This window comes from Kocuria arenosa (genome assembly GCF_042879215.1).
GTDB lineage: Bacteria > Actinomycetota > Actinomycetes > Actinomycetales > Micrococcaceae > Kocuria > Kocuria arenosa.
On record NZ_JBHZTA010000002.1, the window covers coordinates 393,208 to 504,752 of the forward strand.

At 73.4% G+C, this 111,545-nt stretch carries 107 protein-coding genes, 1 tRNA gene and 1 pseudogene (2 of these 109 only partly in view); 49 read left to right on the forward strand and 60 right to left on the reverse strand.

Features of this window, described 5'->3' with window-relative positions:
* Positions 1–538 carry the 5' portion of a DUF805 domain-containing protein gene (locus ACFYE3_RS05295; RefSeq protein WP_387606744.1) on the reverse strand. Its footprint begins 65 nt before the window's first position, so the window shows 538 of its 603 coding nt (coding positions 1–538); it begins with the start codon at positions 536–538; its stop codon lies off the left edge, out of view.
* Between the two features lie 88 nt (positions 539–626).
* Between ACFYE3_RS05295 and ACFYE3_RS05300 the strand changes: the two genes are divergently transcribed.
* From ACFYE3_RS05300 to ACFYE3_RS05315, 4 genes are read left to right on the forward strand one after another with little or no spacing between them, the layout of a single operon-like run.
* Positions 627–1,007 carry a hypothetical protein gene (locus ACFYE3_RS05300; protein ID WP_387606747.1) on the forward strand — a complete coding sequence of 127 codons (381 nt, stop codon included), beginning with the start codon at positions 627–629 and terminating at the stop codon, positions 1,005–1,007.
* Positions 1,008–1,063: 56 nt separating this feature from the next.
* Entirely contained in the window at positions 1,064–1,321 is a 258-nt protein-coding gene (locus tag ACFYE3_RS05305; RefSeq protein WP_387606749.1) for a hypothetical protein, read from the forward strand.
* Between the two features lie 37 nt (positions 1,322–1,358).
* Complete coding sequence (locus ACFYE3_RS05310; RefSeq protein WP_387606751.1) at positions 1,359–1,760, forward strand: hypothetical protein; 402 nt, start codon at positions 1,359–1,361, stop codon at positions 1,758–1,760.
* Entirely contained in the window at positions 1,757–2,092 is a 336-nt protein-coding gene (locus ACFYE3_RS05315; RefSeq protein ID WP_387606753.1) for a hypothetical protein, read from the forward strand. Before ACFYE3_RS05310 ends, ACFYE3_RS05315 begins: the two co-directional genes overlap by 4 nt.
* 35 nt (positions 2,093–2,127) lie before the next feature.
* Here ACFYE3_RS05315 and ACFYE3_RS05320 read toward each other — a convergent pair whose 3' ends face one another.
* Positions 2,128–2,358, reverse strand: a complete 231-nt coding sequence (locus tag ACFYE3_RS05320; RefSeq protein ID WP_387806069.1) for a hypothetical protein — start codon at positions 2,356–2,358, stop codon at positions 2,128–2,130.
* A gap of 380 nt (positions 2,359–2,738) precedes the next feature.
* Between ACFYE3_RS05320 and ACFYE3_RS05325 the strand changes: the two genes are divergently transcribed.
* Positions 2,739–2,909, forward strand: a complete 171-nt coding sequence (locus tag ACFYE3_RS05325; protein ID WP_387606757.1) for a hypothetical protein — start codon at positions 2,739–2,741, stop codon at positions 2,907–2,909.
* A gap of 171 nt (positions 2,910–3,080) precedes the next feature.
* Here ACFYE3_RS05325 and ACFYE3_RS05330 read toward each other — a convergent pair.
* Positions 3,081–3,166 (reverse strand) — tRNA-Leu (locus tag ACFYE3_RS05330).
* Between the two features lie 438 nt (positions 3,167–3,604).
* Entirely contained in the window at positions 3,605–4,798 is a 1,194-nt protein-coding gene (glgA, locus tag ACFYE3_RS05335; protein ID WP_387606760.1) for a glycogen synthase, read from the reverse strand.
* A gap of 212 nt (positions 4,799–5,010) precedes the next feature.
* On the opposite strand from glgA, the gene glgC reads away from it, so the two are divergent.
* Positions 5,011–6,255, forward strand: coding sequence for a glucose-1-phosphate adenylyltransferase (gene glgC, locus ACFYE3_RS05340; RefSeq protein WP_387606762.1), 1,245 nt, complete (start codon positions 5,011–5,013; stop codon positions 6,253–6,255).
* 59 nt (positions 6,256–6,314) lie between these two features.
* Here glgC and ACFYE3_RS05345 read toward each other — a convergent pair whose 3' ends face one another.
* Genes ACFYE3_RS05345 through ACFYE3_RS05355 form a run of 3 tightly spaced genes read right to left on the reverse strand, consistent with a single transcriptional unit; the run spans position 6,315 to position 9,759 of the window.
* Complete coding sequence (locus ACFYE3_RS05345) at positions 6,315–7,169, reverse strand: transglutaminase family protein (RefSeq protein ID WP_387606763.1); 855 nt, start codon at positions 7,167–7,169, stop codon at positions 6,315–6,317.
* The gene (locus tag ACFYE3_RS05350; RefSeq protein ID WP_387606765.1) at positions 7,166–8,092 is read right to left on the reverse strand and encodes an alpha-E domain-containing protein; all 927 of its coding nucleotides are present in this window, start codon (positions 8,090–8,092) and stop codon (positions 7,166–7,168) included. The genes ACFYE3_RS05345 and ACFYE3_RS05350 overlap by 4 nt, the downstream gene beginning before the upstream one ends.
* Entirely contained in the window at positions 8,086–9,759 is a 1,674-nt protein-coding gene (locus tag ACFYE3_RS05355; protein WP_387606767.1) for a circularly permuted type 2 ATP-grasp protein, read from the reverse strand. The genes ACFYE3_RS05350 and ACFYE3_RS05355 overlap by 7 nt, the downstream gene beginning before the upstream one ends.
* A 227-nt stretch (positions 9,760–9,986) precedes the next feature.
* Between ACFYE3_RS05355 and ACFYE3_RS05360 the strand changes: the two genes are divergently transcribed.
* Both ACFYE3_RS05360 and ACFYE3_RS05365 read left to right on the forward strand, forming a co-directional pair.
* Positions 9,987–10,877: a glycosyltransferase family 2 protein gene (locus tag ACFYE3_RS05360; protein WP_387606769.1), complete on the forward strand. Its 891-nt coding sequence runs from the start codon at positions 9,987–9,989 to the stop codon at positions 10,875–10,877.
* Positions 10,874–11,806, forward strand: a complete 933-nt coding sequence (locus ACFYE3_RS05365; RefSeq protein WP_387606771.1) for a glycosyltransferase family 2 protein — start codon at positions 10,874–10,876, stop codon at positions 11,804–11,806. Before ACFYE3_RS05360 ends, ACFYE3_RS05365 begins: the two co-directional genes overlap by 4 nt.
* A gap of 97 nt (positions 11,807–11,903) precedes the next feature.
* On the opposite strand, the gene ACFYE3_RS05370 is transcribed toward ACFYE3_RS05365, so the two are convergent.
* The 10 genes and pseudogenes from ACFYE3_RS05370 to ACFYE3_RS05410 form a co-directional block, all read right to left on the reverse strand.
* On the reverse strand, positions 11,904–12,917 hold the full coding sequence (locus ACFYE3_RS05370) for a UDP-glucuronic acid decarboxylase family protein (RefSeq protein WP_387606773.1): 1,014 nt from the start codon (positions 12,915–12,917) through the stop codon (positions 11,904–11,906).
* Between the two features lie 101 nt (positions 12,918–13,018).
* The gene (locus ACFYE3_RS05375; protein WP_387606775.1) at positions 13,019–14,038 is read right to left on the reverse strand and encodes a glycosyltransferase family 9 protein; all 1,020 of its coding nucleotides are present in this window, start codon (positions 14,036–14,038) and stop codon (positions 13,019–13,021) included.
* Complete coding sequence (locus ACFYE3_RS05380) at positions 14,028–15,440, reverse strand: PfkB family carbohydrate kinase (protein WP_387606778.1); 1,413 nt, start codon at positions 15,438–15,440, stop codon at positions 14,028–14,030. The genes ACFYE3_RS05375 and ACFYE3_RS05380 overlap by 11 nt, the downstream gene beginning before the upstream one ends.
* Complete coding sequence (locus tag ACFYE3_RS19090; RefSeq protein WP_449274655.1) at positions 15,437–15,967, reverse strand: D-sedoheptulose-7-phosphate isomerase; 531 nt, start codon at positions 15,965–15,967, stop codon at positions 15,437–15,439. Before ACFYE3_RS19090 ends, ACFYE3_RS05380 begins: the two co-directional genes overlap by 4 nt.
* 141 nt (positions 15,968–16,108) lie before the next feature.
* Positions 16,109–17,287, reverse strand: a pseudogene (locus ACFYE3_RS19095) (glycosyltransferase); the annotation flags it as partial.
* Complete coding sequence (locus ACFYE3_RS05390; RefSeq protein ID WP_387606782.1) at positions 17,284–18,243, reverse strand: glycosyltransferase; 960 nt, start codon at positions 18,241–18,243, stop codon at positions 17,284–17,286. The gene ACFYE3_RS05390 and the pseudogene ACFYE3_RS19095, both read right to left, overlap by 4 nt.
* Complete coding sequence (locus tag ACFYE3_RS05395; RefSeq protein WP_387606784.1) at positions 18,231–19,334, reverse strand: glycosyltransferase family 9 protein; 1,104 nt, start codon at positions 19,332–19,334, stop codon at positions 18,231–18,233. Before ACFYE3_RS05395 ends, ACFYE3_RS05390 begins: the two co-directional genes overlap by 13 nt.
* A gap of 2 nt (positions 19,335–19,336) precedes the next feature.
* Complete coding sequence (locus tag ACFYE3_RS05400; RefSeq protein WP_387606786.1) at positions 19,337–20,974, reverse strand: HAD-IIIA family hydrolase; 1,638 nt, start codon at positions 20,972–20,974, stop codon at positions 19,337–19,339.
* Positions 20,971–22,608, reverse strand: a complete 1,638-nt coding sequence (locus tag ACFYE3_RS05405; protein ID WP_387606788.1) for a carbamoyltransferase family protein — start codon at positions 22,606–22,608, stop codon at positions 20,971–20,973. Before ACFYE3_RS05405 ends, ACFYE3_RS05400 begins: the two co-directional genes overlap by 4 nt.
* A gap of 49 nt (positions 22,609–22,657) precedes the next feature.
* Entirely contained in the window at positions 22,658–23,641 is a 984-nt protein-coding gene (locus ACFYE3_RS05410; RefSeq protein ID WP_387606790.1) for a polysaccharide pyruvyl transferase family protein, read from the reverse strand.
* Positions 23,642–23,818: 177 nt separating this feature from the next.
* Between ACFYE3_RS05410 and ACFYE3_RS05415 the strand changes: the two genes are divergently transcribed.
* Both ACFYE3_RS05415 and ACFYE3_RS05420 read left to right on the forward strand, forming a co-directional pair.
* Positions 23,819–24,178 (forward strand): hypothetical protein, encoded by a 360-nt coding sequence (locus tag ACFYE3_RS05415; protein ID WP_387606793.1) that lies wholly within the window; start codon positions 23,819–23,821, stop codon positions 24,176–24,178.
* Complete coding sequence (locus tag ACFYE3_RS05420; RefSeq protein WP_387606795.1) at positions 24,175–24,447, forward strand: hypothetical protein; 273 nt, start codon at positions 24,175–24,177, stop codon at positions 24,445–24,447. The genes ACFYE3_RS05415 and ACFYE3_RS05420 overlap by 4 nt, the downstream gene beginning before the upstream one ends.
* Here ACFYE3_RS05420 and ACFYE3_RS05425 read toward each other — a convergent pair.
* Positions 24,377–25,237: a cytochrome c oxidase assembly protein gene (locus ACFYE3_RS05425; protein WP_387606796.1), complete on the reverse strand. Its 861-nt coding sequence runs from the start codon at positions 25,235–25,237 to the stop codon at positions 24,377–24,379. The two genes, ACFYE3_RS05420 and ACFYE3_RS05425, sit on opposite strands and share 71 nt — an antisense overlap.
* Positions 25,234–25,692, reverse strand: a complete 459-nt coding sequence (locus tag ACFYE3_RS05430) for a DUF2243 domain-containing protein (RefSeq protein WP_387606798.1) — start codon at positions 25,690–25,692, stop codon at positions 25,234–25,236. The genes ACFYE3_RS05425 and ACFYE3_RS05430 overlap by 4 nt, the downstream gene beginning before the upstream one ends.
* 121 nt (positions 25,693–25,813) lie before the next feature.
* On the opposite strand from ACFYE3_RS05430, the gene pepN reads away from it, so the two are divergent.
* Complete coding sequence (pepN, locus tag ACFYE3_RS05435; RefSeq protein ID WP_387606800.1) at positions 25,814–28,438, forward strand: aminopeptidase N; 2,625 nt, start codon at positions 25,814–25,816, stop codon at positions 28,436–28,438.
* A gap of 130 nt (positions 28,439–28,568) precedes the next feature.
* On the opposite strand, the gene ACFYE3_RS05440 is transcribed toward pepN, so the two are convergent.
* Positions 28,569–28,772: a hypothetical protein gene (locus ACFYE3_RS05440; protein WP_017834330.1), complete on the reverse strand. Its 204-nt coding sequence runs from the start codon at positions 28,770–28,772 to the stop codon at positions 28,569–28,571.
* Between the two features lie 66 nt (positions 28,773–28,838).
* Positions 28,839–30,263: a hypothetical protein gene (locus ACFYE3_RS05445; RefSeq protein ID WP_387606802.1), complete on the reverse strand. Its 1,425-nt coding sequence runs from the start codon at positions 30,261–30,263 to the stop codon at positions 28,839–28,841.
* 192 nt (positions 30,264–30,455) lie between these two features.
* Between ACFYE3_RS05445 and ACFYE3_RS05450 the strand changes: the two genes are divergently transcribed.
* From ACFYE3_RS05450 to ACFYE3_RS05460, 3 genes are all read left to right on the forward strand, one after another.
* Positions 30,456–31,607 carry a hypothetical protein gene (locus ACFYE3_RS05450; RefSeq protein WP_387606804.1) on the forward strand — a complete coding sequence of 384 codons (1,152 nt, stop codon included), beginning with the start codon at positions 30,456–30,458 and terminating at the stop codon, positions 31,605–31,607.
* Positions 31,604–33,286, forward strand: a complete 1,683-nt coding sequence (locus tag ACFYE3_RS05455) for an ABC1 kinase family protein (RefSeq protein WP_387606805.1) — start codon at positions 31,604–31,606, stop codon at positions 33,284–33,286. The genes ACFYE3_RS05450 and ACFYE3_RS05455 overlap by 4 nt, the downstream gene beginning before the upstream one ends.
* A gap of 175 nt (positions 33,287–33,461) precedes the next feature.
* A complete protein-coding gene (locus tag ACFYE3_RS05460) occupies positions 33,462–34,169 on the forward strand; it encodes an AfsR/SARP family transcriptional regulator (RefSeq protein ID WP_387606808.1) in 708 nt (235 codons plus the stop codon).
* 96 nt (positions 34,170–34,265) lie between these two features.
* On the opposite strand, the gene ACFYE3_RS05465 is transcribed toward ACFYE3_RS05460, so the two are convergent.
* The gene (locus ACFYE3_RS05465; RefSeq protein ID WP_387606810.1) at positions 34,266–35,660 is read right to left on the reverse strand and encodes an aldehyde dehydrogenase family protein; all 1,395 of its coding nucleotides are present in this window, start codon (positions 35,658–35,660) and stop codon (positions 34,266–34,268) included.
* A 220-nt stretch (positions 35,661–35,880) separates the two neighbouring features.
* On the opposite strand from ACFYE3_RS05465, the gene ACFYE3_RS05470 reads away from it, so the two are divergent.
* The 3 genes from ACFYE3_RS05470 to ACFYE3_RS05480 all read left to right on the forward strand — a co-directional run bounded on the left by ACFYE3_RS05470 (position 35,881) and on the right by ACFYE3_RS05480 (position 38,480).
* The gene (locus ACFYE3_RS05470; protein ID WP_387606813.1) at positions 35,881–36,582 is read left to right on the forward strand and encodes an SDR family oxidoreductase; all 702 of its coding nucleotides are present in this window, start codon (positions 35,881–35,883) and stop codon (positions 36,580–36,582) included.
* A gap of 180 nt (positions 36,583–36,762) precedes the next feature.
* Entirely contained in the window at positions 36,763–37,437 is a 675-nt protein-coding gene (locus ACFYE3_RS05475; RefSeq protein WP_387606814.1) for a hypothetical protein, read from the forward strand.
* A gap of 104 nt (positions 37,438–37,541) precedes the next feature.
* Positions 37,542–38,480: an oxygenase MpaB family protein gene (locus ACFYE3_RS05480; RefSeq protein ID WP_387606816.1), complete on the forward strand. Its 939-nt coding sequence runs from the start codon at positions 37,542–37,544 to the stop codon at positions 38,478–38,480.
* Positions 38,481–38,493: 13 nt separating this feature from the next.
* On the opposite strand, the gene ACFYE3_RS05485 is transcribed toward ACFYE3_RS05480, so the two are convergent.
* The 8 genes from ACFYE3_RS05485 to ACFYE3_RS05520 form a co-directional block, all read right to left on the reverse strand.
* A complete protein-coding gene (locus ACFYE3_RS05485) occupies positions 38,494–40,263 on the reverse strand; it encodes a glycosyltransferase family 4 protein (RefSeq protein ID WP_387606819.1) in 1,770 nt (589 codons plus the stop codon).
* Positions 40,264–40,363: 100 nt separating this feature from the next.
* On the reverse strand, positions 40,364–41,431 hold the full coding sequence (locus ACFYE3_RS05490) for an LCP family protein (protein WP_387606821.1): 1,068 nt from the start codon (positions 41,429–41,431) through the stop codon (positions 40,364–40,366).
* A gap of 161 nt (positions 41,432–41,592) precedes the next feature.
* A complete protein-coding gene (locus ACFYE3_RS05495) occupies positions 41,593–42,657 on the reverse strand; it encodes a lipoate--protein ligase family protein (RefSeq protein ID WP_387606822.1) in 1,065 nt (354 codons plus the stop codon).
* A gap of 133 nt (positions 42,658–42,790) precedes the next feature.
* Positions 42,791–43,051 (reverse strand): type B 50S ribosomal protein L31, encoded by a 261-nt coding sequence (locus ACFYE3_RS05500; RefSeq protein WP_368819805.1) that lies wholly within the window; start codon positions 43,049–43,051, stop codon positions 42,791–42,793.
* 227 nt (positions 43,052–43,278) lie between these two features.
* Positions 43,279–43,824: an AMIN-like domain-containing (lipo)protein gene (locus ACFYE3_RS05505; protein WP_387606823.1), complete on the reverse strand. Its 546-nt coding sequence runs from the start codon at positions 43,822–43,824 to the stop codon at positions 43,279–43,281.
* A gap of 141 nt (positions 43,825–43,965) precedes the next feature.
* The gene (locus tag ACFYE3_RS05510; protein WP_387606825.1) at positions 43,966–44,811 is read right to left on the reverse strand and encodes a TrmH family RNA methyltransferase; all 846 of its coding nucleotides are present in this window, start codon (positions 44,809–44,811) and stop codon (positions 43,966–43,968) included.
* A gap of 256 nt (positions 44,812–45,067) precedes the next feature.
* On the reverse strand, positions 45,068–45,904 hold the full coding sequence (locus ACFYE3_RS05515; protein ID WP_387606995.1) for a sulfite exporter TauE/SafE family protein: 837 nt from the start codon (positions 45,902–45,904) through the stop codon (positions 45,068–45,070).
* 58 nt (positions 45,905–45,962) lie between these two features.
* Positions 45,963–46,748 (reverse strand): ABC transporter ATP-binding protein, encoded by a 786-nt coding sequence (locus ACFYE3_RS05520; protein ID WP_387606827.1) that lies wholly within the window; start codon positions 46,746–46,748, stop codon positions 45,963–45,965.
* 91 nt (positions 46,749–46,839) lie between these two features.
* Between ACFYE3_RS05520 and serB the strand changes: the two genes are divergently transcribed.
* From serB to ACFYE3_RS05540, 4 genes are all read left to right on the forward strand, one after another.
* A complete protein-coding gene (gene serB, locus ACFYE3_RS05525) occupies positions 46,840–47,769 on the forward strand; it encodes a phosphoserine phosphatase SerB (protein ID WP_387606828.1) in 930 nt (309 codons plus the stop codon).
* Positions 47,770–47,883: 114 nt separating this feature from the next.
* A complete protein-coding gene (locus ACFYE3_RS05530; RefSeq protein ID WP_387606831.1) occupies positions 47,884–49,743 on the forward strand; it encodes a sensor histidine kinase in 1,860 nt (619 codons plus the stop codon).
* Positions 49,740–50,405 carry a response regulator gene (locus ACFYE3_RS05535; protein ID WP_387606833.1) on the forward strand — a complete coding sequence of 222 codons (666 nt, stop codon included), beginning with the start codon at positions 49,740–49,742 and terminating at the stop codon, positions 50,403–50,405. Before ACFYE3_RS05530 ends, ACFYE3_RS05535 begins: the two co-directional genes overlap by 4 nt.
* 41 nt (positions 50,406–50,446) lie before the next feature.
* On the forward strand, positions 50,447–50,722 hold the full coding sequence (locus tag ACFYE3_RS05540) for a hypothetical protein (RefSeq protein WP_387606836.1): 276 nt from the start codon (positions 50,447–50,449) through the stop codon (positions 50,720–50,722).
* A gap of 31 nt (positions 50,723–50,753) precedes the next feature.
* On the opposite strand, the gene ACFYE3_RS05545 is transcribed toward ACFYE3_RS05540, so the two are convergent.
* A complete protein-coding gene (locus tag ACFYE3_RS05545) occupies positions 50,754–51,164 on the reverse strand; it encodes a hypothetical protein (protein WP_387606838.1) in 411 nt (136 codons plus the stop codon).
* 213 nt (positions 51,165–51,377) lie between these two features.
* Between ACFYE3_RS05545 and ACFYE3_RS05550 the strand changes: the two genes are divergently transcribed.
* The gene (locus tag ACFYE3_RS05550; protein WP_387606840.1) at positions 51,378–52,151 is read left to right on the forward strand and encodes an amidohydrolase family protein; all 774 of its coding nucleotides are present in this window, start codon (positions 51,378–51,380) and stop codon (positions 52,149–52,151) included.
* Between the two features lie 39 nt (positions 52,152–52,190).
* Here ACFYE3_RS05550 and ACFYE3_RS05555 read toward each other — a convergent pair whose 3' ends face one another.
* Positions 52,191–53,615 carry an FAD-binding oxidoreductase gene (locus ACFYE3_RS05555; RefSeq protein WP_387606841.1) on the reverse strand — a complete coding sequence of 475 codons (1,425 nt, stop codon included), beginning with the start codon at positions 53,613–53,615 and terminating at the stop codon, positions 52,191–52,193.
* A 111-nt stretch (positions 53,616–53,726) separates the two neighbouring features.
* Positions 53,727–54,281 carry a dihydrofolate reductase family protein gene (locus tag ACFYE3_RS05560; RefSeq protein ID WP_387606843.1) on the reverse strand — a complete coding sequence of 185 codons (555 nt, stop codon included), beginning with the start codon at positions 54,279–54,281 and terminating at the stop codon, positions 53,727–53,729.
* Positions 54,282–54,387: 106 nt separating this feature from the next.
* Here ACFYE3_RS05560 and ACFYE3_RS05565 point away from each other — a divergent pair, with 106 nt between their 5' ends.
* Positions 54,388–54,804, forward strand: a complete 417-nt coding sequence (locus ACFYE3_RS05565; protein ID WP_387606844.1) for a VOC family protein — start codon at positions 54,388–54,390, stop codon at positions 54,802–54,804.
* Positions 54,805–54,841: 37 nt separating this feature from the next.
* On the forward strand, positions 54,842–55,234 hold the full coding sequence (locus ACFYE3_RS05570; protein WP_387606846.1) for a VOC family protein: 393 nt from the start codon (positions 54,842–54,844) through the stop codon (positions 55,232–55,234).
* Between the two features lie 47 nt (positions 55,235–55,281).
* Here ACFYE3_RS05570 and ACFYE3_RS05575 read toward each other — a convergent pair whose 3' ends face one another.
* The 4 genes from ACFYE3_RS05575 to ACFYE3_RS05590 form a co-directional block, all read right to left on the reverse strand.
* Positions 55,282–55,791: an SRPBCC family protein gene (locus ACFYE3_RS05575; protein WP_387606847.1), complete on the reverse strand. Its 510-nt coding sequence runs from the start codon at positions 55,789–55,791 to the stop codon at positions 55,282–55,284.
* A 106-nt stretch (positions 55,792–55,897) separates the two neighbouring features.
* Entirely contained in the window at positions 55,898–56,464 is a 567-nt protein-coding gene (locus ACFYE3_RS05580) for a class I SAM-dependent methyltransferase (protein ID WP_387606850.1), read from the reverse strand.
* A 145-nt stretch (positions 56,465–56,609) separates the two neighbouring features.
* Entirely contained in the window at positions 56,610–57,368 is a 759-nt protein-coding gene (locus ACFYE3_RS05585; protein WP_387606852.1) for an SDR family oxidoreductase, read from the reverse strand.
* Between the two features lie 45 nt (positions 57,369–57,413).
* Positions 57,414–58,142 carry a beta-ketoacyl-ACP reductase gene (locus ACFYE3_RS05590; protein WP_387606854.1) on the reverse strand — a complete coding sequence of 243 codons (729 nt, stop codon included), beginning with the start codon at positions 58,140–58,142 and terminating at the stop codon, positions 57,414–57,416.
* A 174-nt stretch (positions 58,143–58,316) separates the two neighbouring features.
* Between ACFYE3_RS05590 and ACFYE3_RS05595 the strand changes: the two genes are divergently transcribed.
* Genes ACFYE3_RS05595 through ACFYE3_RS05605 form a run of 3 tightly spaced genes read left to right on the forward strand, consistent with a single transcriptional unit; the run spans position 58,317 to position 60,113 of the window.
* A complete protein-coding gene (locus ACFYE3_RS05595) occupies positions 58,317–58,811 on the forward strand; it encodes a DUF3099 domain-containing protein (protein ID WP_387606856.1) in 495 nt (164 codons plus the stop codon).
* Between the two features lie 55 nt (positions 58,812–58,866).
* Positions 58,867–59,145 (forward strand): hypothetical protein, encoded by a 279-nt coding sequence (locus ACFYE3_RS05600; RefSeq protein WP_387606858.1) that lies wholly within the window; start codon positions 58,867–58,869, stop codon positions 59,143–59,145.
* Positions 59,142–60,113 (forward strand): SURF1 family cytochrome oxidase biogenesis protein, encoded by a 972-nt coding sequence (locus ACFYE3_RS05605; protein WP_387606860.1) that lies wholly within the window; start codon positions 59,142–59,144, stop codon positions 60,111–60,113. The genes ACFYE3_RS05600 and ACFYE3_RS05605 overlap by 4 nt, the downstream gene beginning before the upstream one ends.
* Before the next feature lie 27 nt (positions 60,114–60,140).
* Here the strand turns inward: ACFYE3_RS05605 and abc-f are convergent, their stop codons facing one another.
* Both abc-f and ACFYE3_RS05615 read right to left on the reverse strand, forming a co-directional pair.
* Positions 60,141–61,739, reverse strand: a complete 1,599-nt coding sequence (abc-f, locus tag ACFYE3_RS05610) for a ribosomal protection-like ABC-F family protein (protein ID WP_387606861.1) — start codon at positions 61,737–61,739, stop codon at positions 60,141–60,143.
* Positions 61,740–61,832: 93 nt separating this feature from the next.
* Complete coding sequence (locus ACFYE3_RS05615) at positions 61,833–62,543, reverse strand: histidine phosphatase family protein (protein WP_387606863.1); 711 nt, start codon at positions 62,541–62,543, stop codon at positions 61,833–61,835.
* Between the two features lie 226 nt (positions 62,544–62,769).
* Here ACFYE3_RS05615 and ACFYE3_RS05620 point away from each other — a divergent pair, with 226 nt between their 5' ends.
* From ACFYE3_RS05620 to ypfJ, 9 genes are all read left to right on the forward strand, one after another.
* The gene (locus tag ACFYE3_RS05620) at positions 62,770–63,738 is read left to right on the forward strand and encodes a glucosyl-3-phosphoglycerate synthase (protein WP_387606864.1); all 969 of its coding nucleotides are present in this window, start codon (positions 62,770–62,772) and stop codon (positions 63,736–63,738) included.
* Positions 63,735–64,874 carry a glycosyltransferase gene (locus tag ACFYE3_RS05625; RefSeq protein ID WP_387606865.1) on the forward strand — a complete coding sequence of 380 codons (1,140 nt, stop codon included), beginning with the start codon at positions 63,735–63,737 and terminating at the stop codon, positions 64,872–64,874. The genes ACFYE3_RS05620 and ACFYE3_RS05625 overlap by 4 nt, the downstream gene beginning before the upstream one ends.
* Complete coding sequence (locus ACFYE3_RS05630) at positions 64,871–65,911, forward strand: Gfo/Idh/MocA family protein (RefSeq protein ID WP_387606866.1); 1,041 nt, start codon at positions 64,871–64,873, stop codon at positions 65,909–65,911. Before ACFYE3_RS05625 ends, ACFYE3_RS05630 begins: the two co-directional genes overlap by 4 nt.
* Complete coding sequence (locus tag ACFYE3_RS05635) at positions 65,908–67,002, forward strand: zinc-dependent alcohol dehydrogenase (RefSeq protein WP_387606867.1); 1,095 nt, start codon at positions 65,908–65,910, stop codon at positions 67,000–67,002. The genes ACFYE3_RS05630 and ACFYE3_RS05635 overlap by 4 nt, the downstream gene beginning before the upstream one ends.
* 132 nt (positions 67,003–67,134) lie before the next feature.
* Complete coding sequence (locus ACFYE3_RS05640) at positions 67,135–68,583, forward strand: AI-2E family transporter (RefSeq protein ID WP_387606869.1); 1,449 nt, start codon at positions 67,135–67,137, stop codon at positions 68,581–68,583.
* A gap of 10 nt (positions 68,584–68,593) precedes the next feature.
* Positions 68,594–69,217 (forward strand): biotin transporter BioY, encoded by a 624-nt coding sequence (locus tag ACFYE3_RS05645; protein WP_368831181.1) that lies wholly within the window; start codon positions 68,594–68,596, stop codon positions 69,215–69,217.
* Positions 69,218–69,220: 3 nt separating this feature from the next.
* A complete protein-coding gene (locus ACFYE3_RS05650) occupies positions 69,221–69,958 on the forward strand; it encodes an energy-coupling factor ABC transporter ATP-binding protein (protein WP_387606871.1) in 738 nt (245 codons plus the stop codon).
* Entirely contained in the window at positions 69,955–70,566 is a 612-nt protein-coding gene (locus ACFYE3_RS05655) for an energy-coupling factor transporter transmembrane component T family protein (RefSeq protein ID WP_387606873.1), read from the forward strand. Before ACFYE3_RS05650 ends, ACFYE3_RS05655 begins: the two co-directional genes overlap by 4 nt.
* 43 nt (positions 70,567–70,609) lie before the next feature.
* Complete coding sequence (gene ypfJ / locus ACFYE3_RS05660) at positions 70,610–71,518, forward strand: KPN_02809 family neutral zinc metallopeptidase (RefSeq protein ID WP_387606875.1); 909 nt, start codon at positions 70,610–70,612, stop codon at positions 71,516–71,518.
* Between the two features lie 186 nt (positions 71,519–71,704).
* Here the strand turns inward: ypfJ and ACFYE3_RS05665 are convergent, their stop codons facing one another.
* From ACFYE3_RS05665 to ACFYE3_RS05695, 7 genes are all read right to left on the reverse strand, one after another.
* Entirely contained in the window at positions 71,705–72,133 is a 429-nt protein-coding gene (locus ACFYE3_RS05665; RefSeq protein WP_387606878.1) for an NYN domain-containing protein, read from the reverse strand.
* Between the two features lie 163 nt (positions 72,134–72,296).
* On the reverse strand, positions 72,297–73,088 hold the full coding sequence (locus tag ACFYE3_RS05670; protein ID WP_387606879.1) for a ZIP family metal transporter: 792 nt from the start codon (positions 73,086–73,088) through the stop codon (positions 72,297–72,299).
* A 162-nt stretch (positions 73,089–73,250) separates the two neighbouring features.
* The gene (locus tag ACFYE3_RS05675) at positions 73,251–73,607 is read right to left on the reverse strand and encodes a metal-sulfur cluster assembly factor (RefSeq protein WP_368831188.1); all 357 of its coding nucleotides are present in this window, start codon (positions 73,605–73,607) and stop codon (positions 73,251–73,253) included.
* Between the two features lie 37 nt (positions 73,608–73,644).
* Entirely contained in the window at positions 73,645–74,406 is a 762-nt protein-coding gene (gene sufC / locus ACFYE3_RS05680; RefSeq protein WP_368819844.1) for a Fe-S cluster assembly ATPase SufC, read from the reverse strand.
* A gap of 60 nt (positions 74,407–74,466) precedes the next feature.
* Complete coding sequence (gene sufD, locus ACFYE3_RS05685; protein WP_387606997.1) at positions 74,467–75,666, reverse strand: Fe-S cluster assembly protein SufD; 1,200 nt, start codon at positions 75,664–75,666, stop codon at positions 74,467–74,469.
* Between the two features lie 166 nt (positions 75,667–75,832).
* Entirely contained in the window at positions 75,833–77,287 is a 1,455-nt protein-coding gene (sufB, locus tag ACFYE3_RS05690) for a Fe-S cluster assembly protein SufB (protein WP_035923965.1), read from the reverse strand.
* On the reverse strand, positions 77,280–78,077 hold the full coding sequence (locus ACFYE3_RS05695; protein WP_387606882.1) for a helix-turn-helix transcriptional regulator: 798 nt from the start codon (positions 78,075–78,077) through the stop codon (positions 77,280–77,282). The genes sufB and ACFYE3_RS05695 overlap by 8 nt, the downstream gene beginning before the upstream one ends.
* A 231-nt stretch (positions 78,078–78,308) precedes the next feature.
* Here ACFYE3_RS05695 and ACFYE3_RS05700 point away from each other — a divergent pair, with 231 nt between their 5' ends.
* The 3 genes from ACFYE3_RS05700 (at position 78,309) to ACFYE3_RS05710 (ending at position 81,261) form a co-directional block, all read left to right on the forward strand.
* Complete coding sequence (locus tag ACFYE3_RS05700) at positions 78,309–79,316, forward strand: ABC transporter ATP-binding protein (protein WP_387606883.1); 1,008 nt, start codon at positions 78,309–78,311, stop codon at positions 79,314–79,316.
* Complete coding sequence (locus ACFYE3_RS05705) at positions 79,313–80,101, forward strand: ABC transporter permease (protein ID WP_387606885.1); 789 nt, start codon at positions 79,313–79,315, stop codon at positions 80,099–80,101. Before ACFYE3_RS05700 ends, ACFYE3_RS05705 begins: the two co-directional genes overlap by 4 nt.
* 134 nt (positions 80,102–80,235) lie before the next feature.
* The gene (locus ACFYE3_RS05710; RefSeq protein WP_387606886.1) at positions 80,236–81,261 is read left to right on the forward strand and encodes a COX15/CtaA family protein; all 1,026 of its coding nucleotides are present in this window, start codon (positions 80,236–80,238) and stop codon (positions 81,259–81,261) included.
* A gap of 5 nt (positions 81,262–81,266) precedes the next feature.
* On the opposite strand, the gene ACFYE3_RS05715 is transcribed toward ACFYE3_RS05710, so the two are convergent.
* Together ACFYE3_RS05715 and ACFYE3_RS05720 are read right to left on the reverse strand one after the other, a co-directional pair.
* Positions 81,267–82,184 carry a dihydrodipicolinate synthase family protein gene (locus ACFYE3_RS05715; protein ID WP_387606888.1) on the reverse strand — a complete coding sequence of 306 codons (918 nt, stop codon included), beginning with the start codon at positions 82,182–82,184 and terminating at the stop codon, positions 81,267–81,269.
* A 69-nt stretch (positions 82,185–82,253) separates the two neighbouring features.
* Positions 82,254–83,150 carry a heme o synthase gene (locus ACFYE3_RS05720; RefSeq protein ID WP_368831194.1) on the reverse strand — a complete coding sequence of 299 codons (897 nt, stop codon included), beginning with the start codon at positions 83,148–83,150 and terminating at the stop codon, positions 82,254–82,256.
* A 408-nt stretch (positions 83,151–83,558) separates the two neighbouring features.
* Between ACFYE3_RS05720 and tkt the strand changes: the two genes are divergently transcribed.
* The 8 genes from tkt to ACFYE3_RS05760 all read left to right on the forward strand — a co-directional run bounded on the left by tkt (position 83,559) and on the right by ACFYE3_RS05760 (position 94,378).
* On the forward strand, positions 83,559–85,694 hold the full coding sequence (gene tkt, locus ACFYE3_RS05725) for a transketolase (RefSeq protein WP_387606889.1): 2,136 nt from the start codon (positions 83,559–83,561) through the stop codon (positions 85,692–85,694).
* Positions 85,695–85,749: 55 nt separating this feature from the next.
* Positions 85,750–86,856 carry a transaldolase gene (tal, locus tag ACFYE3_RS05730; protein ID WP_387606891.1) on the forward strand — a complete coding sequence of 369 codons (1,107 nt, stop codon included), beginning with the start codon at positions 85,750–85,752 and terminating at the stop codon, positions 86,854–86,856.
* Between the two features lie 56 nt (positions 86,857–86,912).
* Positions 86,913–88,529, forward strand: coding sequence for a glucose-6-phosphate isomerase (locus tag ACFYE3_RS05735; protein WP_387606894.1), 1,617 nt, complete (start codon positions 86,913–86,915; stop codon positions 88,527–88,529).
* Between the two features lie 160 nt (positions 88,530–88,689).
* Positions 88,690–90,201, forward strand: a complete 1,512-nt coding sequence (gene zwf, locus ACFYE3_RS05740) for a glucose-6-phosphate dehydrogenase (RefSeq protein ID WP_387606999.1) — start codon at positions 88,690–88,692, stop codon at positions 90,199–90,201.
* On the forward strand, positions 90,198–91,319 hold the full coding sequence (locus tag ACFYE3_RS05745) for a glucose-6-phosphate dehydrogenase assembly protein OpcA (RefSeq protein ID WP_387606896.1): 1,122 nt from the start codon (positions 90,198–90,200) through the stop codon (positions 91,317–91,319). Before zwf ends, ACFYE3_RS05745 begins: the two co-directional genes overlap by 4 nt.
* A complete protein-coding gene (gene pgl, locus ACFYE3_RS05750; RefSeq protein WP_387606898.1) occupies positions 91,316–92,065 on the forward strand; it encodes a 6-phosphogluconolactonase in 750 nt (249 codons plus the stop codon). Before ACFYE3_RS05745 ends, pgl begins: the two co-directional genes overlap by 4 nt.
* A gap of 806 nt (positions 92,066–92,871) precedes the next feature.
* On the forward strand, positions 92,872–93,480 hold the full coding sequence (locus ACFYE3_RS05755) for a hypothetical protein (protein WP_387606901.1): 609 nt from the start codon (positions 92,872–92,874) through the stop codon (positions 93,478–93,480).
* Positions 93,481–93,514: 34 nt separating this feature from the next.
* Positions 93,515–94,378: a hypothetical protein gene (locus ACFYE3_RS05760; RefSeq protein WP_387606903.1), complete on the forward strand. Its 864-nt coding sequence runs from the start codon at positions 93,515–93,517 to the stop codon at positions 94,376–94,378.
* 167 nt (positions 94,379–94,545) lie between these two features.
* Here ACFYE3_RS05760 and secG read toward each other — a convergent pair whose 3' ends face one another.
* From secG to ACFYE3_RS05820, 12 genes are all read right to left on the reverse strand, one after another.
* Complete coding sequence (gene secG / locus ACFYE3_RS05765) at positions 94,546–94,800, reverse strand: preprotein translocase subunit SecG (RefSeq protein WP_368831203.1); 255 nt, start codon at positions 94,798–94,800, stop codon at positions 94,546–94,548.
* A 69-nt stretch (positions 94,801–94,869) separates the two neighbouring features.
* Positions 94,870–95,685: a triose-phosphate isomerase gene (tpiA, locus tag ACFYE3_RS05770; RefSeq protein WP_387606905.1), complete on the reverse strand. Its 816-nt coding sequence runs from the start codon at positions 95,683–95,685 to the stop codon at positions 94,870–94,872.
* Between the two features lie 126 nt (positions 95,686–95,811).
* Positions 95,812–97,035, reverse strand: coding sequence for a phosphoglycerate kinase (locus ACFYE3_RS05775; RefSeq protein ID WP_387606908.1), 1,224 nt, complete (start codon positions 97,033–97,035; stop codon positions 95,812–95,814).
* A 40-nt stretch (positions 97,036–97,075) separates the two neighbouring features.
* Complete coding sequence (gap, locus tag ACFYE3_RS05780) at positions 97,076–98,080, reverse strand: type I glyceraldehyde-3-phosphate dehydrogenase (RefSeq protein ID WP_387606911.1); 1,005 nt, start codon at positions 98,078–98,080, stop codon at positions 97,076–97,078.
* Positions 98,081–98,295: 215 nt separating this feature from the next.
* On the reverse strand, positions 98,296–99,276 hold the full coding sequence (whiA, locus tag ACFYE3_RS05785; RefSeq protein WP_387606912.1) for a DNA-binding protein WhiA: 981 nt from the start codon (positions 99,274–99,276) through the stop codon (positions 98,296–98,298).
* Positions 99,277–99,330: 54 nt separating this feature from the next.
* A complete protein-coding gene (locus tag ACFYE3_RS05790; RefSeq protein WP_387606915.1) occupies positions 99,331–100,404 on the reverse strand; it encodes a gluconeogenesis factor YvcK family protein in 1,074 nt (357 codons plus the stop codon).
* Positions 100,405–100,435: 31 nt separating this feature from the next.
* Positions 100,436–101,362 (reverse strand): RNase adapter RapZ, encoded by a 927-nt coding sequence (gene rapZ, locus ACFYE3_RS05795; RefSeq protein ID WP_387606917.1) that lies wholly within the window; start codon positions 101,360–101,362, stop codon positions 100,436–100,438.
* A 157-nt stretch (positions 101,363–101,519) separates the two neighbouring features.
* On the reverse strand, positions 101,520–103,568 hold the full coding sequence (uvrC, locus tag ACFYE3_RS05800) for an excinuclease ABC subunit UvrC (protein ID WP_387606920.1): 2,049 nt from the start codon (positions 103,566–103,568) through the stop codon (positions 101,520–101,522).
* A gap of 13 nt (positions 103,569–103,581) precedes the next feature.
* The gene (locus ACFYE3_RS05805) at positions 103,582–104,277 is read right to left on the reverse strand and encodes an HAD hydrolase-like protein (RefSeq protein WP_387606922.1); all 696 of its coding nucleotides are present in this window, start codon (positions 104,275–104,277) and stop codon (positions 103,582–103,584) included.
* A complete protein-coding gene (gene uvrA, locus ACFYE3_RS05810; protein WP_387607001.1) occupies positions 104,274–107,237 on the reverse strand; it encodes an excinuclease ABC subunit UvrA in 2,964 nt (987 codons plus the stop codon). The genes ACFYE3_RS05805 and uvrA overlap by 4 nt, the downstream gene beginning before the upstream one ends.
* Positions 107,238–107,323: 86 nt before the next feature.
* Positions 107,324–109,081 (reverse strand): MDR family MFS transporter, encoded by a 1,758-nt coding sequence (locus tag ACFYE3_RS05815; RefSeq protein ID WP_387606924.1) that lies wholly within the window; start codon positions 109,079–109,081, stop codon positions 107,324–107,326.
* Entirely contained in the window at positions 109,078–109,671 is a 594-nt protein-coding gene (locus tag ACFYE3_RS05820) for a MarR family winged helix-turn-helix transcriptional regulator (RefSeq protein WP_387606925.1), read from the reverse strand. The genes ACFYE3_RS05815 and ACFYE3_RS05820 overlap by 4 nt, the downstream gene beginning before the upstream one ends.
* A gap of 327 nt (positions 109,672–109,998) precedes the next feature.
* Here ACFYE3_RS05820 and ACFYE3_RS05825 point away from each other — a divergent pair, with 327 nt between their 5' ends.
* Both ACFYE3_RS05825 and ACFYE3_RS05830 read left to right on the forward strand, forming a co-directional pair.
* Positions 109,999–110,658, forward strand: a complete 660-nt coding sequence (locus ACFYE3_RS05825) for an MBL fold metallo-hydrolase (RefSeq protein WP_387606927.1) — start codon at positions 109,999–110,001, stop codon at positions 110,656–110,658.
* A protein-coding gene (locus ACFYE3_RS05830; protein ID WP_387607002.1) for a bile acid:sodium symporter family protein crosses the window boundary here: on the forward strand, positions 110,652–111,545 show its 5' portion. 93 nt of this gene lie beyond the right edge of the window; only the first 894 of its 987 coding nucleotides appear in the window; its start codon is at positions 110,652–110,654; its stop codon lies beyond the right edge, outside the window. Before ACFYE3_RS05825 ends, ACFYE3_RS05830 begins: the two co-directional genes overlap by 7 nt.

Genomic DNA, 111,545 nt, shown 5'->3' on the forward strand with positions numbered 1-111,545 from the left:
ATCCGACGAACGGGATCAGACCGATCAGCAGCATCCACCCGGAGAGGTTCACGTCGTGCAGGCGCCGGACCGCGACCGCCAGCGACGGGACCAGAGTTCCGAGCGCGAAGACGAAGAGCACCAGCGACAGCACGACGCCGAGGCCGTTGAGCTCGCCGAAGGATTCGGTGCCGACCGCGGTGACGAGCGTGTTCAGCACGAAGGAGACCAGGAAGAAGAACAGAGCGACCCACCAGTACTCGGAGCGGCTGGCGCGCCCCGAGAACTGGGCGTACTTCGCGAAGAAACGCTTGATCGCCTCGCCGAAGCCGACGTGAACCCCGGGCTGGGTACCGGCGCGCTGCATGTTCTGCTGGTATCCGTAGGGGCCGGGCTGGTGGTACCCCGGCTGCGGGTAGCCCTGCTGCTGGTAGCCGTAGCCGTTCGGCCCGCCGGCGTAGCTCTGCTCGCCCCCGTAGGCCGACTGCTGCTCGGGTCCGGTCGGCCGGCTGCCGGCCGACCGGTACTGCGCGCTGCCGTGCGGATCGTTGGTGCTCAAGTGGTCCCTTTCGCAAGTGGTTCGCTTCAGCACACATCCTATGTGTCAAGGCTCTGTTCCAGTCGGCTCTGCCGCACACCTGGGGGCCATGAGCTCCTCGTCCAACGACAGGGCGCCGCTGAGCGTCGAAATGGCCACGCCGGTGGCCGACGGCGTCCTGCGCGCGATGGACCTGTCCCACTTGGACCCGGCCGACACGCTCACCTACGACCGCTCGGTCTCCCACATCTTCCGCGACGCCGCCCGACCCGGTGCTGCAACGCACCCGGACCGCGACGAAGCAGTGGCCACCGTGCTGCTGCTGGCCGCGGCGACGTCGACCCGCAACGTCTACCACTATCGCGCCCAGGCCCACGGTCCGCGCTCCGGCTCCCCTTGGAAGTGGGATCCGATCGAGTACCGCAGCGGTGCCACCCTGCTCGGCTACGACGTCGTGAAGACCCCTCCCTCCGAGCTGCACAGACCGTAGGAGGCGACCGGGTCACCTTCTCCACCGCCACCGTCGGTGACCGGAAGCTGGTGGGCGTGGATGTCGTTGCGACCTACGACGAGATCACCGCCCTGTGCTCGGCCCGGGACGCCGGGGCGCCTGCGGTGCCGGCCGTGGCGGCGTTCGTCGACGAGCGCTCCACGGCGGTGACGGCCGCCCCGATGGCGGGAGTTGCGGCGACCAGGACGGGCATCCAGGGCCCCGACCACCACGCCACCACCCTGGAGGTCGCGCAGATGCTCGCCCCGGGGATGGATCTCTCCGATGCGCCGTCCTTCGACCGGGTGCCCTGAGAAGGGACTGTCGGGCCCCGGCGGTAGCCTCGACACCATGAGGATTCCCCCCGCCTCTCCCCCAGACCTGCAGGGCCCGACCACCTCCACCCCACGGTTCGAGTCCGCCCGCCGCAACTTCCAGTACGCCCGCCACGAGCTCACCGCCGCCGCGCTGGAGGAACTGGTGCTCCGGGTCCGCATCAGGCATCCGGACGCCGCCCGGCTGGTGTTCTTCTGCGACGACGTCGAGGACGAGATCTCCCTGGCCGAGATCACCGACGGCGCCGGCCGCTCGTTGGGCGCCGACGGGCCGCTGCTGGACGACCGGACCGCGGCCCAGATGCTCGGCAACCTCCACGGGCCGGATCTCGCGTCCCTGCCCGGTGTCGAGCATGACCGGCTCGAGATGACCTTCGCCGTGGAGATCGACGCGCCCACCGGAAGTGTCGCGCGATGAGCTCTGACGAGAGCCTGCCGCCCAGACCGGAGACCCCGGTGCCGGCGGTCGCCGCGATGACGGGGCTGTGGGTGGTGTGCCTGTACGTCGTGCTGATCTGCTACTTCCTGTTCCAGCTGGAGTACGTGGGGCTGTTCGGGACCCGGCGCGGTCCGGTCGATCCGGTCTGGATCTCGGTGACGGTCGCTGGGATGCTCGCCGGCGTCGTCGCCCCGACCGTGACGTCCTGCGTGGTGCTTCGCAGGTGGCGACTGGTCGCTGTGGCCGCGGTGCTGGGTGTGGCCGTCTGCGCCGTGACGCTGCCGCTGCTGCTCCGGTTCCTCGGACTGTGAACCGGGGGGCGGCGCCGTGTCCATCATGCGGCGGCTCAGCATCCGGAGTCATGGTCGGCAGCCACGTTCTCAAGGATCTGCTCCCGCTCGTCGGTGGTCAGGGCCGAGTCGGTGTGCTCGACGACGATCGACCCGGGGTGCCGCATGTCCACCGGACCGGCCACGGACATCGCGTCCTCAGCGACCATCGACGGTGCCGGCCACGCGCTGGGCACGCGCGGGTCGTTGCTGGACGACCGGACCACCGCCCGAGTGCTCGGCACCATCCGCGGACGCCATCCGGCGTCCCTGCCCGGGGTGACACTCGATCGGATCCCGATGGCCTTGGCCGTGGAGATCGACGCGCTCCCTTGATCTTTCTGCTTCACAAAGACGCGGCATGTCGGCACCACGACGAGTTTCTCGGGCATCGCCGCAAGTGAGGCAGAGTTTTGCCAATGCCAACTCGGCTGGCGAGGATCTACCTTGAGCGCACATCGATTCTCTGACCAGGACTCGGGTCCGCGTCGGACGATCGTCAGCACGAGCACCCCTGGGGAATCCGCCACCGAGCGCGGATCAGAAGAAGAGCCAGCACGCCCGTGCCGAGTACCGGTGGCCCCGGGACAAGCCCAGGCCCCGACAGGACTCCCGGAGAAGCACGGACATGGTTGCTGTGAAGCAGCGGGTGACGGCCGGGTCCCTGGCCGCGGTACTGGCCGGCGGACTGATGCTGGGCGGGCCGGCGGCGGTCGCCGCGACGGACGACCCGGCCTGCGTGCAGGCGTCAGGGCACTTCACCGAGGTGCTGGGCGCCTACGGCATCTCCGTGGCGTGACGGTGCGTGATGTCCGGATCGCGCCACAGCACCGCCCAGGTCAACGCGCCATAGTTGTGCGCACGCCCTCTGACGCCGGCCATGCACACGACAAGAGCCCCGTCGTCGACAGGAATCGTTCTCCTGTCGACGACGGGGCTCCCGTCCTTGGCCTGATCAGGCCGTTCTCTGTGCGCGAGGGGGGACTTGAACCCCCACCCTCTAATACGAGGACTAGCACCTCAAGCTAGCGCGTCTGCCTATTCCGCCACCCGCGCGAGTGGATCCAAGGAGAACATCGTGCCGTTTCCGGCCGCTCCTCCTGAACGCAACAGAAAATAAGGTACCACATGCGCGCCCGCCGTTCACATCAGCGCCGCTGCCCCGGAGGTCGTTGGGGCGCCGACCAAAGATTGGATGAAAACTCGTCGGTAAGGTCCCTTACCACTTCCACGGGACTTCGGAATGCGGTTCAATAGGAGCCGAGCATCTCCTGGATTCCCCAGCTGACCTGGGACGATGCTCCTTCGAGAGCCGCGTTGGCGCTACCGGGGTGCCCCCGTCCCCACCGTCGCCATGAGCTTTCGAGGTGGCCGGGGACCCCCCTCACCTGCGCCGGCGGCGGCCGCCGCCGACCCGTGCTCCCACGGGCCCACGGTGGCCGCCGCCCCTCCCGCGCTGCGCCGACGACCTCGGGCCGCCGGCGCCGCCGGGACTCACAGGACGGAGCGGTAGACCTCCAGGGTCCGCTCGGCGATGGACTCCCAGGCGAAGTGCTCCTCGGCGCGCCGCCGACCGGCGGCACCCATCTCCCGGGCGCGCACCGGATCGGAGACCACCTCGGTCAGGGCGGCGGCGAAGTCGGCCACGAACTTCTCGGGGTCGAGCGGCGTGCCGGTGCCGTCCTGGGCCTGCTCGATGGCGACCAGCCGGCCGGTCTCCCCGTCCACGACGACCTCGGGAATACCGCCCGTGGCGGAGGCCACCACGGCGGTGCCGCAGGCCATGGCCTCGAGGTTGACGATCCCGAGCGGCTCGTACACGGACGGGCAGGCGAAGGCCGTGGCGCCGGAGAGGATCTGGACGATCTCACGGCGCGGCAGCATCTTCTCGATGAGCACCACCCCGGACCGGGTGGCCTTCAGCTCGTCGATGAGCGCGTTGACCTCGGCGCCGAGTTCCGGGGTGTCGGCGGCGCCGGCGCACAGCACGAGCTGGACGTCCTCGGGCAGACGGGCCGCGGCGCGCAGCAGGAACGGCACGCCCTTCTGCCGGGTGACGCGGCCCACGAACGCCACGGAGGGCTTGGCCGGGTCGATGCCGTAGGACTCGAGCACGTCGGTGCCCTCGTCGGGCACCCACTGGCTGACGTCGATGCCGTTGTGCACCGTCCGGACCCGGTCGGGATCGACGTCCGGATAGGACCGGAGGATGTCCTGGCGCATCCCGTCGGAGACGGCGACGATCGCCGCGGCCGCCTCGTAGGCGGTCTTCTCCACGAAGGAGGAGACGGCGTACCCGCCACCGAGCTGCTCGGCCTTCCACGGGCGCAGGGGCTCGAGGGAGTGCGCGGAGAGGACGTGCGGGATGCCGTACATCAGCGACGCGAGGTGCCCGCCCATGTTGGCGTACCAGGTGTGGGAGTGCACCAGGTCGGCACCGGCGATGTCCCCGATCATGGCCAGGTCCACCCCCAGGGTCTGGATCGCGGCGTTGGCGCCGGCCAGGTCCGCGGGCACGGGGTAGGCCTGCACCTCGACCCCGTTGACCCGGGGTTCTCGCGGAGCACCGAAGCACCGCACCCTCAGGTCGACGAGCGGGGCCAGGACCCGCGAGAGCTCGGACACGTGGACTCCGGCGCCGCCGTAGATCTCGGGCGGGAACTCCTTGGACAAGATATCTACTCGCACGGTTCCGAGCGTACTGCAGGATCGGCACGCCGCCACGGGATGACGCCCGCCGGGGGCCGTGCGCGCCGCTCCGGGAGACACATCCGGACTCCTGTGCGGTCGGTCACTCGCCTTAGCGGCTGTTAAGACAGAATGAAGGCGCCTGTCGAGTGGTTCCGCACCGCGAGGCGGAGATGTTGCGCCCGATTGCCGAAGATGTCAGAGAGGTTCCCATGCCCCACCGTAAGAAGGTTCTCGCGATCGTCCTGGCCGGAGGCGAGGGCAAGCGCCTGATGCCGCTCACCGAGGACCGTGCCAAGCCCGCGGTGCCCTTCGCGGGCGGCTACCGGCTGATCGACTTCGCGCTGTCCAACATCGTGAACTCCGGCTATCTCCAGGTCGTGGTGCTCACGCAGTACAAGTCGCACTCCCTGGACCAGCACGTCACCCAGACCTGGCGCCTGTCCGCCCAGCTGGGCAACTACGTGGTCACCGTGCCGGCCCAGCAGCGGCGCGGCAAGGAGTGGTTCCTGGGCTCCGCCAACGCCATCTTCCAGTCGATGAACCTCATCGAGGACGAGAAGCCGGACATCGTGGTCGTGGTCGGCGCGGACCACGTGTACCGGATGGACTTCTCCGACATGGTGGACTTCCACGTGCGGTCCGGGGCCCGCGCCACCGTGGCGGGCGTGCGCCAGCCGATGGAGATGGTGACGTCCTTCGGCGTGATCGAGACGGACCCGCAGGACGTCACGAAGATCACCCGCTTCGTGGAGAAGCCCGAGAGCACGGCTCCCCTGCCGGACGACCCCAACGCCTTCTTCGCCTCGATGGGCAACTACGTCTTCGACACCGACGCGCTCGTCGAGGCCCTGCGAGCCGACGAGACGAAGGAGGACACGAGCCACGACATGGGCGGGGACATCATGCCGTGGTTCGCGGACCGCGGCGAGGCCGCCGTCTACGACTTCACGAACAACGACGTCCCGGGCTCCACGGACCGTGACCGGCAGTACTGGCGCGACGTCGGCACCCTGGACTCGTACTACGACTCCCACATGGACCTGATCCGCCCGCTGCCGGTGTTCAACCTGTACAACTACGCCTGGCCGCTCTACACCAACGAGATGCAGGCTCCGCCGGCGAAGCTCGTGCGCGGTCCGCACGGGGAGGGCGGCATCGCGACGGACTCGATCCTCTCGCGTGGCGTCCTGGTCACCGGCGGGCGTGTGACCGAGTCGGTCCTCTCCCCCAAGGTGCTGGTCAACAACGACGCCACCGTCAACCAGTCGATCCTGCTGCCCAACGTCCGGGTCGGCGAGGGTGCCGTGGTCGACCGGTGCATCCTCGACAAGAACGTGGTGGTGCCCCCGGGCGTGAAGGTCGGCGTGGACGCGGAGCAGGACCGCGCCCGGGGCCTGACGGTGACCCCCTCCGGGCTGACGGTCGCCCCGAAGAACTTCCGCTTCGAGAGCTAGGCATCCCACCCGTCACGGCGGGGCCGCCCACCCGGAGACGGTGGGCGGCCCCGCCGTCGTCATGCGGTCTGCGTGACCTCCACCTGGACCTGGAGCCCCGAGGTGCCGCCGCCGCCGGTGACCATGCCCTTCAGCGGCGTGACGTCGGTGTAGTCGCGGCCGCGGGCCACCGTGACGTGGAAGTCGGTGAGCCGCGTGTGGTTGGTGGGGTCGTAGGCGTACCAGTGGTCGTTCCACCACTCCACCCACGCGTGGGACTCCCCCGGCACGGTCGCCCCGATGCCCGCCTCGTAGTCCGGGTGCAGGTAGCCGGAGACGTAGCGGGCGGGGATCCCGATGTGCCGCATCATGCCGATGGCCACGTGCGCGAGGTCCTGGCACACACCCTTGGCCTCCCGCCAGGCGGCCTCCGCGTCCGTGTGCACCCCGGTGACCCCCGGCACGTACTGCATGTGCGAGGCGATGCCCTGGAAGACCGCGGCGGCCGCGGCGGCCGGGTCGGCCGCCTCCTTGCTGATCTCCTCGGCGACCTTCTCCAGCTCGGGCCCGAGCCGGGTGAGCGGGGTCTGGGCCACGAAGTCGGAGACCGCGTCGAGGACCTCGGGGGTCGCCAGCTCCTCCCAGCTCAGCCCGTCCGCGACCTCGTCGCCGGGCCGCCGGTGCACCTCCACCGTGGCCGAGGAGCGGACCTCCAGGTGCCGGTGCCGGCCCTGGATGTCGAAGGCCGCCACGCGGGTGCCCCAGTAGTCCCGGTAGTTGCTGACCGTGGCGGTCCCCGGGCTCAGCGTCAGCTCCGCCTCGAGCACGATCTGCTCGTCGTCGGACAGGGGCGTCATCCGGGCCTCGTTGTAGGACTTCGAGACGTTGTCGTTGTAGTCGTAGCGGGTGACGTGGTCGATCTTGAGCCGGGTCACAGCATGCCTCCGAACCAGGACGCCTCGACGGCGTGCGAGAAGTACTTGGTGCTCACGGCCTCCGACGCCTTCGCGCACGCGGCCTGGACGTTGTTCAGGTGCTCGGGCAGCACCGCGATGAGGTCCTCCGCGTGGTGGAACTCCAAGGCCGTGCGCGCCTCGCCGACGATGCGGCGGGCGTCGTCCTTGAACCCGACCCGCTGCAGACCGGGCTCCAGGCCCACGAGGATCTCCTCCGCCGTGGTGAGCGCGTGCAGGATCGAGCGCGGGAAGAGCCGGTCCAGGAGCAGGAACTCGGTCGCGGACTCGTCGCTGAACGTGCCGTACCGGGTGCGCAGGAACGCCTCGTAGCCGCCGGCGCAGTGCAGGATCGACACCCACGACATGCCGGACGTGGACGTGGACCGGGTCCACAGCAGCCGGGACGTCATGTCCGCCCGCTCGATCGCCGCGCCCAGGGACAGGAACATCCAGGACTCGTCGTGGGACATGGTCATCTGGGTCTGCCCGCGCACGGTCGCCATCCGCTCGATGGTCCAGTGGCAGACGCGGAAGGTGCCGACGACGTCGCGGCGGTGCTGGCCCAGACCGTAGTAGGTGGAGTTGAGCGACTCCCACATGGCCGAGGACACGGTCTCCCGGGCGCGACGGGCGTTCTCCCGGGCGGCGTGCAGGGAGCCCGAGATGGAGGTCAGGCAGTCCCTGTTCCACGCGAGCTCCTGGATCATCGACCGGACGCTGTAGTCGCCGTCCCCGGGCTCCACGCCCATCACCGCCATGATGCGGCGCACCTCGGCCTCCTGCTCGCCCACGGGCAGCTGGGTGATGCGCTCCAGGTGGACGTCGAGGATCCGCGCCACCCCGTCGGCCCGCTCGACGTAGCGGCCGATCCAGAACAGGGACTCGGCAATGCGGCTCAGCATGTGGGCCCCTCTCCGGTGCGGGTCGTCGCGGTGGTGTCCGCGGTGGTGGTCACGGCGGTGGAGGCCGTGGTGGGCGCGGCGCCCGGGCCGGACACGGCCTGCTGCTGCTGCTGCTGCTGGCCGCTGTCGCCCTCGTCCTGCCAGGACGCGGAGACCGGCCACGTGTGCACCGAGGAGTCGACGTCCGGGGGCGGGGCCTGCCCGGGGTCCAGGTCCTGGGTCTGCGGCTGGCCGAGCACCCAGGTGTCCTTCGAGCCGCCGCCCTGGGACGAGTTGACGATCAGCGAGCCCTTCTGCATGGCCACGCGGGTCAGTCCGCCGGGCAGGACGTAGACGTCGTCGCCGCTGTTGACCGCGAAGGGCCGCAGGTCCACGTGCCGGGGGCTGAACTCCCCGTCCGCGAACGTCGGCACGGTGGACAGCTGGAGCACCGGCTGGGCGATCCACCCGCGCGGGTCGGCGAGCACCTTCGCCCGCAGCTCCTGGAGCTCCGCCGCGGTGGCCTGCGGGCCGATGACCAGGCCCTTGCCGCCGGACCCGTCCACGGGCTTGACCACCACCTCGTCCAGGTGCTCCAGGACCCAGGCGCGGGCCCCGTCCTCCTCCAGCCGGTAGGTGTCCACGTTGGGCAGCACCGGCTCCTCGTCGAGGTAGTACCGGATCAGGTCGGGGACGTAGGAGTAGGTGAGCTTGTCGTCGGCCACGCCGTTGCCGATCGCGTTGGCGATGGTCACGTTCCCGGCCCGGGCCGCGTTGACCAGCCCGGAGCAGCCCAGTGCGGAGTCGGAGCGGAAGTGCAGGGGGTCGATGAACTCGTCGTCGATCCGCTTGTAGATCACGTCCACGCGCTGCTCGCCGTCGGTGGTCCGCATGTAGACCTTGTCGCCGCGGACCACGAGGTCCCGGCCCTCCACGAGCTCCACGCCCATGAGCCCGGCCAGCAGGGTGTGCTCGAAGTAGGCGGAGTTGAACACGCCCGGGGTGAGGACGACCACCGTGGGGTCCTCGGCCGTCTCCGGGGCCGTGGCGCGCAGCGCCTTGTAGAGGTGCCGGGGATAGGCCTCCACGGCGCGGATCGGCTGCGACATGAAGGCCTCCGGCAGGCCCTTGGTCATGGCCCGCCGGTTCTCGATGACGTAGGAGACCCCGGAGGGCACGCGCACGTTGTCCTCGAGGACCCGGAACACGCCCTGCTGATCCCGGACCACGTCGATGCCCGCCACGTGGATCCGGACGCCGCCCGCGGGCCGGAAGCCCCACACGCCCCGGTGGAAGTGGGCGGAGGAGGTGATCAGCGCCTTCGGCACGATCCCGTCGGCCACGACCCGTTGCTCGCCGTAGACGTCGTCCAGGAAGCACTCCAGGGCCCGGACCCGCTGCTTCACGCCGCGCTCGATGACGTCCCACTCGCCGGCGGTGATCACCCGGGGCACGATGTCGAGCGGGAAGGGACGCTCCTCCCCCGCGAAGTCGAAGGTCACGCCCCGGTCCAGGAAGGAGCGGGCCATGGAGTCGGCGCGGGTGTTGACGTCGCTGAGCGACAGGTCGTCGAGGACCCCGCCGATGCGGTCGTAGCCGGGACGGATCTGCCGGTCCGCCGTGTACATCTCGTCGTAGGCCGCCGCCACGGCCATGTCGGCGGCGTAGTTCTCGAACAGGTCGGACATGTCGGGAGATCACATGCCTTTCGGGGTCGGGGCGGGCAGTACGTGCAGTATGGACGGGCTGTATTTCGCAGCGGTAACCCGGCGGCCGAGGCTCCTCCCGATTGTGTCACGCACCGTGCGCCGGACGGCGGGAGGACGTGCCCCTACGATGGGAGGGCGTGTCCGCCGGTGGCGGGCACGCGGCCGCGTCCGCCCCGGGGCGCGGAGGGACACGACGGAAGGACACGATGGACGCCCGGGACCCCCAGCGCCGCGTCACGGTGGTCGTGGCCACCCGCAACCGCCGGGAGGAGCTCGTGGCGCACCTGGGCCGGCACGAGGGGCCCGTCGTCGTCGTGGACAACGCCTCCACGGACGGCTCCGCCGAGGCGGTGCGCGCCGCCCACCCCCACGTGCAGGTGGTGGAGCTGCCCCGCAACGTCGGGGCCGTGGCCCGGACCGTGGGCGTCCGACTCGCCCGCACCCCCTACGTGGCCTTCGCCGACGACGACTCGTGGTGGGCCCCCGGGTCGCTCGCCCGCGCCGCGGCCGTCTTCGACGCCCATTCCCGGCTGGGCCTGATCGCCGGGTCCATCGCCGTGGGCCCCGAGGAGCGCCCGGATCCGCTCAACGCCGTGCTGGCCGCGTCCCCGCTGGGCATCCCGACCGGGTGCCCCGGCCCGGCCCTGCTCGGCTTCGTGGGCTGCGGGGCGATCGTGCGCCGCTCGGCGTTCCTGGCGGCCGGCGGCTTCGACGACGTCGTGCGCTTCCCCGGCGAGGAGGAGCGCCTCGCCCTCGACCTGTTCGACGCCGGGTGGCGGCTGTCCTACGTGCCGCAGATCCGCGCCCACCACCACCCCTCGCCGCGGCGCGGCACGGACGGGCGCCGGCAGGCCGAGCTCGTCCGCAGCCGTCTGCTCACCGCGCTCCTGCGCCGGCCGTGGCGGGTCGTGGCGCACGAGCTGCTGGGGGCCCTGCGCGGCGGCCGCACGGGGAGCCGCGGTCTGCTCGGCGCCCTCCCCCGCGTCCCGGCCGGTCTGCGCGCCCGGCACCGGGTGTCCCCGACCACGGAGGCCGCGCTCGCGCTGCTGCACGGCCCCGACCCGACCGACCCCGCCGCACCGGAGGAGAGCCCGTGACCGAGACCGCCCCCACCCCCACGCCCGCGACGGGCCCCGACGGGCGCGTGGCGGTCGTGATGATCACCTACAACCGCCGGGACGAGGCCGTGCTGGCCCTGGCCCGGCTGCGGGAGCTCCCGGAACGACCGCACGTGGTGGTCGTCGACAACGGCTCCGAGGACGGCACCGCGGACGCGATCCGGGAGCGGCACCCCTGGGCGGAGCTCGTCGCGAGCCCCGTCAACCTCGGCGCCGTGGGCCGCAACGTCGCCCTGGAGCGCGTGGACACGCCGTTCGTGGCCTTCTGCGACGACGACACCTGGTGGGAGCCCGGGTCCCTGCGCCGGGCGGCCGATACGCTGGAGGCCCACCCGCGGCTGGGGGTGGTCACCGGCAGGATCCTCGTGGAGCCCGGCTCCCGGGAGGACCCGATCAACGCGGAGCTGCTGCACTCGCCCGTCGAGGGCCCCGAGTGGATGCCCGGGCCCGCCCTCGGCAGCTTCCTGGCAGGGGCGTCCGTGGTCCGCCGGACGGCGTTCCGCGAAGTGGGCGGGTTCAGCGAGCGGCTGTGGCTCGGCGGCGAGGAGGAGCTGCTGGCCGCGGACCTCGCGACCGCGGGCTGGGAGCTCGTGCACCTGCCCGACGTCGTGGTCCACCACCAGGCCTCCACGGTCCGGGACCCGCACCTGCGCCGCCGCCACGGGCTGCGCAACACGCTGTGGTTCATCTGGCTGCGCCGCCCGCTCCGCGCGGCCCTGCGCCGGACCCGGGACGTGGTCGGCGGCGCCCCGCGGGACCGTGTCACGGCCCTGGCCCTGCTCGACGCCCTGCGCGGGGCGCCGTGGGTGCTGCGCGAGCGGCGGCCCCTGCCCGAGCACGTCGAGCGGCGGTTCCTGGCGCTGGAGGAGTCGCAGCGCAGCAGCGCCGCGCGCCGCTACGTCAGCTGAGCGCCCGGTCCACCGAGCGCCCGGTGGACGGTGCGCCGGGTGGACCGAGCGGCCGCCCCGGCCCGGGCGCGGAGCGGCGCTGCCCGGGGCGGGCCGGTCAGCGGGCGCGCACGGCGGCCTGCGGGAGACCGGCCCCCTCCCGGAACCACTCGACCGTGCGCTCCAGCCCCTCCGTCCACGGGACCTCCGGGGCCCAGCCGAGGACCTCCGTCGCGAGCGTGGTGTCGGGGCGGCGCACCATGGGGTCGTCGACGGGACGCTCCACGAACTCCAGCCCCGAGGAGGAGGAGCCCGTCGCGGCGATGACGTCGCGGGCGATCTGCAGCACGGACAGCTCGTGCGGGTTGCCGATGTTCATGGGACCGCTGTGCCCGCTGTCGGCCAGGGCGAGGATGCCGCGGACGAGGTCGGAGACGTAGCAGACGGAGCGCGTCTGGGCGCCGTCCCCGGCCACCGTGAGGGGTTCCCCGGCGAGGGCCTGGCGGATGAACGTGGGGATCGCGCGGCCGTCGAAGGGCCGCATCCGGGGGCCGAAGGTGTTGAAGATCCGGACGATCGCCGTGTCCACCCCGTGCTCGGCGCGGTAGGCGACCGTCAGGGCCTCGGCGAAGCGCTTGGCCTCGTCGTAGACCCCCCGCGGGCCCACCGGGTTGACGTGACCCCAGTAGCTCTCGGGCTGCGGGTGGACCTGCGGGTCGCCGTACACCTCGGAGGTGGAGGCCAGCACGAACCGTGCGCCCTTGTCCTTGGCCAGGCCCAGGGCGTGGTGGGTGCCGATCGAGCCGACCTTCAGGGTGTGGATGGGCAGCTTGAGGTAGTCGATCGGGGACGCCGGGGACGCGAAGTGCAGGACGAGGTCCACGTCCCCGGGCACGTGCACGTAGTCGGTGACGTCGCACTGGACGAGCCGGAAGCCGGGGTCGCCCACGAGGTGCTCGATGTTGGCCGCGGAGCCGGTGAGGAAGTTGTCGAGGCACACCACCTCCACCTCCCGGCGGCGCAGCTCGGTGCAGAGGTGGCTGCCCAGGAAGCCGGTCCCGCCGGTCACGACGGCGCGGCGGATCGGACGGGTGGTGCCCGCGGTGGTGGTCGCGTCGGTCGTGGGGTTCACGGTGCTCCTCGGGATCGAAGGACGGGGATCGAAGGTCAGGGGTCGCAGGTCGGAGATCGGTGGGCGGGCCCCGACGGCTCGGGGCCGGGAGTCCGCCGGGGTCAGGTGCGGGAGGCGCCCAGCTGAGCCCGGGCCGCGGCCAGGACCTCCGTCGGGCTGACGGCGGCCAGCCGCTCGTCGAGCCGGTCGGCGTGGGGGTCGCCCCACGCCCGCGCGGCCGGGTCGCCGTGCCACAGCACGGTGTGCAGGTCGGGGTCCACGGCAGGCCCCCACCAGGCCGGCGGCGTGGGGCCGAAGAGCACCACGGAGCGCACGGCCAGGGCGGTGGCCACGTGGGCCACGCCGGTGTCGGCGCTGAGCACCGCGGCGGCCGCCCCGACGGTGCGGGTCAGACCGTCCAGGTCCAGTGCCCCGCACCGGTTCTCCGCGGCGTCGATCCCCGCCACCACGGCGGCGGCGAGATCGGCCTCGGCCGGGGAGCCGGTCACCACGATCCGGTGCCCGTCCGCGGCCAGGTCCGCGGCGACCTCCCGCCAGCGCTCCGCGGGCCAGCGCCGCGCGGCGGAGGCGGCGCCCGGGTGGATCAGCACGGGGGCGTCCCCGGGCGCGGGACGGTGGTCGCGCAGGCGCAGGTCCCCGGGGCCGCACGGCCCTCCGGCGCCGGCCACCAGGCGGCACCAGCGCCGCACCTCGTGCTCGTCCGGGTGCCACGGCGGACCATCGTGGCCGGCCTCCGGGGCGGCGAAGCCGACGAGCCGCTCGGGGCGGGAGGCGAGCAGCAGCTCGTGGCTGAGCGGCCCGCGCCCGTGCAGGTTCACGGCCACGTGCCCGCCGGGGGTCGGTGGCAGCGGGACGAGCCCGGGGACCGGGAGCACGCCGTCGACGACGCCGAGCCCGGCCAGCCAGGCGCCCACGCCCGCGGGCGCGGCGAGCACGATCCGGTGGTCGGGCAGCATCCGGCGCACGCCCCGCAGTGGGGCCACGGCCGTCAGGGCGTCCCCGAGCCCGAGCGCCCGCAGCACGAGCACGTCCCCCGGGCCGATCGTCGCGGGGTCCACGGCCCACCGGCCCGGTGCCGTCCCGGCCACGGCCCCGGCCGCGGTGGCGGGCTCAGCGCTCACGGCCGGCCTTCTGCAGGATCGCGGTGGTCGAACGCCCCGACAGGTAGGGCAGCACGGTGACGCGGCCGCCCCAGCCGCGGACGTCGACGGCCTCGGGCAGCTGCTCGGGCGTGTAGTCCCCGCCCTTGACCCACACGTCGGGGCGGAGCAGGTTGAGGGCCGCGCGGGGGTCGTCCTCGTCGAAGAGGACGACCGCGTCGACGCTGCGCAGGGCGCCCAGCACGCGGGCGCGGTCGGCCTCGCCGACCACGGGCCGGCCGTGGCCCTTGAGCCGGCGCACGGAGTCGTCCGAGTTCAGCAGCACGACGAGGGCGTCGCCGAGCCGGCGGGCGGCGTCGAGGGAGGCGATGTGGCCGGCGTGCAGGACGTCGAAGCAGCCGCCGGTGGCCACCACGGTCCCGCCCCGGCCGCGCACCTCGCTCAGCAGCTCCTGCACCTCGCGGGGCAGCCGCTCGGCGCCGGGGTGCAGGACCGGCCTGGCGTGGACGCCGGCGGCGCGGCGGGTGCGGTAGGTGGCGGCGCCACCGGCCGCGACCCACTGGCCCGCGGCCTCGACGGCGGTCTCCACGGCGGCCGTCACGTGCGTCCCGCCGCCCAGGGCGAGGGCCGCCGCGGAGGCGAACCGGTCCCCCGCCCCGCAGGGGTCGGTGTTCTGCACGGGCGCCGCGGGCACCAGCTCGGTGCCGGTGGCCGTGGCCAGGTACGCGCCGTCCGCGCCGGCCGTGACGGCCACGGCGCGGGCGGCCCAGTGCCGGCGCAGCGCGCCGGCGAGGTCCCGGGCGGACCCGGGCGCGGCGCCCTGGAGGGCGGCCGCCGCCTCGGCGGCGTTCGGGGTGACGAGCGTGCACCCGGGCACCGGGGCGCCGCCGCGCGGGTGGGGGTCCCAGACGACCACGCCGGTGCGGGCGTGCTCCTCGAGCGCGGAGCGCACGGCGGGGTCGCGCGTGACGCCTCCCCCGTAGTCGGAGACCAGGACGGCGTCCGCCCCGGCCAGGACGGCGGCCACGCGCGCGGCGGTGACGCCGACCGGCGTGCCGGGCCCGCCCTCGTCGATGCGCACGAGGGTCTGCCCCGAGCTGCGGATCCGGGTCTTGGTGCGCGTCCCGCCCTCGTGCCCCAGCCGTTCCAGGGCGACGTCGCCGAGCGCCCCGGCCAGCTCCCGGCCGGCGGCGTCGTCCGCGGCCGGGGCCAGGAGGGTCACGTCGACCGCCGCCGGGACGGCGCCGACGGACGGGGGCTCCGCGCACAGCAGCGCGGCGAGGCCGGCGCCGCCGGGGCTGGCGAACACGTCGTCGACGTCGACCACGGGGACCGGGGCGTCGGGGCTCAGGCGGGTGGAGGAGCCGGAGACGTCCCGGTCCAGCAGGGCGTCGCCCACCACGACGATGCGCGCGGCGCTCATGCGGCCCCCGCCCGGACGGCCGTCCGGGTCGGCGTCCCGGTCCCGGCGGGCTCCGCGGTCCCGGCGGCCGGTGCCAGCCGGGCGTCGACGGCGGCGCAGACGGCGTGCAGCAGCATGAGGTGGACCTCCTGGATCACCGAGGTGCTGGGCGCGGCGACGGTCAGGGACTCGTCCGCCCGCTCGGTCAGCGGATTGGGACCGGGGCCGGTGAGCGCCCAGACGTGCAGTCCGTGCTCCCGCGCCCGCTCGGCCGCGGCCAGCACGTTGGGGCTGCGCCCGCTGGTGGACAGCACGACGAGCACGTCGCCCGCCCGCCCGTGCGCCTGGACCTGGCGGGCGAACACCTCCTCCACGCCGTAGTCGTTGACGATGGCGGTCAGGCTCGAGGTCTCCGCGGACAGGCACACGGCGGACAGCGGCCGCCGGTCGTCGACGAAGCGGCCGACGAGCTCCGCGGTGAAGTGCTGGGCCTCCGCGGCGCTGCCGCCGTTGCCCACGGCGAGCACGCGCCCGCCGTCCGTGAGCATCCCGGCCAGGCGGGCGCCCCACCGGTCCACCACGTCGGCGTGCTGGGCGGCGTCGCGGGCGGCGACCGCCAGCTCGTCCAGGTGGGCGCCGAGCCAGCGCTCCGTCTGCCCGAGCAGCGGCGGGTGCTCCCGGCGGTGCCGGGCGACCACGCGGGCGTAGGCGCGCTCGGTCTCCTGGGCCACCTGCCGCCAGCCGAAGAGCCGCTCCACGCGCTCCCGTCCGGCGCGGCCCATGCGGGCGGCCAGCTCGGGGTCCTCCAGCAGGGTGCGCAGGGCGGCCGCGGTCCCGGCGACGTCCCGCGGGGGGACGTGCAGGCCGGTCGTGCCGTCCTCGATGCTGTCGAGCAGGCCGCCGACGGCGGTGCCCACCACGGGGCGGGCGCACGCCATGGCCTCGAGCGGGACCATGCCGAACGGCTCGTACCAGGGGGTGCAGGCCACGACGTCCGCGGTGGCGAGCAGCGCGGCGGCGGCATCGTGGTCCACGCGGCCGAGGAGCTCCACGCGCTCCGCCACGCCGAGCTCCCGGGCCAGCGCCCGCAGCCGCAGGGCCTCGGGGTCGCGGTCCAGCTCGGCGCGGTCGGGACCGCCGGCCACGACGAGCTCCGCGTCCGGCAGCTCGGCGAGGGCGCGCACGACGACGTCCACGCCCTTGCGCTCCACGAGCCGGCCGAGCGCCACGATCCGGGGCCGCCGGTCGCCGGTGGGCGCGGGCGCGGGGGCGAAGGCGTCGAGGTCCACGCCGCAGGGGACCACGTCGATCCGGGAGAGGTCCCCGCCGAGGGCCAGGAGCTCGGCCCGCTCGTCGCGGCAGGTGGCCAGGACGAGGTCGGCCGCCGCGACGATCTCGTTCTCGGCCGCGAGCCGGCCGGTGGGGCTGGTGTCGGCCGCGCCCTGGTGCCGGCGCTTGACGGCCCCGAGCGCGTGGAAGGTCTGCACCACGGGGATCCGCAGGGTCTCCGCGGCGCGCCGGGCCGCGATCCCGGACATCCAGAAGTGGGCGTGCACGAGGTCGGGGACGCCGCGGCGGGCCCAGTCGCGGGCGAGCCAGCGGCCGAACTCGTCCATGTAGGGGGCGAGGTCGTCCTTGGGCAGGAGGCTCGGGGGCCCCGCGGGGACGTGGACCACCCGGGCCCCGGGGGCGAGCTCGACCTCGTCGGGCAGGCCGGCGGCGTCGCGGCGCGTGTACACGACGACGTCGTGGCCCAGCCGGGCGAGACCCTCCGCGAGGGCGGCCACGTAGACGTTCTGCCCCCCGGCGTCGACCCCGCCCAGCGCGGCCAGCGGGCTGGCGTGCTCGGAGACCATTGCGATTCTCATGCTGTCACCTTCTCCAGGATGCGGTCCCACTCCGCGAGGAAGCGGTCCGCGCCGTAGTGTCTCAGGGCGTGCTCGCGGGCGGCGGTGCCCGCGGCGGCCGCCGCGTCGGGGTCGTTCAGCCACTGCCGCGCCTGCGCGGCGAGGGCCTCCGGATCGTTGGAGAGCAGCCCCGCCCCGGGCGGCACCGCCCGGGGCGCCTCGGTGGTCGAGAGCCCGAGCACCGGCATCCCGATGGTCATGGCCTCCAGCAGCGCGAGTCCCAGGCTCGTCCACCGGTAGGGGTGGAAGTAGGCCCGGTGCTCGCCGAGCGCCGCGTGCAGCTTCTCCTGAGGATAGTTCTCGTGCAGCCGCCCGGCCATGTGGGGCGCGTGCTCCGCCAGCCGGTCCATCCCCATGCCGTAGACGTCCACGGGCAGCTCCTCGGCCAGCGCGGTCAGCAGGTCGGTGCCCGCGATCCGCCCGCGCCGGACGGGCTCGTTGACCACGGCGGCCAGGCTGGCCGTGCGGCCGGTGTAGAGCGGGCCGGGGTCCAGGACGCCGTGCTCCACGACCTCGGTGGGCGCGTCCCCGTTGTCCCACATCAGCCGGTTGAAGTGCGTCACGTGGACCACCGGGACGTCGGAGCGCTCGGCCAGGGGGTGGCGGGTGGCCACGGCGGGCCCCCGCGGGGTGTCGTGCTCCACGTAGACCGCCGGGACGTCGGTCCCCGCCCGGCGCCCGGTCCACCGCTCGAGCAGCTCCAGCTCGTGGGGGCGCTGCAGGAGGACCACGTCGAAATCGGCGTCGGCCAGCTCCTCGGGCGTGTGCTCGACGGCGGCGGCCGGCCAGTCCCAGGTCTCGGCGCGGCCGCGGCCGTCCGGGCCCCGGTCGGCGACGACGGGCAGCAGGTAGGTGTGGGAACCGTGCACGAACGATGTCGTCCACGATCCGTGGACGTGCCAGGTCAGGATGCGCACCGGGGTCCTCCTTCCGGTTCGGGAACAGTGGCGGGGGCCCCCGGGCCGCCGTCCGTCAGCTCCTCGACGGCCGCGAGCACGGCGGCCGGGGACACGGAGGACAGGCACGGGTGGCCGGGCACGGGACAGTCGCGGGCGCGGGAGCCGCGGCAGTCCGCCCCCTGGTCCCCGAGCAGCACGACGGGCACGCCGTAGGGCGCCCACCGCTCGGGCGGCACCACCGGGGAGAAGAGGGAGACGACCGGGGTGCCCACGGCCGCGGCGAGGTGCGCGGGACCGGTGTTGCCCACGACGACGCACGCGGCGGCGTCCAGCACGGAGGCCAGGCCCGGCAGGTCGGTGCGCCCGGCGAGGTCCAGCACCGTGCCGCGGGGCGCGGCGGCACGGGCGGCGGCGCGGGCGGCGGCGGTGAGCTCGCGCTCCGCCGGCCCGCCCGTGAGCACGACCGCGCGCCCGGCCGCGGCGAGTCCCGCCGCGAGGGCCCCGGCGTGCTCGGCGGTGAGCCCGCGGGACGGGACGGAGGCGCCGGGGTGCAGCACCACGAAGCCGTCCGGCAGCGCGGACAGCTCCGCCGGCAGCTCCGGGAGCGGGCGGCGGACGGCCAGGCGCAGGTCGGCGGTCGTGGGCTCGGGGGCCCCGGCCGCGACGGCGAGCTCCATCCCCGCCTCGACCTCGTGGCCGCCGCCGGGCGGGTCCGCGCGGCGGTGCCGGACGTCCAGCAGCGATCCCGGGTAGTCCCCGCTCGTCGCGACCACGCGGTCGATCCCGGCGAGCCGGGCCAGCAGCGCCATGGGCAGGGGGCTCTGGTGGAAGGACGTGAAGACCACGGCGAGGTCATAGCCGCGGGAGGCGAGGTCCTCCACCAGGGCCGTGGTCGCCTCCGGGTCCACCGGCGGGGGCCGGAAGCCCGACCACGGCGCGGAGAACTCGAGGACCTCGGCCACGTCCGGCAGCAGCCGGGCGGCGGCGGCACCGGACGGGGAGGCCAGCAGGTCCACCGGGTTCCCCAACCGGGCCAGGGCCCGGACCGCGGGCCCGGTCAGCAGGACGTCCCCGTCCGAGTCGAGGCGGACGGCGAGGGTGCGGGCCATGCTCAGCCCCGGGTCCCGGCCGGGCGGGCGTCGGGCCGGTCGGGCGTCCCCTCGTCCGCCGCCGGGGCGAGGGCGGCGGCAACGGCCTCGCGCAGGGTGCGGGCCACGGCCGGGGCGGCCGCCACCTCCTCCTCACGGGTCACCGGGGTGGGGACCAGGACGCTGCGGGCGCCGGCCGCCTGGGCGGCCTCGACGTCGGCGCCGATGTCGCCGATCAGCACGCACTCGGAGGCGTCCACGCCGAGCTCCGCGGCGGCCGCGAGCACCATGCCGGGCCGGGGCTTGCGGCACGCGCAGTCCTGCTCCGGGGCGTGCGGGCACAGCTGCCAGGTGTCGAAGGGGCCGAGCAGCTCGCTCACGCGGGCGTTGACGGCGTCGACCTGATCGCGGGTCAGCAGGCCGCGGCCGATGCCGGACTGGTTGGACACCACGCCCACCCGCAGCCCGGCCGCGCGCACGGCGTCGACCGCCTCCCGGGCCCCGGGGACGAGCTCGACCGCGTCCGGGTCGCCGTTGTAGGGCACGTCGTGGACCAGGGTGCCGTCCCGGTCGAAGAGCACGGCGCGCACCGGGACGGGCCAGGGCCCGGTCCCCCGGTGCCGCCACCAGCCACGGGTCTTGTGCCGCACGGCGGCCACGGGGATCGTGACGCTGGTGCGGACCATGCGGCTGAGCTCGGGCAGGAACTCGGGGTCGCCCGGACGGGGGCCCGGGACCGTGCGCAGCAGCACGAACCGACCGGTCAGCCAGCCCCACGCCGCGGCGCCGGTGCCGGCCGCGGTCAGGGCGGAGCGCCGGGCGGGCCGGTGGCCCAGGGCGGTGGCGGTGAGCGCCGCGCCGGCGCCCGCGCCCGCGGCAACCAGGGCGGCGACCGTCGCGGCGTGCCAGCGGAAGCCGCCGGGAGGGGCCTCGGCCGCACGGCGCCAGTCGGGTCCGTGCAGGCGGCGCATCAGGGCGTCGTCGGCGTTGCCGGCCTGCACACGCAGGCTCATGAGGTCGTCGGCGGGACGCACGGGGTGGGTGATGCGGCGCCGGCCGCGCACCAGCTGCCACCCGGCCCGGCGCACGCGCAGCGCGAGGTCGGCGTCCTCCCGGTAGGCCCGGGGGAAGCGCTCGTCGAAGCCGGAGACGGCCTCGAGCGCGGCCGTGCGGTAGGCCATGTCCGCGGTCGCCCAGTCGGCGTCCTGCAGGGAGGCGGTGTTGCGCTCCCAGTCCGTGGGCCGCCGGGAGTCGGGGAGCGGGACGTCGATGCGGCCTTGGGTCGCGCCGACCTCCGGCCCACAGGCGGCGAGGTCCTCGGCGAGGCGCTGGGCCCAGCCGGCGGGCAGCTCGACGTCGTCGTCGAGGAACGCGATCCACTCGGCGCCGGAGCGCCGGGCGGCGCGCCAGCCGCGGTTGCGGGCGGCGGCCGGGCCGCGCCCGTAGCCGCGCACCGTGCGCACGGTCCAGGCCACGGTGCCGGGCACGCTCAGCCGCAGCGGCTCCACGTCCCCGCGCCGGTCGTCCACCACGACGACCTCGAGCGGTCCGGGGTGGTCCGCGTCGACGTCCTGGGCGGCGAGGGTGTCCAGCAGCCACTGGAGGGTGGGCCGCCCCACGGAGGGGACGACGACGGCGTAGGTCGCGGGCGCGGCCGTCACTTGGCCTCCTGGAAGAGGGAGGCGCGGCGGACCAGGTGCGGGCCGAGCACGAGCGCGGCCACCGGGGCGGAGCCGAAGAGCTCGAGGGCGTCGCGCGGGTCGTCGACCATGGGCCGGCCGGCCGTGTTGAGCGAGGTGTTGACGACGACGGGCACGCCCGTGCGCTCGTCGAAGGCCCGCAGCAGGGCCGCGATCCCGGCGTTGTCCTCGTCGTTGACCGTCTGGATCCGGGCGGTGCCGTCCACGTGGGTGACCGTGGGGATCCGGTCGCGCCACTCGGGGGCCACGTCGTGCACGAAGAGCATGAAGGGGCTGGGCATCGGCCCACCGCCGAAGATCTCCGCGGCCCGCTCCTCGAGGACCATGGGCGCCACGGGCCGGAACTGCTCCCGGCCCTTGACGTCGTTGAGCCGCTCGAGGTTGTCGGAGTGCATGGGGTTCGCCAGGAGGGAGCGGCGGCCCAGCGCCCGGGGGCCGAACTCGCTGCGACCGTCGAACCAGGCGATCACGCCGTTGTCCGCCAGGATGTCGGCGACCTCGCCCGCGAGGTCGTCCGGGGTGGTGAAGGGCACCTGCGCGGTGCTCAGCCACTGCGCGAGCTCCTCGCCCGACCAGCTGCGCCCGAGAGCCGCGGTGGGCTGGGGCGCGCCGAGGTCACCGGCCTCCTGGGCCAGGTGCAGGGCGGCGCCGAGCGCGGTCCCGGAGTCCCCGGAGGCGGGTTGGACCCAGACCTCCTCGAAGGGCGTCTCGCGCCAGATCCGGGAGTTGGCCACGCAGTTCAGGGCTGTGCCGCCGGCCATGGTGAGCACCGTGTCCCCGGTCTGCTCGTGCAGCCAGGTGGCGAGGTCCACGAGGACCTCCTCGACCACGGCCTGCACCGAGGCGGCGAGGTCGGCGTGGTCGCCGCCCCAGGTGCCGTCGTCGATCCGGCGGGGCGCGAAGCGGGTCCAGTCGGGCGCCTGCGCGCGGAAGCCGCCGTCGCCCGTGGCGCGGACGGTCTCGCGCAGCTCGGGCAGGAAGCGGGGCTCGCCGTAGGAGGCCAGGGCCATGACCTTGAACTCGTCGCTCGAGCGCAGGAAGCCCAGGTGGTCGGTCAGGGACTCGTAGAGCAGGCCGAGGGACTCGGGCAGGGCCTGGCGGTGCAGGATCTCCAGCTCCCCGTCCCGGTAGCGGCCGGCCAGGTGCGAGTGCGCCTCGCCGCGGCCGTCGACCACCAGGACGCTGCTCGTGCGGGTGGGGGCGGCGAGGCCGGCGGAGGCGGCGTGGGCCACGTGGTGCTCCACGAAGCGGACCCTTCCGCGGTCCAGGCCCGGCAGGGCCTCGGCGAGGAACCCGGCGGCCCGCCGGGCGTAGTCCACGCGCACCGGGTCGTACGGGTCGTCCGGCATCTCGGCGGCGATGGCAGGATCGAAGGAGTAGCCGACGGCGTCCAGGTCCGCGGGCGTCAGTCCCGCCTCGGCGAGGCACCAGCGCATCGCCTGCTCGGGCAGCTCCCACGCCGAGAACGGCACGGGGCGCTTGCCGTGCTTGCGGCGGGAGAAGCGCTCCTCCTCGGCCGCGGCCACCACTCTGCCGTCCACGACGAGAGCCGCCGCGGGGTCGTGAAAAATCGCGTTGATGCCCAGGTAGTTCATGGATCGGAGTATGGCACAGAATGATCAGGCGGCTGATCTAGGGGCCGTGTCAGCCCCGGTGCGGCCCGGTCTCCGCCGCCTCGAGCAGCTCCGGGCCGAGCTCCCGGTCGAACTCGTCGTCGGCGTCGCGGCCCGGCTCGCCGGACAGGTCCCCGAGGAGTTCCCCGACGAGCTCGTCGAGCTGCTCGAAGCCGCTCGGGACCATCGCCGCCCTCTCCTCGGCCGCCGCACGCCCGGCCGGGGACAGGCACCAGCGCAGCTGCTCGTCGAGCCGGCCGGGGTCGAGCTCGTCCGCGCCGACCACGGCCGGCCAGTCCCAGGCCCGCGCCTGGGCCGTGACCTTCCCGCCGCCCGCGACGGGGTCGACGGCGAGCACGGGCACCCCGGCCCGCAGCGCCAGGACCAGACCGTGCAGGCGCATGCTCACCACGGTGTCGAGGCGGGCGATGACCGACCCGGCCTGGGCCGCGGTGGCGGGCAGCCGCCAGTCCCGCGGGTCCAGGCGGGTGTCCAGCGTCAGCCGGGCGGCGTCGACCCGGCCCAGCCACTCCTCCAGCCCGGACCGGACGGCGTCGTGCCGGCGGCGGGCACCGTACTCGTGCTGCCCGCCGGTGAGGTAGACGCCCAGGACGGGCACGAGCTGGGGCACGGCCCGCGCGGCGAGGTCCCGGCGGGCGCCGGCACCGGGGCGGTCGCGCGCGATCACGCGGTGGAACCCGGCGGTCACCGGGTCCTCGGGGTCCAGGACGCTGACCCCGACCGCGATCCGGCGGCAGTGCGCGAACTGCTCGTGCAGCTCGGCGACCGACCGTCCCGTCGCGGGCCCGCACACGAACAGCAGGTGGGTGTAGCGCGCGGGCTCGACGTCGTCCAGCCGCAGCCCGCCGGGCGGGCACATGACCGCGCTCCAGGCGGTGTCGTGCGGGACGCCCGCCGTGCCGAGGGAGTCGGCGACGGCGTCCATGGCGAGGACGTCACCTGCCGTCGCCTCGCCGTGCAGGACGCTGGACCAACCGACCACGAGTGTGCGCATGGCGTCGACGCTACCGGCCGGACCGGGGCCGGGAACCACCCCGCGGTCGGACTGTGGGCACCGTCACGTCCGGTAACGAGTCGGCACAGCGACTGGTGACCCAGGTCACAGGCGTCTAGGCTCGATGGCACGAGTCGAGCATCCGGCCGTGACGTCCTGTCGTGGAAGGACCCCTCCATGGATGACCCCCTGTCCGTCGTCGTGCAGATCGAGCTGGACACCCGGTGCGTGCACCTGGTGGTCACCGGCGATCTCACCGAGCGCAACCACCGGACCCTGACCCCGCTCGTCGGCCGCGCCCGCGACCTGTTCCCGGGCGCGACCGTCACCGTGGACCTCACGGGCGCCCAGCACGTGGACCCGGGCGGCCTCGACCTGTTGCGGTGGTCCCTCGACCACGGCCCCGCCCCGGAGCCGGGAGGTGACGTCCAGGTGCTCACCCGGCCGGAGCCGTTCGGCCTCCCCGGGCCGGCCCGTCCGCAACCCCCGGCACCCGCGCGCTGGAACGGCACCGAGCAGGGCGGGGTGGCGGCGTGAGCGGCGTCGACGTCGTCCCGTTCCCGTCGGGCACCGGTGCGGAGGGGCACGGGGACTGCGACACGTGCCTGAGCCCGGACGACGACTTCCCCGCGGAGCTCTCCGCGCTGTCCCTCGTGGAGCTGCAGGTCCTGCACAGCAGGGTCGTGTGCCAGCTCGAGCACGAGTACCTGGTGAACCCCGACGGCCCCCACCCGGTCACCCAGGACCGCCACGAGGAGCTCGTGGCGGCGCTGGAGGCCCGCCGGGACGCGGCCCCCGGGGCGTGACCCGGCTCCCTCGGACGACCGACCGAAAGGCCCCGCCGCGGGGTCGGGCGTACCACTGGGCGAAGAGCACGACGATCAGCGCCACGTCCACGACGTCCCCGCCGTAGTACATGAGCTGCGCGCCCGTGCGGGCGTCCGACGTCCCGACCCCGTCCGGAGGATGTCCGTACAGGTGCTTGGCGAGCGCCGAGTGGGCCGCCACGAAGCCGACCAGCACCGCCGCGCGCAGCGGGAACGAGCCCCGGTGCGGGTCCGGGTCCACCCCGACCACGGCGGCGGTGAAGACGCAGCCCGCCAGGAGGACGTGGAGGTGCACCGCCGCGTGCACCGGCACCGAGGCGTGCATGAGGCCGTACAGCCCGGTGGTGTAGAGCACCCACAGGCCCCCCGCGTTGAGCGTGCCGGCCACCACCGGATGGGTCACCGCCCGGACGGCCGGGGTGCGCAGGAGACGGGTCACGACCCGGGCGCGGGCCACGGGCAGCGCGCGCAGCGCCAGGGTCACGGGGGCGGCGAGCACCAGCAGGAACGGGGCGGCCATCCCCAGCAGCAGGTGCCCGGCCATGTGGGCGGTGAAGCCGGTGCGGGCGGCCTCCGCCAGGGGGCCGACCAGGGCCGTTCCGGCGCAGAGCAGCCCCGCGAACCACAGCACCGTGCGGTGCACCGGCCACGGGCCGCGGTGCCGTGCCGCCCACAGCCCCGCGGCCCAGCCGGCAGCGCCCAGGGCGAGCAGGACGAGCACGGTCCCGTCGAGGAGGGTCCAGCCGGTGGCACCGTGGGCGTGGGTCATCGCCCCGGGCGGACGGGGCGGGCCGGGCGGGTCCGGCGCAGCAGCACCAGTCCCGCCGCGAGCGCGAGCACGGCCGTGCCGATCCAGGTGGCGTCGTAGACCAGGAGGTCCACGTCGTAGCGGATCTGGTGGATCCTGAGCACCTTGTGCAGGACCACGCCGTCGAAGAGCTGGAACGCGCCGAGGCCCGCGAGCAGCGCCCCGGTCCAGCGGCCCCAGGCCGGGGCACCCCGGCGTCGGACGTCGGCGAGCAGGAAGAGGGAGCCCACCGTGACGAACCAGCCGAAGGCGTGGAAGAGCCCGTCCGAGGCGAGGGCGACTCCGGTGGTGGACAGGTCGTAGAAGTGGTGCCAGTGCAGGAGCAGGTGGAAGACGGCGAGGTCCACCACGGAGGCGGCGATGCCCGCCCCCAGCAGCGCTCCGGCGAGCAGGGTCCGGCGGTCCTGGTCGGCCATGGGGTCCTCCTGGTGCGGACGGGCGGGGTCGCGGTCCAGCCTACGGTGGCCCCGTCGGCTGTCCAGGGCCCGGCTGCCCGGGGCCCGGCGGGCGGACCGCCCCGGGTGGTTCAATGGCACGGTGCGCAACGACAACCTGACCCGCCGCGAGACCTCCGACCGTTCCGAGCTCGTCGCCGTGGAGAGCTACGACGTCCTGCTGGACCTGTCCACCGCACCCGACCCGGAGGCGGACTCGTTCCGGTCCGTGACCACGGTGCGCTTCGGCGCCGAGGAGGGCGCCCAGACGTTCCTGGACTTCATCGGGCACTCCGTGGAGTCGGTGACGGTCAACGGCCGGGAGCTGGACCCGGACGACGTCGTCGAGGGCGCGCGGGTACGCCTGCCCTCCCTCGAGGCGACCAACGAGGTGACGGTGGCCGGGCGGGGGCTGTACTCCCGCTCGGGTGAGGGCATGCACCGGTTCGTGGACCCGGCCGACGGCCGGGTCTACCTGTACACCCAGTACGAGCCGGCGGACGCCCGCCGGGTCTTCGCGAACTTCGAGCAGCCGGACCTCAAGGCGTCGTTCCGTTTCACGGTCCTGGCCCCGGACGGCTGGCAGGTCTCCTCCAACGGGGTGCGCATGGCGGTGTCCGCCACCCCGGAGGCGGAGCGGCCCGGCGCGGTGCGCCACGAGTTCGCCCCCACGGAGCGGATCTCCACGTACATCACCACGGTGCTGGCGGGCCCGTACCACCGGGTCGCGGGCGAGTGGCGGCACTCCTTCGAGGACGGCAGCCGCATGTCCGTGCCGCTGGCCCTGTACTGCCGCGCCTCGCTCGCGGAGCACCTGGACGCGGGCACCGGCGCCCGGGAGCTGTTCGACCTCACCCGGCAGGGCCTGACGTTCTTCACCGAGCTGTTCGGCTACCCGTACCCGTTCGGGAAGTATGAGCAGGCGTTCGTGCCCGAGTACAACCTCGGCGCCATGGAGAACCCCGGGCTGGTGACCTTCACCGAGGAGTACCTGTTCCCGGACGGGGCCACCCGCGCCCAGTACCAGGGGCGGGCCAACACCCTCATGCACGAGATGTCCCACATGTGGTTCGGGGACCTCGTCACCATGACGTGGTGGGACGACCTGTGGCTCAAGGAGTCCTTCGCGGAGTTCATGGGGGCGCACGCGTCCGTGCAGGCCACGGACTTCGAGGAGGCGTGGATCGCGTTCGCGGACCGCCGGAAGGCCTGGGCCTACCGGCAGGACCAGCTGCCCACCACGCACCCGGTGGTCGCCGACATCCAGGACCTCGAGGCCGCCCGGCAGAACTTCGACGGCATCACCTACGCCAAGGGCGCCGCGGTGCTCAAGCAGCTGGTGGCGTTCGTGGGCTACGACCCGTTCGTCGACGCGTGCCGCGCCTACTTCCGCCGCCACGCCTACGGGTCCACCACCCTGGAGGACTTCCTGGCCGTGCTCGAGGAGGCCTCCGGGCGGGACGTGCGCGGCTGGGCGGAGTCCTGGCTGGGCACCTCCGGCGTCACCTCGCTGGCCCTGGACCTCGCCCGGGACGACGACGGCACGGTGACCTTCGCGGCGCTGCTCCAGGACCCCGGGGCCGGAGTGCTGCGCCCGCACCGGCTGCTGCTCGGCGGCTACGAGCGCGGCCCCGGGGACGTCCTGGTGCGCACCGGCACGGTCAGCGTGGACCTGCCGGCCGAGTCCTCCGTGGAGGTCCCCGAGCTCGTGGGCTCGACCGCGCCCCTGCTGGTGGTCAACGACGAGGACCTCACCTACGCCAAGACCCGCCTGGACCCGATCTCGCTCACCACGGCCCTGAGCTCCCTGTCCTCCGTGGAGGACGACATGGCCCGCGCCCAGCTGTGGTCGGGGCTGTGGAACGCCGCCCGGGACGCCGAGCTCGATCCCGGGGACTGGGTGGGCGCCGTCCTGGACCACGGCTTCGCCGAGCCGCAGACCGGGATGTTCTCCACCGCCGTGGACCACGCCGTGGAGGCCGTCGAGCGGTTCACCCCGACCGCCCGGCGGGACCGGCTGCGGGGGCGGCTGCTCGACGCCGCCGTGCGGGAGCTGCGCCGGGCCGATCCCGGCAGCGACCGGCAGCTGGCCCTCGCCCGGCTCACCGCCCGCACGGCCCGCCGCGACGGGAGCCACGCCGGCTGGCTGCGCGACCTGCTCGGCGGGCGGGACGCGCTGCCCGGGCTGCGGCTGGGCTCGGACCTGCGCTGGGCGCTGTGGACGGCGCTCGCGGCCACGGGCCACGGCGAGGACCCCGGGCTGGACGCCGCCCTGGAGCAGGAGCGCGCCGCGGACCGGACCCGCACCGGGCAGGTCGGCTGGGCCCGGGCCCGCGCCGCCCGCCCGCTCCCCCGTGCCAAGGCGAAGGCGTGGGAGGCGATCACCGGTGACGAGCTGTCCAACGACCTGCTGACCGCCACGATCGAGGGCTTCCGGCTGGGGCCGGCGGAGCTGGTGGAGCCGTACCGGGAGCAGTACTTCGTCATGCTGGAGGAGGTGTGGGCGCGGCGGTCCATCGGGATGGCCACCCGCATCGTGCAGGGGCTCTACCCCGCCGGCGCCGACCTCGAGCCGGGCCACAACCCCGAGCACCACCCGGTGCTCGCCCGCACGGAGCTGTGGCTGAGCAACCACAGCGGGGCGCCCGCCGCCCTGCGCCGGATCCTGGTCGAGGAGCGCGACCACCTGCTGCGGGCGCTGCGGGCGCAGGCGGCGGCGCGCCCCTGATCCCCCACCCGCACGCCGTGCCCTCCGGACCATGACGATGCCCCCGGTGCGCACCGGGGGCATGGTGGCCGTCCGCGGGACCGGCCGATGGCGGGCACCTGCCCGTGCTCCGGGCGGGGCCGAGGCGGCGTCAGGTGGCGGGGCGCCCCGAGCGGCGCAGCACGCGGTCGACAGCGCGCTGGGCGTCCTCGTTGGACTTGAAGACCCGCCGGTCGAGGCTCTGGCCGAGCGACATCGACGAGTTGCCCAGCTGCAGCAGGTTCACCTTGGAGTCGTTGCGGTGCTCGCGGCGCGGCTGGGGCGCCTGCGGACCGGTCCGGGCGTCATAGGCCATGGTGGATCCTTTCCGTGACACCTCCAGTGTAGGAGGCCGCCGCCCCACTGAACAGAGCGCCGCCGGTCATCGGCCGTGCCGCCGCGCCCGGGACGTGTACCGGCCCCGGTCCACGGACCGCCGCACCCACCAGGTGCGCGCCACGAGCACGAGGGACAGCACGTGCAGCAGCACGAGCACCGACCAGTACGCCGCGGTGGCCCCCGGGGTGAAGGGGACCGAGGCCGCACCGGCCAGCATCAGCACGACCAGGGCCTCCAGGCTCAGCGCGTAGCGCAGGGGCCGCATCACGCGCACGGAGAGGTCGTGCTCCGGCTGCCGGTTGATCCAGGACAGCAGCACCGCCACCACGGACATCACCACCGACGCCGCCGCGGAGGGCACCTGCCAGTCCGGCCCCAGGATGTGCTCCCGCACGGTCGCCACGAGCCCCACGAGCAGCAGGACCGCCGTGATGAGGCTGACCGCCACGGACGCGAACGCCGTGATCCCCTGCCGCGCCGGCAGGATCACCATCTCGCAGAAGGCGTCGTCGAACCGGGACGTGGGCCGCAGCGCCAGGTGGCCGCGCACGGCCCCGGGCCACCGCCGCACGGCGCGGTCCTCGGCGAGCACCCGGTCCACCGCCCGGTGCGATCCCCCCGGCCCCCCGGGGCGGCCGCCCTCGTGCGAGAGGACCGTGAACTCGTGCAGCCGGACCTCCGCGGGCACCGTCAGCTCCAGGTGGAAGCTGCGGCAGGACGCGAGGTCGTGGAGACCCACCCGGCCCACCCAGGGCATCCAGCAGTGCCGCAGCCGGTCCCGGGCGCGCGGTCTCCGGCCGGCGGCGTACTGCTCGTCCATCGAGTACTTGAGCACGAGCCGGCGCCCCGCGAACTCCGCGGGCAGCGCGAAGGTCAGCAGGAAGCCGCGGGCCAGCTGGTCGGCCACCGTGGTGAACAGCGCGAGGTCGGCGTCCCAGTGCTCGGCGTCCTCCGCCGGCAGCCTCCCCCGGTCGACGAGCTCCTGCACGACGGCGCGCAGGTGCTCGCAGTAGGCCCAGAACCCGTCCAGGGCGTCCTCCACGAGCAGCTCGGGGGCGTGCACGATGGCGGGGACGTGGTCGTCCGCCAGGACGGCCGCCTCGGCCGGCGGCAGCTGCTCCGGGATCAGCCCGCGCAGGAGCAGCTCGGCGAGCGCCCCGTTGTCCTCCGTGCTGAGGACCGGGACGGGGTCGCCCTGACAGACGGCGTCGAAGTTGCGCAGGGGCTGCTTGGCCTGGATGGTCACGGGCACCAGCAGCCGGCCGGCGGCGTCGGCCGGCCACGGGGCGCGCGCGGCGAGGTCGACGTCGAGGGAGACCTTCCGGCGGGTGACGCCGTCGGGGCTCATCAGCACGGACTCCACGCGGCGGTGGATCCAGTCGGCGGGGCTGAGGAACAGCGTGCGCAGCACGTCGACGTCCACCGCCGGGCGGCCGGGCTCGGGCGGGGGGACCTGGCCCTGGGACATCCGCGCGCCTCCTCTCCGGACCCCGGTCCGGCTCTCGTCCCGGGGCGGTCACCGGGGCCCGCCCGGTGTCCTGATCGGTCATCATTGCACCAGTCAGCGCGGACACCGTACGGGCCGGGCGATGGACCGGGCGTCCCGGGAATCGTGAGAAGCTATTGACGACTTGATGCCCCAGCTCCATCGAGGGAGACCATGACCGACTACGCGCTCAACGACCGCGGCTCTCTGGAGATCGTCACGGAGAACTTCTACGACACCGAGATCATGCGGGTGTTCGGCGGTCTGTCCTTCGGCAAGCTGCGCACCTGGACGGGCAACGCGGCGCTGGTCCCGGAGCCGGACAACCCCTTCGACCCCCACACCGTCTCGGTGCGGATCGGGCCCAACAAGATCGGGCACCTCGCCCAGCAGGACGCACAGCGGTACTGGCCCTATCTCGCGCGCGTCATCGCGTCCGGGTACACGCCGGTGGCGCCGCTGAAGCTGGAGGCCACGGTCCTGCGCCAGGACGGGCAGGCGGAGGTCGACGCCACGGCGCGGCTGTCGATCGCGGCCCCGGACCTGCTGTTCCCGCTCAACACGCCCCCGGCGCAGGCCGCGGTGCTGCCGCAGGGCCCGTCGATCAAGGTCCTGGACGAGCAGGAGTTCGCCGAGTACCTGCACAGCGTCATCCCCCCGTCCGGGGAGGGCCGCGTGATGCTGACCCTGGAGACCAACAAGGTCCGCAACCACCACGGGCAGACCCTGGACATCGTCGACGTGCTCTACGAGCGCCGCCAGGTGGGCCGGCTCTCCACGCAGATGTCCCAGCAGTTCATCCCGATCATCGACCACGCCTTCCAGCAGGAGAAGCTGACCGCGGTGTGGGGCACCATCCGCGGCTCGGCCTTCGAGGTCTCGATGACCCTCCAGGCCGCCCGCCCGGAGGACATCCCCGCGGAGTGGTTCGAGCAGCTGCCCAACGACGTCCCCGAGCTCCTGCCGCCCGGCGGCAGCCACCCCGTCCCGGACGCCTACGTCCCGGCCGAGGCCGACCGCTCGCGCAACGCGAAGAAGTGGCGCAAGGGCCTGGCCGTGTCCGCCGCGGGGGGCGCCGAGCGCGCCCCGCACGACGACGAGGTGACGGCCCAGCGCTCCTCCGCCGGCCCGGGGACCGGCGTGCTCGGCCGGGTCCACGTGGCCGTGTGGGTGCTGCTGGCCATGACCGTGCTGCTGGGCGGGGTGGGCGTGGTCTTCCTCGGCATCGAGCCGCTGGTGAGCGCGCTGTGCTTCATCGTGGCCGTCGCGACCGGGTTCATGTCCTTCTACCTGGCCCGGATGAGCACCGGAGTGGCCCGCCGATGATCAGCCGCCGGGAACGCTTCCTCCAGATCCTCGAGGTCCTCTCGAAGCACGGCTTCGGCTTCGCCCTCGGCGGGATCAAGGAGGAGTGGCGCGCACCGCTGGCCCGGGTCCGGCTCATCGACCCCGACAAGCTCTACAGCCAACCCGTCCACCTGCGGCAGGCGCTCGAGGAGCTCGGTCCCACGTTCGTGAAGCTCGGCCAGGTCGTCTCGACCCGGCCGGACCTGCTGCCGCCGCGGTACGTGCAGGAGCTGACCCGGCTGCAGGACAACTCGCCCGCGGTGCCGCCGGAGCAGATCCGGGCGATGATCGAGTCGGAGCCCGACTCCGCGGCGGAGGACATCCTCGCCGAGATCGACCCCGTGCCCCTGGCCACGGGCTCGATCGGCCAGGCGCACTCGGCCGTCTACAAGGGGGTGGACGTCATCGTGAAGGTGCGCCGCCCCGGCGTCGTCGAGGAGGTCAACCGCGACCTCGAGATCCTCGCGGAGCTGGCCAAGCTGCTGTCCACCTACTGGCCGGCCGTGCAGCACTTCGACCTCGTGGGCCTCGCCGACGAGTTCGCCCAGTCCCTGCGGGACGAGCTGGACTACCTCACGGAGGCGCGCAACGCCCAGCGGATGGCCGAGAACTTCATGGGCGACCCCCGGGTGCACATCCCGGAGATCTTCTGGGAGGCCTCCACCTCCCGGATCCTCACGATGGAGCGGGTCCGGGGCATCAAGATCAACGACTACCCCGCGCTCGAGGACGCGGGGCTCGACCGGCACCTGCTGGCCGTGGACTCGACCGAGGCCATCTGCCGGATGATCTTCGAGCACGGCTTCTTCCACGCGGATCCCCACCCCGGCAACCTCTTCGTGGAGACCGGCGGACGGATCGGCATCATCGACTTCGGGATGATGGGCACCCTCACCGACGAGTTCCGGGACCACCTGGTGACCCTCATGCTCGGCGTGGTGCAGGAGAACCCCCGGCGGGTCGCCGCGGGGCTGCTCGGGCTGACCTCGCAGGAACTGGACGTCAACAAGAAGGAGCTCGAGCGGGACGTGGCGGTCCTGCTGCGCCGCTACTCGAACAAACCCCTGCACGAGGTGCGGGTGGGCCACCTGATGGGCGACCTCATCGGGATGCTGCGCCGCTACCGGATGCACCTGCCGCGCGAGTCCGCCCTGTTCCTGCGGATGCTCGTCACGGCGGAGTCCGTGGGCACCGGCCTGGACCCGGAGTTCGACCTCGTCTCGGTCCTCTCCCCGTACGCCCAGCGGTTCGTGCTGCACCGGCTCTCCCCCGAGATCCTCGCCAAGCGGGTGCGCGACGTCCTGCAGGACGCCGTGCAGATGGGCATCGAGGCCCCCGAGTACCTCCGGCGGCTCATCGTGGTGCTGGAGCGCGGCGGCTTCGACGTGCACCTGCGCGCCGACGAGTTCGAGCCGCTGCTCAAGCGCGGCGAGAAGATCGGCCACCAGGTGGTGGCCGGCGCGGTGATCGCCGCGTCCATCAACGGCATGGCCCACATCCTCGCGTCCGACCCGGAGCGGTGGGGGAAGTTCCACACCCCCCTCATCGCCGGCGGCGCGACCACCGTGGGCACCCTCACCGGCTACCTCGTGCTCTCCACGAACGTGCCCAAGGTCCGGCGCCTGGCCAACACCATCCGGGTCCGCCGCCGCTTCTGAGCCCCCGCGCCACGACCCGGCCGCCAACCGTCCCGGTCCCCTCCGGCACGGCCCGGGACGGTCGCAATCGCCGCGGGTCATGACATGTCGTTGACTTCCCCCAGGCCGCGGCCCAGCATGGCGGTGACGCGCAGGCACGGACGTTGTGCCCGGTCAGCCGGGGGGGAGCAAGGTCATGGGCGACCGGGGAACGATCTCGCTGCGACTGCTGGGGAGCTGGGACGCCTCCGTGCAGGGGACCAGGGTGCACACCGGGACGCGGCAGCAGCGGCTCCTGGCGGCCCTGGCGATCCACGGCCCCCGGTCCCGGCACTACCTCGCCGGGCTCCTGTGGCCCGAGTGCCCGGAGGACCACGCCCTCGGCAGCCTGCGCGCGGCCGTCTTCACCCTGTCCCGGCGCGTGCCGGGGGCCCTCGTGTGCCGGGGCGGCACCCTCGCGCTCTCCGAGGCGGTGGACGTGGACCTGCACCGCCTGCTCGAGCTGGTCGTGCGCCCGGTGGCGTCCTGGTCCGCCGAGCGGGACGACGCCCGGGTGCTGGACCGCCCCGGCGTGGTGCTGCTGCCGGGCTGGTACGACGACTGGGTGGTCGACGAGCAGGCGCGGCTGCAGGAGCTCTACGTCAACGCGGTCGAGGAGCGGGCCGAGCTCTGCCTCCTCCGCGGCGACGTCCACCACGCCCTCGCGCTGGCCCGGACCGTCCGTGACGGCGCCCCCCTGCGCGAGAGCTCCGTGAGCCTGCTGATCCGCGCGCACCTGGCTCTCGGCAACGAGACCGAGGCGTGGCGGGTGTTCCAGGACCACCGCTCGGACCTCGCGCGGGACCTGGGCGAGCAGCCCTCGGACAGGGTCCGGGGGCTGCTCGAGCCCCTGCGCCGGCGGTGACGTCCCCGCCACCGCGGTCCTGCGGACCGGCAGCAGCCGCCACGACCCGGGACCCGGTCGGCGCCCTTCAGCGTTCAGCCGGCGCTCACCCGACGCTCACCCGGCGACGGGCGGCATCTCCAGGTGCACGACCTTCACCTGGGTCATCTCGTCGAGGAGCTCCGGCCCGTAGCCGAAGCCCGCGCCGGACGCCCGGCGCGGCTGCGCGGCACCGCCCGGGGCGCCGCCGAAGACGTTGTTGACCTTCAGCGTGCCCACCGGCAGCTCGGCCACGGCGCGCTGGGCGTGGGCGATCCGCCCGGTGAGCACGGTCGCGGCCAGCCCGTAGCGGTCGGCGGCGGCCAGCCGGAGCCCTTCGTCGAAGCTGTCGACGACCTGGACCGGGGCCACGGGCCCGAACGTCTCCTCGGTCATCACGGTCATCCCCGGGGTGCACCCGCGCAGGACCGTGGCCGGGTAGAACGCACCGGGACCCTCGGGGACCCGCGCGCCCTCGAGCGCGACCGCCCCCTGGGCGAGACCGTCGGCGACCTGGCGGTGGACCTCCTCGCGCAGCCGCTCGTCGACCAGCGGCGCGAGCGTGCCGTCGGTGTTGCGCCGGCGCGCCTCCTCGACCAGCGCCGCGAGGAACGGCTCGGCGACGCCGCGGTGGACGTAGATCCGCTCGACCGCCACGCAGATCTGGCCCGAGTTGGCGAACGCGCCGAGGGCGGCCTGCCCGGCGGCCCAGACGGGGTCCACGTCGTCGTCGACCACGAGGGCGTCGTTGCCGCCGTTCTCCCGGAGCACGTGGGCGCCGGTGCCGACCGCGGCTCGGGCGATGGCCTCCCCGGTGGCGGTGGAGCCGACGTGGGCGACGACGTCGACGTCGGACAGCGCAGTGAGCAGCTCCCCCACGGCGGCGCCGCCGGTGACGGTGCCGAGCACACCGGCGGGCAGGGCCTCGGCGAGGATCTCCCCGAGGCGGGCCCCGACGTGCGGGCAGCGCTCGCTGGGCTTGTGCAGCACGGTGTTGCCGGTGACGACCGCGGCGCCGAGCAGGCCCGCCGCCACGGCCACGGGGTCGTTCCAGGGCGTGAGGGCGACGACGACGCCGCGCGGCTCCGCGACGGTGTAGTCGGCCGCCAGCACGCTGCCGCGCAGGCTGTGGCCCCGGTGCACCGGGCCGAGCTCCGCGTACTGGTGGAGCGTGCCGACCCCGGCCATGACCCCGCCCAGGGACTCCTCGACGGGCTTGCCGGTCTCGCGGGCGTTGAGCTCGGCGAGCTCCTGGGCGTGCTCGGCCAGGCGGTCGGCGGCGGCGCGCAGGGCCTTCCCCCGCTCCTCGGGGGCGGTCCGCGCCCAGTCCCGGGCGGCGCCGCGGGCGGTGGCGACCGCGGCACGGACCTCCTCCTCCGTGGCGGCGGCCACGGTGCCGACCGTGGACCCGTCCCGGGGATCCAGCACGGTCAGCTCGGTCGTCGGGGCGGTGGCGGGTGCTGCGGTGGTCATGGAACTCCTTCTCCGTTCGGGCGGGCGTCCTCCGGTCCTGCGCGTGCGGACACCCCGGGGCAGTCCTGATGAGCATACTTACGAACGGCCCGGGACCGGTTACGGTAGCAGTGACCAGGCCGCCGCACCCGCGGGGCCTGCCCCTGTTCCGACCAGGAGCAGCACGCCCGCCCGCGGCACCGGCCGCGGGCGCGGCCGTGCCCAGCAGAGAGGAAGTTGCATGAGTTTCCAGTCCACCAATCCCGGCCGGGTGCTGATCACCGGCGGTGCCTCCGGGCTCGGCGCCGCCGTGGCGGAGGCGGTCCGCGACAACGGCGGCACCCCCATCGTCCTGGACCGGGACATCAGCGCGCTCGGCGGCGTCACCGCCTACGAGGTCGACGTGGCGGACACCGCCGCGGTGACCGAGACGGTGCGCCGGGCCGTGGAGGCCGCCGGCGGGCTGGACGCGGTGGTCACCGCCGCCGGCATCGACCGCTGCGGACGGCTCGAGGACGTGGCGAGCACCGAGTGGGAGAAGGTCGTGCAGGTCAACCTGTTCGGCACCGTGTCCACGGTGCGCGCGGCGCTGCCCGCCCTGCGGGAGTCGCAGGGCCGGGTCATCACGGTGGCCTCCACCCTGGCCCTGAAGGGCGTCTCGGACGCGACGGCGTACTGCGCGTCCAAGTTCGGGGTGCTGGGCTTCAGCCAGGCCCTCGCCGCGGAGCTCAAGGGCGAGGTCGGCGTCACCCAGCTCATCCCCGGCGGCATGAAGACGCGCTTCTTCGACGACCGGGACGAGCAGTACAAGCCCCAGGACGACTCCCAGCTCAACGAGCCGGAGAACGTCGCGAACGCCGTCCTGTTCGCCCTCGCCCAGCCCCGCGGCTGCGAGATCCGCGAACTGTTCATCGCCCACGCCGAGGAGGGCTCCTGGCCCTGATCGGCACCCGCCCCGAGGAGCGGCCGGGCCGGACGGTGGAAGCACCGCCGGGCCCGGCCGTCGCCGCAGGTGGGAGTGTCGTTGTCCCCACAACGGGCCACGCGTCGAACAGCAGTGGACCATGAGTGCGCATCTAGACTGGGGTCACTCCCCGACCCAGCAGGAAGGCCCGACGTCAGCGTGGACCCCCTCCCCGACACCACGGTGGCACGCGTCCCGATCACGGTGCGCTGCCTCGACGACCACGGCCGGCCCGTGAGTCTCTCGGCGCGCACGCTCGGCCGGGGCTCCACCGACCTCCAGGACCTGCTGCGGCGGGCCTACGCCGCCGTCCGGGGGGACTGCCCCGCCGAGACCGTCACCGTCGCCTTCCTGGAGGACTGCCGGGGCAGGCTGCAGCTGGAGTACCTGGTGGTCGACCGCACGCGCCCGCGCCGCTGGCGCAGGTCCCGCGACCGGTGCCGCGCGGTGGACATCCAGGCCGCGCTGAGCGAGGCGACCATCGTCGTCACCCTCGCCGTCGAGGCCGTCGGGGCGGTCGCGGCCGCGTCCACGGCCCACTGGTCGGAGAGCGACACCCCCGACTTCGTCAACGTGGTCCTGGACGGCGCACGCACCCTCCGGGTGCCCGGCGCCGTCCGCGACATGCTCTGCGACGGGACCGCGCTGGATCTGCTGCGGGGGACGCTGGCCATGTTCCACGACGACCAGGTCGAGCAGTTGGTCATCGGCAAGGATCCCGAGCTGCCGGGCCGCTACCAGGAGACGGTGGTGACCCGCTCGCCCGCCCTCGTGCGCTTCCTCGAGGGCGGGTCCCTGGCGTCGCTGACCGGGACGGGGCCGGAGCCGTCCTGACCGGGCCGGCCGGCCCGTCGTCGGTCCGCTCCGGTCCCGGGAACCGTGGTGCCGCCCTCTCCGGGGGCCGCGCGGCGCCGCGGATGTCGGAGGCGTCGACCATCATGGACCCGACCGATGACCGGGGACGGGAGGGGCTCGACGTGGGACTGATGGCGCCGCTGCAGGACAGGCTGCGCACGACCTTCGCCGGACAGGCGGAGCGCGTGCCGGAGTGGGAGCTGGCGCTGGCCGACGGCCAGGACGCCGGGCACTTCCGGCCCGGTTCGGCGGTGTGGGCGGTGCACGGCTCGATGGCGACCATCCCGGCGGGCGTGCGCGCCCTGCTCACCCAGGCCCTGCACCCGGGGGCGCTGGCCGGCGTCGTCGAGCACTCGGACTACCGGAGCGACCCGCTGGGGCGCCTGGCCGGGACCATCCGGTGGATCTTCACCGTCACGTACGGGGACACGACCGCCGCGCGGCGGGCCTCGGCGCACGTCCGCCGGGTCCACGACAGCGTGCGCGGCACCTACACCGGGGCCGACGGCGTGCGGCACCCGTACTGCGCGAACGATCCCGACCTCGCCGACTGGGTCCACCTGGCGTTCACGGACGCCTTCCTGCGCTCCCACCAGCGCTGGGGCGGACCGATCCCGGGCGGACCCGACGCCTACGTGCGGGAGTGGGCCGTGGCCGGCCGGCTGATGGGCGTCGAGCGGCCGCCGCGCTCCGAGGCCGAGCTGGACGCGCGCCTCCGGAGCTTCGGACCCCGTCTCGCCGGGGGCCCCCGGGTGGACGACGTCGTGGCGTTCCTGCGCCGCCCTCCCCTGGACCCGGTCCTGCTGCCGGGCTACCGCGCCCTGTTCGCCGCCGTCGTGGACTCGCTGCCCGAGGACCGGCTGGGCCTGCTCCGTCTCGAGCGTCCCCGGCTGGGACCCGTGCCGCTGCCCGTGCGGGGCGCCGCCGGGCTCACCCTGGCGGTCGTCGGCAGGGCCCTCGGCGAGACCGGGCCGAGCGAGGCGGCCGCACGCCGACGTCTCGCTCGTCTCGGTCTGCTCTGAGACCGCACCGCGCTCAGGCCGAGGCCTCCGCGGACCCGGTGCGCCCGGTGAGGTGGTCGTAGGCCTCCGCGGCGGCCGAGGCCACGCCGTGCCAGGTCCGTCCCGGCACGACCCGGCGCCGGCCCTCGCCGCCCAGGCACCGGCGCACGGCGGGGCACTCGAGCATCATCCGCAGGACCGTGGCGAGGGTCTCGGGCTCCTCCGGCGGGGTGAGCATCCCGGTGATGCCGTCGGCCACGGTCTCGGCGAGCACGGGCAGCCGGGAGGCGACCACGGGCGTCCCGGTGGCCAGGGCCTCCACGGACTCGGTCGGGGCCGCGGCCCGGGTGACCGGGCGGTCCTTGCGGGCGACCACGAACACGTCGAACGCCTGGTGGTACTGCACGACCTGCTCGTCCGGGACACGCCCCGCGAAGCGGACCCGGCCGCCCACGCCGAGCTCCGCGGCCAGTCCCTCGAGCTCTCGTCTCGCCGGTCCCTCGCCCACGACCACCACGAGCAGTTCCGGCACGTCGACGGCCACGAGGGCGGCGGCGCGCAGGAGGTCGTCGAGGCCCTCGTGCTCCACCAGGTCCGCGACCGCGCCCACCACCCGGGCCGTCTCCGGCAGCCCGAGGACCCGGCGCGCCTCCCGCAGGGGGCGGGGATCCGCCAGGTAGGGGCCGTCCACGGCAGGGGGCGCCACGCGGACCGGCACCGGGCCGGTCGGCAGGGTCCGCGTCAGCGCCCGCACCCGCTCGCGCATGGCCCGGCTCGTAGTCACCACGTCGGCCGCGGCGGCCAGGTCCTCGGCCTCGCGGGCGCAGTCGAGCCGGTGGCGCTCGCTCGTGGCGGCCTCGGCGGGCCGGGAGGCCGCCCACCGGTCGGCCGGCAGCTCGCGCACCTCGTAGACCCACGGGATGCCCAGGGCCTCCGCCGCCGCGCGGGTCACGAGGGCGTTGCCGGGCCGGCTCGACGTGTGCAGCACCGCGGGCCGGGCGCGCAGCGCCAGTTCGAGCAGGGCCTGCGCCTCCTGCTGCAGCCGTGCCGTGGGGAGGAGCGCGCGGCGGATCGGCAGGATCCGGTGGTAGGAGACGCCGTCGAGGACCTCGGCGGCCGGCCCGTGCGCCCCCGCGTCGGAGGGCACGGGACCGGGGCGCGTCACGGCGGTCACGGTCCAGCCCTGGGCCACGGTCGCGGAGAGCAGGGAGTGGTGGCGCGGGGCGCGGCGACCCCGGGCGCGCGGCGGGGCCTCGGCGAGCACGTGCAGCACGGACGCGGGCTCCGGGCGGTAGCCCACCACCGGGGTGAGGGCGGGCCGCCAGCCCGCGAGCAGGCGCAGGTCGTCCTCGTAGCGGAGCAGCCGGCGCCGCTCCCCCGGCGTGGCGAGGCCGGCGGCCACGGCGCGCCGCAGCTCGACCACGGCCTCCGTGATCCGGCCGACGTGGCGGTGCCGGCGGGCCCTCGTGCCGGCGAGGTCCCTCGTGCCGGGCGGCACCTGCGCCAGGAGCCGGTCCGCCTCGGCCACGCGGCCCGCGGCCAGCGCGGCCTCGGCGAGCCGGCGCGCCGCCGTCGGCGCGGGGCGCCCGCGGCGGGCACGGCGGAGCCGGTTCTCGAGCCGCCGCTCCGCGCGCACGTCCCGGCCCAGCGTGCGGGTCACGGCGGCCCCGGCCTCGGGCCAGGGACTGCGCAGCAGGGCGCGTGCGGCGGGTCGCGCCGGGCGGGTGGGGAGGATCCGGGCCGCGGGCAGCCCGAAGGCGTCGGGCTCGTCGTCCGGACTGAAGGGGCGGGGGGTGTGCGGCATGGCCTTCTCGCGGGGGGTCAAGAGGGGCCGTCCCGGTCGATCACGGGGCGTGCTGCGGGCGGGGGAAGACGCTCCTCGCCGGGTCGGGGCCGGCGGGGAACTACTGATCGTCAGGGCTCAGCGTAGCAAGATATCGGCCCAGATCGCCCGCCGTGATGGCCGTGCCGATCCCCGCCATCGCCTCGAGGTCTGGCAGCACGACGGACTGCCCGTCCGGGGACACGCCGAGGCCGCGGTCGGGGGCCGTGGACATCCGCAGGTCCCCGGCGGAGAGGCCGACCAGGTCGGGGGCCCGTCCGGCGATCCACGCCGAGTCGAGTCCTTCGCTCACCGTCAGGTAGGGCGTGAAGTCGCTGACCACGGTGTGCAGCCGGACGGGGTTGAGCAGCGTCTGCGGGCCGAGCAGCCGTTCGAGCACGGCCCGGACGTAGCTGCGCTGGTTCTCCACCCGCTGGAAGTCCCCGTCCTCGAAGGCCTTGCGCTCCCGGATGAACTCGAGCGCCCGCTCCCCGTCCATGTGCTCGGGGCCCTGCTCGAAGGTCATGCCCTCGTTGGACACGAAGTCCTGGGGCACGTCGATGGTGACCCCGCCCAGGGCGTCGGTGAGGGCCTGGAAACCGGCGAAGTCCACCTCGGCGACCTGGTCGACGCGGGTGCCGACGAGGTCCTCGACCGTCGCGACCATCAGCGGGACGCCGCCGAGGTCGAGCGCCGCGTTGATCTTGGCCTCCCCGACCCCGGGGATCGGCACCCACGTGTCCCGCAGGACGGAGACGACGTGGGCCTCGCCGCCGTCCTCGGGGACGTGCACCAGCATGATGGTGTCCGCCCGCACCCCCTCGACGCCCACGTCCGCCCGCCCACCGGGCCGGCTGTCCGCCCCGAGCAGCAGGACGGTGGTGCCCCGGTCCTGGGCCGCGCCCGCGGCGGGCCGCCCGCTCTCGGCCGGGAACGCGTCCTCGGCGACCTGCCTGCGGGCGTCGAAGATCCGTCCCAGGTTCCAGACGAACACCCCGGCAGCCAGGGCGAGGACCAGCACGAGCCCCAGCAGCACCAGCAGCACGCGCCGGAACGGGTGCCGGCGGCGCGGTGCGGCCCTCGTGGGCTCGGCACCATGGCCGGTTCCGCGGTCGGTTCCGCGGTCGGCTTCGCGGTCGTGGACGGACATGGGAGGCTCCCCGGTCGGTGGGTCGGGCGGACGCCGGTCGCGGCGCCTGTCCGCGCCGGTGCGCTCATGCTAGGCCGCCGTGGCTCGGAGCTCGCTCGGAGGTCGCTGGGAGAGCCGGGGGCGGGGCGGCACCGCGGGGCGGGGCAGCACCACGGGGTGGGTCAGGGCACCCGGGCGATCCACTCCGGGGTGGCGAACTTCGTGGCCACGAGCTCGCGGGCGGTGGCGAGCTCGGCGTCGCGCACGGCGCCCTCGGCGGCACCGTAGCGTCCCGTGAAGACCTCCATGAGCTTGTCCACGACGTCGGCACGGGCCATCCCGGTCTGGCGGCGCAGCGGGTCCACGCGCTTCTTGGCCGAGCGGTGCCCCTTGTCCGAGAGCTTCTCCTTGCCGATCCGCAGGACCTCGGTCATCTTCTGGCCGTCGATGTCGTAGCTCATGGTCACGTGGTGGACCATGCCGCCGCCCGCGAAGCGCTTCTGCGCGGCCCCGCCGATCTTGCCGTGCTCGGTGGCGATGTCGTTGAGAGGGACGTAGAACGCCTCCAGGCCCATCTCCTGGAACGCCTGCATGACCCACCGGTCGAGGAACGGATAGGACTCCGAGAAGCTGAGTCCGTCCACGAGAGTCTGCGGCAGGTACAGCGAGTACGTGATGCAGTTGCCCGCCTCCATGAACATGGCCCCGCCCCCGGAGACGCGGCGCACCACGGAGACGCCGTGCCGCCGGGCGCCCTCCGCGTCCACCTCGTTGCGCAGGGACTGGAAGGACCCGATCACCACGGACGGCTCTTCCCAGTCCCACAGCCGCAGCGCCGGCGGGCGCCGGCCCGCGCCCACCTCGCGGGCGAGGACCTCGTCGAGGGCCAGGTTCTCCAGGGTGGGCCGCACCACGGGCGGGATCACCTCCCACGCGTGGTCGTCCCAGGTCGTGGCGTGGGCCAGGGCCCGGCGGACAGCGGTGGCGATCGCCTGCGGGGAGAAGCCGAACAGCACGACGTCGTGCGCGAGGGCCGCCTCGACGGCCCCGACGATCTCCTGCTGGGAGGCGTGCTCGCTGAGCCCCGTCAGCGCCGCGTTGATGTCCTCGAGGGCCTCGTCGGGCTCGAGGAAGAAGTCCCCGTTGACGGAGACGTCGGCCAGCCGCCCGTCGACCACGCCCAGGTCCGCGACCACGAGCTTTCCGCCCGACACCTTGAACTCCCCGTGCCGCCGCTCCTGTGCCATCCGCGTCCTTCCGTCGTCCGTGCCGGTGGTCCCGGGTCAGCCTACGCCGGGGTCCGTGGGGACGGCGCAGGCCCGGACCGATGCGGTCCGGGCCTGCGTGCGCTCGTGCGGGGCCCCGCGAGCGGGACGAACGTCAGCCGTTGGACTTGCCGAAGTTCTTGAAGCGGGCGTTGAAGCGCTCCACGCGACCGGCGGAGTCCATGATGCGCTGCTTGCCGGTGTAGAACGGGTGGGACTCCGAGGAGATCTCGACCTCGATGATCGGGTACTCGTTGCCGTCCTCCCACGTCTCGGTCTTCTTCGAGGTGGCGGTGGAACGGGTGAGGATCGTCTTGCCGGAGGCCAGGTCGCGGAAGAGGACCGGGTGGTAGTCCGGGTGGATGTCAGTCTTCATGGGGTTCGTACCTTTTCGTCGGTGCCTGGATTTTGCCAGCCACGGTTTCGCTCGGTGGGCGGTGCGCCGTCGTCGTCCGTCCGCGCGGTCCGAGAAGGGCGGGGGCATCGGGCACCAGCGGTCCAGCGTACCGGATCACCCGCGGGAATTCACCCGCGGTCCGGCGGCACGAGGGGCCCGGCGCGCGCCGGGCCCCTCGTGCAGCGGTGGCCGGTGGTGGGACGGGCTCACCAGCGGTGTGCGACGTCGACCACGAGCCGCGTGCGGTTCCCCGGACCGTCGAGCACGAAGACCCGGTACGGGAGCCTGGCGCGGACGCCGAGGCCGATGGTGGTCTGCCCCTCGAAGCTGCCCGCCCAGGCGACCTGGCGGAACGTGCGGTACCCGGTGACGTCGACCACTTCCTTCCGGTTCTTCGGGAGATAGGTGGCCTTGCCGTCCTTGTAGGCGGGTGCGTGGACGATGATCCGCAGATCCGCCCCGCCCCGCAGGGGCACCGCCTTGCCCGAACCCTCCTCGGTGACGGAGGTGTACTTCACGTTGTAACCCGGGACGCGGCCTCCGCGGAGGTCGACGACCAGACGGTCGAAGCACGCGTGCCGACCGGCGCGAACGTTGGTGATCACGTCGCTCGTGTACACCCGCGAGTACTTCGGGGTGGACCCCCACCGGATGCCGCAGTACGGCTCCGCTGCGCCCGCGCTGCTGGGGACGATCAGCCCCAGCCCCATGGCCAGCACCAGTGCCGCCAGCCATGAGATCAACTTTTTCATGACGTTCCTTCTCGCTTCCCCCGTCTGCGCCCGGCCGCCGGCTGGTGCCGAGGTTTGAGGGACCGGGCCGTGCAGACCCTTAAAGCGTAGACTTCGCTATCGCCAACAGCACCGGTCGGGCGGTGATTGGAGGTCGAACCGTTACGGGGCGGAGAGTCCGGGCTCCTGCCGGCCGGGCCGGGTCTCCCAGAAGGCCACGGCCGAGGCGGCGGCGACGTTGAGGGAGTCCACGCCGTGGGACATCGGGATCCGCACGGTGAGGTCCGCGTGGTGGACGGCAGCGGCGCTCAGCCCGTCCCCCTCGGTGCCGAGGACGAGGGCGAGCCGCTCGTCCCGGCGCGCGGACAGCTCCTGGAGGGTGATCGAGTCGTCGCTGAGGGCGAGCGCCGCCGTGGTGAAGCCCGCGTCCTTGATCCGCTGCAGGTCGCCGGTCCAGTGCTGCAGCCGGGTCCACGGGACCTGGAACACGGTGCCCATGGAGACCCGGATGGACCGCCGGTACAGGGGGTCGGCGCAGCGCGGGGTGACGAGCACGGCGTCGACGTCGAGCGCGGCCGCGGAGCGGAAGATGGCCCCCACGTTGGTGTGGTCGACGATGTCCTCGAGGATCGCCACCCGGTGCGACGACGCCAGGAGCCGCTCCAGGTCCACCGGCTCCGGGCGCTGCATGGCCGCGATCGCCCCGCGGTGCAGGTGGAAGCCCGTGATCTGCTCGAGCACCTCGTCCGGGCCGACGTACAGGGGCACGTCCGGGTGCTCCGCCAGGACGTCCGCGAGGTCCTCCAGCCACTTGTCCGCCATGAAGAAGGACCGGGGCGTGTGCCCGGCCGCGAGCGCCCGGCGCAGGACCTTGGAGGACTCGGCGATGTACATGCCGCGCTCGGGCTCGAGCTTGCGCCGCAGCCGGACGTCGGTCAGCCGGGCGTAGTCGGCCACCCGGGGGTCGTCGGGGCTGTCGAGGCGGATCAGGCGGGGGAAGTCGGTCACGGGGTCTCTTCGTGGTCGGGGGTTTCGGTGGCGGACGGGGTCGCCCCGATGGTAGCCGGTGCCGTCCGCCGGACCTGTTCCCGCCCGGGGACGGGAACCGTTGCCCCGGCGCCGGGGCGGGCCTCCGCTCGCCCCGGGAGTGGGGAAGCGTGGTCGTCACGGAGGATCTCCGGAGTCTCGTCGTCGCGCCGGAGGACCGGTCGGGGCTCCCGTTGGGGCAGGAGGAGCGGTTCGCCGGCCGGCTTCGTGGCCGGTCTCAGAACAGCCGGGCCACCAGGTTGACGAGGGCCACGACGCCCAGCACCACGATCACGGTGCGCAGCACGACGGGTGAGAGCCGGCGGCCGATCTTGGCCCCGGCCCAGGACCCCGCGGTGGAGCTGACGGCGATGAGGAGCACCACCCACCAGTTGATCCGGTCGAGGGCGAACAGGACGTAGGAGACCGCGGCCACGATGTTGACCAGGGCCACGAGCACCACCTTGACGGCGTTCGCCGCCTGCAGCGAGGCGAGCAGGAACACGCCCAGGATGCCCAGCAGGAGCACCCCCTGGGCGGCCACGAAGTAGCCGCCGTAGACGCCGGCCAGGAAGGTCAGGGCGTACAGGGACACGGGCTGCGGGGCGCGGTCCGGGTCCAGCGGCCGGGGGGTCTCCCCGCGGGCCCGCGCCGCCGCGGCGGCCGCCTCGGCCTGCTCGTCCTTGCGGCGGCGCACCAGCGCCTGGAGGCGCGGCTGGAAGATCACGAACAGGAGGGCGACGACGATCAGCGCCGGCGCGGCGTAGCCGAACACGGTCTCCGGCAGGTGCAGCAGCAGGGCCGCCCCGATGACGCCGCCGGCCACCGAGAACGGGATGAGCTTCAGGAGGGTCCGCTCGACGCCCTTGAGCTCGTGGCGGTAGTGCCAGGCGCCCGTGAGGTTGCCGGCGATCAGGCCCATCGCGTTGGACATGGAGGCGGTCACCGGCGGCACGCCCATCGTGACCAGCACGGGGAAGGTCACCAGGGTGCCGGAGCCCACGATCGTGTTGATCAGCCCCGCCCACACCCCCGCGAGGAGGATGAGCACGACCTGCCAGCCCTCGAAGGGCAGGGTGGCGGCGAGGTCGGCGACGACGTCGAGGACGTTCTGCACGGACACGGACGCCGGGTCAGGACCGGGCGAACGCCGCGTAGCGGTTGCCGACCTTCACGAGCTTGAGCGGCAGGCCGAAGGTCTCGGAGAGGTTCTGCTGCGTCATGACCTGCTGGACGGGCCCGGAGGCGACGACCCGTCCCTCGCGCAGCAGCAGCGCGTGGGTGAAGGCGTCGGGCACCTCCTCCAGGTGGTGGGTGACCATGACGACGGCCGGCGCGGTCTCGTCCCGGGCCAGCTCGTCCAGCCGCGCCACCAGGTCCTCGCGGCCGCCCACGTCGAGGCCGGCCGCCGGCTCGTCCAGCAGCAGCAGCTCGGGGTCGGTCATCAGCGCCCGGGCGACGAGCACGCGCTTGCGCTCCCCCTCGGAGAGGGAACCGAAGCGGCGCTCGGCCAGGTGGCCGATGCCCCACGCGTCCAGGAGCTCCCGCGCCTGGGACTCGTCGGCGTCGTCGTAGTTCTCGATCCACCGCCCGGTCACGCCGTAGGCGGCCGTGACCACGCAGTTGCGCACGGTCTCCGCCTCCGGGATCTGGGCGGCGAGCACCGTGGAGCTCAGGCCGATCCGGGGACGCAGCTCGAAGACGTCCACCGCGCCGAGGATCTCGTCGAGGATGTCCACCATCCCGCGCGTGGGGTGCAGCCGGGCCGCGGCGATGGACAGCAGCGTGGTCTTGCCGGCGCCGTTGGGGCCCAGCACGACCCATCGCTCGCCCTCGTTGACGACCCAGTCCACGGACTCCAGCAGGGTCTTCTGCCCGCGGACCACGCTGACGTCCACCATCTCCACCACAGCACTCATACGGGCCACTGTAGGGCACCGGCGGCGGCGCTCCCCGCGCCGGCGCCCGGCTCCGGGCGGGTGCGTCCGGTGGCACGGATACACTGGCCGCATGACCACCGACCTCGCCGTGATCGCGTTCGCCCAGAATCCGGACCCGGAGGCCCGTGAGCGCATCCTCTCCCTGGTGCAGGACGCCGGCGCCGAGGTCGAGCGCTTCTCCACCGTGCGGGTGACCGGACCCGGTTCGGCCGGCCCGGACTCGGAGGTCCCCGGCTACAACGCCTTCACCGCGCTCGTGCACGGCTCCGACGCGACCGCCCTGCTCGCGGCCCTGCGGCCCGACCCCCTGGTGCAGATGCTGCCCGGCGTGGACGTCAACGTGGTGCCGTCCACCCTGCTCGACCCGGAGCGCAAGAAGCTGCTCATCATGGACGTCGACTCCACGCTCATCCGGCAGGAGGTCGTGGACATGCTCGCCGCCCACGCGGGACGCGAGGCCGAGGTCGCCGCCGTGACCGAGGCGGCCATGCGCGGGGAGCTGGACTTCGCCCAGTCCCTGCACGCGCGGGTCGAGTCCCTCGCGGGGCTGCCCGTGTCCGTGCTCGACGAGGTCCGCGCCGCGGTGCGGCTCTCCCCCGGCGCGGACGTGCTCATCAAGGCCTTCCTGCGGGAGGGGCACGCCGTGGCCGCGGTCTCCGGGGGCTTCCTGGGCATCCTCACGCCGCTCGCCGAGCAGCTGCGGCTCACCCGGCACGCCGCCAACACCCTCGAGGTCGTCGACGGGAGGCTCACCGGCAAGGTGCTCGGCGAGGTCGTGGACAGCACCGTCAAGGAACGGTGCCTGCGGACCTGGGCCGAGGAGCTGGGCGTCGCCTCCCAGGACGTCATCGCCGTGGGCGACGGTGCCAACGACATCGACATGCTCACGGCCGCCGGGCTCGGCGTGGCCTACAACGCCAAGCCCGCCCCGCGTGCGGCCGCCGACGCCCAGATCAACCTGCCGAACCTGGACGCGGTCCGCTTCTTCGCCGACCTCTGAGCCCGTGCGCCCCCGCCGGGGCCGCCGCTCCGGCCTGACGCCCCGGGTCGTAGAGTGGGGTGCATCACGCGCGGTGGTCGTGCAGGAGACCGCGCCAGGCCACGAGGAGAGACAGTGACGGCACCCGGTGCGCCCCGGCAGCGCCCCGGCTTCCTGGCCCGGATGATGCTGCTGCACCTCGCCGTGGTGATCCTCGTCGTCGCCCTGTGCGGGGGCGTCTACGGCTGGCTGACCTATGAGCGCCTGGGACGGGACGCCGAGCACCAGGCCCTGTCCATCGCCCGCGCCGTGGCCGCCACCGACGACGTCCGAGCGGGCGTGGCGGAGCTGGTCGGGACCGGTCCCGAGGCCCTCGACCCGGAGGTGCTGGCCCGGGGCTCCCTGCAGTCCTCGGCCGAGGAGGTCCGCCGCCGCACGGACTCCCTCTTCGTGGTGATCACCGACGACACGGGGCTCCGGCTCTCCCACCCCAATCCCGAGCAGCTGGGCCGGCCCGTCAGCACGGATCCCACCGAGGCCCTGGCCGGGCGGGAGGTCACGAGCCAGGAGCGCGGCACCCTGGGGCACTCGGCCCGGGCCAAGGTCCCGGTGTACGCCCCGGGAACGGACGCCGCGGTGGTGGGCGCGGTGAGCGTGGGGATCTCCCGCGAGGACGTGCTGGCCAGTCTCCGGCAGGACATCACCCCCGTGGCGGCCACCGCCGTCGGAGCCCTGGGCCTCGGCGCGGCCGCCTCCGCGGCGATCGCGCGCCGGCTCAAGCGCCTCACCCTCGGGCTGGAGCCCGAGGAGATCGTCGCGCTCGCCCAGGACCAGGAGGCGGTGCTGCGCGGCGTCGACGAAGGCGTCATCGGCGTCTCGCCCGAGCACCGCATCACGGTGGTCAACGCCGAGGCGGGACGGCTGCTGGGCATCGACGACCCGGACCGGCTCGTGGGCGAGCGCCTGGGAGACACCGGTCTGCCGGCCTCCTTCGCTGCGCTGCTGGCCGCGGCCACCCCGGAGTCCCCGGCGGTCGAACAGGTCATCGGCCCACGCGTGCTGATCCTCTCCGCCCGGGCGGTGCGCCCCACCCGGGCGCCGCAACGGCGCCTGCGAGGCCCCCGGCGGGGGGTACCGGCGCTCGGCACGGACGCCCCCGAGCTGGGCTGGGTGGTGCTGGTCCGGGACCGCACCGAGCTGCAGTCCCTGACCCGGCAGCTCGACGCTGTCGGCGCCCTCAGCACCGCCCTGCGCGCCCAGCGCCACGAGTTCGCCAACCGCCTGCACACCATCTCGGGGCTGCTCGCCATCGGCGACGCCGAGGAGGCCCGCCGGTACGTGTCCGAGGTGACCGAGACCGGGCCCCTGAGCTACCCGGCCGAACGGGCCGAACTGTTGCGGGACCCCTACCTGCAGGCGTTCGTCGGGGCCAAGAGCGTCGAGGCCGCCGAGCGCGGCGTGAGCCTGCGCATCGGCGCGGACACCCTGGTCCGCGGCCGGATCACGGACCCGCAGGACGTCACCACGGTGATCGGAAGCCTCGTGGACAACGCCGTCCGCGCCGCCGTCCAGGGCGCGGCGGAGGAGCACTGGGTCGAGGTCGAGCTGCTCGACGACTGGACCGGCGGGGAGGGCACCCTGCACCTCGTCGTGGCCGACTCCGGCGACGGGCTCCCGGTGGAGGAGCCTGAGCCGATCTTCGCCCAGGGCTGGTCCACTGCCGTCCCGTCCGGTGCCGCCCCGGCCGGCGCGTCCGGGACGAGCGGCGGTACGGCGTTCGACGCGCTGCCCGACGTCCACGGCCAGGGCTTCGGGCTGTCCCTCAGCCGTGAACTGGCCCGTCGGCGCGGTGGGGACGTCTGGGTGGCCGATCCCGGGCGCCACGGCGGGCCGGGAGCCGTCTTCTGCGCGCGCCTGCCCGGTACCGTGGTCCGCGACCCCGGGGCCGACGTCCGCGGGGAACGGTCCGCCGGCAGATCAGGAGGTGCAGGATGAGCGACGACCTGGTGGTCCTCGTGGTCGACGACGACTTCCACGTGGGACGGCTGCACGCGGGCTTCGTGAACGCCGTGCCGGGCTTCACGGCGCTGACCCCCGTGGGCACCGCCGAGCAGGCGATGCGCACCGTCCACGCCCACCAGCCCGACCTCGTGCTGCTGGACGTCTATCTGCCCGACGCGCTCGGCCTGGACCTGCTGCGGGCCCTGGACGTCGACGTCATCATGCTCACCGCGGCGGCCGACCCGGCCTCCGTGCGGACGGCCGTCCGCCGCGGAGCCCTCGCCTACCTCATCAAACCGTTCCCGAACGAGCGGCTGGCGCGCACCCTGCGGGCCTACGCCCGGTACCGCCGGCTGCTCACCGACCGGGACGGGCTGACGCAGGAGACCGTGGACCGCGCCCTGCACGCCCTGCACCCGGGCGAGACCGCCTCCCCCGGCGAGCGCACCCGGTCCGCGACGGAGGCCTCGGTCCTCGCGGCCCTGGAGGCCGGGGCACCGCTCTCGGCCGCGGAGATCGCCCGCAAGGTCGGCATCTCCCGGGCCACGGCCCAGCGCTACCTCTCCGCGCTGGCGGAGGACGGGTCGGTCGAGATCCAGCTCCGCTACGGGAGCACCGGCCGCCCGGAGCACCGCTACGGGCCCGCGGCCTCCTGATCCTCGGTTCATGCTCAGGGCCGGTCCCTAGACTGCGCGCCATGACCAGCAGAGTGCGACCGGAACCACAGGACCACTGCCTTTCCTGGCCGGACGAGATCTGCGGCGACCCGGTGGCGGAGCGGGCGCGGCTGTTCGCCGTGAACCTGCGGGCGGCCGTGGGGTCCCGGCCCCTACGGGAGGTCGGGGCGCTCGCCGGTGTCGACCACACCGCGCTGTCCCGGATCCTGGACGGACACGTCTGGCCGGACGGGTACACGATCGCCCGCCTGGAGGTCCGGCTGGGGACCAGCCTGTGGCCGCCGTTCGAGGAGTGAGCCGCACCACCCGCCGGGCGGGCCGGGGTGGTCAGGGGCGGGCGAGGTCCAGCCAGAAGGTGTCGTGCTTCTGGTCGTGGTGCAGCAGCGTCTCCAGCGGCCCGTCGTAGGCGTCCAAGGCACGGCTCACGAGCTCGCGCACGTCCCGTGCGGCGACGGTGACGGTGCCGCCGAGCTCGTCGTCGGCTGTCTCCCGCACCACCACGACCCGGCCCGGATCGCCCCAGACGTACTCGCCGTCGGCGTCGCGCAGGGCGTCGACGAAGAACTCCTCGTCGCCGTCGCGGGTGAGCACGTCCAGGCGTGCCGCGTCGGGGTGCCGGCGGGTCAGCTCGGCGGCGACCAGGCGCAGCAGCTTCCGGGCGTAGCTGCGCCGGGCACGGTCGAGCGCTTCCTCGGCGGTCTGCAGCTCGTGGGCGGGGGTCCGGGCGGGGGTGGTCATCGACGAAAAGCATATGTGTGTGGATGGGCTGGTGCCGGGTGCCGCCCCCGTGTCGCCGTCGGGCCCTCCCCCGAGGGATGCCGCGCGAAGCGGACCGCTGCGCAGAGCCAGCGGGCCACCGGCCACCGGGCCCCCGGCATCGACGACGGCGCCAAGAGCAGCGGCACGCGGAACAGCGGCACGGGGAACAGCGGCATCGGGCAGAATGACGCCATGATCGACGCCCACCTGCACTTGGTCGACCCCCGGTTCCCGCTGGTGCCGAACCGGGGGTACGTGCCGCCGAGCTTCACGGTCGGGGACTACCGGCGGCGGGTCCGGGGGCTGGGCGTGGTGGGCGGGGCGGTGGTGGGCGGGGCGGTGGTGAGCGGCTCCTTCCAGGGCCACGACCAGAGCTACCTGCGCGCGGCTCTGGCGGAGCTCGGCCCGGGCTTCGTCGGCGTGACCCAGCTGCCGCCCACCGTCGCGGACGAGCAGGTGCGCGAGCTGCACGCGGCGGGGGTGCGGGCGGTGCGCTTCAACCTCCGCCGCGGCGCGGACGCGGACCCCGCCGGCATCGAGCGGCTGGCCCGGCGGGTGCACGACCTCGCCGGGTGGCACGCCGAGTTCTACCTGGACGCCGCCGCGCTGGAGCACCTCGCCCCCATGCTGCGGCGGCTGCCGCGGGCCGGCGTCGACCACCTCGGCATGAGCGCGGCGGGGCTGCCACGGCTGCTCGAGCTCGTCGGGCACGGCGTGAAGGTCAAGGCGACGGGCTTCGGCCGCGTCGACCTCGACGTGCCGGACGCGCTGCGCCGGATCCACGCCGTGGACCCGACCGCGCTGCTGTTCGGCACCGACCTGCCGAGCACCCGGGCGGAGCGCCCGTTCCGGGACGCGGACGTCGCGCTGGTCGTCGAGACCCTGGGCACCGACGCCGCGTCGGCCGTGCTGCACGACAGCGCCGCGGCCTGGTACGGGCTGCCGCGCCCGGCCCCCGCGCTCTGAGGGGTCGGCCCTCGCCCGGCTCCGGGGCCCCGACGGGCGTCAGCGGGACGCCGTCGGGACGATGTTGTGGTTGCCGCGGAACATGTTCTCCGGATCGAAGCGGTTCTTCAGCTCGACCAGCCGCTCGTGCTTGGCTCGCCCGTAGGCCTGCCGCGCCGCCACCACCGGGTCGACGCCGGTCTCCGCCCCCAGGAAGTTGACGTACTGGCCCGGCTCGGCGAAGGGCTCCAGGGCGGCGTGCACCGTCCGGGCGTACGCCGTGAGCCGGGCGTCGTCGGCCGGGTCGCGCCAGAAGCCGAAGATGTTCAGCCAGAACCGCGCGGAGCGGCTCGGCCACGCCGTGGCGTCCTCGGGCACCCGGCCGAAGGCGCCCCGCAGACAGTGCAGGTTGATGCCGCTGCCCACCCAGGTGATCTCGGAGGCCGCGGCCACGAGCGCGGAGACGACCACCTCGTCCAGGCGGCTGAACGCCACGTTCTTCCAGTAGCCCCGGGAGCCGGTCGGGAAGACCGGGTCCTTCGCGGTCTGCCACACGGTCCACGGCACCGGGCCCACGGTCTCGAGGTCGGGTGGGGCCGCCGCGCGCAACCGGTCGACGAGCTCGAGACCGGCCCCGTGCCGCGGCGAGGCCCAGGCGAAGCCGACGGTCATGAGCACCTCCGGCCCGAGCCCGTACTCCGGCGGGAGGACCACGAAGGACACGATGGTGTTCATCTCGTCCGGGAGCTCCCGCGCCCAGACCTCGAAGGCCGCCAGCGCGTGCTCCCACCGCGGGCGGCGGTAGACGAGGCCGCCCACCAGCACGGGCGATGCCAGCGGGTGGGCGCGGTACCGGAAGGAGGTGACCACGCCGAAGTTCCCGCCCCCGCCGCGCAGTCCCCAGAAGAGCTCGGGCTGCTCGGTCCCGTCGACGTGCAGGTGCTCTCCCGCGGCGGTCACGACCTCCGCGGAGACCAGGTTGTCGACGGTCAGGCCGTGGGTGCGGGTCAGCCAGCCGATGCCCCCGCCGAGGGTGAGCCCGGCGACGCCGGTGCCGCCGACCACCCCGAGCGGAACGGCGAGACCGTGCGGAGCCGTCGCCCGGTCCACGTGGGCGAGAGTGGCCCCCGGCTGGGCGGTCACGAGGCGCGCCGCCGGGTCGACGACGACTCCGGTCAGACCGCCGAGGTCCAGGACGAGGCCGTCCGCGACCGTGCTGTGCCCGGCGATGTTGTGGCCGCCGCCCCGCACGGCCAGCGGCAGCCCGGTGCGCCGGGCGGTCGCCAGGACGAGGTCGACGTCGGCCACGGACCCGGCCCGGGCGAGGGCTCGCGGACGGACGTCGACCATGCCGTTCCAGACCCGTCGTGCGTCGTCGTAGTCGGGGTCCTGCGGGCCGATCAGGACGCCGGTGAGGTGCCCCGCGAGGTCCCGCAGGGCCCGATCGGTCGCGCGCTCAGCGGTGACCGGACGGTGGGTGCTCATGGCGAGGTCCTGCGACGAGGGGCGCTCGGGCCCCGGTGGAGCGGCGGAGCGGCCGCCGAGGGCGTGGCAGGAAGTGTAGTCCTCGGTCCCCCGCCCGACAACGGCGGGCGGCTACTCCGGCCACACCTGCCGGTCCGGGCCCTGCAGGACGTAGCGCAGCTCCACGGCGCCGCCCTCGAAGTGCGTGGTCCGCTGGAGCCGCAGGTCGAGCGCCGCCGCGGTCGGCAGGACGGGATGCCCTCCGCCCAGGACGATCGGCATGTAGGTCAGCCACAGCTCGTCGAGCAGACCGGCGTCCGCGAACTGGGCCGCGAGCTGCCCGCCGCCCACCACCCACAGGTTCCGCCCGCCCGCGGACGCCACCAGGGCGTCGGCGTGCAGGGTGACGGAACCGCTGACGAACTGCAGGTTCGCCCCCGCCAGCCGCGGCAGCTCGCGGTGGGTGAACACCCACACCGGCAGGTCGCCGTAGGCCCAGTCCCCCTGGTCGAGGACGAACTCGTAGGTGCTCGCCCCCATCGCGAGCGCCCCGACGTCGGCCAGGAAGGCGTCGTAGTGCTCCTGGTAGGCCTCGAAGCCGTACTGCAGCAACCAGTCGAGGTGGTTCTCCCGGTCGGCGATGTACCCGTCGGCGCTGGCCGCCACGTAGTACTGCGTTCTGCTCATGCGCACCAGGTTACGCACCCCGCCGGCGGCTTCCCAGGGCTGCTTCCCCCGCGCCGCCGACGGCGTCATGATGGGGGCATCGACCGATCGACGCGGAGGCCCCACCATGCCCATGCTGCTCAATCCCTACTTCTCGTTCCGGGACACGGCCGAGGAGGCGATGACGTTCTACCGTTCCGTGTTCGGCGGGGAGCTGTCGATCAGCCGCTTCAGCGAGTACGGGGCCAGCGACGACCCCGCGGAGCAGGACAAGGTCATGCACGCGATGCTCACCACCGGCACCGGCATGGTCCTGATGGCCTCCGACACCCCGAACAGCATGGACCTGACCGTCGGGGACAACATCTCCGTCTCCGTGAGCGGCGACGACGAGACCGTGATGCGCGGCTGGTGGGAGGCACTGGGTGCGGGCGGGACCGTCACGATGCAACTCGAGGAGGCGCCCTGGGGCGGCCTGTTCGGGATGTGCACCGACCGGTTCGGCATCCACTGGATGTTCAGCGTCGGCGACGCCGGCTCCTGATGCGCCCCGCGCCACCTGACCCGAGAAGGAGCGTCCCATGAGAATCACCCACACCAGCGTCTTCGTCGACGACCAGCAGCAGGCCCTGCTGTTCTACACCGGCAAGCTCGGCTTCATGGTCAAGCACGACGTCCCCGCCGGCGGCGCCCGCTGGCTCACCGTGGTCTCGCCCCAGGCGCCCGAGGGCGTCGAGCTCTTGCTCGAGCCCTCCGAGCACCCCGCCGTGGGACCGTTCAAGGCCGCACTCGTCGCCGACGGCATCCCGTTCACGAGCTTCGGGGTCAAGGACGTGCGCGCGGAGTACGAACGGCTCCGCGAGCGCGGGGTGCACTTCGTCCAGGAGCCCACGGTCTCGGGCCCGTACACCACCGCGGTGCTCGACGACACGTGCGGCAACCTCATCCAGATCGCGAGCCCGAACCCCGAGTGAGGCGCGCCCGGCCGGGGCCGGTCCCGGGTGAGACCCGCGCGGGCGGGTCAGTCCCGGGCGCGGAGCTGCTCGGCGAGGGGCCGGTAGTGCCCGGACATCGCGGGGTGGTAGTCCCGGGCGAAGTCGACGGCGTCCGGCTCCCCGCCGGTCTCGGCGGCCACGAGCCGATCCAGGTAGTACTCCCAGCCGGGCCCGACCGACTCCACCTCGTCGGGGTCCGGGTACCGGTGGGTGAGCTGCAGGAGGGTCGTGCCGTCCTCGTCCCGGAGGTCGAGGTCCACGCGCCAGGCGTCGGCCGCCGTGCCCAGGGTGAGCGCCAGGTGCCGCGGCGGGTCGCACCGGCGGATCAGCAGGGGCTCGCGCTGGTCCCAGTCCTCGGCGGTCATCAGGACCTCGACGCGCCCGGAGGCCGGGTCACCGCTCCACGTCCCGTACCACCGGGCGAGCCGGCCGGCGTCCGTCACCGCGGACCAGATCTCCTCGACCGGGGCGCGGAACGTGCGCGTGAGGACGAGGTGACCGCTGGGGTCGAGGCGTCCGGTGGGCTGTGGGGTCATGGTGGCTCCTCGCTCGGCTCCGCACCGCGCGGAGGTGCTCCTGGTCGAGGCGCGGACGGCCTCGCGCCGTGGAGTCCATGATGAGCCCGGCCGCGGGCGGACGGCGTCACATTGCGGCCGGTTTCGCGCCGCCGGCGGCGGCTGCGCGCCGCGGGGCTCCCGCGCGCGCCCGCACCCCGCCGCCCCGGTCCTCTTCGAGCACCACGGCGTCGGCGAACCCGTGGGCGGCCACGGCTCCGCGCACCGGCTCCAGGAGGGCGGCCCGGCGGTCCGGGCGCGGCCCGGGTCCGTACGCGACGAGCAGCGTGCCCCCCGGGACCAGCACCTGGCGCAGCACGGACAGCTCGGGCTCCGCGGAGGTCGTCCAGAAGAGGTTGACGTCCACGCCGAACGCGACGTCGAAGGACTCCGCGGGAGCGTCGAGGTCGGCGAGCGCGACGCGCCGGACCGTCAGCACCCCGGCGTCCACGGCCATGCGGTTGCGGTCCACGGCACGCGCCACGGCCGTGGCCGAGCGGTCGATCGCCAGCATCGATCCGCCGGAGAGCCGGCCGAGGACGAGCTGCGCCGCCACGCCGCCACCGCAGCCGAACTCGAGCACCCGGGACGCCGGGTGGAGGCCGAGCTGCTCCACCGCCCACCGGTGGCGCTCGGCGACAATCCGTGCGCCCATGGTCCGGTCCTTCCCGTGGTGGTCCCCTCCATCGTCCGTCTCCCGCGGACCCGCCGCCACTCCCGGCAGGATCGACGGCACGGACGACGGCGGGGCGGTCACCCGGAAGGTGACCGCCCCGCTCTCGTCGTCGGGAGCCGTGGGCCTACTTGCGCCCGGCCTTCGCCAGGAAGTCGTCGGCGCCGCCGACGAGCTCGACGTGCCCGGTGGGGACGTCCGCGGTGACCATCCGGGCGATCTCCTCGGCGAACTCCTGCACGGAGTAGAGCTTGCCGGCGGCCTCGCGGCGCTCCTCGAGCGCCCCCGGGCGGGCCCGGTTCAGCAGGGTCGCGGTCACGGTGCCCTCGATCATGTCGCCGGAGACCACCACGAACGTGATGCCCTTCTCGGTCAGCTCCGGGATGCGTGCGGTGAGGGCGTCCTCACCGGCGCGCTTGGACTTCGCGACCTCCACGTACTCCGGCATGGTTTCGACGTCGTCGATGAAGTGCGCCTGGTGGCTGGTCACGAAGACCACGCGCCCGCCCTCGGGCAGGTGCTCGAGCGCCGCGGTGAGGGTGTCGTTCTGCGCGTCCCGGTTGAGCTTGAGCGCGTAGTCCTCGCCGAGGTCCGTCTCCATGCCGCCGGAGGCGTTGAGCACGAGCACGTCCACCCCGCCGAAGGCCTCCACGGCACGGGCGAACAGGCCGCGGACGTCCTCGGGCTCGGTCATGTCGGCCTGGACGGCGATGGCCTTGCCGCCGGCCGCCTCGATCTCCTTGACGACCTTGTTGGCACGGGGCGCCTTCTGCCGGTAGTTGACGACGACGTTGGCGCCCTCCCCGGCCAGCAGCTTGGCGGTGTCGGCGCCGACGCCGCGCGAGGACCCGGTGACGACCGCGGTCTTGCCTGCAAGTGAACTCATGGTGCTCCTTCGGTGGAACGTGCGGGGATCGTGGGGCGGCAGGGCTCAGTGGCCCATGCCGAGGCCGCCGTCCACGGGGATGACGGCGCCGGAGATGTACTTCGCCTCGTCGGAGGCGATCCAGCGCACGACGGCGGCGACCTCCTCCGGCTCGGCGAACCGGCCGGCCGGGATGGAGGCGAGGTAGTTCTTCTGGGTGTCCTCGGGCAGCGCCGCGGTCATCTCCGTGTTGATGAACCCGGGGGCCACGACGTTGGCGGTCACGTTGCGCCCGCCCAGCTCACGGGTGATGGAACGGGCGATGCCGACCAGGCCGGCCTTGGACGCGGCGTAGTTGACCTGCCCGGGCGAGCCGTAGAGCCCGACCACCGAGGAGATGAGGACCACGCGCCCGCGCTTGAGGCGCATGAACCCCTTGGCGGCGCGCTGCACCACGCGGAACGCGCCGGTGAGGTTGGTGTCCACGACGTCCTGGAAGTCCTGCTCCTTCATCCGCAGCAGCAGGGTGTCGCGGGTGATCCCGGCGTTGGCCACGACCACCTCGACCGGACCGAACTCGGCCTCGACGGCCTTGTACGCGGCGTCGATCGAGGCGGAGTCGGTGACGTCGGCCTGCACCGCGAAGAAGCCCTCGGGCGCCTCGCCGGAGCGGTAGGTGACGGCCACGTTGTCCCCGGCGTCCTGGAACGCCTGCGCGATGGCCTGCCCGATCCCGCGGTTGCCACCGGTCACGAGGACGGTGCGGGGGGCCGGGCTGCGCTGCTCGTCTGCCATGGGAAGGGAGCCTTTCGGTCGTGGGTCGCGGGCCCGCGACAGGGAGTGGGGCGGGCCCGCGGAGAAATCCCCCCAATGGTACCGGTCGGGGCGGGCGACCGGCCGGTAGCCCGCGGAGACCGCCTTCTCGATGTCAGACCCCGGTGAGACAATTGAACGTCTGTTGGGAGGACCATGACCAAGCGCTATCTCACGACCGGCGAGACCGCCGGACAGGACGACGTCCACTCCATCACCGCCACCGCGGAGCCGCACACCCAGGACATGGGCCACCGGATGAAGGTCTACAGCATCCAAATGGGCCTGCGCATCGTGTGCCTCGTCGTGTTCGTCGCGGTCGACAACATCTGGGTCCGGAGCGTCGCGATCCTGGGCGTGGCCGTCCTGCCGTGGATGGCGGTGCTGCTGGCCAACAGCAACGACCGCTCCACTCGGACGAGCCACTACTACGAGCCGCCCGCCGCGCCGGCGCTGGCCGCCGCGCCCGAGCCGGCACCGAAGGCCGAGCCGCCGGCGATCGGCTTCGTGCTCGAGGGCGAGTTCGTCGCCGGCCACGGGGAGGACGCCACCGCTCCTCCGGGCGCCGGGGGCACGGCCGCTCCCAGCGGGGACCCGGCTTCCTCCGCTACTGTCGAGGACGACACCGCCCGGCGCCGCGGAGCGGCCTGAGCCCGCCGCGGGCCGTCCCGGGACCCGACCGCAGACCCTGAGGAGCACGACCGCCGTGGAGTTCGACCTGCTCGGATCGCTGTCCCCGCGAGGCGCCAACGCTCCCCCGGCCGGGCCCGACACCCCGCAGTGCTCCCGCAAGGGGTGCCGCGCGGACGCCGCGTGGCAGATCCGCTGGAACAACCCGCGCATCCACGCGCCGGAGCGGCGCAAGACGTGGCTCGCGTGCCCGGAGCACCGCAGCGACCTCGAGCAGTTCCTCGGCGCGCGCGGCTTCTGGAAGGACACCGTCCCGCTCGCCGACGCCGGTCCGGCGCAGGAGCACCGGGGATGACCGCCTACCGCTTCCTGCTCAGCGGCAAGTGGCTCGGCTTCTTCCTCCTGGCCTGCGCCGCCGCCGTGGTCTCGGTGTACCTGGGCGGCTGGCAGATGGACCGCAACGACCACCTCGTCGGCGAGAACGCCAAGATCACGCAGAACTACCGCGCCGAGCCCCTGACCGGTGCGCAGGCCGCCGAGCAGTTCGCCGCCCACGACGAACGCCTCACCTGGCACCCTGTGGAGCTGACCGGCCGATACCTGCCGGAGGACCAGGTGCTGGTCCGCAACCGGCCGCAGAACGGGCGCGTCGGCTACGAGGTCCTCGTCCCGTTCCGCACGCAGGGCGGGGACATCGTGGTCCTCGACCGCGGCTGGATCCCCACGGGGGAGGCCGCCAACGGGATGCCGGACGAGGTGCCCGCCCCGCCCCCCGGGCAGGTGACGGTCACCGCCCGGCTCCAGCCCGGGGAGCCGGCCGTCGGCCGCGGCGCCCCCGAGGGGCAGATCGCCTCGATCGACCTCGAGGAGCTGCGCGAGCGCTGGGACCGGCCGATCGGGACGGCGGCCTACGGCGAGGTCTTCGCCGAGGACCCGGCGCCCGCGGTCGCTCCCGCGCCGTCCCCGGAGCCGGAGACCGACTCCGGGCCGCACCTGTCCTACTCGCTGCAGTGGTACGCGTTCGCGGCCCTGTTCTTCGTGGCCTACGGCTACGCGGCCCGCCAGCAGGCGCGCAACGACGCGTGGGACCGCCAGTTCGCCGAGGAGATGGAGCGGCGGCTCGCCAGGTTCTACGACGAGGACGGCAACTACACCGGCGAGGGCGACGAGGAACTCGTCGTCCGCCAGCTGGAGATGGCCGACGACATGCCCGCCCACCTCAAGTCGCTCATGCGGCCCCGGCCGCAGCGCCGGCGCTCCCGCCCCACGTGGGAGGACGAGGAGGACGCGATGCTCGACGCCCTCGAGCGCCAGGGCCGGTAGCCCGCCGACCGCACGGGGGCGGGTTGCTCAGGCGAGGGAGATGAGGTCCTGGTACTCCTGACTCCACAGGTCCTCGGTGCCGTCGGGCAGGATCACCACGCGCTCGGGGTCCAGGGCCTCGACCGCGCCCTCGTCGTGGGAGACGAGCACGACCGCGCCCTCGTAGGTGCGCAGCGCGTTGAGGATCTCCCGGCGGGAGGCGGGGTCCAGGTTGTTGGTCGGCTCGTCGAGCAGCAGCACGTTGGCGGAGGAGGCCACAAGGGTTGCCAGCGCCAGGCGGGTCTTCTCGCCGCCGGAGAGGACCCCGGCGGGCTTGGACACGTCGTCGCCCTGGAACAGGAACGAGCCCAGGACGTTGCGGACCTCCGTGTCGGCGAGGTCGGGGGCGGCGGAGCGCATGTTCTCCAGCACCGTCCGGTCCGGGTCCAGGGTGTCGTGCTCCTGGGCGAAGTAGCCGAGCTTGAGGCCGTGCCCCGGGACCACCTCACCGGTGTCCGGCTGGGCCTCGCCCGCCAGCATCCGCAGCAGCGTGGTCTTGCCGGCGCCGTTGAAGCCCAGGATGACCACCCGTGAGCCCCGGTCGATGGCCAGGTCCACGTCGTTGAAGATCTCCAGGGAGCCGTAGGACTTGGACAGGTCCCGGGCGGTCAGCGGGGTCTTGCCGCAGTCGGCGGGCTTCGGGAAGCGGATGTTCGCGACCTTGTCCGCCTGCCGCTCGCCCTCGAGGCCGTTCATGAGCCGCTCGGCGCGCTTGATCATCTGCTGGGCGGCCACGGCCTTGCTGGCCTTGGCGCGCATCTTGTTGGCCTGGTCCATCAGCGCGGTCGCCTTCTTCTCCGCGTTGGCGTACTCGCGCTTCCGGCGGTGGGCGTCCTGCTCGCGCTGCAGCAGGTAGTTCTTCCAGCCCATGTTGTACAGGTCGATGACGCAGCGGTTGGCGTCCAGGTACAGGACCTTGTTGACCACCATCTCCATCAGCTCCACGTCGTGGCTGATCACCAGCAGCCCGCCCTGGAAGTTCTTCAGGAAGTCCCGCAGCCACACCACGGAGTCGGCGTCCAGGTGGTTCGTGGGCTCGTCGAGGAGCATGATGTCGGCGTCCGAGAACAGGATGCGGGCCAGCTCCACGCGGCGGCGCTGACCGCCGGAGAGGGTGCGCAGCGGCTGGTCGAGGATGCGTTCGGGCAGATCCAGGTTGGACGTGATCGTCGCGGCCTCGGACTCCGCGGCGTAGCCGCCGCCGGCGAGGAACTCCGACTCGAGCCGGTCGTAGCCGCGCATGGCCTTGGTGCGCACGGCGTCCTCGTCGGAGGCCATGTCCTGCTCGGCCTGGCGCAGGCGGGCGACGACGCCCGCGAGGTTGCGGGCCGAGAGGATGCGGTCGCGGGCCAGCTGCTCCATGTCCTCGACCTTCGGGTCCTGCGGGAGGTAGCCGATGGCCCCGGTGCGCGTGACCGTCCCGCCCGCGGGCAGGGTCTCCCCCGCGAGGACCTTGGTCATCGTCGTCTTGCCGGCGCCGTTGCGCCCGACCAGGCCGATCTTGTCCCCCCTGTCCACCCGGAAGTTGACCTCGTCCATGAGCAGCCGCGCACCGGCACGCAGTTCGAGGTTCTGGACAGTGATCACGGAGGAGACCTTTCGGAGGGAGTGCGAGGAGGCGTGCGCCCGAACGGGCAACCGCACCATTCTACCGGTTCGCCTCCGCCGACGGCACCCCGATCAGGGACGCGCGGGCGCGTCCTTGCTCACGTGGTGCGGTGGCATCTCGTCGGCGAGCGCCGAGGAGGCGCCCGGCAGGGTGCGGGCGTTGTAGTCGACGATCTGCCAGCCGCGCTGCGGGTGCTCCGCCAGGACCGTCCACGCGCAGTTGGCCATCCCGGCGAACATCTCGCGCATCCGGGGCGGGGCGTCGAAGAAGGCGAGCAGACCGCTGCGCAGCGCCGCGCCGTGGCCGACGAGCACGCCCGTGCGACCCTCCCCGAGGGCCGCGGCCGCGTCGCCCAGCACCGCGGTCATCCGCTCGTCGACCTCCGAGGGCAGCTCGGCGCCCGGCACCCGGTAGTTCTCCTCGGCGAAGAAGCGCTCGTAGACCTCGGGGTGGCTGCGGCGGAACTCGGCGAAAGTGGTCCCCTGGCGGATGCCCACGTCGTACTCGCGCAACCGGGCGTCGAGGCGCACCTCGAGCCCCGTCAGCACGGCCAGTTCCCGGGCCGTGGAGCGGGCCCGGTTCAGGTCGCTGGACCAGACGAACTCCGGCTCGAAGGAGGCCAGTGCGGGGGCGGCCCGCCGGGCCTGGCGCCGTCCCACGGGGTCGAGGGGGATGTCGGCCTGGCCCTGGGCCCGGTCCTGGACGTTCCAGGACGTCCGACCGTGGCGCCACAGCACCAGGCGGCGCGTCTCCGGTCCCGGGCTCGTCCTCGGCGGGTTCATCGGCACCTCTCGTCACGGGCTCCGGGACGGGACCCGGCTCGTTCCCATGATGGCGCAGGCCCGCGCCCGAGGCCCGGAACCACGGGCGCGCCGTGCGGGGCGACCGTCGCGACACATTGGCCCACGTCCACTCCCTGCGTCTTCCACCGCGGGGAATCGCTCTGTAGTGTCCGGCTCGGATGAGCAAGTGATCCACGACTGCCCACCACCGGCGGAAGCGAGTGCGATGCGACAGGACGTCCGGGAGTGGTTCGCCACCCGCACCTACAACGGCCGACAGTGGTCACCCGAGCAGCTGGTGGAGCGCAAGGGCACCACCACGGTCAGCGTGGTCCTGCCCGCCCGCGACGAGGCGAGCACCGTGGGGACCATCGTCTCCGCGCTCCGGCGGGAGCTGATGGACGGCGTCCCGCTGATCGACGAGCTCGTCGTCATCGACTCGGACTCGACCGACGGCACGGCGGCGGTCGCCGCGGCCGCCGGGGCCCGGGTCCACCGCCAGGACGAGATCCTGCCCGCCCACGGCAACATCCCCGGCAAGGGCGAGGCCCTGTGGAAGTCGCTGGCCGTGACCTCCGGCGACGTGCTGGCGTTCATCGACGCGGACCTGCGCGAGTTCGACGCCCGGTTCGCCGTGGGCCTGCTCGGGCCCCTGCTGACGGAGCCCGACGTGCAGTTCGTGAAGAGCTGCTACGACCGTCCCCTGCACGACGGCGTCACCGTCCTGCCCGCGGGCGGCGGGCGGGTCACCGAGCTCGTGGCGCGCCCGCTGCTGAACCTGTTCTGGCCGCAGCTGGCCGGCCTGGTCCAGCCCCTGGCCGGGGAGTACGCCGGACGCCGGGAGCTGCTGGAGCGGGTGCCCTTCGTCTCCGGCTACGGCGTGGAGATCGCGATGCTGATCGACGTCCTGGAGACGGTCGGTCTCGACGCGATGGCGCAGGTGGACCTGGGGGTGCGCTCGCACCGCAACTCCTCGGACGCCGCGCTGGCCCGGATGGCGGCCCAAATCCAGCTGACCGTCCAGGCGCGGCTGCGCTGCGAGGGACCCCTGGGCCAGAGCGGCGGGTCCCTGACGCAGTTCCTGCGCCAGGGCGACCGCTTCCTCGACGAGACCCACGAGATCAGCGTCCGCGAGCGCCCGCCCATGGCCGAGATCCCCGAGTACACGGCGGTCCCGGCGGGCCGCGCCGCATGAGCCGCCTGCGGGTGCTGGTCAACGCGGGTCCCTGGTTGCCGGTTCCCCCGTCCGGGTACGGCGGGATCGAGACGGTGGTCGCCACCCTGGTCCCTGAGCTGCGCCGGGCGGGAGCCCACGTCACGCTCGCGACCGTCGGCCCCAGCACCCTGGAGGCCGACGACTACCTCCGCCCCCTCGAGGAGCCCGCCTTCCGCTCCATCGCCATGCCCTACAACCGGGTCTCGGGCATCGCGCACGCCCACATGCAGGGCCTCGTGGACGCCCTGCAGGAGCGGGGGCGGTGGGACCTCGTCCACGACCACCTGGAGGTCGTGGGCCCGTCCGTGCTGGGCGCGATGGGCGCCGCGGCCCCGCCGGTGCTGCAGACCCTGCACTGGGACCTGCGCAAGCACGCCGAGTTCTACGAGGCGTTCGACGGCCGGGGGCGGGTGCGGTTCGCCGCGGTCTCCGCGTCCCAGCTCGAGCGGGCGCCGGCCAACCTGCGGCGGCAGACGCTGGGCGTGGTCCCGCTGGCCGCGCCGCCGGGGCTCGAGGTCGACGTCGCGCCGGGCGAGCACGCCCTGGTGCTGGCCCGGATCACCGCCGACAAGGGACAGGACGTGGCCGCCCGGGTCTGCCGGCGGGCGGGGCTCCCGCTGGTGCTGGCCGGCCCCGTGGCAGGCATCGACGACCCCGAGGAGCTGGAGCGGCGGCTCGCCGACGGCGACGAGGCGCTGCGCACCCACCCCGACGTCCGGTACTGGCTCGACGAGGTCCGGCCCCTGGTGGACGGGACGTCGGTGACCTGGGTGGGCGGGGTGGCGGGCGAGGACAAGGAGCGGCTGCTGCGCTCGGCCCGGGCCCTGCTGACGCCCATCCGCTGGGCCGAACCGGGCGCCACCGGCGTCGTCGAGGCGCTGTCCCGGGGGGTGCCCGTCGTCGGGACGCCCCGGGGGGTGCTGCCCTCCCTGGTGGAGCACGGGCGCACCGGCTTCCTGGCCGCCGCGGAGGACGAGCTCGCCCGGCACCTGCAGGAGCTGGACGCGATCGATCCCCAGGCCTGCCGGGACGCCGCCGAGCAGTGGACGCCGGCCGGCATGGCCCGGCGCTACCTGGACCTGTACGACCGGCTGCTCGAGGAGAATCCCGCATGACGCTGAAGATCGCCCTCGTCGGGGCCGGCTCCGTGGCCCGGCGCCACGTCGACGTGCTGCACGGGCTCAGCGGGGCGCGCGTGGTCAGCGTGACGGACGCGCACCTGCCCGCCGCCACCGCCCTGGCCGCCGAGCTCGACGTCTCGGCGTTCACCGACCCCGGTCAGGCCCTCGACACCGTGGAGGCCGACGCCGTCTACGTCTGCGTGCCGCCGTTCGCCCACGGACCCGCCGAGCTCGCGGCCCTCGACCGCGGCAAGGCGCTGTTCGTGGAGAAGCCCGTGGGCCTCGGCCTGGAGGTCGCCGAGCAGATCGGCCGGCGGGTCCAGGAGAGCGGGGTAGTCACGGGGACCGGCTACCACTGGCGCTGCCTCGACACGGCCGCCCTGGCCCGGGCGCTGCTCGCGGACGCTCCCCCGCTGCTGGCCAACGGCTACTGGCTGGACAAGCGCCCGCCCGTGCCCTGGTGGGGGCGGATGGACCGCTCGGGCGGCCAGGTCGTCGAGCAGCTCACCCACGTGCTGGACACCGCCCGGTTCCTGCTGGGCGAGGCCGTCGAGGTGTACGCCGCCGGGGTGCGCAAGGCCCCGGACGGGGCCCCGCAGGACTACGGGGACGTCGACGACGCCACCGCCGCCACCGTGCGCTTCCGCTCCGGGGCCGTCGCCACGCTCGCCGCGACGTCGGCGCTCGCGGCCAAGCACCGGGCCGCCCTGCACACCGTGAGCCGGGGGCTGTACCTGGAGCTGTCCGAGCAGGGCCTCACCGCCTTCGGCGCGCAGGACCGCACCGAGCACACCCCCGCCGAGGACCCCAGGGTGACCGTGGACCGGGAGTTCCTCGAGGCGGTGCGCGGCGAGCGCGAGTCCACCCGCGCGCCCTACGGCGAGGCCCTGCGCACCCACCGGCTCGCGTGCGCGATCGCCGAGTCGGCCCGCACCGGCCTGCCCGTGGCCCTGGAGGAGGCCCTGGCGGAACAGGGCCCCGGCCACGAGCTGCGGAGTCCGGACGGCCGGGAACGGGCGGGCGAGCGGTGAGCGCGCGCCGCAACCTCGTCGTCCCCGCGCGGAACCGGATCGAGATCGTCGAGGAGGAGCTGCCGGAGGTCCCGGAGGGCGGGCTGCTCCTGGAGACGCTGGTCACCGGGCTGTCCGCGGGCACGGAGCTGGCCTTCGTCAAGGGCGACCACCCGGGGCTGCACTCCCGGCACGACACCGAGCTCGGGCTGTTCCGCCCCGGCGCCGCGGAGCAGGGCTACCCGGTCCGCCGCCTGGGCTACATGGAGGTCGCCCGGGTCGCCGAGTCCCGCACGCCGGCGTTCCGGACCGGTGACGTGCTGGCCACGGCCTACGGCCACGCCACCGCCCACGTCGCCGATCCGCTCACGGAGCACCTCGTGCCGCTCCCCGCGGAGCTGGACCCACTGCTCGGCGTCTTCGTGGCCCACTTCGGCCCGATCTGCGCCAACGGCCTGCTCCACGCCGCGGCGGACGCCGGACCGGTCCGCGAGCTCGGCGACGGGGTCTCCGGGCGCCTCGTGCTGGTCACCGGCGCCGGCCCGGTGGGGCTGATGACCGCCCTGTTCGCCCGCCTCCTCGGCGCGCGCGAGGTGGCCGTGGCCGACGCCGACCCGCGCCGCCGGGCGCTCGCCGAGCAGATGGGGTTCTTCCCCCTGGACCTCGACGACGACCCCGGCCGGGTGCTCAAGACCCGCTGGCGGCACGGGGCCGGCGACCACGGCGCGGACGTCGTGTTCCAGTGCCGCGGCAAGCCCGAGGCCCTGCACGCCGCGCTGCGCGCCGTGCGTCCGCAGGGCAGCGTCATCGACCTGGCGTTCTACACGGCGGGCGCGGACGCGGTGCGGCTGGGCGAGGAGTTCCACCACAACGGGCTCAGCCTGCGGTGCGCGCAGATCGGGCGGGTCCCCCGGGGTCTCGCCCACACCTGGGACCGGCAGCGGCTCTCCGCGGAGACGACCCGGCTGCTGGCGGCCCACTCCGGTGCGATCCGCGAGCACCTGGTCAGTGACGTCGTCCCCTTCGACGACGCACCCGCGCTGATGCACGACGTCGCGGCCCGCCGCCGGCACGTCCTGACCGCCGTGTTCGAGGTGGACGGCCGCGCCTGACCGGGGCCGATGCGGCTCCTGCGCGGCACCGGCCGGTGGACACCCTTCCGACAGCCGCCTTAGGGTTGGGGCGAGCGCCGTCGTCGTCGCACGACCGCACCCCCGACCACAGCCTTCCCCGAGGAGTCCCGCATGGCCACGTCGTCCCGACCGGAACAACCGCCTCGCCGCCCCGGCGGGGGCTCTTCCAGCGCACCGCTGCACGCCGAGAGCCTCCTCGGCGGACAGGTCGACCCCGGCAGCAGCGCGGCCCCCGCCATGGGCCCCGGGGTCGAGCCCGCCGGCTTGGAGGAGGCCACCCAGGCGCTGGCCCCCGCGGTCGGCCCCTGGGCGGACTCGCTCGGCCGGGCCGGTTCCCGCGCCGCCCAGACCCTGCTCGTCGCCTTCGTGGTGGTCGGGGTGATCTGGGTCCTGCTGCAGGTCAAGGTCGTGCTGATCGCCGTGCTCGTGGCGCTCATCCTCGCCTCCGCCGTGGGCCCGGCCGTGAAGTGGCTCGAGCGCAGGGGCTGGTCCAACCTGCTGGCCACCCTGGCGGCCTTCCTCGGGATCCTGGCCCTGGTCGGTGGCGTGCTCACCGGCATCGTGTTCGCCGTGCGCAGCGAGTGGGACACGCTCAGGGCCTCGGCGCAGGAGGGCTGGAACGAGCTGCAGCGCCTCGTGCAGTCCGGGCCGATCCCCGTCGACACGGCCGCCATCGACTCGGCCGTCCAGCAGGCCGGGGACTTCGTCACCAGCGGCTCGTTCGCGGGCGGCGCCCTCAGCGGCCTGGGCGCGGCCACGGAGTTCGTGACCGGGCTGGTGCTGATGATCGTCGTGCTCTTCTTCTGCCTCAAGGACGGCGAGAAGATGTGGAACTTCACGCTGCGCTGGTTCCGCGGCGAGCGCCGCGCCAAGCTCGCGGAGTCCGTGGACCGCAGCGCGCAGGTGCTCGGCGGCTACGTCCGGGGAACGGCCTTCGTGGCGGCGGTGGACGCCGTGCTCATCGGGGTGGCGCTGGTGGTCCTCGGCGTGCCCCTGGCCGTCCCGCTGGCCGTGATCGTGTTCGTCACCGCCTTCATCCCGGTGGTCGGGGCGACCGTCGCGGGCATCATCGCCGCGCTCGTGGCCCTGGTCACCAACGGGGTCGGCGTGGCGCTGGCCGTGGTGGTCGTCGTCGTGATCGTCAACCAGATCGAGGGCAACATCCTGCAGCCGATCATCATGGGCCGGACCCTGAGCCTGCACGCGCTCATGGTGCTGCTCGCCCTGACCGTCGGCACCCTGGTCGGCGGCATCTTCGGCGCCATCCTGGCCGTCCCGTACACCGCCGTCGCCTGGGCCGTCATCCAGGTCTGGTCCAGCCGCTACCAGGTCGGCGACGACCCGGTGCTCGGCCCGGACCCGGTGAACCAGAAGGACCGTGTCGAGGCCAAGGCCACGATGGCCGAGCGCTGGAAGTACCAGCGGATGCGCTACCAGCAGGCCCTGGGCGGGCGCTTCGGGGCCACGGAGCGCGACGCCGTCCGGCAGGACGACGACGCCGAGGCGGGAACCGCGGAGGACGAGAGCACCGGTTCCGCCGCCGGGGCCCGCAAGCCCTAGTCTGGGAGCCATGACCAACGTCGAACGCCGCCGCGCCATCACCGCCGAGGACCTCGCGAACATCGCCGTGTTCGCCGCCCTCACCGCCGCCCTGTCCGTGCTGCCCGGGATCCCCCTGGGTGCGGCGGGGGTGCCGCTGACCCTGCAGACCCTTGCCGTGTTCCTGACCGGCCTGGTCCTGGGCGGCACCCGCGGGCTGCTGGCGGTGGCGCTGTACGTCCTGGTCGGACTGATCGGCGTCCCGGTCTTCGCGGGCTTCCGCGGCGGGCTCGGCGTGCTCGCCGGCCCCTCGGCGGGCTACATCCTGGCCTTCCCGTTCGCCGCGGCCGCGGCCGGCTACGTGGCCCAGTGGCTGATCCCGGCCCGCCGGGCCAACGACGGCGGCGCCACGAACGCCCGCTACGAGCGCACCGGCACCTACACCCTGCGGCTGGGGGCCGCGGCCCTGGCCGGGTTCGTGGTCATCCGGATCGGCGGCGTCCTCGGCCTGGTGGTCAACGCTCGCCTGCCCTTCCAGGACGCGTTCCTCGCCGACCTCGTCTTCTGGCCCGGCGACCTGATCAAGGTGGTGCTCGCCGCGGTCATCGCCGTGGGCGTGCACAAGGCGTTCCCCCGGATCGCGGGCACGCGCTGACCCGTGCCCGGAACCCCCGGGGCCGCGGCCCTCGTGTGCTCCCGCGTCACCGTCACGGCGCCCACCTCCTCGGGTGAGCTGACCCTGCTGCGGGACCTGGACGTGCGCCTGGGCGAGCAGCGGGTGGCCGTGGTCGGGCTCAACGGGTCCGGCAAGTCGACCCTCCTGCGCCTGTTCAACGGTCTCGTCCGCCCGTCGTCGGGCACGGTCACCGTGCACGGCACGGACGTGGCCCGGGACGTGCGGGCGGTCCGGCGGCGGGTGGGCTTCGTGTTCACCGACCCCCTCTCCCAGCTGGTGATGCCGACCCCCGTCGAGGACGTCGAGCTGTCCCTCCGCGGGACCGGCGTGCCCCGGGGACGACGACGGCGCGCCGCGCTCGAGCTGCTCGAGCGCGTGGGCCTCGGCCACCGGGCCGAGCACAGCATCTACGACCTCTCCGGCGGGGAGCGCCAACTGGCGGCGTTCGCGGCCGTCCTGGCCGTGGAGCCCGAGGTGCTGGTCCTCGACGAGCCCACGACCCTGCTCGACCTGCGCAACCGGGGGCGGCTCCTGGGGCTGCTCGACGGACTGCCGCACCAGCTGCTGATCTCCACGCACGACCTCGGCCTGGCCGCGACCGCGCCCCGTGTCCTGGTCCTGCACGAGGGGGCCCTGGTCGCGGACGGCCCCCCGGAGGAGGTCGTCCCCGCCTACGAGCGGTGGTGCGCGCACGGCTTCCCGCAGGAGGCCCGCCCGTGAGCCGGGGCCCGGACCTCTTCGGCAGCTACTCCCCCGGCACCGGTCCTCTGCACCGCGCCCCGCTCTGGGCGAAGGGGCTCGGCGTCGTCGCCGTGACCCTGGCCGTGGTGCTCTCGCCCTCGTGGCCGGTGCCGACCGCGCTGGCTACACTTCTGGTGGTCGCAGGCTCCGCCGCGGGCATCGGCGCCCGCGAGTGGTGGCAGGGCATCGCGCCCGCCCTGCCCGTGCTGGTCCTGCTGGCCGTCTACCACGTGCTGACCTCGGGGCCGGCCATGGCCGCCGACGTGGTGCTGACGATCGTCGTCCTCCTCGTGCTCACGCGGGTCCTGATGCACACCACGCCCCTGCCGGAGCTGCTCGACGGCGTGGTGTGGCTGTGCTCGCCGGTGCGGCTGGTCGGGGCGGACCCCGAGCGCATCGGCCTGGCGATCTCCCTGATGCTGCGCTCGATCCCCTTCATCGTGGGCGCCGTGGGCGAGCTCCGGGACGCCATGCGCGCCCGCGGCCTGCGCCCCGACCCGGTGCGGCTCGTGACCCCGGCGGTGATCTCCACCGTCGCCTACGCCGAGCGGACCGGTGAGGCCCTCGCCGCCCGCGGTTTCGACTGAGCGCCGACCTCCGCACCACCATCAGACGGCTTACACTTCGGTCATGAGTTTCGACAACAGCTCCCAGCTGGACGCCTCGCGCGTCGGCAGCGGCGGCGGGCGGGGACGCGGGATCGCCGTGGGCGGAGGACTGGGCGGCGGGCTGCTGCTGCTCGTCGTGGGGCTGCTCTTCGGCCAGGACGGCATCGACGCGATCACCGGCGGGGGCGGGCAGGACACCGGGTCGCAGTCCTCCGTGGAGCAGGAGCGGGCGGAGCGCTGCCGGACGGGCGAGGACGCGAACCGGTACACCGACTGCCGGATGATCGCCACCGCGCAGAGCCTCGACCAGTTCTGGGAGGACTATCTGCCGCAGGCCACGGGCGAGCAGTACGTGATGCCCGGCGTGGAGCTGTTCGAGGGACAGACCGACACCGGGTGCGGCGCGGCGTCCTCGGCCGTGGGCCCGTTCTACTGCCCCGCCGACGAGACCGCCTACCTCGACATCGCGTTCTTCGACGAGCTGCAGACCCAGTTCGGCGCCGAGGGCGGTCCCCTGGCCGAGGAGTACGTGCTCGCCCACGAGTTCGGCCACCACATCCAGAACCAGATCGGCACCCTCGGCTACGCCCAGCAGGACCCGCAGGGCCCGGAGTCCGGCGCCGTGCGCGTCGAGCTGCAGGCCGACTGCCTGGCCGGGCTGTGGGCCGGCGGCGCCGCCGGGGACGCCTCCGGGGCCGTGGACCTGGGCGACATCTCCCAGGAGGAGCTCGACCAGGCCCTCGACGCCGCTTCGGCCATCGGTGACGACCGGATCCAGGAGACCACCCAGGGCCGGGTCAGCCCCGAGAACTTCACCCACGGCGCCTCCGCCCAGCGGCAGCTGTGGTTCTACGCCGGCTACCGCACCGGCGACCTCAACGCCTGCGACACCTTCAGCGCACGCGACCTGAACGCCCCGCCGGCCCTCTGACCCTCGCCCCCGCGCGGGCCCGCCGAGTCCCCAACCCACAGCACCCTCCTGCGCCGAGTCCCCAGCATGCTCGCAAGTCCCCCGGATTCGGCATGGGGATTTGCGAGCACATGGGGGACTCGGCGCAGGAGGGGGACGACAGTGCACACATCTCGGGTTGGCGACCTGGGTGCACCCCGTGGGAGCTCACTTGCGGCGGTTGTCGCGGACGAACACGCCCTGGCTCTGTCGGCGGACTTCGAAGAGTCCCGTGGCCTCGACCATGCCGCTCAGCTTGGCATAGCCGTAGTTGCGGGAGTCGAAGGACGCCTGATCGCCGATCTGGTGACCCACCGCCGCAAGATTGGCCCACCCGTCCTCCCCGCCCGCGGCGTCGACGGCGCTGCGGAGCATCTGCACGAGGCGCGCGTCGCCGCGCAGCTTTTGCTGCGGCACCCGGGTGAGGGCCGTGCCCGGACTCCCGGGGCTCTCCGGCACCGAGTCCCCGAGTCCTTCCACGTAGGTGAACTGGGAGCAGGCGTTGATGAACGGCTCGGGGGTCTGCCGCTGCCCGAAGCCGTACACCTTGGCCCCCTCGGTGAGGATCCGCATCACGAGGGGGGGTGAAGTCGGCATCGCTCGAGACGATCGCGAAGCCGTCGACGGACCCGGCGTGGAGCAGGTCCATCGCATTGATCACCATGGCCATGTCGGAGGCGTTCTTGCCGGTGCTGTAGGCGAACTGCTGGATCGGACGTACCGCACGGCAGGGTGCTAACGCCACGGCGGCGAGGGTCCCTCAGGCCAGGGACAGGGCGAAGGACAGCGCGAAGCCTGCCGTGGTGCTCAGCGCGACCGCCGGACCGCCGTGCTCGTAGGCCTCCGGCATCAGGGTGTCGGCCAGGGATGCGATCACCGCGCCGGCGGCGAAGGCCAGGGGCAGCGAGATGGTCTCGGGATTGCTGCCGGCCAGCGGTCCGGCGCCGATCAGGACGGCCACCACCAGGAGCACGCCACAGACCGTCCAGAGCAGGACGGCCTTGCCCCTCGGCATGCCCTGCTCGCGCATCGAGGCCGCGCCGACCAGGGACTCGGGCAGGTTGGACACGAAGATCGCCGCGAGCAGCGCCAGCCCGCCGGTGCCCTCCGTGAGCGAGACACCGAGCGCCACGTTCTCGGGCACGCCGTCGAGGGTGACGGCGGCCAGCAGGGCGAGACCGGCGGCGCCACCGGTGGAGGCGGACGTCGGCGCCTTCTCGTCCGCGGCGGCGTCGGTGTCCAGCTTGGCGCTGCCCTGCTGCTTCTCGGCGTCCTCGCCACGGGGTCCGGGCTGCGCCCAGCGGTCCAGGGCGGCGCTCAGGGCGGTGAAGACCACCGCGCCGGCGAACAGGCCGATCACGGCCAGTGGCAGGCCACCGCGCTCGTAGGCGTCCTCGAACAGCTCGAAGGCCAGCGCGGTGATGAGGGCGCCGGCGGCGAAGGACAGCAGGATGGCGAGCACGCGCTTCGGGAGCTCGAAGCGCACGCCGACCAGCGCCCCGATGATGAGAGCGCTCGAGGCGATGATCCCGAAGAGCAAGGTCTGACCCATGAGGGCAGTGTAGGAGGGGGCCGCGGCTTTGCACCCACAATCCGCAAGGTTACTTATGGAGGTGCCGCGGCGCCGCAGCGGGTACCGGCAGCGCACGACGACGGCGGCCCGCCCACCTCGGTCAGAGGGGGCGGGCCGCCGCGGTGATGCAGGAGGGGAGGATCAGATGTTGAAGCCCAAGGCCCGCATCTGGTCGCGGCCGTCCTCGGTGATCCGGTCGGGACCCCACGGCGGCATCCAGACCCAGTTGACGCGCCACTCGTCGACCATGGGGTCGAGGTTCGCCGCGCACTGGTCCTCGATGACGTCCTGCAGCGGGCACGCGGCCGTGGTCAGCGTCATGTCGAGGACCAGGGCACCGTCCTCGGCCCACTTGGAGCCGTAGAGCAGGCCCAGGTCCACGATGTTGACGCCGAGCTCGGGGTCGATGACGTTCTTGAGCGCCTCCTCGACCTCCTCGGCGGAGGGCCGGCCCGCGGTCGCGGGGTCGGCGGTGGTCTCAGCAGGGGTGTCGGCCATCGCTGGCCTCCTTTCGGGACTGGTGGGGTCGGGTCGCTTACTTGGCCGCGGCCAGGTAGCGGTCGTAGCCCTCGTTCTCGAGCCGGTCGGCGAGCTCGGGCCCGCCCTCGTCGACCACGCGGCCGTCGTGGAACACGTGCACGAACTGCGGCTTGATGTAGCGCAGGATGCGGGTGTAGTGGGTGATGAGCATGACGCCCATGTCGTTGGTCTCGAGGGCGCGGTTGACGCCCTCGGAGACGACCTTGAGCGCGTCCACGTCGAGGCCGGAGTCGGTCTCGTCCAGCAGGGCGATCTTCGGCTTGAGCAGCTCGAGCTGGAGGATCTCGTGGCGCTTCTTCTCGCCGCCGGAGAAGCCCTCGTTGACGTTGCGCTGGATCATGTCGGGGCTGATCTTCAGCTGCTCCATGGCGGCCTTGACGTCCTTCGTCCACGTGCGCAGGGAAGGAGCCTCGCCGTCGATCGCGGTCTTCGCGGTGCGCAGGAAGTTGGAGGTCGTCACGCCGGGGATCTCCACCGGGTACTGCATGGCCAGGAACAGCCCGGCGCGGGCGCGCTCGTCCACGGACATCTCCAGGACGTTCTGGCCGTCCAGGAGGACCTCGCCGGAGTCGACGACGTACTTGGGGTGCCCGGCGATGGTGGAGGCCAGCGTGGACTTGCCGGAGCCGTTGGGGCCCATGATCGCGTGGACCTCACCGGACGTGATGGTCAGGTTCACGCCCTTGAGGATCGGCTTGGTGGTCTCGTCGTCGAGCACGACGGACGCGTGCAGGTCCTTGATCTCGAGAGTTGCCATGGATGGTTCTCCTGTGGTCGAAAAAGTCTATGGTCGAAAAGGGTGCGAGCGGGAAGAGGCTCAGTAGTTCGCGGAGGTGAGCTCGTCCTGGACGGCCTCGCGCAGCCGCTCCTCGATGTCCGGGACACCGATCTGCTGGATGATCTCGAAGAGGAACCCGCGGACCACGAGTCGGCGCGCCTCGTCCTCGGGGATGCCCCGGGACATGAGGTAGTACAGGTGCTCGTCGTCCAGCTGGCCCGTGGTGGAGGCGTGGCCGGCACCGGCGATGAGGCCGGTCTCGATCTCCAGGTTCGGCACGGAGTCCATCCGCGGGCCGTCGTTGAGGATCAGGTTCCGGTTGAGCTCGTAGGTGTCGGTGCCCTCCGCGACGGAGCGGATCAGGACGTCGCCGACCCACACGCCGTGCGCGTTCTCGCCCTGCAGCGCGGACTTGTAGGTCACCCGCGACGTGCACTTCGGCTGGGAGTGGTCCACGAACAGCCGGGACTCCAGGTGCTGGCCGGCGTCCACGAACGTCAGCCCGTACAGCTCCACGGAGCCGCCCGGGGCGTCGAAGCGGGTGGACGGGGTGACGCGCACCAGGTCGCCGCCGAGGGAGACGAGCACGTGCTTGAACGTGGCCGCCCTGCCGAGGCGCGCCTGCTGGGAGGAGGCGTGCACGGCGTCGTCGTCCCACTCCTGGAGGGTCACCACGGTCAGGTTCGCGGAGTCGCCGACCCGGAACTCGACGTTCTGCGAGAGCACGGCGCTGCCGTGGTGGCGCAGGACGACAAGGGCCTTGGAGAAGGGCTGGGCGTCGATGACCAGGTGCTGGGCCGCCGGGGTCGCGTCGGTGCCGTGGATGTCGACGACGACCGGCTGGGTCACCTCGGCCTCCTGCGGCACCGTGATCACGGTGGCCCCGGTGACGCTGCTCCACGCGTTGGCGGAGACCCGGTCCTCGGGGGTGCCGGCGCTGCCGATGCGGGCGTCGTCGCGGCCCACGGTCTCCACGCGGACCGCGTCCGAGTCGACGGTCACCGCGGGTGCCGGGCCGGTGAGGGCGTCGGCGTGCAGGCCCTTGAGGCGCTTGAGCGGGGTGAACCGGAAGTCCTCCTCCCGGCCCGTGAGCTTCGGGAAGTCGGCGACGTCGTAGGACGTGCGCCGCCCGGCACGGGAGGAGTCGGGCACGCCCGAGATGTCGCCGTGGGAGGTGTGCCGCACCAGGGTGTCGTTCTCGACCTTGTCGCGGGCCAGCCGCTCCCCCTCGAGGTCCATGCCCGGGATGGCGACGCGCCCGTCACCGGTGCGGACCCCGTCGACCTTCTCGCCCAGGTTGTCGTAGACGCCCTTGGCCGCGCCGGCGGCCTTCTCGGCCACCGCGGTGGCGGCAGAGGCGGCGGCCTCCGTGGCGTTGCGAATCGTTTCGTTCAGTTTGGACATGTCAGCCAACGGATCCTTCCATCTGCAGTTCGATGAGGCGGTTGAGTTCGAGCGCGTACTCCATGGGCAGTTCGCGGGCGATCGGCTCCACGAAGCCGCGCACGATCATCGCCATGGCCTCGTCCTCGGCCATCCCGCGCTGCATGAGGTAGAACAGCTGCTCCTCGGAGACGCGCGAGACGGTTGCCTCGTGGCCCATGGTGACGTCGTCCTCGCGGATGTCGACGTACGGGTACGTGTCGGAGCGGGAGATCGTGTCCACCAGCAGGGCGTCGCAGACCACGTTGGACCGCGAGCCGTGGGCGCCCTCGCGGACCTGCACGAGACCGCGGTAGGCGGCGCGGCCGCCGTTGCGGGCCACGGACTTCGAGACGATCGACGACGACGTGTTCGGGGCGATGTGCACCATCTTGGAACCGGTGTCCTGGTGCTGTCCCTCGCCGGCGAACGCGATCGAGAGGGTCTCGCCGCGGGCGTGCTCCCCGGTCATGTAGACCGCCGGGTACTTCTGGGTGACCTTCGAGCCGATGTTGCCGTCGATCCACTCCATGGTGGCGCCCTCGTGGGCGATCGCGCGCTTGGTCACGAGGTTATACACGTTGTTCGACCAGTTCTGGATGGTCGTGTAGCGCACGCGGGCGTTCTTCTTGACGATGATCTCCACGACGGCGGAGTGCAGCGAGTCGGTCTTGTAGATCGGCGCGGTGCAGCCCTCGATGTAGTGGACGTAGGAGTCCTCGTCCGCGATGATGAGCGTCCGCTCGAACTGGCCCATGTTCTCCGTGTTGATGCGGAAGTAGGCCTGCAGCGGGATCTCGACGTGCACGCCCTTGGGGACGTAGACGAACGAGCCGCCGGACCACACGGCCGTGTTCAGGGACGCGAACTTGTTGTCGCCCACGGGGATGACGGTGCCGAAGTACTCCGCGAAGAGCTCCGGGTGCTCCTTGAGCGCGGTGTCGGTGTCGAGGAAGATGACGCCCTGCTCCTCCAGGTCCTCGCGGATCTGGTGGTAGACGACCTCGGACTCGTACTGGGCGGCCACGCCGGAGACGAGCCGTCCGCGCTCGGCCTCGGGGATGCCGAGCTTCTCGTAGGTGTTGCGGATGTCCTCGGGCAGGTCCTCCCAGGTGGCGGCCTGCTTCTCCGTGGAGCGCACGAAGTACTTGATGTTGTCGAAGTCGATCCCGGACAGGTCCGCGCCCCACGTGGGCATGGGCTTGCGGTCGAAGAACTTCAGGCCCTTCAGCCGCAGGTCGGTCATCCACTGCGGCTCGCTCTTCTTCGCGGAGATGTCCCGGACGACGTCCTCGTCGACACCGCGGCGCGCGGAGGCGCCGGCGACGTCGGAGTCGGCCCAGCCGTACTCGTAGGTGCCGATGCCCTCGAGCTCGGGGTTCTTCTCCAGGATGTCGGCGATGACAGTGTCGTTGCCGCTGGCGATCTGGTCAGTCATGACGGCCTTCCTCTGTTGTCTGGTCTGTGATGTGGTCCGCGGTGTGGTCTACGGAAGTCGGTGCCGCGGCGGGTCCCGGCCGCGTGAGGGGCACGTGCGTGGTGCACACGTGCGCGCCGGCGGCCTGCGTGGAGAGCCGGCGGACGTCGGTGCCGAGCAGCCGGGCGATGAGCTCGGTCTCCAGCTCGCAGAACTGCGGGTAGCGGGCGGCCAGGTCGCGCACGGGGCAGTGCCCCTGGCACATCTGCGCCGACACGATGGTGCGGGACTCCCCGCGGCCGACGGCCACCTCGTTGGTGGAGGCGGCGAACCCGTCTCGGCTGAGCAGCCGCACCAGGACGGGCAGGCGGTCGGCGACGTCGTCCCCGGCGGCCTCGACCTCGGGGCGGTAGGACGCCTCCAGGCGGTCCACGCGCTCCTGGATGAAGGACTGCACGGCGTCCGGCCCGGCGATGCGCCGGATGGACTCGAGCGCGTCGGTCGCGATCTCGAGGTAGTCGTCGCCGAGCTTGGCGTGGCCCTCGGGGGCGACGACGTAGCGCCGCGCCGGCCGGCCGGCACCCCCGCTGCGGCGGCGGACCATGGTGACCTCGATGAAGTGCTGCTGCTCGAGGGCGTCCAGGTGGCGGCGCACGGCGGCCGGGGTCAGCTCGAGCATCTCGCCGAGGTCGGCGGCGGAGACGGGACCGTGCTCGAGGACGGCGCCGAGCACGCGCGAGCGGGTGTTCTCCTCCTGCTCCGCCCGCGGGCCGGAGCGGGACCTGCTCCTGGCGTCCGTGGTCTGAGTCATGGGTGAACCGATCGCTTCCTGGTCGGGGTGGAGGTTCTCGTGGTGCAGCGTGCGACCTGCTGGGGCGCCTTTAATACACAACCGGAGTATGTCGTAATTCATTCCGGTCTGACCAGTAAGTGGAGCCTTACCCGGCCGCCGTCCTCGAATCACGACTTACTCATAATAACCGCCCGGCGCGGTGGGGCCAAGGGGGGTCGGTCGGCGGGCGCGCCGCACTACACTGGTCCGGTGCCCGCCCAGAGTCCCCCCGCGCCCTCGCCCGCACTGTCGATCGAGCGCCTCGTGAAGGAGTTCCCCGTCCGCCGGCGCCGCTCCCGGCGTCCGGCCGGACCGGGCGCCACGCGAGCCGACGTGGTGCACGCCGTCAACAGCCTGTCCCTCACCGCGCGGCACGGCGAGATCACGGCGCTGCTGGGACCCAACGGTGCCGGCAAGACGACCACCCTGGAGTGCGCCCAGGGTCTCCAGCGGCCCTCGGCGGGCACGGTGCGGCTGCTGGGCCAGGACCCGTGGCGGGCCAGTCCCGCCCTGCGCGCCCGCGTGGGCGTGATGCTCCAGGACGGCGGGCTCCCCCAGGCCGTGCGCCCGCTGGAGCTGCTGCGGCACGTGGCGTCCCTCTACCGCAGCCCCCGGGACATGGACGAGCTCGTGGAGCGGCTCGGCATCAGCAGCTTCGACCGCACCGTGGTCCGCCGGCTCTCCGGCGGCCAGCGCCAGCGCGTGGCCCTGGCGGCGGCCCTGGCCGGCAGTCCGGAGGTGCTCTTCCTCGACGAGCCCTCGGCCGGGATGGACCCGCAGTCCCGCAACATCGTGTTCGACCTCGTCCAGCAGCTGCGCCGCGAGGGCGTGTGCATCATCCTCACCACGCACCTGCTCGACGACGCCCAGCGCCTCGCCGACCAGGTCTACATCGTGGACCACGGCCGGGTGATGGCCCAGGGGTCCGTGGCGGAGCTGGTGGCCCCCGGCGCCGACGCCCCCGCCGTGCTCGTGCTGACGCTGGCCCCCGAGCAGCTGCGCGCGGGGCCGTTCCCCTGGGACGGACCCGGGTTCGAGGACGTCCGCACGCACTGCGCCGACCGCACCGTGACGCTCACCGGCGCCCTCACTCCTCCGATGCTCGAGGCCGTGACCCGGTGGTTCACCGTGACCGGCACGATGCCCGAGTCCCTGTCCCTCCAGCCGCGCACCCTCGAGGACGTCTTCCTCGACATCTCCGGACGGGAGATCCGATGACCGCCCCCGCCCAGCCGCACCCCGTGCCCCCGCGCTCGGCCCCCGCCCCCCTGATCCACCGGGTCGCCGGGCAGGCGCGCTACGAGGCGCTCACCATGCTGCGCAACGGGGAGCAGCTGCTGCTGCTGCTGATCCTGCCGCTCATGGCCCTCGTGGCCCTCACCCTCACCGACCTGCTGGACGCCGCCGTGCCGGCCGGCGCCTCCCGCGTGGACGTCGCCGTGCCGGGCGTGCTGGCGCTGTGCGTGCTCTCCAACGCCTTCTCGGGGCAGGGCATCCAGACCGGCTTCGACCGCCGCTACGGGGTCCTCCGCTTCCTCTCCACGACTCCCCTGGGCCGCGGCGGGCTGATCGCCGGCAAGCTGCTGGCGATCGTCGCGGTGCTCGTGGTGCAGTACGTGCTGGTGGCCGCGCTCGGCGCGGCCCTGGGCTGGCGCCCGGACGCGGTGGCGGTGCTCGTCTCCGTGCCGGTGCTGCTGCTCGGCGCCGCGGCGTTCACCGGGCTGGGGCTGCTGCTCGCCGGGACGGTGCGCGCCGAGGCGACCCTCGCCGTGACCAACCTCGTGTGGGTGCTGCTCGCCGCCGTCGGCGGCACCCTGTTCCCCTCGACCACGCTGCCGGCGGGATTCACCTGGCTGGTGGAGCTGCTGCCCTCCGGCGCGCTGGGCACCGCCCTGCGCGGGACGTTCCTCACCGGGGCGCCCACGCTGCTGCCGGTGCTGGTGCTCGCCGCCTGGGCCGCCGCCGCGTGGGCCGGGGCCGTGCGCTGGTTCCGCTGGAGCTGAACCGCCGGCTCAGGACCCGTGCCCGTGGCCGCGGGGCCGCGGGACCGTCCCGGCCGGCGGGGACCGGGGGCCGCGGAGCCGGATAAACTGGGGGCGGAGACCCCACCGCACCGACCCCGTCCGGAAGTGAACTCATGAACCGCGCCAGCGACCCCAGCGACGTCGACCTCCGCGAGAACGGCAGCGTCCTGCTGCCGACCCGGATCACCCGGTGGGTGCGGTGGCTCGCGGTCGCGTCGCTGCTGGCCAACTCCGTGCTCATCCTCACCGGCGGGCTCGTCCGGCTGACCGGCTCGGGGCTGGGCTGCCCCACCTGGCCGCGGTGCACGGACGAGTCCTGGACCAACACCCCCGAGATGGGCCTGCACGGGCTCATCGAGTTCGGCAACCGGCTGCTGACGTTCCTGCTGGCCGCCGTGGCGGTGCTGACGTTCCTGGCCGTGCTCCGGCTGCGCCACGAGCACCGCGACCTGTTCCGGATCGCCCTGCTGCTGGGTCTCGGCATCCCGCTGCAGGCCGTGGTCGGAGGGATCACCGTGCTCACCGGGCTCAACCCCTGGATCGTGGGGATCCACTACCTCATCTCCGGGGCGATGATCGCCCTGGCCACCGTGCTGGTGAACCGCACCCGGCGGCGCTCCCTGCCGGCCGTGCGGGACGCGGAGCGTCCCGGCCAGGCCTATGGGCAGCGCCGCACCGTCCGGCTGCTCATGGTGGCCCTGGCGGTGCTCACCGCGCTGATCCTCTACCTGGGCACCCTGGTCACGGGCACGGGCCCGCACGCCGGGGACGACTCCACCGCCCGGCACGCCTTCGACGCCTACCTCATCACCCGCGCCCACGCGGTCCCGGTGTACCTGATCGTCGCGACCGTGGTCCTCGGCCTGGTGCTCGCGCGCCGGCACCGGTGGCCCGTGCCGCTCGCCTCGAGCCTCAACGTCATGCTCGCCGTGCTGGTCCTGCAGGCGCTCATCGGCTACTACCAGTACTTCAACGGCGTGCCGATCGTCGCCGTGGCCCTGCACCTGGTGGGCTCCGCGCTGCTGATCTGGGCCACCGCCCGCACCGTGGAGAAGGGCTTCGCGATCACCCGCACCCCGGACCCGGTGCTGCGGAGCACCGACCGTGCGCAGCCTGCCGAGGCCCCTGCCCGCGGCTGAGGCCGTCAGGCCCGCTCGTCGGGCGCCTCGTCGAGCAGCTCCTCGACCGCCTGGGCCAGTCGCTGCCGGCTGGCCGAGGGGATCGGCAGCAGCGGCCGCCGCGGCGGCGCCGTGCTCACACCGCACACCTCGGCGAGGGCGTACAGGGAGCTCAGGGGCCGCTCCTGGCGCAGGATCTCCATCAGAGGGGTCAGCGCCGCCTGCCACGTGCGCACCACGCAGTCGTCGCCCGCGACGACCGCGGCGCGGAAGGCGACGTACTGGCGCGGGAGCACCGCCGCGATCCCGGAGTGCCAGGCCGCCGCGTCCGGCGCCGCCTCGTGGAGCAGCCGCTCCCCGCTCACGCCGTGGGCCGTCCCGGGCTCCGCGAGCTCTCCGAACCGGCTCCGCCGTGCGGCGAGGTCCTCCGGGGACTCCGCGGTGTCCTTGAACGCGCTGACGTTCTCCAGCCAGGACAGCTCGGCGGCGAGCTCCACCGGGTACGTGAAGCCCGTCGTCGTCGGGTTGTTGTAGATGCACAGCGGCAGGGACACGGCCGCCGAGACCGTCTCCACCTGGTCCGCGATCTCCTGGGAGACGAGGGGGATGTAGGACAGCGGGTTGAGGACGAGCCCGTCCGCCCCGCCGTTCTCCGCGGCGTAGGCCATCTCGAGGACCTCGCGGGTGGTCATCGCGGAGATCCCCGCGCCCACCGGCACCCCGGAGCCGCGGGCGGCCTCCACGGCGACGCGCACGACCTCGGCCCGCTCCTCCCCGGAGAGGTACGCGAAGCTGCCCGAGCTGCCCAGGACCACCAGGGCGTCCACTCCTGAGCGGGCCAGCCGGCCGACATAGCGCTCGAAGGACTCCAGGTCCAGGCGGCCGCCCTGCTGGAACGGGGTGATCGGGTAGGCGACGAGCCCGGTGAAGGTCATGCTGAGCATGCGACCATCCTAGGTCCGGCGGATCCCCGGCCGGACCGGTCACCACGGGGGCCACCGGCCCCGGCGGGCTCAGAGGACGGGGCCGCCCACGAACGGGTCCACGGCGAGGGCGAGGAACACGAACGTGATGTAGGCGATGGAGCCGTGGAAGACGTGCATCGCCTGCTTGTCCGTGGGCCGGCCGGCCACCGCGAGGGCGTGCAGCTTGTGGCTGTGGCCCACGAACCAGGCGCCCGAGGCCAGCGCGGTCACCGCGTAGACCCAGCCGGCGCCGCCCACGGGGACGAGCAGCAGCGAGCACACCACCGTGGCCCACGCGTAGAGGACCACCTGGCTGCCCACGGTGCGGGCCCCGGCCACGGCGCCCAGCATGGGGACCCCGGCGCGGGAGTAGTCGTCGGCGTACTTCATGGACAGCGGCCAGTAGTGCGGCGGGGTCCACAGGAAGATGAAGAGGAACAGCACGAGCGCGGGCCAGTCGAGACCGCCCGTCACCGCGGCCCACCCGATCAGCACCGGCATGCACCCGGCAACCCCGCCCCAGACGATGTTCTGGGCGGTGCGGCGCTTGAGCACGATCGAGTAGAAGACGGCGTAGAGGAAGATGGCCGCCGCGCCCAGGGCGCCGGCGAGCACGTTGACCCCGATCGTGAGCCAGGCGACCGACACGGCCGTGAGCGCCCACGCGAAGACGAGGGCCTCGCGGTCGGTGACCTCCCCGGTGACGAGCGGGCGCTTGGCCGTGCGCTTCATCACCCGGTCCTCGTCCCGGTCGATGTAGCAGTTGAAGGCACCGGCCGCGCCCGCCGCGAGCGTGCCGCCCACGAGGGTGTTGAGGATGAGCCAGAGGTTCGGCATGCCCTGCTGGGCGAAGATCATGGTCGGCACGGTCGCCACGAGCAGCAGCTCGATGATCCGCGGCTTCATCAGGGCGACGTAGGCCCGGAGCTTCCGGGAGGCCGTCATCCGTCCCTCGCGGCGGGGGGCCGCCGCAACACCCGTGTGCCCGGTGCCGAGGACGGCTCGTCCTGCGGGTCCCGACGTCTCGAGTGAGTTCACAGAATCATTGCTCCCGGTTGCGGTGGTGTTCCCCCGGCTCCGTGCGCGAGGACGGCCCGGAGACGGTGCGTCGCCGACCCGCAGGAGCGGTCGGCCCGGTGGTCGCGGGCGCGGAAGAAGGTCCTATACAGCATAGCGCGTGACGGCGCCCGTCCCCGCTCCGGACATGACGGGAAAGGCCTCCGGGGCCCCCCGGACCGGTGCCGTCGGTCACACGACAGAAATGTGCGTGACCTAAGCTGGACCCAAACCACCGGTCGGTGACCGGCACCCGCTGCGCACGGCAGCGGACCCCAATGGAAAGGGCCCCGAATCTTGGCGACCGAACTCGATCAGAAGCTGACCTGGACCGAACTGGACCGGCGTGCCGTGGACACGGTGCGGGTGCTGGCCGCGGACGCGGTGGAGAAGGTCGGCAACGGCCACCCGGGCACGGCCATGTCCCTGGCCCCCGCGGCGTACCTGCTCTTCCAGAAGGTGATGCGCCACGACCCCACCGACGACCGGTGGACCGGCCGGGACCGGTTCGTGCTCTCCCCCGGGCACACCTCCCTGACGCTGTACCTGCAGCTGTTCCTCTCCGGGTACGGGATGGAGCTCGAGGACATCGAGTCCCTGCGGACCTGGGGCTCGAAGACCCCGGGCCACCCCGAGTACCGGCACACCACCGGCGTGGAGATCACCACCGGCCCGCTGGGCCAGGGCCTGGCCTCGGCCGTGGGCTTCGCCTACGCCCAGCGCTACACCCGCGGCCTGTTCGACCCCGAGGCCCCGGCCGGTGAGTCCGTCTTCGACCACACGGTCTACGTGATCGCCTCCGACGGGGACCTCCAGGAGGGCGTGACCTCCGAGGCGTCCTCGCTGGCCGGGGTGCAGGAGCTGGGCAACCTGGTGGTGATCTACGACCAGAACCACATCTCCATCGAGGACGACACCGACGTGGCGTTCACCGAGGACGTGCTGAAGCGGTACGAGGCCTACGGCTGGGACGTGAACCGGGTCGACTGGACGAAGACCGGCGACTACGTCGAGGACGTCGCCGAGCTCTACGCGGCGATCCGGGCGGCCAGGGCCGAGACCACCAAGCCCTCGCTGATCGCGCTGCGGACCATCATCGGGTACCCGGCGCCCAAGAAGCAGAACACCGGCGGCATCCACGGCTCCAAGCTCGGGGCCGAGGAGGTCGCCGCCACCAAGGAGATCCTCGGCTTCGACCCCGAGCAGTCCTTCCAGGTCGAGGAGGAGGTCCTGGCCCACACCCGGGGCATCCAGGACCGGATGGGCGCCTACCGTCAGGAGTGGGAGCAGGCGTTCGACGCATGGCGGGCGGCCAACCCCGAGCGGGCGAAGCTCTACGACCGGATCCGCAACGAGGAGCTGCCGGAGAACCACGCCGAGGCGTTCCCGGTCTTCGAGGCCGGCAAGGACGTGGCCACCCGCTCGGCCTCGGGCAAGGTGATCAACGCGATCGCCGACACCTTCCCGGAGTTGTGGGGCGGCTCCGCGGATCTGGCCGGCTCCAACAACACCACCATCGAGTCCGCGCCCTCCTTCATCCCGGAGGCGCGCTCCACCGCGAAGTGGACCGGCAACCCCTACGGGCGGGTGCTGCACTTCGGGATCCGTGAGCACGCCGCGGCGGCGATCGTCAACGGGATCACCATGTCCTCGCAGACCCGGGCGTTCTCCGGGACGTTCCTCATCTTCTCCGACTACCAGCGCCCCGCCGTGCGCCTGGGCGCGCTGATGAAGGTCCCCTCGATCTACGTGTGGACCCACGACTCCATCGGCCTCGGTGAGGACGGGCCCACCCACCAGCCCGTGGAGCAGCTCTCCGCCCTGCGCGCCATTCCCGGGCTCGACGTGGTGCGCCCGGCCGACGCCAACGAGACCGCGATCGCCTGGCGGACGATGCTGGAGAACCGGCACGGCCCGGCCGGGATCGCCCTGACCCGCCAGAACGTGCCCACCTTCGCCCGGGTGGACCTCCACCCCGAGGCCGAGACCGAGTTGTTCGCCTCCGCCGAGGGGGTCGCCCGCGGCGGCTACGTCCTGGCCGACACCGAGGGCACCCCGGACGTGATCCTCATCGGCACCGGCTCCGAGGTCTCCCTGGCCGTGGAAGCCCGCGAGCAGCTCAAGGCGCAGGGGGTGGCCGCCCGGGTGGTGTCCATGCCGTGCCGGGAGTGGTTCGACGCCCAGGACGCCGACTACCGCGAGTCCGTGCTGCCGGCGGCCGTGAAGGCCCGCGTGTCGGTGGAGGCCGGGATCGCCATGTCCTGGCGGGACCTGCTCGGCGACGCCGGGCGGGCCGTGTCCCTGGAGCACTTCGGGGAGTCCGCCGACTACGAGACCCTCTACCGCGAGTTCGGCATCACCGCCGAGGCCGTCACCGCCGCCGCCCAGGAGTCCCTCACCGCCGCGCAGGCCACCGCCTCCGTGGGCCGCTGAGTTCCGGCGCGCACCGACCGATCCCTTTCCCCCGAGCACGAGGACTGACACGAACATGACCACCCCCACCCAGAAGCTCTCCGCCGCCGGCGTCTCGATCTGGCTCGACGACCTGTCCCGCGAACGCCTGACCTCCGGGGGGCTGCAGCGGCTGATCGACGAGAAGGACGTCGTGGGCGTGACCACGAACCCGACGATCTTCGCCGCCGCACTGGCCGCCCACGACGCCTACGAGGACCAGGTCAAGCAGCTCGCCGCCGCCGGCACGGACGTGGACGAGGCGGTGCTGGCCATCACCACCGACGACGTGCGCGATGCCTGCGACCTCTTCGCCCCGGTCCACGAGGCCACCCAGGGCGTGGACGGGCGGGTGTCCATCGAGGTGGACCCGCGCCTGGCCCAGGACGCCGAGGCGACCGCGGCCATGGCCCAGCGGCTGTCCCAGACCATCGACCGCCCCAACGCGCTGATCAAGATCCCCGCCACCGAGGCCGGCCTCCCCTCGATCACCGCGACCATCGCCGAGGGGATCTCCGTCAACGTGACGCTGATCTTCTCCCTCGAGCGGTACCGCGCGGTCATCAACGCCTACCAGCTGGGCCTGGAGCAGGCGCTCGAGAACGGCAAGGACCTGGCCGGCATCCACTCCGTGGCGTCCTTCTTCGTCTCCCGGGTGGACTCCGAGGTCGACAAGCGCCTGGACGCGATCGGCACCGACGAGGCGGCCGCGCTCAAGTCCAAGGCCGGTCTGGCCAACGCCCGGCTCGCCTACCAGATCTACGAGGACGCCCTGACCACCGAGCGCTGGGAACGGCTGGCCTCCGCCGGGGCGAACCTGCAGCGCCCGCTGTGGGCCTCCACCGGGGTCAAGGACCCCTCCCTGCCGGACACCCTGTACGTGACCGGGCTGGTGGCCCCGAACACCGTCAACACCATGCCCGAGAAGACCCTGGAGGCCACGTTCGACCACGCCGAGGTCACCGGGGACACCGTCACCGGCACCTACGCGGAGTCCAACGAGCTCCTCGACCGGATCGCCGGCGTGGGGATCTCCTACGACGAGGTCGTCGCCCAGCTCGAGGCGGAGGGGCTCACCAAGTTCGAGGACTCCTGGACAGAGCTGCTCGACACCGTGCGCGCCGCCCTCGACAACGCCCGCTGAGCCCGTCCCGTCCTGACCCGAGTTCCGTCCGTGCTGCCCCACCCGAAGGAGAACCCATGAGCTCCCTGTCCGTCCAGACCTCCGGCGCGGCTCGCGAGGCCGTCGACCGGCACGTGCCCGCGCTGGTGGGCGACAGGTTCGCCTCGAAGCTCTTCGCCCAGGACCCCACCCTGTGGGGGGCCGCGGCCGAGGACGAGTCCGCCAAGCGGCTGGGCTGGGTGGAGGCCGCCGAGGTGTCCCGCCCGCTCGTCGCCGAGATCACCGCGCTGCGGGAGGAGTTCGCGGCGGAGGGCGTGGACCGGTTCGTGCTCGCGGGGATGGGCGGGTCCTCCCTCGCCCCCGAGGTGATCACCCGGACCGCCGGGGTCGAGCTGTTCGTGCTCGACTCCACGGACCCGGAGATGGTGGGCGCGGCCCTCGCCGACCGCCTCGAGCGCACCGCGATCGTGGTCTCCTCCAAGTCCGGCTCCACCGTGGAGACCGACTCGGCGCGCCGGGTCTTCGCCCGGGCGTTCGAGGACGCGGGCATCGACGCCGCCTCGCGCATCGTGGTGGTCACCGATCCCGGCTCGCCCATGGAGGCGTCCGCGCGGGAGGCCGGCTACCGCCGGGTCTTCACCGCCGACCCGACCGTGGGCGGGCGCTTCTCCGCGCTGACCGCCTTCGGCCTGGTCCCCTCCGGACTGGCCGGCGTGGACGTCGGGGCCCTGCTCGACGACGCCGACGAGGCCGGAGAGGTGCTGCGCGAGGACGCCGAGGACAACCCCGGCCTGCACCTGGGCGCCGCCCTCGGCGGCACCCAGCCGCTGCGGAACAAGCTCGTGTTCCAGGACCTGGGCTCCGGGATCGCGGGGTTCGCCGACTGGGCGGAGCAGCTGATCGCGGAGTCCACCGGCAAGGAGGGCAAGGGCGTGCTGCCCGTCGTCGCCGGCGCCGGTGACGTCCCGGAGGCCTCCTCGGGGGCGGCCGACGTCCTCGTGGTGGAGCTCGTCGGCGTGGACGACGAGCAGGCCCCCGAGGGCGACGTCGTGCGGGTCTCCGGCTCCCTCGGCGCCCAGCTCATGCTGTGGGAGGTCGCCACCGCGGCGGCCGGACGGCTGCTCGGCATCAACCCGTACGACCAGCCCGACGTGGAGTCCGCCAAGAACGCCACCCGCGCCCTGCTCGAGGACAAGCCGCAGCCGACCGCCGCGGACGTCGTGGACGGTCCCGTGGAGATCCGCGGCGCGCAGGAGCTGCTCGACGGGGCGCAGACCGTCGAGGAGGCGCTGGCCAGGCTGCTCGCGCAGCTGCCGGAGACCGGCTACCTGTCCGTGCAGGCGTACTTCGACCGGCTCGCGTGGGCGGAGCTGGAGAGCGTCCGCCCGGTCCTCGCCCGGGCCACCGGCCGGCCCGTGACGTTCGGCTGGGGCCCGCGGTTCCTGCACTCCACCGGCCAGTACCACAAGGGCGGACCCGCGGAGGGCGTGTACCTGCAGATCACCGCCGCCTCGGAGACGGACCTCGACATCCCCGACAGCCCGTTCAGCTTCGGCGAGCTCATCTCGGCCCAGGCCGACGGGGACGCCCAGGTCCTCGCCGACCACGGGCGGCCCGTGCTCCGGCTGCGGCTCGCGGACCGCGCCGCGGGCGTGGCGCGGCTGCGGCAGGCCGTCGACGCCGTCGGCGGCTGACCCGGTCGGAGCGACCGGACCGCTGACCTAGAATGGGATCACGCCACGGTCGGCGCGGGAGTCCCCGCGCCGACCGTTGCGTGTGCAGGCCCCCGTGGGCGCCACGGCCCCGCGAAGACGTGAAGGAGTTCCGTTGCCAGACAACAACGCCCGCAATCCCCTGCGGGACCCGAGGGACAGGCGGCTCGTGCGGGTCGCCGCCCCGTCGGCGCTCGTGCTCTTCGGCGTGACGGGAGACCTCGCGAAGAAGAAGCTGCTGCCGGCGATGTACGACCTCGTGAACCGGGGGCTGCTGCCGCCGTCCTTCGCGCTCGTCGGCTTCGGCCGCCGCGACTGGTCCCACGAGCAGTTCCGGGAGGTGGTGCGCGAGTCCGTCGAGGCCCACGCCCGCACCCCGTTCCAGGAGGACGTGTGGCGGCAGTTCGCCTCCGGCGTCCGGTTCGTGCGCGGGGAGTTCGACGAGGACAAGGCCTACGAGGCGCTCAAGTCCACCCTCAAGGAGCTCGACGTGCACTCCGGGACGCGCGGTAACCACGCGTTCTACCTCTCGATCCCGCCCAAGGCGTTCGAGACGGTCTGCCAGCAGCTCGCCGACCACGGCCTGGCCCAGCACGAGAACGCCTCCGGGTGGCGCCGTGTGGTCATCGAGAAGCCCTTCGGCCACGACCTCGAGTCCGCGCAGGAGCTCAACGCGATCGTGGAGCGCGTGTTCCCGGCGGACTCGGTGTTCCGCATCGACCACTACCTGGGCAAGGAGACGGTGCAGAACATCCTGGCGCTGCGCTTCGCGAACCAGATGTTCGAGCCCCTGTGGAACGCGCAGTTCGTGGACCACGTGCAGATCACCATGGCCGAGGACATCGGCATCGGCTCCCGCGCCGGCTACTACGACGGCGTGGGCGCGGCCCGCGACGTCATCCAGAACCACCTGCTGCAGCTGCTGGCCCTCACCGCCATGGAGGAGCCGCTGTCCTTCCAGGCCCACCACATGCGCGCGGAGAAGGCGAAGGTGCTGGCCTCCGTCGTCGTCCCCGAGGACCTGGCGGCGCACTCGGCGCTCGGCCAGTACGAGTCCGGGCTGCAGGGCGGTGAGCGCGTGCGGGCCTTCCTCGAGGAGCAGGACATCCCCGCCGACTCCCGGACCGAGACCTACGCGGCGCTGCGCCTGGACATCAACAACCGCCGGTGGGCGGGCGTGCCGTTCTACCTGCGCGCCGGCAAGCGCCTGGGCCGGCGGGTGACCGAGATCGCGGTGCAGTTCAAGAACTCCCCCAACCTGCTCTTCGGGGACAACGGGCACGAGGACCTGGGGCAGAACGTCATCGTGATCCGGATCCAGCCCGACGAGGGCGTGACCATCCGGCTGGGCTCCAAAGTGCCCGGGACCCAGTCGGAGATCCGGGACGTGACCATGGACTTCGGCTACGGCCACTCGTTCACCGAGTCGAGCCCGGAGGCCTACGAGCGCCTGATCCTCGACGTGCTGCTCGGGGAACCACCGTTGTTCCCCGACCACGAGGAGGTCGAGCTGTCCTGGCGGATCCTCGACCCGTTCGAGGAGAGCTGGGCGGAGCAGGAGATCATGCCGGAGCCGTACGCGCCGGGGTCCTGGGGACCTGCCGCCGCCGACGAGCTGCTGGCCCGCGACGGACGCGTCTGGAGGCGACCGTGATCGTTTCGATGGAGAACACCACCACCTCGGCCATCGACAAGAAGCTGAGCCAGCTGCGGGACCAGCACGGCGTCGTGACGCTCGGCCGGGTCCTCACGCTCGTGATCCTCGCGCAGGCGGGGCACTCCGAGGCCGCCCTGGAGGCCGCGAACTTCGCGAGCCACGAGCACCCGTGCCGGATCCTCGTGCACGTGGCGCACTCCCAGGCCGAGAGCACCCGGCTCGACGCCCAGCTGCGCATGGGCGGTGACGCGGGCGCCTCCGAGGTCATCGTGCTGCACGGCTACGGCGAGCTCGCCGAGCCCACGGAGACCCTGTTCTCGGCGCTGCTGCTGCCGGACGCGCCGATCGTCGCCTGGTGGGCCCACACGGTGCCGCCGCCCTCGCCCCACACGTCGTCGATCGCCGGGATCGCCCACCGGCGGATCACGGACTCGGCGCGCAGCGACGACGCCTACGAGGCGCTCGCGGAGCTCTGCACGCGGTACGTGCCCGGCGACACGGATCTCGCCTGGACGAGGGTGACCAACTGGCGCATCCAGCTGGCCGCGGTCCTGGACCAGGCCGAGCCCGCGCCCGTGCGCGAGGTCGTCGTCGAGGGGTGCGGCCGCTCCCCCAGCGTGGTGCTGCTGGGCGCGTGGCTGGGCACCCGGCTCGACGCGGAGGTGACACTGGTCAACAACCCCGGTCCCCGCCGTCTGGACCGGGTGACCCTCGTCCGGGACGACGGCGAGATCGTGCTCGAGCGCCCGGGCCGGTCCGTGGCGATGCTGCGGCAGCCGGGTCAGCCCGACCAGCAGATCGCCATGCCCGTGCGGGACCTCAACGCCTGCATCGCGGAGGAGCTCCGGCGCCTGGACCCCGACGAGGTCTACGGCGAGGTCGTCACCACCGGTCTGCGGGACGTGCGGATCGCGCAGATCGTGGACACCACCGGTCAGCTCACCCCCGGCGCCGCACGGTTCCTGGCCGAGCACGGCGGAGGCCGCCCGGACCGGGACCCCGTGGCGCGCGCGACGCCCGAGGACGCCGCGGACCCGGTCGCCGGCCTGCCGGAGCCCGCCGAGGCCCCGGCCGCCGAGCCGTCCGTCCCGACCCCTGGAGAGGAGCGCGCATGAGCGCCGACTTGGAGACCGTCGCCCACCCGGACAAGGAGTCGCTCGCCGCGGACACCGCGGAGCGGGTTCTCGACGTGGTCGTGGCGGCGCAGGAGGAGCACGGGGAGGCGAGCCTCGTGCTCACCGGCGGGAGCATGGGCACCGCGGTGCTCGCGGCGCTCGCCGCCTCCGGCCGCCGGGACGAGGTCGACTGGTCCCGGGTCGACGTGTGGTGGTCGGACGAGCGCTTCGTGGCGGGCGACAGCGCCGACCGCAACTGCGTCCAGGCCACCGAGTCCGTGGACGGGGCCCTGGCCCTGAACCCGGACCGGGTGCACTTCATGGGCAGCTCGGACGACTTCGACACCGCCGAGGACGCCGCGTTCGACTACCGGCGCGAGCTGGCGGCGGCCGCCGACGCGGAGCACCGGACGGAGTCCTTCCCCCGGTTCGACCTCTCGCTGCTGGGCCTGGGCCCCGACGGCCACGTGGCCTCCCTGTTCCCCGGTATGCCGCACGTGCACGAGGCGGACGCCACCGTGCTGGGGGTGCAGGGCTCTCCCAAGCCCCCGCCGGAGCGGGTGACCATGACGCTGCCGATGATCAACGGTGCGCGGCGGGTCTGGTTACTCGTGGCCGGGGCGGACAAGGCCGAGGCGGTCGCCGCCGTCCGCGGCGGTGCCCCGCTCGAGCGCACGCCCGGCGCGGGGGTGCGCGGGACCGAGGAGACGCTGCTGCTCGTGACCCAGGACGCCCTCGACGGCTGAGCCGCCGCGCCGCAGCGGCGAAACACCGAGAGTGACCGGACGGTAGTCACGCTGGAGTGACGCCCGTGGCGTCATGCTCGCTGACGACGCCACGGCACCCGGGCGTCCGGTGGAGAGAACGGGGCCCATGGTCATGGAGATCCTGCGCATCGACCGCGACATCCGCACGAGCGCGGAAGGACGGTGAGGGCATGTTCTCGTCACGTCCCGTACGCGTCAGCACCGCCCTGGCCGCCGGGGCCCTCGTCGTGCTCGCGGGGTGCGGTCGGGGAGGACCCGACGACGGCGCCGAGACGGGGAACGGATCCCCTGCGGCCGAGCAGACCACCGAGCCGGGTGCGGACCGTTCCGCGCGGACCTCGGACGGCTCCACCGACCTGCCCGGTCCCGAGGACACCACCGGGCGTGCGGGTGGCGGTTCCGAAGACGGCGGGTCCGGCGGTGCCGGTCCCGGCGGCGGATCCGGCGGTGCCGGTCCCGGCGGTGCCGACCCAGGCGGTGGGGCCAACGGCGGTGGGACCGGTGGTGGGGCCAACAGCGGTGGGACCGGTGGTGGGGCCAACAGCGGTGGGACCGGTGGTGGGGCCAACAGCGGTGGGACCGGTGGTGGGGCCAACAGCGGTGGGACCGGTGGTGGGGCCAACAGCGGTGGGACCGGTGGTGGGGCCAACAGCGGTGGGACCGGTGGTGGGGCCAACGGCGGTGGGACCGGTGGCGCCGGCAGCACCCCGGCACCTCCCCGCGTCGCTCCCGTGATCGGCGGACTGCCGATCGGACCCGTCGGTCCCGGGGAACCGGAATGGTACGTGGCACTGCGCGCCGGCACGTGCGACCACGACAGCCTGGCCGGGGCGATCGCCCAGGACGCCGCCTCCCTGCTGTGCCAGGCCGCCGTCACCAACGACGAGGCGCTCTGGTCCCAGGGGGCGGCGGCCCTGGCCGCCGCCCCGCTCCCGGAGAGCTGTCACGACGTGGCTGCGATCGCCATGCTGCAGCGCCTGGTGCAGTTCCACCAGGAACACCCCGAGGACGTGCCCGTGCTCGTCGACACACCGGGCACCGCCTGTCCACTGTCCGTCACGGGTCTCGCGCCGGCACCGGACGAAGCCGGCGAGTCCGCACTGCTCGTTCCGACGTGCGGCGGTGTGCCCGTCCACCTGCGCGGAAACGTGCAGGACCGAGCTCTGCCCGTGGGCAGCGTGCAGTTCGTCGTCGTGGGCTCGGCTCCCGTGCCGATCCAGTGGGATCCGACCGGACCGTTGTTCGTGGCGCCTCCGGCACCCGATCCGGAGACGGGTGGTCCGGTACCGGTGGCACTCTCAGGGTCCGGCTACGCTCTCGAGGACCCGGCCCGCAGCACGGTCTCCCTGGACTACGCCCCCGGTCCGACGACATGTCCGGCTCCCGGCCTTTGACGGGCCGCCGCTGCTGCGGCACCGGGCGGGAACGATGACGGAGGCCGCTGCGCCGACCGGCTCGGTGTGGTCGCACGTCCTGGGATACGTGTCCGTCATCGGGCCGCCGGCCACTGTGGTCACCGCCCTGGTGTTCTACTTCGGCTGGGCCCGCGCGAAGGCGCAGGCCGAGTGGATGGGACTGCACGTCAACCTGTTCGGCTACACCACGCGGGACTTCGCGCTGCTGAGCATCAGTGCCCTGTATCTCCCGCTGCTGCTCCTGGTCGCGCTGGGCATGCTGTGGGTCTGGCTGGACCGGGTCCTGCGGAGACGCGTCGACCGGGGAGCGGCCGGCAGGCTGTCGACCACGCTGCCACGGGCGGCCCTGGTCGGCGCGGTGGCGTTGATCGGTCTGATGGTCGTCCTGCTGTTCGCCGAACGCGTGTACAGCCCGCTGTACGCCCCGTACCTCATCACCGTCGGCGTGCTCGTGGCCGCGTGGGCTGTCCGCATCCGCCGCTACGCCGCTGCCGGCGACGGTCCTCAGCGGCCCGCCGAGCAGCAGGCCGTCGAGGCGACACTGCTCCTGGTCCTCGTGGCGCTGCTGCTCTTCTGGGGAACCTCCACCTTCGCCGAGGCCCGCGGAAGGGGTCTGGCGGAGGCGCTCGAGGCGAACCTCTCGTGGCTGCCCCGGGCGCAGGTCTACAGCCAGGAGCCACTGGGCCTCGACGTCCCGGGAGTCAGGACGCACGAACTGGGCACGGACGAGGCCCCGCTGTACCGCTACGACGGGCTGCGCCTGCTGTCCGTCAGCGGGGAACGGTACTTCTTCCTCCACGAAGGATGGTCGGTCGAGGAGGGCACCGTGGTGGTGCTGCCCGACGACGCCTCGTTGCGGGTCCAGTACGGGCGCTGATCGCGCAGGCGGGGCCGGATCCACCGGCGCCGCCGTGTCCCCGACGGCGACCTCCTCGGGGCCGGTAGCGGGCCGCCGCAACGCAGCGCGGACGACCCCGGCTCCCCGGCCGACCACGATGGTCCGTGGCCGGCGGGGAGACCGGGGTCGTGCGGAGAGCGGTCGACTCAGACGGCCGCTTCGGCGAAGCGCATGGTCAGGGCGTAGGCCGCGATCGACAGGGCCCACACCACGGCTGTGGCGGTGGTCAGCCGGACCAGGTTCTTCTGCGCCACGCCGGAGGTGTTGAGGGACTGCGTCATGCCGCCGCCGAACATGTCGGAGAGGCCTCCGCCCTTGCCCTTGTTGAGGAGCACGAGCAGGACGGCCAGGAGGCTCGTGGCCACGATGATCGCCAGGAGCACGTTCTGCAGAATATCCACTGGGGCCTTCCCTCGGTGTGTGCGACGAGCAGCCGCGCCCGGACGGCGCGGACGGTCAGGGGGTCGTGATCAGTCGGTCACGAGGCGCTGCTCGAACCTGGCAATGCTAGCAAACTCCTCGGCGTCGAGGCTGGCACCGCCGACGAGGACGCCGTCGACGTCCTTGCCCTGGAGGATCGAGCCCGCGTTGGCGGCCTTCGCGGAACCGCCGTAGAGGACGCGGGTCTTCGCGGCCGTCTCGGCGTCGTAGAGCCCGGCGAGCTCGGCACGGATGGCGGCGGCCATCTCCTGGGCGTCCTCGGGGCCCGCGACCTCGCCGGTGCCGATCGCCCAGACGGGCTCGTAGGCCACCACGAGCTCGGCCACCCGGTCCGCCTCGAGACCGGCGATGGAGCCGCGCAGCTGCTCGAGCGTGAAGGCGACGTGCTCGCCGGCCTGCCGGACCTCGAGGCCCTCGCCCACGCACAGCACGGGGACCAGGCCGTGGCGGTGGGCGGCGGCGATCTTGGCGTTGCACAGCTCGTCGGACTCGCCGTGGACGGTGCGGCGCTCGGAGTGGCCCACGAGCACGTAGGTGCAGCCGAGCTTGGCCAGGAACTGGCCGGAGATGTCGCCGGTGTAGGCGCCGGAGTCCTTGTCGGAGAGGTCCTGGGCCCCGTAGACGACGCGGAGGTCGTCACCGTCCACGAGGCTCTGGACGGAGCGGAGGTCGGTGAACGGCGGGAAGACGGCCACCTCCGCGCGGGCGTAATCGTGCTTGGCGTCGTCCAGGGTCCACGCGAGCTTCTGCAGCAGGGTGATCGCCTGGGCGTGGTCCATGTTCATCTTCCAGTTGCCGGCGATCAGCGGCGTGCGGTCGTACTGTCCGTTGGTCTGGGAGGTCATCGGGGACTCCTGTCCGCGGCGGGTGCGCCGCTCGTCGTGCGGTTCGGCAGTGGTGCGATGGACGCCAGGGGCGCCCCGGGGCGTGCGGCTCCGGGGCGCCCCTGGCGCGGTGGTGGAGCGTGCGGGTCAGGCGCCCAGGGCCACGACCCCGGGCAGCTCCTTGCCCTCGATGAACTCGAGGGAGGCGCCGCCGCCGGTGGAGATGTGCCCGAACTGGTCGTCGGAGAACCCGAGGTTGCGCACGGCCGAGGCGGAGTCGCCGCCGCCGATGACGCTCATCGCGTCCGAGGCGACGACGGCCTCGGCGACCGCCCGGGTGCCCCCGGCGAAGGCCTCCATCTCGAACACGCCCGCCGGGCCGTTCCAGAACACGGTCTTCGCGCCGCGGATCCGCTCGGCGAACAGCTTCGCGGACTCGGGACCGATGTCCAGGCCGAGGCCGGTGGAGCCGATCTCGCCGTCCTCGATGGCGTCGACCGGGCGCACCTCGTGCGCGGCGTCCGCGGCGAACTCGGCCGCGTAGACGATGTCCACGGGCAGGACGATCTCGGTGCCGGCCGCGGAGGCCTTCTCGAGGTAGTCCTTGACCGTCCCGATCTGGTCCTGCTCCAGCAGGGACCCGCCCACGGAGTGTCCCTGGGCGGCGAGGAACGTGAAGACCATGCCGCCGCCGATGAGCAGCGAGTCGGCCTTGCCGATGAGGTTCTCGATCACCGCGAGCTTGTCGGAGACCTTGGACCCGCCCATGACCACCACGAAGGGCCGCTCGGGGGCGGAGACGACCTTGGTGAGGACGTCGAGCTCGCGCTTGACCAGGTCGCCCAGGTAGGCCGGGAGCCGGTGGGCGATGTCGAACACGGAGGCGTGCTTGCGGTGCACCGCGCCGAAGGCGTCGTCGACGTAGGCCCCGTTCTCGCCCGTGAGGGCGGCGAGCTCGTCAGCGAAGGCGCCGCGCTCGGCGTCGTCCTTCGAGGTCTCGCGCGGGTCGAAGCGCACGTTCTCGATCACGAGCACCTCGCCGTCGGCGAGGGCCTCGGCCTTGGCCCTGGCGTCCTCCCCGACGACGTCGGAGGCGACCGCCACGGGGAAGTCGGCCAGCTCGGCCATCTTCCGCGCGGCGGGGGCGATCGAGTACTTCGGGTCGACCTGTCCCTTGGGCCGGCCGAGGTGCGCCATCACGATGACGCGGGCCCCGGCGTCGGCCAGCTTTCCCAGGACCGGCAGGGACGCGCGGACGCGCCCGTCGTCGGTCACGGTGGAGCCGTCCAGGGGGACGTTCAGGTCGGAGCGGACCAGGACGCGGCGCCCGGCGACGCCGTCGGCGATCAGTTCGTCAAGTGCATGAGCCATGTCACTCACCCTACCCCGGCGACGTCGCGCGGCCGCGGTGTCAGAGCTGCCCGCCGACGTGGGAGACGACGTTGACGAGGCGGGAGGTGTAGCCCCACTCGTTGTCGTACCAGGCGATGACCTTGACCTGGTTGCCGATGACCTTCGTCAGCGGGGCGTCGAAGATCGTGGAGATGCTGTCGCCCTGGATGTCCGAGGAGACGATGGGGTCCTCGGTGTACTTGACGATGCCCTTCATGTGCCCCTCGGCGGCCTCCTTCATGGCGGCGTTGACCGACTCGACGGTGACCTCCTTCTTAGCGTCGAAGGTGAGGTCCACGACGGAGCCGGTGGGCACGGGGACGCGCACGGCGAAGCCGTCCAGCTTGCCCTTGAGCTCGGGCAGCACGAGGCCCACGGCGGCGGCGGCACCGGTGGTGGTCGGCACCATGTTGAGGGCGGCGGCACGGGCGCGGCGCAGGTCGCTGTGCGGACCGTCCTGCAGGTTCTGGTCCGCGGTGTAGGCGTGGATGGTGGTCATCAGACCGTGCTCGATGCCGAACGCGTCGTTGAGGACCTTCGCCATGGGGGCGAGGCAGTTCGTGGTGCAGGAGGCCGCGGAGACGATGTTCATCGACGCGGCGTCATAGGTGTCGAGGTTGACTCCGGGCACGAACGTGCCGTCGATCTCCTTGCCGGGGGCGGACAGGACGACCTTCTTGGCGCCGCCGTCCAGGTGGGCCTTGGCCTTGGAGCCGTTGGTGAAGCGGCCGGTCGACTCGACGACGACGTCCACGCCGAGCTCGCCCCAGGGCAGCTTGGCGGGGTCGGGCTCGGCGAGGAACTTGACCTCGTGGCCGTCGACGCTCATGGTGTCGCCGTTGAGGGTCACCTCGCCCGGGAACCGGCCCATGATGGAGTCGTACTTGAAGAGGTGGACCAGGGCCTCCGGGTCCGTCAGGTCGTTCACGGCCACGACCTCGATGTTCTCGCCCTGCTCGCGCGCCGCGCGGAGGAAGTTGCGTCCGATGCGTCCGAAGCCGTTGATGCCCACTCGAATGGTCACTGGGTTCTCCTGTGTTGGTCGGGGTCTGGATCGTTGAACCAGATCCCATTCTACGTGGTTATCCCTGGGATGTCTTGGGGTCATGAAAGATTTACCCTGCATTCATCGTCAAACCAACATAAACCCACATCCGAGGACGCGGAACCTCGGAAACCCACGCAGACGCCGTCGACTCCGCCGGCGCGGCTCCGAGGAGCCGTGCCGGCGCGTCCCGCTCAGGAGGGCAGGGCCTCCGCGGCGACACCGGCGTCGGTGCCGGGCAGGTTCAGGTCCTCCGCCCGGCGGTCCGCCATGGCCAGCAGCCGGCGGATCCGGCCCGCCACGGCGTCCTTGGTGAGCGGGGGGTCCGCGAGCCGGCCGAGCTCGTCGAGGCTGGCCTGCTTGTTGGACAGCCTCAGCTCCCCCGCCTGCCGCAGGTGCTCCGGGACCTCGTCGCCGAGGATCTCCAGGGCGCGCTCGACCCGGGCCCCGGCCGCCACGGCGGCCTGCGCGGAGCGGCGGAGGTTGGCGTCGTCGAAGTTGGCGAGACGGTTGGCGGTGGCCCGCACCTCCTTGCGCATCCGCCGGTCCTCCCACTGGAGGAGCGTCTGGTGGGCGCCCATCCGGGTGAGCAGCGCGGCGATCGCGTCCCCGTCCCGGACGACCACGCGGTCCACGCCACGCACCTCGCGGGCCTTGGCGAGGACGCCGAGCCGCCGGGCCGCGCCCACCAGGGCCAGGGCGGCCTCGGGGCCGGGGCAGGTGAACTCCATCGCGGCGGAGCGGCCGGGCTCCGTGAGGGAGCCGTGGGCGAGGAAGGCCCCGCGCAGCACCGCCTCGGCGTCGGCCACCGCCCCGTTGACCACGGCGGGCGGGAGCCCGCGCACGGGGCGCCCGCGCGAGTCGAGCAGTCCCGTCTGGCGGGCGAGGGCCTCGCCGTCCTCGACGACGCGCACCACGTAGGAGCTGCCGCGCCGCAGCCCCCCGCCGGAGACGACCACGATCTCGCTGTCGTGGCCGAAGACCTCGTGGACCGCGCGGCGCACCCGGCGCGCGGTGGCGCCGAGGTCCACCTCCGCCTCGACGACGATGCGCCCCGAGACGATGTGCAGCCCGCCCGCGAAGCGCAGCAGCGCGGAGAGCTCGGCGCGCCGCTCCGAGGACCTCTTGATCTCGAGGCGGGACAGTTCTTCCTTCACCGATGACGTCAGGGCCACGCGGTTCCTTTCCTGGGGATGCTGGGGTGTGTGGGGGTGGGGCGGGCGGAGGGCTCAGCGGTGGCGCTCGAAGATCTCCTGGTAGGCGGCCGCGAGCCGGAGCGTGTTGTGCACGGCGGTGCCCGGGTGCGCCCGGACGTCGGCGTAGAAGACCTCGGCGCCCAGGCCGCGGGCGACCTCCTCGAGGTCGGCGCCGTCCTCGGTGGCCGAGGGGTCGGCCAGGACCACGTCCAGGGTCAGCTCGGGGCAGTAGGCGTGCAGGACCCGCAGGTGGTCGGCGGCCGTCTTGCCGCGCGTCTCGGTGTCCGGCGAGAGGTTCAGGGTGACGCAGCGGCGTGCCCGGGAGCCGCAGATCGCCTCGCGCAGCTCGGGCAGCAGCAGGTGCGGCAGCACGGAGGTGTGCCACGAGCCCGGCCCCATGATCACCCAGTCGGCGAGCCCGACCGCCTCGACCGCCTGCGGACAGGCCGGGGCGTCCGGGGGCACGAGCCGGACGTTGCAGACGTCGGCCTGCTTGGCCAGGACCGCCTGCCCGGTGATGGTGCGCACCGCGGCGTGCTCCCCCGGGCGGTCCGCTGCCCCGGACGGGGCGCCGGGGACGTCGCCGGCGATGACCAGCGGCTGCGTGGACATCGGCAGCACCCGGCCGCGGGCGCCCAGCAGGGCGCCCGCCCACTCGAGTCCCGCGACCGGGTCCCCGAGCAGCTCCCACAGGGTGACGATGAGCAGGTTGCCCAGCGCGTGGTTGTCGAGGGTGGTGGGGCGGCCCTCCGAGGAGCTGAAGCGGTGCTGCATGACGTCGCGCCACGTCCGGCCCCACTCGGAGTCGTCGCACAGGGCGGCGAGCGCCATCCGCAGGTCCCCCGGGGGCAGGACGCCGAGCTCGTCGCGCAGCCGGCCGGAGGAGCCGCCGTCGTCGGCGACCGTCACCACGGCCGTGAGCACGGGGGTGATCCGGCGCAGGGCGGCGAGGTTGGCCGAGAGCCCGTGCCCGCCGCCGAGGGCGACCACGGACGGGCTGGCGCCGCCGGGGCGCCGGGCGGAGGGGTCCGGCGAGTGGTGGGGGTCGACATCGGCGCCGCTGCTGAGGGGCAGTCGGGGGAAGGCGCCGGTGGGAGGAAGGGTCATCGGGGGTCCCATCGCGGTGAGGGCGAGCCGGTCACTCCCGGCCCATGTCCCGGTGCTGGATGTTGACGGTCACGAGCGGCAGCTTGGCGAGCCGGCGGGCCACCTCCTCGCTCACGGCCACGGAGCGGTGCTTGCCGCCCGTGCAGCCGATCGCGATGGTGGCGTAGTGCTTGTTCTCCGTACGGTATCCCGTGAACACGGGTTCGAGCATGGCGACGAACCGGTCCACGAACTGCCGGGGTCCCTCGTCCTGGAAGACGTAGTCCCGGACCTCGTCGTCCTTGCCGGTGCGGGGGCGCAGCGACGGGACCCAGTGCGGGTTGGGGATGAAGCGGACGTCGGCCACGTAGTTCGCGTCCGCGGGGACCCCGTACTTGAAGCCGAAGCTGAGCACGGTCAGGCGCAGGACCACGGGCCCGTTCGTGGAGAACAGGTCGGCCACGGCCCGGGACAGCGCGTGCACGTTGAACGCGGAGGTGTCCAGGACCACGTCGGCCGACTCCCGCAGGTCCGTCAGGAGGGCGCGCTCGGCGCGGATGCCGTCGAGGATCCGTCCGCCGGCCTGCAGCGGGTGGGGCCGGCGCTGGTGCTCGTAGCGGGAGACCAGGACCTCGTCGGCGGCGTCCAGGAAGAGCACCGAGAAGTCGACGTCGGACGCCTCGAGGGCGGCCAGCGTCTCCTTCATGTCGCTGAACAGGGCCTTGCCGCGCACGTCGATGACCACCGCGAGCTTGGGCAGGGCCTGCGGGGTCCGGGAGACGAGGTCCGCGAGGGTGTGCAGCATCTGCGGCGGCAGGTTGTCGACCACGTACCAGCCGAGGTCCTCGAGGGCGTTCGCGGCCGTGCTGCGCCCGGCCCCGGACATGCCCGTCACCACGAGCAGCTCCGAACTGGTCGGCTTCGCGTGGTCCGTCCCGTCCGCCGTCCCGACGTCCGCTCCGGCGGTGTGCTCGCTCATGTCCGCTCCGTCTCCCGTCGTGGTGCCCTGCGCCTGGTGCTCCGTGCCCGCCGTTCCGCGCCCGGCGCACCGGTCGTGGCCGGCCTCTCGCGGCGGTCCCGCCCCAGCCTAACGAAGTCGGCGGGGTGCCGCCGCGACCCCGGCGGCGCGCCCTCGCTCAGGTGAGCACCTCGCCGGTGGTCATGTTGACCGCCGGGGCGGCGTCGGCGTCGGCGGCCTGCAGCGCCGCGGCCACCTTCTCGGCGAGGGTCCGCCCGAAGCCGGGGACCTGCTCGAGCTCCTCGACCCGGGCCGCCCGGAGCTTCTTGACGGAGCCGAAGTGCTTCAGCAGCGCCTTCTGCTTGGCGGGGCCCACCCCGGGCAGCTCGTCGAGCACGGAGACCGTCATGGCGGAGGAGCGCTTCTTGCGGTGGAAGGTGATGGCGAAGCGGTGGGCCTCGTCGCGGATCCGCTGGAGCAGGTACAGGCCCTGGCTCGCGCGCGGCAGGATCACGGGGAACTCGTCGTCCGGCACCCAGACCTCCTCGAGCCGCTTGGCGAGGCCCACCACGTGGACGTCGTCGATCCCGAGGTCACTCAGCGCCCGGGCGGCGGCGGCGACCTGCGGGGGCCCGCCGTCGACCACCACGAGGCTGGGCGGATAGGCGAACCGCGCCCGCTCGGGGGCCTCGGCCCCGGCGTCGACCTGACCGGTGCGCGGCCCGGCGGCCTCCCGCTCGGCCTGCTCCTCGAGGTGGCGGCGGAACCGCCGGGAGATGACGTCGTACATGGACGCGGTGTCGTCCCGGGCGGCCTCGCCGGTGACCGAGAACTTCCGGTAGTCCGACTTCTTGGGCAGCCCGTCCTCGAAGACGACCATGGAGGCGACGACGTTGGTCCCCTGCACGTGCGAGATGTCGTAGCACTCGATGCGCATCAGCGGCACGGGGATGTCGAGGGCCTCCTGCAGCTCCTGCAGGGACGCGGATCGGGTGGTGATGTCGCCCGCCCGCCGGGACTTGTGCAGCTTCAGGGCCTGCCGGGCGTTCTCCTGCACCGTCTCCATGAGGTGGGCCTTCTCCCCGCGCTGCGGGACGGCGATCGTGACCCGGGACCCGCGCAGCCCCGAGAGCCACTCCTCGAGCCGGTCGGTGCTGTCGGCGGGCTCGGAGAGCAGCACGGTGCGCGGGATGGCGTCCTCCCGGTAGGCGAGCTCCGCGGAGGGCCGGTGCTTGGACCCGCCCGGGGACGGGGGCGCGGCGGCCTGGGCGCTCTCGGCGGCGTCGGTGGCGGTGTCGCCGTAGACCTGCTCGAGCAGCTGCTCGAGCAGCCGTCCGCCGTCGGCCTCCTCGACCTTCTCGGTGACCCAGCCGCGCTGGCCGCGGATCCGCCCGCCCCGGACGTGGAAGACCTGGACGGCGGCCTCCAGCTCGTCCTCGGCGAGCGCGAAGAAGTCGGCGTCGGTGCTGTCGGAGAGCACCACGGCGTTGCGCTCGAAGGCCTTCTCCAGGGCGGCGATGTCGTCGCGGCGCGCGGCGGCGGTCTCGAAGTCCATGGCGGCGGCGGCCTCCTGCATCTGCCGCTGCAGCTCCTTGATGAAGGGGGTCGCGTGCCCGGCCATGAAGCGGCACAGGTCCTCCGCGAGGGCGTAGTGGTCCTCCTCGGAGATCCGCCCGACGCACGGGGCGGAGCACTTGTCGATGTAGCCCAGCAGGCACGGGCGCCCGGACTGCTCGGCGCGCCGGTAGACGCCCTTGGAGCAGGTCCGGACGGGGAAGACGCGCAGCAGGGCGTCGAGGGTCTCGCGGATCGCCCAGGCCTGGGAGTAGGGGCCGAAGTAGCGGTTGCCCTTCTTCTTCTCCCCCCGCACCACCTGGGCGCGGGGCACGGACTCGGCCATCGTCAGGGCGAGGTAGGGGTAGGACTTGTCGTCCCGGTAGGCGATGTTGAACCGGGGCTTGAACTCCTTGATCCACGTGTACTCGAGCTGCAGGGACTCCAGCTCGCTGCCCACCACGGTCCACTCGACGCCGGCCGCGGTGGTGACCATGGCGCGGGTCTTGGGGCTCAGGGCGTGCGGGGGCGCGAAGTAGGAGCTCAGGCGGTTGCGCAGGTTCTTGGCCTTGCCCACGTAGACCACGCGCCCGTACTCGTCGCGGAAGCGGTAGACCCCGGGGGCGGTCGGGATGTCCTGGCGGGCGGGGCGGTAGCTCTCCGGATCGGCCACGGTCCGGTCCCCCTCAGCGGCCGGTCGGGGCCGGGGCGGTGTACCGGGCCAGCAGCTCCCCGAGCTCGGCGGCGTCCCGGGCCACGGCGGCGAAGCCGGTCCCCAGCTCGCCCTCGTCGGCGAAGCCCCAGGCGACGCCCAGGCAGTCGATCCCGTGCGCGGCCGCGCCCTCGGCGTCGTAGCGGCGGTCCCCGATCATCACCGTGCGCGCGGGGTCCGGGGCGTCCACGCCGAGCCGGCGCAGGGCCTCGGCGATGATGGCGGGCTTGTCGTGGGCCAGGCCGTCGCGCGGGGCGGTCGCGGCGTCGTCGGCGGCCCCCGAGACGGTCTCGAACCACCGGCCGAGCCCGAGCTTCTCGACCGCGAGCTCGGCGGTGGGCTCGGGCTTCTGGGTGGCCACGGCCATCCGCACGCCGGCGCCGAGCAGGCGCGCCAGGAGCTCCTCCACCCCGGGGTAGACGCGGGTCTGCGCGAGCCCCTCGGTGCGGTAGCGGGCCCGGTAGGTGGCGACCACGCGCGGGATCTCCTCCTCCGGGACGTCGGTGAAGGTCCGCAGGGAGAAGCCCACGGGCGGGCCCACGAACCGTCGCAGGTCCTCGGGCACGGCGTGGCCGTGCTCGGCCAGGGCCCGGGCGATGCCCCCGGTGATGGCCCCTGCCGGGTCCAGGAGGGTGCCGTCGAGGTCCCAGAGCACCACGGGGGCGGTCATCGGGCGGCCCCCGCGGGGCCGGGGCGCTCGCCGAGCACCTCGGCGAGGAACCGGCCGGTGTGGCTGTCCGCGTTCCGGGCCACCTGCTCCGGGGTGCCCTCGGCCACGACCCGGCCGCCGCCGGAGCCGCCGTCCGGGCCGAGGTCCACGATCCAGTCGGCGGACTTGATGACGTCCAGGTTGTGCTCGATGGTCATCACGGTGTTGCCCTTGTCCACGAGCCCCTGCAGCACGAGCAGCAGCTTGCGGATGTCCTCGAAGTGCAGGCCGGTGGTGGGCTCGTCCAGCACGTAGATGGAGCGGCCGTTGGAGCGCTTCTGCAGCTCCGCGCCCAGCTTCACGCGCTGGGCCTCGCCGCCGGACAGGGTCGTGGCGGGCTGGCCCAGCCGGACGTAGCCGAGGCCGACGTCCACGAGGGTGTTGAGGTGGCGGGCGATCGGGCCGAACGCCTTGAAGAACTCGGCGGCCTCCTCGATCGGCATCGCCAGGACCTCGGCGATCGTCTTCCCCTTGTAGTGCACCTCGAGGGTCTCCCGGTTGTACCGGTCCCCCTTGCACACCTCGCACGGGACGTAGACGTCCGGCAGGAAGTTCATCTCGATCTTGATGGTGCCGTCACCGGAGCACGCCTCGCAGCGCCCGCCCTTGACGTTGAAGGAGAACCTGCCGGCCTGGTAGCCGCGCACCTTGGCCTCCGGGGTCTCGGCGAAGAGCTTGCGGATGTGGTCGAACACGCCCGTGTACGTCGCGGGGTTGGAGCGCGGGGTCCGGCCGATGGGGCTCTGGTCCACGTGCACCACCTTGTCGAGCTGGTCCACGCCGTCGATCCGCTTGTGCCGGCCGGGGACCTGCTTGGCCCCGTTGAGCTTGTTGGCCAGTGCCGTGTAGAGGATGTCGTTGACCAGCGTGGACTTCCCGGACCCGGACACCCCCGTCACGGCGGTCAGCACGCCCAGCGGGAAGGAGACGTCGATGCCGCGCAGGTTGTTCTCCCGCGCGCCGACGACCTTGAGCATCCGCCTGCGGTCGATCGCGCGCCGCTGCGCGGGCACCCGGATGACCCGGCGGCCGGAGAGGTAGTCCGCCGTGATGGACTCCTCGTTGGCCAGGAGCTCCTCGTAGGTCCCGGAGTGCACCACGCGCCCGCCGCGCTCGCCGGCGCCGGGGCCGACGTCCACGACCCAGTCGGCTTCGCGGATGGTGTCCTCGTCGTGCTCGACCACGATCAGGGTGTTGCCCATGTCCCGCAGCTTGGTCAGGGTGCCGATGAGCCGGCGATTGTCCCGCTGGTGCAGCCCGATCGAGGGCTCGTCCAGGACGTAGAGCACGCCCACGAGCCCGGCCCCGATCTGGGTGGCCAGGCGGATGCGCTGGGCCTCGCCGCCGGACAGCGTCGCGGCGGCGCGCTCGAGGTTGAGGTAGTCCAGGCCCACGTCCACGAGGAACGTCAGGCGCGCCTGGATCTCCTTGAGCACCTGCTCGCCGATCTTCGTCTCCCGGGTGCTGAGCTCCAGGTCCCGGAAGAACGCGTGGGCGTCCCGCATGGGCATCCGGGTGGTCTCGGCGATGTTCTTCCCGCCCACGGTCACGGCGAGCATGGTCGGGTTCAGCCGGGCGCCGTCGCAGGCCGGGCAGGCCACCTGGCGCATGTACTGCTCGTAGCGGTCCTTGGCGTTGTCCGACTCGGTCTCCGCGTGCTTGCGCTTGATGTAGCCGATCACGCCCTCGAAGCCCTGGGTGTAGCGGCGCTCCCGGCCGAACCGGTTCCGGTAGGCCACGGTGACCTGGTAGTCCTTGCCCTCGAGGATCGCCCTGCGGGCCTTGGCGGGCAGCTTGCCCCACGGGGTGACCAGGTCGAAGCCGAGCTCCTGGCCCAGCCCGGCGAGCAGGCGGTTCCAGTACTCGCTGGTGGCCTTGCCGAGCGACCACGGGGCGATCGCGCCCTCCACGAGGGACAGGTCGGGGTTGGGGACCACGAGCTCCTCGTCGACCTCGAGGCGCGAGCCGATGCCGTCGCACTCCGGGCAGGCGCCGAACGGGGCGTTGAAGGAGAAGGACCGGGGCTCGATCTCGTCGGCCTGCAGGGGGTGCTCGTTGGGGCAGGCGAGGTTCTCGGAGAACGGGCGGCGCAGCTCCAGCGGGTGGGCGATCTCCTCGTCCGTGCGGGGCACGAGCTCGACGACGACGCGCCCCTCGGCGAGGCCCAGCGCCGTCTCGACGGAGTCGGTCAGGCGCTGGCGGATGCCCTCCTTGACCACGAGCCGGTCCACGACCACCTCGATGGTGTGCTTGAACTGCTTCTTGAGCTTGGGCGGGTCCGAGAGCTGGACCGTCTCGCCGTCCACGGTGGCGCGGGAGAAGCCCTTCGCGGAGAGCTCCTGGAAGAGGTCCACGAACTCGCCCTTGCGCTCGCGCACCACGGGCGCGAGGACCTGGAAGCGGGTCGTCTCCGGCATCTCGAGGAGCTGGTCCACGATCTGCTGCGGGGTCTGCTTCCGGATCGCCTCGCCGCACTCGGGGCAGTGCGGGTGGCCGACGCGCGCCCACAGGAGGCGCATGTAGTCGTAGATCTCGGTGATCGTGCCCACGGTGGAGCGCGGGTTGCGGGAGGTGGACTTCTGGTCGATGGACACCGCCGGGGACAGGCCCTCGATGAAGTCGACGTCCGGCTTGTCCACCCGGCCCAGGAACATCCGGGCGTAGGAGGACAGGGACTCGACGTAGCGGCGCTGGCCCTCGGCGAAGATCGTGTCGAACGCCAGCGACGACTTCCCGGAGCCGGACAGCCCCGTGAACACGACCATGGCGTCCCGCGGCACGGTCAGCGAGACGTTGTCGAGGTTGTGCTCGCGCGCCCCCTGCACCACGATCTCGGTGAGGTCGGACCGGCGGCCGGTCCGGGCGCCGGTGGCGGTCACCGGCCCGTCGAGGGCTTCGGAGGGCTCGGTCGACGGGTTCATGACCAGGGTGGACGCGGGGATCGGATCAGACACGCCCTCCACTCTAGTACCGGGCTCGGACATCGAGGCCGGGTCCGTGGGCGGCTTCACACCCGGTCCACGGGGCCGGTGGAGGTGTCCTCGCGGACGAGCTCGCGGGCCGCTCTGCCGGCGGAGGAGCCCTCCGGTGCGGGGGTGGCGGCGTCCGCGTGCGGAGCGGCCTCCCCGGGGGCCGGGCCGGCCGCGGCCTGCTGCTGCCGGCGGACCTCGCGGGCGTCGACGGTGCGGGTGACGACCTTGAGCCGGCCCGTGGCGGGGTCCACCTCGACGATGTCCACGGTGCGGCGCAGCGGGACCTCCTTGATGAGGAGCACCGCGAGCAGGGTCACCAGGGACGCGACCGCGGCGACCAGGAACACGAGACCGGTGCCCGTGCCGTAGGCCTCGCGCACCACGCCCTCCACGGAGGCGGGCAGCGACTCCAGGTCCATCGTGGAGCTGTCCACGGCGGCGGGGTCCCCGCCCCGGGCCCGGGTGCTCTCGGCGAGCTGCCGGGCGAGGTGGGAGCTCATGAGGGCGCCGAACACGGCGACCGCCACGGCGCCGCCCATGGTGCGGAAGAACGCGACCGACGAGGACGCCGCGCCCATGTCCTTCAGGCCCACGGTGTTCTGCACCGCCAGGACCAGGTTCTGGTTCAGCGCGCCGATGCCGAGGCCCACGAGGAAGATGAAGACGCTCACGGCCCACAGCGCGGTGTCGTGCGTCAGCGTCGCGGCGAGGAACAGGCCCGTGGACATCAGCACGGCGGCGACCACCAGGATGATCTTCCACCGCCCGTAGCGGGTGATCAGCTGCCCGGCGACCGTGGCGCCCACGAGGGAGCCGAACACCTGCGGGAGCATGAGCATCCCGGCCATGGTGGGGCTGAAGCCCTGACCCAGCTGGAAGTACTGGCCCAGGTAGGTGGTCGAGGCGAACATGGCCCCGCCGGTGGCGATGGCCGCGAGGATGGCCAGCGCGGTGGTGCGCTCGGTGACCACCCGGATGGGCAGGACGGGCTCGGCGGCGCGCTGCTCCACGAGCACGAACAGCACGGTGCCCACGAGCGCGGTGGCGACGAGGGCCGCCGAGGTCGGCGAGACCCACTCGAACATCCCCGGCTGGCCGGCCAGGGACACCCACAGCAGCAGCGCGGAGGCCGAGACGATCAGCAGCGCGATGCCGAGCCAGTCGATGCTGACCTTCCGGGGCGCCTGCGGCGGGATGCGCAGGGTGCGGTGCACGAGCACGGCCGCCAGGACCGCCAGCGGAGCGGGGATGAGGAACACCCAGCGCCAGCCGAAGAGGTCCACGATCAGCCCGCCGAGCAGCGGGCCGGCAGAGGTGGCCACGGCCATGACCGCGCCCATGTAGCCGGCGTAGCGGCCGCGCTCCCGGGGCGGGATGATCGTGCCCATGATGGTCATGGCCAGGGCCATGATCCCGCCCATGGCCACGCCCTGGACCACGCGGGCCAGGATGAGGAACTCGATGGTCGGCGCCAGCCCGGCCATGGCCGAGCCGAGCACGAAGATCACGATGGACAGCTGCAGCAGCTTCTTCTTGTCGAAGAGGTCGGCGAGCTTGCCCCACACGGGCGTGGTCGCGGCGTTGGCGAGCAGGGTGCCGGTGACCGTCCAGGACAGCGACGTCTGGTCCCCGCCGAGGTCGGCCATGATCACGGGCAGGGCCGTGCCGATGATCGTGAGGGTGACCATCGCCATGAAGAACACCGAGAGGATCCCCGTGAGCGCCCGCATGACCTCCTGGTGGGAGGCGCCGGTCCCCCCGCCCGGTGCGGCGGTCGGTTGCTGTGACGTCATGGTGCGGTCTGCTCCTCGTGCTCTCGGTCTGCGTGGCCCTGGTCGGTGCGCTCCCGGCCGGTGTGCTCCCCGTCGGCGCCGCCCTCCCCGGCGGTCGCCCCGGCGCGGCCCGCTTCCTGCCGGCCCCGGCAGGACGTGGTGCGCTCCACGCCGAGGGAGCTCAGGAAGACGGTGGTGATCTCGTTGATGGCTCCTCGGCTGGTGCGGGCCTGGTCCTCGTCCCAGCCCTCGAGCCGCGCGGCGAGACGCTGGGCGTCCTGCTCCAGCGCGGTCCGGACCTGGTCCCGGCCCCGCTCCGTGATGGCCACGAGCGCGGCGCGCCCGTCGTCGGGGTCGGGGGTGCGCTCCACGTGGCCCTCCTCTTCGAGGACGGCCAGCTGGCGGCTCAGCCCGGAGGGCCCGAGCCCGGTCTCGGAGGCCATCACGGTGGCCCGGCGGGGCCCGTTGCTGTCGAGGTAGTAGAGCAGGGCGATCGCCGTGGGGTTGAGCCGGCGCGGGCCGGCGTCGGTCTTGGTCACGCGCTTCATGACGCGCTGCAGCTCCAGCAGGTCGCGCACCAGCTCCACGGCGGTGTCGTGGGAGACGGGCAACGGGGGCTCCTCCGGGGTCGGGAACGTGTCGGGCGGCAACGACGGAGGGGCACCCGGTCGGCACGCCCCGTACGTCGCGGGGACCGCGTCGACGACGACGCGGGCGTGGTGCCAGCGGATGCCCTGATAATTTGTTGCCTCACGCAACTTTATCGGCGTCGGCTGAAGATGCCAAGCCCGGAGCCCGTGCCGTCGGACACACCGTCCGGATCCTCCGAGCCGGGGACAGCGCCCGCGGTGAGCCCGGGGACGCCGATCGCCCACGGTCCGGGCCGCCGGTGTGCCCGCGATTGGCCAGTGCCCAGACACGGGAGTACCTTCGTCCTCATGATCGCAACGAAGACGGAGGTCACCGACCTCGCCGAGGTCACGATTCGCCGGATCTCCGTGAGCGAGATGGACAACAACGTCTATCTGCTCACCTCCAAGGACGAGGGCACGCAGGTCCTCATCGACGCGGCCGACGACGCCCGGGCCATCGCCGGCCTCGTGGGCGCCGGCAACGGCGACTGCTCGCAGACCTACGGCAATCTCCAGCTCATCGTCACCACGCACTCGCACTGGGACCACGTCCGCGCCCTCGAGGAGGTCAAGTCCCGCTCCGAGGCCATGACGGCGTGCGGTGCCGACGACGAGCCCGACATCGCCGTGTCCATGGACCTGACCTTCGAGGACGGCGACACCGCCGAGTTCGACGGCTTCGACCTCGAGGTCATCGGCCTGCGCGGGCACACCCCCGGCTCGATCGCCCTGGTCTACCGCGACCCGCAGGGACCGGCGCACATCTTCTCCGGCGACTCCCTCTTCCCCGGCGGCGTGGGCAAGACCAACAGCCCCGAGGACTTCCGGCAGCTGATCGACGACGTCACCGAGCGCGTCTTCGACCGCTTCGACGACGACACCGTGGTCCACCCCGGCCACGGCGGGCCCACCACGCTGGGGGCGGAGCGTCCGCACCTCGACGAGTGGCGGGCCCGCGGGTGGTGAGCACCGGCCCCACCACCGCGACCGAGACCACGGCCCCCGACCGCAGCGCCTACACCGCCGTCCTGCTCTTCCCCGTGCTCGTCCTCGCGGGCGGGCTCGTGGGGTTCCTGGCCCCCGGTGCCGTGAACGGGCTGTCGGGATGGATCAACCCCCTGCTGGGAGTGGTCATGTTCGGCATGGGCCTGACCCTGCGTCCCGTGGACTTCGCGCTCGTGGCGAAGCGGCCGCTGCCGGTGCTGCTCGGTGTCGCGGCGCAGTACGTGGTCATGCCCCTCGTGGCGCTGCTCGTGGTGTTCGTGCTGCAGCTGCCGCCGGAGCTCGCCGCGGGCGTGATCCTGGTGGGCTGCGCACCCGGCGGCACGGCTTCGAACGTGGTCGCCTACCTCGCCCGCGGTGACGTGGCCCTGTCGGTCGCGATGACCTCGATCTCCACGCTACTGGCGCCGCTGCTCACTCCCCTCCTGACCCTGTGGCTGGCCGGGCAGTACCTGCCGGTGGACGGCGGGGCCATGGCGTGGTCGATCACCAAGATCGTGCTCCTGCCCGTCGTCGCGGGCCTGGCCGTGCGCCTGCTGGTGCCCCGCCTGGTCGAGCGCGCCCTGCCCGTCCTGCCGTGGGTGTCGGTCGCGGCGATCGCCCTGATCGTGGCCATCGTCGTCTCGGGCAGCGCCGACAGGATCGTCGAGGCGGGCCTGCTCGTGCTCGCGGCCGTGGCCCTGCACAACGTCCTCGGCCTGGCCCTGGGCCATCTGGTGGGCGCGGTGACGCGGCAGCCGATCGCCGTGCGCCGCACCACCGCCGTGGAGGTGGGCATGCAGAACTCCGGGCTGGCCGCCGGTCTGGCCGCCCAGTACATGAACCCCCTGGCGGCCCTGCCGGCCGCGGTC

Bases quoted from the DNA above. Each gene is read 5' to 3' on its own strand.
- ACFYE3_RS05300 (WP_387606747.1), top strand. From the start codon at position 627: ATGAGCTCCTCGTCCAACGACAGGGCGCCGCTGAGCGTCGAAATGGCC.
- ACFYE3_RS05310 (WP_387606751.1), top strand. From the start codon at position 1,359: ATGAGGATTCCCCCCGCCTCTCCCCCAGACCTGCAGGGCCCGACCACC.
- ACFYE3_RS05315 (WP_387606753.1), top strand. From the start codon at position 1,757: ATGAGCTCTGACGAGAGCCTGCCGCCCAGACCGGAGACCCCGGTGCCG.
- ACFYE3_RS05320 (WP_387806069.1), bottom strand. From the start codon at position 2,358: ATGGTGCCGAGCACTCGGGCGGTGGTCCGGTCGTCCAGCAACGACCCG.
- ACFYE3_RS05325 (WP_387606757.1), top strand. From the start codon at position 2,739: ATGGTTGCTGTGAAGCAGCGGGTGACGGCCGGGTCCCTGGCCGCGGTA.
- glgC (WP_387606762.1), top strand. From the start codon at position 5,011: ATGCCCCACCGTAAGAAGGTTCTCGCGATCGTCCTGGCCGGAGGCGAG.
- ACFYE3_RS05350 (WP_387606765.1), bottom strand. From the start codon at position 8,092: ATGCTGAGCCGCATTGCCGAGTCCCTGTTCTGGATCGGCCGCTACGTC.
- ACFYE3_RS05355 (WP_387606767.1), bottom strand. From the start codon at position 9,759: ATGTCCGACCTGTTCGAGAACTACGCCGCCGACATGGCCGTGGCGGCG.
- ACFYE3_RS05360 (WP_387606769.1), top strand. From the start codon at position 9,987: ATGGACGCCCGGGACCCCCAGCGCCGCGTCACGGTGGTCGTGGCCACC.
- ACFYE3_RS05380 (WP_387606778.1), bottom strand. From the start codon at position 15,440: ATGAGCGCCGCGCGCATCGTCGTGGTGGGCGACGCCCTGCTGGACCGG.
- ACFYE3_RS19090 (WP_449274655.1), bottom strand. From the start codon at position 15,967: ATGCTCACGGACGGCGGGCGCGTGCTCGCCGTGGGCAACGGCGGCAGC.
- ACFYE3_RS05395 (WP_387606784.1), bottom strand. From the start codon at position 19,334: ATGGCCCGCACCCTCGCCGTCCGCCTCGACTCGGACGGGGACGTCCTG.
- ACFYE3_RS05405 (WP_387606788.1), bottom strand. From the start codon at position 22,608: ATGAACTACCTGGGCATCAACGCGATTTTTCACGACCCCGCGGCGGCT.
- ACFYE3_RS05410 (WP_387606790.1), bottom strand. From the start codon at position 23,641: ATGCGCACACTCGTGGTCGGTTGGTCCAGCGTCCTGCACGGCGAGGCG.
- ACFYE3_RS05415 (WP_387606793.1), top strand. From the start codon at position 23,819: ATGGATGACCCCCTGTCCGTCGTCGTGCAGATCGAGCTGGACACCCGG.
- ACFYE3_RS05425 (WP_387606796.1), bottom strand. From the start codon at position 25,237: ATGACCCACGCCCACGGTGCCACCGGCTGGACCCTCCTCGACGGGACC.
- ACFYE3_RS05430 (WP_387606798.1), bottom strand. From the start codon at position 25,692: ATGGCCGACCAGGACCGCCGGACCCTGCTCGCCGGAGCGCTGCTGGGG.
- ACFYE3_RS05440 (WP_017834330.1), bottom strand. From the start codon at position 28,772: ATGGCCTATGACGCCCGGACCGGTCCGCAGGCGCCCCAGCCGCGCCGC.
- ACFYE3_RS05445 (WP_387606802.1), bottom strand. From the start codon at position 30,263: ATGTCCCAGGGCCAGGTCCCCCCGCCCGAGCCCGGCCGCCCGGCGGTG.
- ACFYE3_RS05450 (WP_387606804.1), top strand. From the start codon at position 30,456: ATGACCGACTACGCGCTCAACGACCGCGGCTCTCTGGAGATCGTCACG.
- ACFYE3_RS05455 (WP_387606805.1), top strand. From the start codon at position 31,604: ATGATCAGCCGCCGGGAACGCTTCCTCCAGATCCTCGAGGTCCTCTCG.
- ACFYE3_RS05460 (WP_387606808.1), top strand. From the start codon at position 33,462: ATGGGCGACCGGGGAACGATCTCGCTGCGACTGCTGGGGAGCTGGGAC.
- ACFYE3_RS05465 (WP_387606810.1), bottom strand. From the start codon at position 35,660: ATGACCACCGCAGCACCCGCCACCGCCCCGACGACCGAGCTGACCGTG.
- ACFYE3_RS05470 (WP_387606813.1), top strand. From the start codon at position 35,881: ATGAGTTTCCAGTCCACCAATCCCGGCCGGGTGCTGATCACCGGCGGT.
- ACFYE3_RS05480 (WP_387606816.1), top strand. From the start codon at position 37,542: ATGGACCCGACCGATGACCGGGGACGGGAGGGGCTCGACGTGGGACTG.
- ACFYE3_RS05485 (WP_387606819.1), bottom strand. From the start codon at position 40,263: ATGCCGCACACCCCCCGCCCCTTCAGTCCGGACGACGAGCCCGACGCC.
- ACFYE3_RS05490 (WP_387606821.1), bottom strand. From the start codon at position 41,431: ATGTCCGTCCACGACCGCGAAGCCGACCGCGGAACCGACCGCGGAACC.
- ACFYE3_RS05495 (WP_387606822.1), bottom strand. From the start codon at position 42,657: ATGGCACAGGAGCGGCGGCACGGGGAGTTCAAGGTGTCGGGCGGAAAG.
- ACFYE3_RS05500 (WP_368819805.1), bottom strand. From the start codon at position 43,051: ATGAAGACTGACATCCACCCGGACTACCACCCGGTCCTCTTCCGCGAC.
- ACFYE3_RS05505 (WP_387606823.1), bottom strand. From the start codon at position 43,824: ATGAAAAAGTTGATCTCATGGCTGGCGGCACTGGTGCTGGCCATGGGG.
- ACFYE3_RS05520 (WP_387606827.1), bottom strand. From the start codon at position 46,748: ATGAGTGCTGTGGTGGAGATGGTGGACGTCAGCGTGGTCCGCGGGCAG.
- serB (WP_387606828.1), top strand. From the start codon at position 46,840: ATGACCACCGACCTCGCCGTGATCGCGTTCGCCCAGAATCCGGACCCG.
- ACFYE3_RS05535 (WP_387606833.1), top strand. From the start codon at position 49,740: ATGAGCGACGACCTGGTGGTCCTCGTGGTCGACGACGACTTCCACGTG.
- ACFYE3_RS05540 (WP_387606836.1), top strand. From the start codon at position 50,447: ATGACCAGCAGAGTGCGACCGGAACCACAGGACCACTGCCTTTCCTGG.
- ACFYE3_RS05545 (WP_387606838.1), bottom strand. From the start codon at position 51,164: ATGACCACCCCCGCCCGGACCCCCGCCCACGAGCTGCAGACCGCCGAG.
- ACFYE3_RS05550 (WP_387606840.1), top strand. From the start codon at position 51,378: ATGATCGACGCCCACCTGCACTTGGTCGACCCCCGGTTCCCGCTGGTG.
- ACFYE3_RS05555 (WP_387606841.1), bottom strand. From the start codon at position 53,615: ATGAGCACCCACCGTCCGGTCACCGCTGAGCGCGCGACCGATCGGGCC.
- ACFYE3_RS05560 (WP_387606843.1), bottom strand. From the start codon at position 54,281: ATGAGCAGAACGCAGTACTACGTGGCGGCCAGCGCCGACGGGTACATC.
- ACFYE3_RS05565 (WP_387606844.1), top strand. From the start codon at position 54,388: ATGCCCATGCTGCTCAATCCCTACTTCTCGTTCCGGGACACGGCCGAG.
- ACFYE3_RS05570 (WP_387606846.1), top strand. From the start codon at position 54,842: ATGAGAATCACCCACACCAGCGTCTTCGTCGACGACCAGCAGCAGGCC.
- ACFYE3_RS05575 (WP_387606847.1), bottom strand. From the start codon at position 55,791: ATGACCCCACAGCCCACCGGACGCCTCGACCCCAGCGGTCACCTCGTC.
- ACFYE3_RS05580 (WP_387606850.1), bottom strand. From the start codon at position 56,464: ATGGGCGCACGGATTGTCGCCGAGCGCCACCGGTGGGCGGTGGAGCAG.
- ACFYE3_RS05585 (WP_387606852.1), bottom strand. From the start codon at position 57,368: ATGAGTTCACTTGCAGGCAAGACCGCGGTCGTCACCGGGTCCTCGCGC.
- ACFYE3_RS05590 (WP_387606854.1), bottom strand. From the start codon at position 58,142: ATGGCAGACGAGCAGCGCAGCCCGGCCCCCCGCACCGTCCTCGTGACC.
- ACFYE3_RS05595 (WP_387606856.1), top strand. From the start codon at position 58,317: ATGACCAAGCGCTATCTCACGACCGGCGAGACCGCCGGACAGGACGAC.
- ACFYE3_RS05605 (WP_387606860.1), top strand. From the start codon at position 59,142: ATGACCGCCTACCGCTTCCTGCTCAGCGGCAAGTGGCTCGGCTTCTTC.
- ACFYE3_RS05615 (WP_387606863.1), bottom strand. From the start codon at position 62,543: ATGAACCCGCCGAGGACGAGCCCGGGACCGGAGACGCGCCGCCTGGTG.
- ACFYE3_RS05620 (WP_387606864.1), top strand. From the start codon at position 62,770: ATGCGACAGGACGTCCGGGAGTGGTTCGCCACCCGCACCTACAACGGC.
- ACFYE3_RS05625 (WP_387606865.1), top strand. From the start codon at position 63,735: ATGAGCCGCCTGCGGGTGCTGGTCAACGCGGGTCCCTGGTTGCCGGTT.
- ACFYE3_RS05630 (WP_387606866.1), top strand. From the start codon at position 64,871: ATGACGCTGAAGATCGCCCTCGTCGGGGCCGGCTCCGTGGCCCGGCGC.
- ACFYE3_RS05640 (WP_387606869.1), top strand. From the start codon at position 67,135: ATGGCCACGTCGTCCCGACCGGAACAACCGCCTCGCCGCCCCGGCGGG.
- ACFYE3_RS05645 (WP_368831181.1), top strand. From the start codon at position 68,594: ATGACCAACGTCGAACGCCGCCGCGCCATCACCGCCGAGGACCTCGCG.
- ypfJ (WP_387606875.1), top strand. From the start codon at position 70,610: ATGAGTTTCGACAACAGCTCCCAGCTGGACGCCTCGCGCGTCGGCAGC.
- ACFYE3_RS05665 (WP_387606878.1), bottom strand. From the start codon at position 72,133: ATGCCGACTTCACCCCCCCTCGTGATGCGGATCCTCACCGAGGGGGCC.
- ACFYE3_RS05670 (WP_387606879.1), bottom strand. From the start codon at position 73,088: ATGGGTCAGACCTTGCTCTTCGGGATCATCGCCTCGAGCGCTCTCATC.
- ACFYE3_RS05675 (WP_368831188.1), bottom strand. From the start codon at position 73,607: ATGGCCGACACCCCTGCTGAGACCACCGCCGACCCCGCGACCGCGGGC.
- sufC (WP_368819844.1), bottom strand. From the start codon at position 74,406: ATGGCAACTCTCGAGATCAAGGACCTGCACGCGTCCGTCGTGCTCGAC.
- sufD (WP_387606997.1), bottom strand. From the start codon at position 75,666: ATGGACCTCGAGGGGGAGCGGCTGGCCCGCGACAAGGTCGAGAACGAC.
- sufB (WP_035923965.1), bottom strand. From the start codon at position 77,287: ATGACTGACCAGATCGCCAGCGGCAACGACACTGTCATCGCCGACATC.
- ACFYE3_RS05695 (WP_387606882.1), bottom strand. From the start codon at position 78,077: ATGACTCAGACCACGGACGCCAGGAGCAGGTCCCGCTCCGGCCCGCGG.
- ACFYE3_RS05705 (WP_387606885.1), top strand. From the start codon at position 79,313: ATGACCGCCCCCGCCCAGCCGCACCCCGTGCCCCCGCGCTCGGCCCCC.
- ACFYE3_RS05710 (WP_387606886.1), top strand. From the start codon at position 80,236: ATGAACCGCGCCAGCGACCCCAGCGACGTCGACCTCCGCGAGAACGGC.
- ACFYE3_RS05715 (WP_387606888.1), bottom strand. From the start codon at position 82,184: ATGCTCAGCATGACCTTCACCGGGCTCGTCGCCTACCCGATCACCCCG.
- ACFYE3_RS05720 (WP_368831194.1), bottom strand. From the start codon at position 83,150: ATGACGGCCTCCCGGAAGCTCCGGGCCTACGTCGCCCTGATGAAGCCG.
- tal (WP_387606891.1), top strand. From the start codon at position 85,750: ATGACCACCCCCACCCAGAAGCTCTCCGCCGCCGGCGTCTCGATCTGG.
- ACFYE3_RS05735 (WP_387606894.1), top strand. From the start codon at position 86,913: ATGAGCTCCCTGTCCGTCCAGACCTCCGGCGCGGCTCGCGAGGCCGTC.
- pgl (WP_387606898.1), top strand. From the start codon at position 91,316: ATGAGCGCCGACTTGGAGACCGTCGCCCACCCGGACAAGGAGTCGCTC.
- ACFYE3_RS05760 (WP_387606903.1), top strand. From the start codon at position 93,515: ATGACGGAGGCCGCTGCGCCGACCGGCTCGGTGTGGTCGCACGTCCTG.
- tpiA (WP_387606905.1), bottom strand. From the start codon at position 95,685: ATGACCTCCCAGACCAACGGACAGTACGACCGCACGCCGCTGATCGCC.
- ACFYE3_RS05775 (WP_387606908.1), bottom strand. From the start codon at position 97,035: ATGGCTCATGCACTTGACGAACTGATCGCCGACGGCGTCGCCGGGCGC.
- ACFYE3_RS05790 (WP_387606915.1), bottom strand. From the start codon at position 100,404: ATGACCCTTCCTCCCACCGGCGCCTTCCCCCGACTGCCCCTCAGCAGC.
- rapZ (WP_387606917.1), bottom strand. From the start codon at position 101,362: ATGAGCGAGCACACCGCCGGAGCGGACGTCGGGACGGCGGACGGGACG.
- ACFYE3_RS05805 (WP_387606922.1), bottom strand. From the start codon at position 104,277: ATGACCGCCCCCGTGGTGCTCTGGGACCTCGACGGCACCCTCCTGGAC.
- uvrA (WP_387607001.1), bottom strand. From the start codon at position 107,237: ATGAACCCGTCGACCGAGCCCTCCGAAGCCCTCGACGGGCCGGTGACC.
- ACFYE3_RS05815 (WP_387606924.1), bottom strand. From the start codon at position 109,081: ATGACGTCACAGCAACCGACCGCCGCACCGGGCGGGGGGACCGGCGCC.
- ACFYE3_RS05825 (WP_387606927.1), top strand. From the start codon at position 109,999: ATGATCGCAACGAAGACGGAGGTCACCGACCTCGCCGAGGTCACGATT.